Below are 113,382 nucleotides of genomic sequence, written 5' to 3'. Positions count from 1 at the left end.
TCAACGGGCTGGTGGACATCGCGGACTTCGCGCGGCGGTATCTCGCCGACGCAAAGATGGGAGAAAGCCCCGTGGGGCTGCGCAGCAAGCTGCGCATGCGCATCAGCGGCCCGCTGCGGGCGCTCATGGAGAGCGGGAGCTACTCACGCGTCACCGTGGTCGCTCACAGCATGGGGGCGGCCATCGCCGTGGACGTGCTCGCCAACTACCGCTCCCCTTCGCCCACGGCGCTGCGGCTCGTCACCCTGGGCGGTCCCCTGGAGCTGCTGGCGCGCCGGGCTGCGTGGGTGATGGAGGAGATCGAGGGGTGCGCCAACAACCCGCGCATCACTCAGTGGGCCGACTTCTATTCGAAGGATGACTGGTTCTGCACCCAGACACCGTTCGCGAGCGAGGAGCCCCGGCGCACGCACCACTGCATCGAGCAACGGGCCTCCTTCGGCGACCAGCTCTCCGGCGCGACCCACTACCGCTACCTGATCAACCCCACCGTCCTCGCCCTCCTGCTGACCCGCCCCCCTCCTCCTCCCGCGGCGCCCGTACAGCAGGTCCAGGCGGCGGGCTGAGGAACGGACCCGGAAGCCCTCGCGCTCGCCGCGAGGACTCCCGGGTTCGGGGCGTCAGGGGCCCTACGGAATCGCGCTCACGTCCACGTCGACGACGCGGGGCTCCTCGGTGCCGTTCACGCCGTCGACCGCCGGCATGGCGGCGCCGACGCGGAGCGCCAGCGCCCACTCGCCCGTGGCGAGCCGCGCGGGGACGTACTTCCAGAAGAGGCGCACGTTCCCGGAGGACTCCCCTTCCGCGACGAGGGCCTCCCGGGCGCGCTGCTCGATGTCCGCGGTGGCCAGCCGCGTGCGCAGCAGGTGGCCGGTCCGGGCCAGCGGCGGCCAGGCGATGAGCGCGCGTTGGAAGGTGCCATCCACGCCGTGGGTGACGACCGCGCGATGCCCCTCCACGCGGATGCCGTTGATGGCGCGCATGACGAACGTCTTGTAGCGGTGGAGCTCGGGCGCCGCGAGGACGCCGTCGGCCTCCGCCTGGGTGTACGTCTTCACCTGGAGGATGGGCCCCATCTCCGAGGCGGGGATGCCCCAGCGCTGGAGGCGGGCCACGGCGGTGCGCTGCAGCACGGCGGGCTCCTGCGGCGTGGCGGGCCCGGCGCCGAGCTTGTTCAGCACCAGCGCCTGGCCCTCGGACGGGTCGCTCTCGAGCAGCCAGGTGCGGGACTCGAGGTCGCGGCGGCTCCCCACCACGTCCGTCTGGGAGAAGGCCTCGGTCGAACCGATGAGGGCGCCCTGCAGCGCGGAGTCGTCGAAGGCGGTGCGCGCGAGCAGGTTGGCGGGGAGTCCTCCGGTGGGGGGCGTGGCAATCGAGCTGGCGTCGAAGACGAAGCCCGTGGTCACCGCGGGGGCGGCCCGGGTGTCGAGCACCGCCGGCTCGACGAGCGCGCCGCTGTCGCAGCCGAGCAGGGCGGTGAGGGGGAGCGCGGTGAGCAGCCGGATGAATGGAGTCTTCATGGCGATTCGTTCTCTCTTGTGCGGATTCGGGCTGGAGGAGGACGTCACTCGGGCAGCACCTGGCCCCCGGAGGGGTCGCAGCCGCCGACGTAGAAGTAGGTGGAGGCGACCTTGGCGCCGGTGTCGTGCCGGTCGCGCCAGCCCCCGGATTCGAACATCCTCACGCGCCTAGCCTGCGTGTCGCCGAAGACGATGGACACCGGGCAGTCGTCGTCGTTCGTCCCGGAGTCCTTGTCGTAGGCCTCGTCGATCCAATTCTCCCCCACGCCCGCACTCTTCGAGTTCGCGGCGTAGCGCTTCACGTAGCTGGTCACGAAGTCACCGCACGAGGAGTTCCCATGGAAGGCGTTCCACAGGGTGAAGCCGCTGGTGCTCGTCACCAGGGCCGTGCGGTAGCCGCCCTGCTTCCACACCTGGTAGTCGCCGGACTGGCACGCCTTGATGACGGCGATGTCCAGCTTGCCGTTGCCCAGGCGCATGTGGAGGTCCGTGACGGCGCTGCACGCGTCCATGCTGGAGCCCATCACCAGCCAGCTGCGCAGGTTGGCTTCGCTGTGGCCGCCGTGCGTGTGCACGAAGATGACGTCCGCGTCATCCACGCCCGCGTTGGCCGAGGTGTCCCTCGCGTCCGCCGCCGGCGCCTTCGCCGCGTCGGTGAAGAGGTCCGCGCGCGCGAAGGTGTTGTTGAGCGAGCGCGCGTCGGTCCACTTCCCGGCGTCGATGAGCGAGAAGAAGTAGCTGACGAACGCGCTGGCCGTCTTCGTATGGACGGGATGGGTGTCGGCCTCGCACAGGCCTGCCGCGGGGCTGCCGAAGTTGGCGATGCCGTAGACGTGGGTCTCGTCGGCGAGCCCCACGGCGGGCAGGAGCAGTGCGCCGGTGAGCGCGCAGGACCGCCACGCGCTGGTTCGTTTCTGGAGCTTCATCGTCCGGGCCTCCCCCCCCGGAGCGGGGCGGGTGTGGTGGGTGGAGGACCGGAGGGACGCGACTCGCATCGCGCCCGCTCCGGCCTTGGCCCATCAACGCCCCCCGGGGCGAGTTCCCCTCACCGTGCCGCTCGCGACCGCGCGGGTGCCGGGAGCGTGGGCCAAAGGCCCGTCAGGCGGCGACGGAGCGCGAGCGCTTGAGGACGCGGGCGACGGCGTCGAGGAGCTCGTTGCTCGACTCGGCGAGGTCCACCGCGCGGGCGTCCACCCAGCCCTGCAGGGAGTTGTAGCCCATGACCGCGGGGATGGCGACGAGCAGGCCGAAGGCGGTCGTCACCAGCGCCTCGGAGATGCCGGTGGAGATGGTGCCGATGCCTCCGGCGCCCGTCGCGCCCATCTCCTGGAAGGCGGAGACGATGCCCATGGTGGTCCCGAGCAGGCCGACGAACGGGGCGGTGGAGGCCACGGTGGCCAGTTGCCCCAGGCCCCGCTTGAAGCCCTGGACCTCGCGTTGCGCCTGGCGCTCCAGGCTCCGCGCCACCGCCTCCATGACCTCGTCCCGGGTGTCGTCCGAGGCCGTGCGGTAGGCCAGCAGCCCCGCGCGGATGGTCCGGCCGAGGTAGCCGACGTCCTTGTCCGTCTTCGCGTCCAGGGCCGCGTCGAGGTCGCCTCGCGCGAGCAGCGGCCCGAGCTGCGCGGCGAACCGGCGGGACTGCCGCATCGCGGCGCGGAAGAGGAGCACGCGTTCGACGAGGACGACCAGGGAGACCATCGACATCAGGGCCATCACGATGACGATGCCCTTCGCGAACAACCCCATATGGGCCCAGAGGCCCGCGAGTGTGAAGTTCATGGTCGGATTGGGACGCGCCTCCTCGCGCGGTGGGCCGGGCGGGCCCGTGGGGGATGACGGCTGGAGCAGCCACCGACCACCCTACGGAGCGGTCTCCGCGCCAAGGCCTGTCCATCCCCATGGGACGGTCATCGTTCCGTCATGGCGGCAGATGGTTTCCTGGGACAACCATCTCGCGGCGCGCGGAGAGGTTGGGGCTCGGTCCGCCGCGCGCTCGGGCTTGCCGGGCCACGCCGCCCCGAGGGCGCGACCACGCCCCCGGGAAGGAAGGGGACCCCGGGCGGCCGTGCGAGCCTCCGGCCCCTCGTCGCAGGAGGTATCCCGGGCCCCTTTCCGCGTCCGAGCCGTGCCAACTGACCCCATCCGGCGAGCAGATGTCGGCTCCCCTGCAGCCCCCCAGCTTCCCTTGCCACGCGAGGCCTTCCGCTTCGCGCTGAAGAGGGGGTCGTCCATGGGAAGAGGATTCAGGCAGCTGCCACTGGTGCTCGCCGCGTTGGGGCTCGTCCACTGCGACACGTCGTCGGGAGTGCCCGACGAGGAGCCGGGCCCCGACAGCGCGCTGCTGCTGCCCCGTGGCGCGGCCTGTCAGCCCGCCATCCCCCTGGGGGACTTCGCGCCCGAGCACGTGAGCGGGATGGTGGAGGTGGACGACGTCGTCTTCTTCTCCGTGGGCACCTGGCTGTGGAAGAGCGACGCGCGAACGGGGCACGCCGAGCGGGTCCGCCAGATTCCCCCCGACGAGCCGGACGGCGGCATCCGGGGACTCACCGAGGTGGGCGGCCTGCTCGTCTTCGCCTCCGGCACCTGGATGTGGCGCAGCGACGGGACGCCGGAGGAGACCTACGCCCTCATCATCTCCAGGAGCACGAACGGCCCGCCCGTGCCGCTGGGCCTGCACGACGGTGAGCTCCTGTTCCGGATGGACGCCCCCATGCATGGCGTGGAGCTGTGGGCCACGGATGGGACCCGCAAGGGCACGCGCTTCGTGGCGGACCTCAACCCGGGCCTCCCCTCCAGCTACGTCGGCCCCGCCACCACGACGGACCGAGGGGACTTCGTCTTCGGCGCGCGGCTGGGTTCGGACGAACAAGGCATCGCGGTGATGAAGCTGACGCGCTCGGACAAGCTCGTGACGCTGTTCCGGGCCTCCGACTGCGACCTGTCGCTGCTCCAGTTGAGGAGCGTGGGGGACAAGGTCTTCTTCCTCCTGGGACGGGAGGGGCGGGGAGACAGCGACCTGTATGTCAGCGACGGCACCCCGAACGGCACCACCCTCCTGAAGCACCTGGACGGCACCACCCCGGCCCGGGCGTTCACCGCGTTCGACGACCGCCTCTTCTTCGTCGCCGAGCCCGAGGCCAGCGGAACGGACGCCGGCAGCGCGGAGCTCTGGGTGAGCGACGGCACCCGGGCGGGCACCCACGTCCTCGTCGACCTGCGCCACGGCGTGAAGGAGGGCTCGGTGCCCACCGACCTCACGGTGTTCGAGGGCCGGCTCTACTTCGCGGCGGACGACGGCGTCCACGGACGCGAGCTGTGGTCGACGGACGGCACGGAGGAGGGCACGCAGCTGGTGGAGGACATCTGGCCCGGCCCCCATGGCTCGAATCCGTACGGCCTGCGCATGGTGAACCAGAAGCTCTACTTCGTCGCGGACGACGGCGTGCATGGCGCGGAGCCCTGGAAGGTGTACGAGGGCCGGGCCCGACTGCTCGCGGACATCGTCGCGGGGGCCGGCGGTTCGACCCCCCAGGTGCTCGGCTCCGACCCGGACACGGATGAGACCTTCTTCCGGACCCGCGAGTACGTGTACTTCGCGACCGGAGACACCGGCTCCTCGCTCTGGGCCGTGAAGACGGAGTCGGTCTGTCCCGGTCGGTGAGCCCTCCCCCGAGTGGGGCGGGGCCTCCCCGCCCCTGAGTATTCCACACCCCCGCCCCTCCCCAGGCTCGACGCGCGGCGGCAACGTCCGATGTCTCCGGGTGTACTCAGTTGAGAACACGGTTTCTCACGTATTGGCATTGCGCCAATGTCACACACCCGTTTCATTGCGTTTCATTTCAATCCCCTTGAGCCCGTGGCATTTCGAAGGATTTCAGGGCAGAACAAGTCTTCACAGACGCCCACCGAGGGCTTGATACACGGCGCACCTCTTTCATGAAGAGGCGCGCCTGGCCTTGTCTCGGGACTGTCCCTCCATGCTTGGCGTCTGGCTCAAGGGAATACATCCATGTCACACATCCGCGCTGGTTCCGTGCGCGCGCTTTCGAGCGCGCTGCTGACGTCCCTGTTCCTTTCTTCCGCCGCTGGAGCCGAAGAGGCCCACTGGGGTTACGCGTCGACGGTGGGCGCCGACCACTGGGGCGAGGTCTCCAATGGCGCGATGTGCGCGGCGGGCGCGGAGCAGTCGCCCATCGCGCTGTCGACGGCGAGCGCTGTCCACGCCAACGGCTACACGCCGAGCTTCCACTACGGCACCAGCCGCGTGCGGATGGTCAACAACGGCCACACCGTGCAGTTCAACTACGACGTGGGCAGCACCCTGCGCCTGGGGCCCAACGAGTACAAGCTGGCGCAGTTCCACTTCCACACGCCCAGCGAGCACACGCTGGATGGCGAGCACTTCCCGCTCGAGGTGCACCTGGTGCACACGGACGCGGCGGGCGCCCCCAAGGTCGTCGTGGGCGTGCTCATCGAGGAGGGGCTGGTGAACGCGGCCCTCTTCTCCGCCTTCCGCCACCTGCCCCGCCACGAGGGCGAGGAGAGCTCGCCGGTGGGCGCGCTCATCAACGCCAGCGCGCTGCTCCCGTTCAACCGGTCCTTCTTCCACTACGCGGGCTCGCTCACCACGCCCCCGTGCAGTGAGGGCCTCGAGTGGTTCGTGATGAAGCACCCCATCCAGATGTCCGACTCGCAGATCGCCGCGTTCGAGCGCCTGCCGCACATCAACCCGAACAACCGCCCGGTGCAGCCGCTCAACAGCCGCGTCGTGAGCGCCCAGTCCGGGCACTAGGGACTGACCCGGCGCAACGCGGCCACAGCACCACGGCCGTGACAAAGGCAGGACGGCGAGGTCACCGGTCGCCGTCCTGTCCCACGCCCCCCATGGATTGTGATTCCACTTTCTTGGAAACAGGGTTTCCAGTTCGTGGTCTGCGCAATCCACGGGTTTCATGAGGAAGCATTATCACGTCAGCCGCTTGCGCTATGACTCGCCGCGCGGCGGACGGCGCGTCGAGCCGGACGCCGCATCTTCCCGCAGTCAGAGATGCGAGTTCCCATGTTCAAGCAGGTAACAGCCCTTGCGGTGACGTGTGGCGCGTTGTTGGTCGGTTGCGGCAACGAAGGCCCGCTGACGGAGCAGGAGGAGATTGTCTCCAACCTGATCGAAGCCGGCTTCCCGGAGGATGACATCCAGGTCATCGACGGTGCCGTGTACGTGGGCGGTGATGGGCGCGTGTCGCTCGCGGCGTCCCGCGAGATGCTCCAGACGCCCGAGGGGAGCGCCGAGCAGTACCGCTCGAACAACATCGTGGGTTCGAGCGTGACGAGGATCTGCCTCAACCCCACCGCGGCGTTCAACAGCTACCCCTCGCTGAGCCAGGGGCTCGATGACGCCATCGCCAACTACAATGGGGCGGGTATCCGGCTCACCTTCGCGCGCGGCCCGACCACCGGCTGCACCGCGAACATCTCCGTCGAGACCTGGGACGGAGGCTACAGCGACGCGGAGTACCCGGCGAACGGCGCTCCTGGCTGGCGCCTCCGCTTCACCCCCTTGCTGGTCAACTACAACGCCGACATCAACGAGCACACCATCACCCACGAGCTCGGCCACGCGCTCGGCTTCCGTCACTCGGACTACTACAATCGCTACATCAGTTGCCCAAGCGGCCCACAGGTCGAGGGCGACGAAGGCGTGGGCATCAACCACATCCCGGGGACACCGACCACCGCCGTCCTGTATGGGTCGGTCATGAACTCCTGTCCCGATCTCCAGGCGACCGGCGAGCTCACCAGCAGCGACATCACCGCGCTCCTCGCCCTCTACCCGCCCGTGCCCAGCGGGCTCCCGAGCTGTTCGAACTACAACATCCCGTCCTACCGGGGGCAGAACAACTCGCAGATCCAATGCGCTTGCGGAGCCGCGAGCGGCGGAGCGGTCTGGGGCACGGACATCTATACCGACGACTCGGATGTCTGCACGGCCGCGGTACACGCGGGCGTGATTCCCGCCTCGGGCGGCAATGTGACCCTCACCATCCGGCCAGGGCAGGGCAGCTACACCGGCACCACCCGCAACGGCTTCAGCACGTATTCCTACGGCGCCTGGGATGGCAGCTACTCCTTCGGTGGCGGGGGGGCACCGCCGCCCGAATGCTCGACCGTCAACGTCATGGCCTACCGCGGGCAGAACGGGACGCAGCTCCGGTGCAACTGCTCCACGGTGCCCTACGGCGCGAGCGTGTGGGGGTCGGACCTCTACACCGACGACTCGAATGTCTGCGTGGCCGCGGCCCACATGGGGGTGATCACCTCCTCTGGTGGAGGGGTGCTCATCACCATCTATCCGGGACAGAGCTACTACATCGGCTCCACCCGTAACGGCATCAACACGTATCCCTATGGTGCCTGGTCGGGGAGCTTCTCCGTCCGCTGGCCGTAGTCGCGCCGACGACTGACGCGGTCCGCGTCGACGTCCTCCGGGGGCAGCTTCCCCGGAGGACGGGAACGGACCCCTGCCAGTCGCTTCCGTCCTTGGCGCGGAGGCCCGTGGCCTCGGCGCTGCCCCCGAGCTGATGGCGCCGCAGGCGGCGAGTCCCCGCGCCGCGTGACGTCAGGCCGCGAGCCCCTCGGCCGCGAGCGCCTTGCGCACCGCCGGACGCGCGGAGACACGCTCCATGAACGCCAGCAGGTTCGGGAAGCCGGACAGGTCCACCTTCACGTACTTCGCCCAGCGGGTGACGGTGTAGAGGTAGGCGTCCGCGACGGTGAAGGTGTCACCGAAGAGGTAGGTGCGGCCGGACAGGCGCTCCTCGAGCAGTTTGTAGCGCTTGAGCAGGTACGCCTTGCGCTCCTCTCGCATCTCTTCCGGCGTCGTCGGCAGGAAGAGCGGGGAGTACGTCTTGTGCAGCTCGGAGTTGATGTAGCCGAGCATCTCCAGCACGCGGTAGCGCTCGCGCGTGCCCTGCGGAGGCACCAGGCCGGACTGGGGCCGCTGGTCTGCCAGGTACTGCACCAGCGCGGGACCCTCGGTGAGGACCTCGCCCGGCTCGAGCTCCAGCGCGGGCACATAGCCCTTCGGGTTGATCTTCCAGAAGTCCCCGCCCGACTGGAGGACCTTGGTCTGGGTGTCGACCTTCTCGAGCTGGAGCTCGAGCCCCGCCTCGTGCGCGACGATGTGGGGAGACAGCGAACAGGCGCCCGGCGCGAAATAGAGCTTCATCGGCTTCCTCGTGGTGGATGGGAACGACGGCGCATTGCTAACGGGCCTGGTTACTTCTGGATAGCTGCGCGACTAAGGTAAGCGCACTTTCCACTCACCTCGTGGTAACTCCACTCACCTCGCGGTAACCACCCATGTCCCTGAAGCTGAGGAAGAGCAAGGCCCCGCCACCGCCACCCGGTTGTCCCATCCGTGCCTGCATGTCATTGCTGGGGGGCGCCTGGACCACCAACGTCGTCTGGCAGCTCTCCGGGGGGCCGCGGCGCTTCGGGGAGCTGATTCATGACATCCCAGGCATCTCCCCCAAGGTGCTCACCACGCGGCTGCGCGAGCTGACGGAGAAGGGCGCGGTGACGCGCGAGGTCCTCCCCACCTCGCCGCCCTCGGTGGAGTACGCCCTGTCTGCGCTCGGCCAGGAGCTGGTGCCGGTGATCGACGCCATCGTCCGGGTGGGCACCCGGCTGCGCGAGGTGTCGGGGGCGCCTCACCGCCACGACACGCCCACGCGCCGCATCAGTTCGAGGAGGCGGGGAGCAGGGGCGGTGCCGGGCCACCAGGGGCGAGGGGAATGAGCCCGAGTTGCGTGGAGAAGCCAGGCAGGATGGTGACGCGCCTCGTGGATTCAGACGGGTCCTCGCCCTCGGACAAGAGCCCTCCCAGGTGGTGCTCCCCTGGAGCAAGTCCAGCGAGGATGAACACCCCATCGCCATCCAAGCGGAACGTCGGGCCGAGCCACCGGTTGTCGACCACGAACCGCTCCTCGTTGACGAACGCCTGACGGCTGAACTCCTCCCGCTGCAGGTCATCCCGGGCCACCAGCCTGCCCGTGACGCCCCCGGTCTCCTGCAGCAGGATGTTCGCCACCACGCGCTCGTGCTCCGCCGCGGGAGGCAGGGAGAGGGAGCCGGCCCGTCCATCCGCCGTCCAGACGTAGATGACCTGGGGCTGCTCCGCCTGCGGATGCACCACGAACCCCGAGCCGCCGAACCGGAAGCGCTGGAAGTTGCGGCCGGAGTTTCCACACCTCCGCCTCATGACGCCATCCCATCGCTCCGGCACGGAGACATAGAAGTCGTCCACCGGCACCCCGTCCTCCCGCGCCACATGGCCCGCGAGTTCGTAGCCGCCGGGGACATGGGACGCCATGGGAGGGGCCCAGATGAAGGGCCGCGACGTGACCCGTGAGTAGCTCACCCGGATGACGTTCGGAGCACCGGGGTCCAGCATCAGCTTCCTTCTCGAATATTCGACGTCCGGCCCGTTCACGGCGAGTTCGCGGAGCCCCGACTCGACCCGCCCCTGCCAGTGCCCCTCCTCGTCGCGCGCCAGGACGGCGTCGGGCATGAAGAGCTCCACGGGCCGACGAGGTCCCCGCGCCGGCACCGGGATGAACGTCACCTGGGTGAAGGGCCGCAGGGAGATGTCCAGGGGCACGTCCCGGGCTCCCTCGGGGATATCGGTGGTGCGACGCTCGCCATCGCCCTCCTCCGTCCGAGGCACCACCCAGACGGCTCCCGGCGACACGCCCTTGAACGCATAGCCGCCTCGGGCGTCCGTCACCGCGTGCATCGTCATCGACGCGACCCACTGCCCCAGCTCGAGGTCGACGCCCGGCATGCCGACCCCATCCGGCCCCCGGACGACGCCTCGCAACGTGGCGCCCTCCGGTAGCGAGAGCACCAGGCGCGTCTTGCCGCGCGCCACCAGACCGAGGTTCTGCTCGCAGACCTCCGCGTGCCCCGCGCCCTGCGCGCAGAGGTGATAGACGCCCGCGGGCACGTTCCGCAGGGACGCGGTGCCCGTCACGTCGGTGGTCGTGGACATCGCGGCCTTCAAATCCCAGTCGGGGAGCACGGGACTCTTCGCCGCGTCCACGAGGGCCACGGCGACCCCTTCGAGCCTCGCCTGCGTCGTCGCGGAGACCACCTGCACCGTGATGTCCCCGACCCCGTCCACCGTCGGAGGCTCCGGCCAGATGACGGGCGAGGGCGTGTGTGGGATGCGCTGTGGCTCCCCACCACCGGAGCGCCCCGCCTCCTCCTGTCTGGCCAAGGGCGCAGCCTCCCGCAGGGCGCCCTTTCGTCCATCCCGGTTCTCCACGAGCCACTCTCGCAGACCTGCGGCGCAGGCCAGGGAGCAAACGACTCCCAAGACGGCAATCCATCGCTCGCGGGTGGTCATCGGCGTCAGGCCTCCAGGACAACCATGGCACGGGCCGCCCCAAAGACGACAGTCCCCCCGGAAAGGTAGCCTCAGGCAACGATGATGCGGATTGGAGCGCCGTGCCCGCACCCATCCTTTGACGGTGTCGGGCTCACCCCTGCATCGCGTTGCCCACGGCCTGGAGGTCCTCCAGGTCCAGGTCCTCCCGTCGCAGGACCGTGCAGAGCTTCTTGAACCAGTGTTCGAAGCTCTCGAAGCCGAACATCATCGGGTCGTTCGAATCCAACCACTCGCCGTCGTCCACGTAGTGGCCACAGAGCACCTCGTAGTCGTTGTCCTCGAAGTAGACGGGGAGCTCTCCGTCCTTCGGGGCCGTCCGTGTGTAGAAGCACCAACGCGACGCCTCGAGCCCCATGTACGCGTCCGCGAAGGCGATGAGGTCCGTGGTGGTGATCTCCCGGTCGTCCACCGTCGTCCCCGCCGGAGTCCAGGCGCTCGAGAGGGTGTCCATCGTGGGTGACCAGACATGGAAGGGGCGATACGGCTCCCACGTCTCGCCGTCCGGCTGGTACTCCAGCCGGACCTCGCGGTGCAGCAGCAGGAACTCGCGATAGCTGTCCGGGATGACGAAGGCCTCCTCACGGTAGGGCGTCGGCAGCTCGTACGGGAACCCCGTCAGCGTCCGGGGCAGCGCGTCCACCTCCTCGCGCGTCAGGGGCGCCTCCCGCACCAGTCGCCAGCCGCGCCGCCGCGCCCAGGCGTCCATCGTCTCCAGCAGGGTCTTCAGCTCCTCTCGCCACGTCGTACTCGCCATGAGGAGCATCTAGCCCGCACCCGACCAGGAGGGAAGAGGAGCATCGGGGGCACGCCTCGGCGGAAACCGGAGGCGTCCGCGTGGGGCTCGCTGATGCAAGTTCCGGCAGGCCCGTGCAGGCCCATGCACATCCCCGACGCCGCCCCTCTTGGCTGACATTGCCCCAGGCGTGAAGCCGGCTGCACAGATGCAAACACAGACGCCACGCATTAGAACCCCCACGCTTCCACTCCACCCTTTTCGAGAGACACATATGAATCGAAGCCGTGAGCTTCCTTCCTGGCGTTCGTGGTCGGTTCACGCGGTCCAGTTCGCGCTGCTGGCCCTGGTGGCGACGGGCAGCGGTTGTTCCGACTCCGACCCGAAGCCCGCTCCACGACCGCCCGAGGTCATCGCGAGCACCCAGTCGGCACTCAACGCACGGGCCTACGACACGGTGAAGCTCCACGTCGAGGCGAAGGACGATGCCGGGCGGCCCCTCACGTTCAGTTGGGACGCCAGCGAGGGCCTCCTCGAGCCCGCCGAGAGCGGCGCGACGACCAGCGACGTCGCGTGGCGGGGACCGGACTGCCTGCCCGCCGGGACGCGGGCCGAGGTGACCGTCACCCTGACCAACGACGTGGCGCCCGCCACCCAGAAGACCTTCCGGATCGCCGTCGTGCCGTGTCAGGGGCCCCTGGCCATCTCCGCGGGGGAGGAGCACTCCGTCGTCGCGCGCGAGAATGGCACCGTCTGGACCTGGGGCGACAGTCTCTTCAGCCGCCTCGGGGAGCCCACGACCTCGCGCTCCGACGGGTTCGTGGAGGTGCTGGGGCTGAAGGATGTGATGGCCGTTTCAGCCGGTGCCTACCATACGCTCGCGCTCCACTTCGATGGCACCGTCTCCGCGTGGGGATACAACACACAAGGGCAGCTCGGCGATGGAACGACGACGACGCGGAGCCGGCCAGCGCGGGTGTCGGGACTGACGGACGTCGTCGCCCTCTCCTCCGGGGCTCGCCACTCCCTGGCGCTGCGGAAGGATGGCACGGTCTGGGCCTGGGGAGACAACGCCCAGGGGCAGCTCGGCGATGGGACGCAAGAGGCCCGCTCGCAACCCGTGCAGGTGACAGGGCTGACGCGGGTCACCCACATCTCCGCGGGTGCCAGTCATTCGCTCGCGGTGCTGGCGGACGGCGGGGTTCGGGCCTGGGGAGACGACAGCGATGGCCAACTCGGTGACGGCGGAAGCCCAGGAGGCAGTCCCAGGCTCACGCCCGTCGCGGTGAGCCGTTTGACGGAGGCGGTCGCGGTCTCCGCGGGAGGCACCCTCTCGCTGGCGGTCCTCATGGACGGCACGCTCTGGGCATGGGGATACAACGAGGGCGGCATCATGGGGGCCGACGTGGTGCTGTTGCGCCGCGAGCCCGCGCGGCTCCCAGGGGTGGCCGGTGCCGTGGACGTCAGCCTGGGAAACGCCTTCGCGATGGTCCAGATGGGCGATGGCAGCGTGTGGGCCTGGGGCCTCAACACCCTGGGTCAGGCGGGGGATGGGACCACCCTCAAGCGACAGCCGAAGAGGGTCCCCGGGGTCGCGGGGGTGACCGCCATGGACGCGGGGCGCGCCCATGCCTTGGTGGTACTCGAGGACGGGAGCCTGTGGGCCTGGGGCGACAACCGCCGGGGACAGGCGGGCACTCCCCTGGAGGCGAGCCGCAGCACGCCGGTGCAGGTGACAGGGCCCACGGGCGCCACCGCCGTGGCCGCGGGCAAGAGCCACTCCCTGGCCGTGGATGGTGAGGGGCAGGTCTGGGCCTGGGGCGACAATGCTTCCGCCCAACTGGGCATCGGCACGGCGCTCGGCGGGAGCGCTTCGCCGGTTCGGGTCCCCTCACTCGAGCAGGTCCGCGCCGTCGCCACGGGCGCCGAGCATTCGCTGGCCTTGCGCGGCGATGGCACCGTCCTGTCCTGGGGGACCGGCCACGGGGGAGCGCTCGGAGGAGGAGGCGGGGCCGAATACCGCCGCGTCGTCCCCTTGCCGGTGGAGGGATTGACCGGCATCACGGCCGTGGCCGCGGGGAGTGACCATTCGCTGGCCTTGGGCGGCGGTGGCACCGTCTGGGGTTGGGGGTCGAACTTCTACGGGCAGCTCGGCGACGGAACGACCGAGTCGCGCTATCGGCCCGTGCAGGTCCCGGGGTTGACGGGTGTCACGGCCATCGCCACCCACCACAGCCATTCGTTGGCCGTGCGGAGCGACGGCACCGTCTGGGCCTGGGGCGACAACACCTTCGGTCAGTTGGGGGATGGAACCCAGACCCAACACACCACGCCCGTGCAGGTGCAAGGCGTGGCGAACGCCGTCGCCGTGGCGGCCGGGGACTACCACTCACTGGCGCTCCTGGTGGATGGCACCGTCCGCTCCTGGGGATGGAACCTGGCTGGGCAGCTCGGCGACGCGTCCATCTCCGGAGCGAGGGCCATCCCCGGGCCGGTGCCCGGGCTCGGCGGCGTCACGGCCGTCGCGGCGGGGAGCCGCCACTCGCTGGCCGTACGCGAGGGGAGCCCGCCGGGCGCCTGGGGGCGGAACAGCTTCGGCGCGCTGGGGCTCGGAGCCGGCCCCGACCGGAAGTCCCCCGAGGCGATTGCCTCGCTCCCGAGCGTTCGCGTCGTCGCGGCGGGGACCGACCACTCGCTCGCCGTGGCCGGAGATGGAACCGTCTGGGCGTGGGGGAACAACCCGCTCGGGCAGCTCGGAAACGGCCTGACGGAATACCTCACCCAGCCCCAGCGCGTGTCACTGCCAGGGACACCTTGAGGTGTCGTCCCCCGAGGTGACGGGAGGGGGCCCCCTCGCGTCACCTCGGACGAGGCCTCAAGGGGTGGTCCAGATGGCGGCGATGCCCTCGTTCGTCGTGGCGCCGCCCACCGTGTCGATGAAGATGGACCGGATGCGCTTGGAGGACTGGAACCCCACGAACTCGAAGGCGTTGGGGTTCGTGTCCAGGACCGCGTCGTCGAAGACCTCCTGCGTGGCGTCCGTGAAGGTCAGGGTCACCTTGTGCTGGCCCTGGTTGTTCGTGAGCAGCTCCAGGCCCACGGCGGAGACGGGGCGCAGGAAGGCGATCTCGAAGTCGTCCTCGCCATTCGCGAGGATCGTCGTCTTCACCGGCACGGGGTTCGTGTTGCCGTGATTCCAGGGGGGCCCGACGAAGCAGAGCACGCCGTTGGAGCGCGGCGCCAGGACGTTGATGGTGGGCGCGCTGGCACCCCACGGCAGGTCGATGCCCGGCGGTGTCGCGACGCAGCCCGACCCCGTGCCCGAGGAGTGATTGGGGTAGGCGGAGTGCGCGTCCGCGGGGAACGGAACCAGGGTGGCTCCGGTGGCCGTCGCGAAGGCCGCCTGGTCGGTGAAGACCTGGGCGAGGCCCTCCCGCTGCGTGTCGAGCACCGCCGCCGCCTCGTCCTGCATCGGAGCGCCGCACGAAACCAGGACTCCACAGCCAAGAACCCACATCGACTTGCGCATGTTCATCGCCGCTGCCTCTCTCGAGATGTCTGGACGGCCGGATTGCCCTGCTCACACTGCGGGAGAAGTGACGATGAGACAAGCCTTTCGGGTCCGGCGCAAAGGAGTTGCCCATGTCACGGAATCGACGACACCCGGTGCGCCGAGGGCCGAACCACGCGACGGTGTTGTCGGACGGGCCCACCGACTCAGCGCAGCGGCGTCTCCAGGAACACGGGCCGGAAGTCGGTGATCTGCCCACCGCCCACCAGGAAGCGGCTCCCCACCGGGGGGCGGTCGTCGTCGAGCACGTAGCCGAAGTCGAGACGGAACGGGATGATGTTGAATTGGGGGAGCAGCAGGCGCACGCCCAGCCCCACCGAGTGTACGAGCCGGGGGCTGCGCTCGAACACGCTGCCGCCGTCGTAGAAGAGCACCCCACCCACGTGCAGCGTGCGGAGGATGAGCGGCGCGGTGCGGTACTCCACGTTGAAGAGGAGCAGTCGCTGTCCCGAGTAGGCGTCCACCCTCGCGCCCCTCAATCCGTTGCCACCGCCGAGGAGGACGACCCGCTCCACCAGGTCGTCGATGTTCACGTCCACGAGCCCCCGCGCGACGAAGCGACCGCCCAACACACGCGGCGAGACCTGGTGGACCTCCGCCGCCCAGCGGCGATTGGACCACCCGTCCCGGTCGTCGAACTGACGCCGGAGCGAGCCGGCCGCGGCCACGGTGGTGAGCGCGTCCCCCAGGCGCACGCGGTAGCGCGCGCCCACCCCCGCCTCCACGAAGTGCGCGGCGGAGGGAAAGACGGGAGCCGCGTAGCGCAGCGTGAACGACACCGAGTGGCCGACCTGGAAGTCCTCGGAGAGCGAGTACGTGTCCACGTCGCGCAGCACCTCGTACCGGGCCTGCCACGCCCGCAGGGTGGTGACCGCGTAGCCCGCGTCCTCCGAGCGCGGCAGGTAGTGGCGCTCGAACCAGGCGCGCTGTCCGGCGTCGAGCGGCGCCGCCACCGGGGGCGCGTAGGCCTTGCTGTAGGCCCCCGCGCCGCCGCCCAGCTCCCACTTGGAGGTGTCCCCCCACGAGCGCACGTAGAGCACGCTGCCCGTCACCTCGCGCGTGTTGAAGACGTAGGGCACGGGCGCCCCGTCCGGGTACGGGAGCTGCCACACGTCCGGGCCCTGGAAGGTGCGCGAGGTCTCCACGTTCCACGCCACCTGCGCGGTGACGCTCCAGGGCGTGGAGAGGGAGTAGAGCGGCCGGCTGAGGGTGAGGCCGCCCCGGGAGCCCTCGGCCCTGCCGCTCTCGCGGCCGAAGATGACCGCCGCGGACTCCGTGAGCGTCCAGCGGCTGCCGAGCACCTGCTTGTCCGCGTAGCTCTGCCCCACGGAGAAGGTGTCCAGGTTCAGGATGAAGTCGAGCGCCACCTTCTTCGCGAGCCCGAGGAAGTTGTCCTCGGTGGCCTGGAGCCGCAGGTACTGCAACAGCGCCCCGACCGCGGAGAAGTCGTTGTTGAGCCGCAGCGACCACACGTCCTTGGTGATGACGAGCAGCGACACCGTGTCGGGCCCGGAGCCCCGCACGGGCACCACCCGCACCGCAGAGAAGATGCCCAGGCGCCGCAGGTTCCGGGCCGTCTCGTCGGCGAGGGCCGCCAGGTAGGGCTGTCCGGGCGTGAGCAGCACCTCGCGCCGGACCACCTCCTCGCGTGTGCGTGCGTGCAGCAGGTTGAGGAAGTTCGGATAGGGGTCGCTCTCGGAGACGACGTCCTCGCGGGCCACCCACACCGCCTCGAGCCGCTTGCCCTCCGGCGTCTCGGCCCGCGTCAATCCCAGGCTGTCGAGGCCCCAGCGCACGAGCGCGTCCTCGTAGTTCACCTGGGAGGAGACGGCCTCCGCCGGCGGCTCCGGAGGAGTCGTGGACAGCGACGCGACGAGGAGACCGAGCAACGGGAGTGACACGCGCCCATCCTCAGTCTTCGCCACGGGATCGCCATGTCACAAGCAGACGACAGTCGGTGACAGTGGCGAGGCTCCCGCCCGAGGGCCAGGTGCTCGAAGCCCCGGGTCATCGCAACAACGCCTCGAGGGACCGGGGTTCCTGGCTCCCCCATTCAGAGACGCCCGCCAGGGAGCGATAGAGTGGGGGCAGCGCCTTCCGGGGCAGCAACCGGGGACGAATCGTGCGCAGCCGCTCCAACAGCCGGGTCCATCCGGGCCAGTCGCGCTCAGCGTCCGCCCGACGTGCGAGCGACCGGAGCGCCTCCAGGTCCGTCGGGCTCAGCGGCGACCGCTGACAGAAGTCATCCAGACAGCGCGCCAGCTCCAGCACCGCCGCGCCCCTCGGCGGTGGTCCCACCCCGAACATCCAGCGCGCGAGAGGGAGCGCCTCCGCCGCGATGACGGGGACGGGCGAATGAAGCCGCGACAGCTCCCTCGCGAGCCCCCCCCGGGCCTCGGCGAGGGCGGCCTCCAGCACCTCGCGGGTCTTCGTGGCCGGCGCCTCCTGGAGCAGCGCCTCGGCTTCCGACAGCACGGCGACAGCTTCGCGCGTCAGGAGCCTCTTCGAGCCGCGAACCTCGTCGAGCGCGCCGCGGAGCCTGGGCAGCGCGACGACGAGGAGGTCCGCCCGCACGCCGGTCATGAACGCCACCGCGTCGACGACCGTCACCGGCGTCGCCTCGCCCATCACCGGGCCGAGAATCCGGACGAACTCCTCCGCGAGGCGCGAGTCTCCCACCGCATCCCCAGCCACGGCGGACTCGAGGAGCAGGCCGAGGCCGCGCAGGCCCCCAGGCCCCGCGCCATGGGGTACTTCCCGGAGCGCTCGCAGGAGCAGGGTCCTCGCCTCGCCGTCCACCAGACCTCCCGAATCCGACGCATCCAACGGAGGGCCGTGCACCCACCCGGATGCACGCCCCGACTCACTTCGACGCCCTCAGGCCTCCTTGTGGCCGTGCTCCACGCCGTTGCCTTGCTGCGGCTTCACGGGGCGTTGAGGCAGCTGCGGCACCACCCCGCCCTGGAGCACTCGCGCCATCAGCGCCCCCAACAGCCCCTGCCCTCCCGCCCCGTCCTGGCCGAGCGCGATCTCCGGGACGAGCTTGACCCCGTGCTGCGCCAGCACCGTGGCCAGTTGCACGGCCGTGAAGGCCTGGGCACCGAGCGCCGTCACGCCCGTGCGGTACGCCTCCGCCCGCGCCTCACCCACGAGGCGCGTCGCCTCGGCCTCGGCCCCGCCGTGCAGCCGCTTCGACGCCGCCTCCGCCTCCGCCCGCATCCTCAGGCCGTGGGCCTCCGCCTCCGCGCGCAGCCGCAGACCATGCGACTCCGCCTCCGCGTGCAGTCGCGTCCGCGCCGCCTCACCCTTCGCCGTCTCCTCCACCGCGAGCGCGCCCTTCTCGCTGATGGCCACCATCTGCTCGCTGCGCACCACCTCCCCTTGCATGTTCGCCACCGACGTCGCCCGCTCCAGTTCGCGGCGCCGCACCTGCGCCTCGCGCTGCACCTCGTACGTGCGCTGGAGCTCCTCGGCGATCTTCCGGTCCGTCTGCGTCTTCATCAGCTCCGCCGGCGGCTGGATGTCACCGATGAGCGTGTCGATGCACTCGACGTCATACGCCCCCAGGGCCCCGCGGATGGCCTCGTATGCCTCGCGCTGGCGGTCCGTGCGCGCCGACAGGAACTCCAGCACCGACACCTGCTGCGCGGAGTTGCGGAAGTAGTTCGCCACCGTGGGTTGCAACACGTGGTCCACCAGGTTCTGCATGGAGCCCACGCGCGAAATCACGCGCGGCGCCTGCTTCATGCTGATGTGGATGATCTGCGACACGTCGAGCGTGAAGCTGAACCCGTCCCGCGAGCGCACCGTGATGGGACTGAGCTTCTCGTCGTACTTGTGCTGTTCGGTCCGCTGCGCCCAGTTGAGGACGATGTTCGTCGTGGGCACCAGCTCCACCTTCATCACCCGCGTGTTGAGCGGGTGCTTGCCCGGCAGCAACGGTTCGATCCACACGCCCTTGCGCCCACGCTCCACCAGGTCGCCGTGGGTGAACTCGTCACCCGACACATCCAGGTGCTCGCGCCCCACGTAGCTGACCACCACTCCGACATAGCCGATCGGCACCTCCGTCATCGGCGACTGCTCCACGCGAACGAACCACGGGTTCAGGTTCCACGAGCCCGACAGCAACACCTGCTCCTGCAGGCCGCGGCAGCCGCCCTCGTCGAGGAAGCGCTGGGCGCTCTGGAACGAGTCATGCCCCTCCACCGGCGCCCCCGCCAGGTCCCCGGGCGGAATCGGCCGGCCGTCCAACGTCGTCACGATGCCCACCTTGTCGGGCCCCAGGTCGAAGACCTCCAGGTCCTCCGCGCTCATGTCGAACGCCTCGGCGTTCTCCGGCGTGATGACGGTGAACAGCGCGGGGTTGATGCGATACGTGCCCGCGGTGAGGAACGCGAGCTGGCGTCCCTTCTGCCCTCCACCGACGAGGAACGCCCGGGCGTCCTGGAAGTCGTCGCAGTCCACCTCGCGGCCGAGGATGTTCCCGGGAGGGATGGCCGCGCCACCATTGGCCACGACGAGCGCGATGTGCCCCTGCCGCACCCCCACCACCGGGACGTGGAGCACCTTGAAGCGCCAGAACGGGTAGCCGAAGTGCCACCCCGGCGGGAGCAGCTCCGCCTGGTAGCCCGCCTCGCCCGCCAGCGCGACCAACTGACCGGACGGCAGCGACGCGCCGAACTTCTTGATGACCAACCCCGACTCGTTCTCGCCGATGACCTGCAAACCGCTGAGCACGAGCACCACTCCGACCCCCAACAACACCGCGACCCCGGCCAGAACCACGTTGAATTCCATGAGGCCCTTCTCCTGCGGCCCGCGGAAATGCGGGTGTGCCCCCCTGACTGCATGCCCCCTGCCAGGGCCAAGTGTCCGGAACTGTTGGAGTCACTCCGGGAGACCCGGATTCAAATCAGGCCCTGTCCGTGTTCGAATCGTGCCCATGCGAACGCTGCAGTGGAAAGGCCCCGCTCCGGAGGCCACCCTCCTCCAGTATTTGAATGACGCGGGGTGGAGGCTCGGCGGTGGGGAACCTCGGGTGACGGTGGTGTGCTCCGCACAGCCCCGGCTGGCGAGCCCACCGAAGGCGGAGCGGTGGCTGTGGCTGTGCGAGCGACCCGTGCCCGTCGACGCGCTCCGGCTCGCGGTGGAGCAGGGGGCCACGGACGTGTTCTGGAAGGGCGCCCAGGGCTGGCAGGCACGGCTGGTGCGCAGGCTGGAGGAGAGCCTCGTCGAGACTCCCGCGCCCCAGGTGCCCGGCACGCTCATCGCGCACAGCGCGGCGGCCAAGGCGCTCATCGCCCAACTCGCACAGGCGGCGCGCACGTCGATGCCCGTGCTGCTCACCGGCGAGACGGGGACGGGCAAGGAGGTCGCCGCGCGGCTCATCCACGAGTGGTCGGAACGGCGCGCCCGCACCTTCGTCCCCATCAACTGCGCGGCCATCCCCAACGAACTCATGGAGGGGGAACTCTTCGGCTATGCGAAGGGGGCCTTCTCCGGAGCCGTGCATGGCTACGACGGCCTGGTGTCCGCGGCCGAGGGCGGCACGGTGTTGTTGGACGAAATCGACGACACCCCCCACGCGCTCCAGTCCAAGCTGCTGCGTGTGCTGGAGGACCGCGTCATCTCGCGGCTGGGCGAGAACGCGTGGCGCAAGGTGGACTTCCGCATCCTCGCGGCGACGAATCGGGACTTGAAGCAGCTCATCGAGCGGGGGCTGTTCGGCGAGGACCTCTACGAGCGCCTCGCCACGGTGCAGATCCACCTGCCCCCGCTGCGCGAGCGACAGGAGGACATGGCGCCGCTCGTGCAGCACTGGCTGGAGCGCTTCTACGCGGTCGAGGAGCCGGCGCCGGACAGTCCGCGCGTGAGCAGCGCGACCCCCGAGGCGCTCGACGTGCTGCGCGCCTATCCCTGGCCCGGCAATGTGCGCGAGCTGAGGAACGTCATCTACGGAGCCCTGGTGGCCAAACGCGCCGGGGACGAGCTGCTCGTCTCGGACCTGCCGCGACGACTCTGGCAGCGGGAGCGGGCGAGCCCCTCCGCATTGGTATCCGAGCGGGAGATGGAGCGCCGGGTGGCCTCCGGGACGATGAACCTGCGCGCCGAGCTCGAACGGTTCGAGCGCATGGCGCTCGAGGCCGCGCTCCGGCGCGCCAGCGGCAACGCAGCGGAGGCCGCACGACTGCTGGGACAGGTCGGTCGCGGCACCGCGAAGGACCCTGGCGGCACGGTGCGCACGATGATGAAGCGGTTGGGAGTCCGCCTCCGCGGCGGAGCGTGAGCCCCGGAGGCCCTGCTCCGCCCCCGGGTCGGAGCCCTCCGGCGCGCATTCGCGCGCACGACACTCCGCGCGTCGAAAGGCCGTCCTCTCTGGGCACCAGCGGACAGCCGGGCCCATCCCCTGGGCTCGCGCCGTCCACCCGCGCACACGTCACGAGACGGGCCTCGCGAAAAACCCGTCGCATCGCCAAAGCCAGGGCACCTCACTCCCCTCCCTGGAGCTCCTCTTGGCGTCCTGGTCCCGTCTCATCACGCGGCTCGTCCCCCTGGCCTTGCTGAACACGGCCTGCGTCTCTTCGTCCACGGACGAGGCCGTGGCCCCCGAGGGGCCCGAGGTCGCGAGCGCCGCCATCTCCTTGCCGCCGGACTATTCCGACGTGTCGGTGGCGCGCGTCGCGAGCCCCACGTCGCTCGGCTTCACGCCGGATGGGCGGGTGCTCATCACCACCCAGCCGGGCCATCTCCGCGTCGTCGCCGGAGGCGTTCTCCTCCCGACGCCCGCGCTGAACCTCGCGTCCAAGCTGTGCGCCAACGGGGAGCGCGGGCTCCTGGGCATCGCGGTGGACCCGGCCTTCGCCGTCACCCACCACGTCTTCCTCTATTACACGTTCAACAAGTTCAACACGTGCGTGTCGAACACCCCCACCGTGCCCGTCAACCGCGTCTCGCGCTTCCTGCTGGCCGACGACAACACGGTGGACCCGGCCAGCGAGCTGATCCTCCTGGACAACCTCCCCTCCACCGCCAGCAACCACAACGGCGGCGACCTCCAGTTCGGCTCGAACGGGTACCTCTACATCAGCGTGGGTGACGGCGGCTGCCAGCTCGGGGACCCGAGCCGGTGCGCGAGCCAGAACACCACCGCGCGCCGACTGGACGTGCCGCTCGGGAAGATCCTCCGCGTCCGCAAGAATGGCGGCATCCCGTCGGACAACCCCTTCGCGGCGACCTCGGGCAGCCGCCGCTGCGCCAACCCGGCGGGCGTGCCTCCAGGGACGGGGCCCTGTCAGGAGATCTTCGCCACCGGCCTGCGCAACCCGTTCCGCATCGCCATGAAGCCCGGCACCAGCAGCTTCCTCATCAACGACGTGGGCCAGGACACGTGGGAGGAGATCGACGAGGGCGCCCTGGGCGCGGACTACGGCTGGAACACGCGCGAGGGACACTGCGCCACCGGCTCCACCACCGACTGTGGCGCGCCTCCCGCCGGGATGACCAACCCCCTCTTCGACTACAAGCACGGCACCAACCCCGCGAGCTCCCCCTTCCAGGGGTGTGAATCCATCACCGGGGGCGCCTTCGCCCCTGTCGGGGCGTGGGATGCGTCGGACGACAACGCGTATTTCTTCAGCGACTACGTCTGCGGCAGGCTGTTCAAGCTCACGCGGGGCCCGGGAAACTCCGTGACGGTGGCGGCGTTCGCCACCGACCTGGGCGCAAACTCCGCCGTGACGCTGCGCTTCGGGCCCGCCGGCACGGAACAGGCGCTCTACTACACGACCTACGCGGGGGGCGGAGAGGTCCGCCGCATCACCTTCACCGGCGACCACAACCACATGCCCGCGGCCTCGCTCTCCGCGGCGCCCACCCAGGGCGAGGCACCGCTGACCGTCGCCTTCAACGGCGCCGCCAGCAGCGACCCGGACGGAGACACGCTGACGTACCTGTGGGATTTCGGAGACGGGACGCTCCTCACGCAGACGTCCTCCCCCACCACGAGCCACGTCTACACCACGAACGGAACGTTCGTCGTGTCGCTCCGGGTGAGGGACTCGAACGGGGCCACGTCCGTCCAGGCCGCCAACGTCCGCGTCGACGTGGTCGATTCCACACCGCGGCTCCCCTCACCGCTCCAGCGGCGCAGCCGCGCGCCGTAGGGCACGGCTCACGCCGGCCGCCCGGGACTGCCAGCCTGGACACCCGTGCGCACGCGCCCACGGATGCCCAGGCCCGTCAGGTCCGTCAGGGCGTGTAGTAGAAGGCCGAGCCCCAGAAGAAGCCGGACTTCCCGCTCGGAGGCGAGCCGAGGAAGCAGTTCGCGCCGTCGAAGTAGCCGGCCTCGCACACGTTGTTGGGGCCGCGCGTCACGTAATAGTTGTTGTTGTACATGAAGGGCGCGCCATCACCCGGCGGGAGCGCGTGGACGAAGCAGTTGGCGCCGTCGTAGGTGGCATCGATGGGCGCCCCCAGCCAGGTGGCGTCGAGCGGGCACGCATCCCCCGGCACCGTCACCACGAAGCTGGAGCTACAGATGACCTGTCCCAGCGTGTTGAGCACCTGCATGGAGACCGTCGACGAGCTCCCCGGCACCGCGCCGGCCGCCATGATGAAGCTCAGATACAGCGTGCTCCCCGTGCCGGTGAAGCCCTTCTGGCCATTGCTGTAGGAGAAGCCAGGCACGGCGCTGAACGCGAGGTTGATGAGGCCGGCGCTCCCCGAGAACGACGAGGTGATGAAGTACGTCCCGGCGGCGAGCCCCGAGACGTTGATGGTGTCGGAGAAGGTCCCGCTCGGACTCACGGACGTGTTGGTGGGCCAGCTCGAACACTGGGCCTCCGCGCGACCGGGCGCGGCGACGACGAGCATCAGGGCCGACACAGCCGCGAGCCACCAGCCGCGAGACGCGCTGAAACGACGAGACGACGATTCGATGTGCATGTTGCCTCCGGGAGAGGTCGCCAATCTGATGTATTGGATAGCCCGTCAGCAAGCCTGAACGTGAATCACTTTCGTCAAAACCCATACCGCTGTAGCGCTCCACGCCACAGACCTGTCATCGGTGTCCGAAACACGCTTCCGCAACCATGATTCTGTAGCATCCGACGTCACAGCCGGACACGGCTGTCATGGTACCGGAGTGCTCCCGAACCCCGTGTAGCGGACGGATGCCCGTCCTTCGATGCCAGTGATTGGAGGCTCCGGCGCGCGCGCTCCATGACAGAACCATGACAAAGGCATGGGGGTCTCATGGACCGCGGCCTCCCCCACCGCTGTAGGTTGGTCCGACCTGCTGACCTGCACCGGGGTTTTGTCCATGCGCGTCATCACCGCTGATCTCCTCGTGGCGGCCGTCACCGAGCTCTCACTCTCGAGGAGCGGCAAGCTCGTCCGCCTCAAGGACGTGTTCGCCTGGTGTGAGTGGCACGGCGTGGACTACCAGGGCGCAGGGACGAAGAACCAGCCCCTCTGGGACGCGGAGCGCGACGAGGCGTGTGGCCAGCGCCGGCTGCTGAAGTTCAAGAGCGGAGAGTGCAAGCAGTCCCGGGTGGGCTGGGCGCTCATCCCCCATGGAGACAGGGCGCGTGAAGCCGCCGGCACGCTGGGCTGGCGCGAGCAGCTCTGGAATGGCGAGAAGTGGGACTGGCTCGGCGGAACCCCACCCGTCGTGGCGCGGCGCCCCAAGCCCGATGCCGAGGGCCTCTCGCCAGGCTGACCCAGCCGGCGCACGGCGGCCAGGTTCCTCCCGTGGACCACTTTCTCCTGCGACCCACGGCCCATCATATTATACCCATCATATCATGGAGGATGGGTGCTCGCGGCCCGACCCACCCGCCATGACGTGCCACAGGGATTGTCCGGGCCGTTCTCCGTCCGCCTCGTCACGCGGGAGTCGAGTCATGCAGGTCAAGGATGCTGTCGCTTTGGTTACCGGTGCCAATCGCGGGTTGGGGCTCGCCTTCGCGAAGGCCTTGTTGGAGCGGGGTGCTCGCAAGGTCTACGCGGCGGCTCGGGAGCCCTCGAGCGTGACGCTCCCCGGCGTGGTCCCGGTGCGCCTGGACGTCACCCGCCCCGAGCAGTTGGAGGCGCTGGTCCGCGAGGCGGGGGACGTGTCGCTCCTCGTCAACAACGCGGGCATCTTGAAGGGCGCGAGCCTCCTGGGCGCGGACGCGGTGTCCGCCGCGCGCGCCGAGCTGGAGACGAACTACCTGGGGCCCCTGGCGACCAGCGGCGCCTTCGCGCCCGTGCTGGCGAGGAACGGGGGTGGCGCCATCATCAACGTGCTCTCCGTGCTCAGTTGGGTGGCCTTCCCGGGCTCGTCCAGCTACAGCGCCTCGAAGGCCGCGGCCTGGGCGCTGACCAACGGGCTGCGCAAGGAGCTGGGCGCCCAGCAGACGCAGGTGGTGGCCCTGCACGTCGGCTACATGGACACCGACATGGCGGAGAAGATCACCTCGCCGAAGTCGGACCCCGCCGAGGTCGTGCGCGTGACCCTGGACGCGCTCGAGGCGGGCCAGGACGAGGTGCTCGCCGACGAGGTGAGTCGCAAGGTCAAGCAGGGCCTGTCCGCCGGCGTCTACCTCCAGCGCGGGTGAGCGCGATGCCAGGCTGAAGCAAGGGTGGGTCGAGCGGGATGGGTCAGGCTCCTCCCCGGGCTTCACAGACACACCCGCGTGAAATCTGCTCTCCTCGTGATTCCGTAAAGCATCGGCGGAGCCCCAGCTCCGCCGACTCCTCGAGGGGAACCCATGCACGATGTCCGTCGAAGACTCGCCCCGGCGCTTTGGGCCGGGGCGTTCGTCACGCTGTTCGCGGCGCCCGCCCAGGCACAGTCACTGAAGGCAGACCAGTTGCTGGCGGCCCCCGGCGCCACCAGCACGGATTGGCTTCGAGCCCTGCCGCCCGTCCCGGCGCATGAACTGGGGCCCGTGCTGCCCTCGGCCGCGCCCGCTCCGGGGCCAGGGCTGGAGGGGGCCTATCCGAAGATCGAGCCGTTCCAGGGCGAGGTGCAGCAACCCGTGAAGCGAGGCAAGGAGCTGCGCGTGTCGCAGCGTGAGCGCCCTTCACGCATGGCGCTCATCCGCCTCCCGGAAGACGACCTCGAGGGTCAGCGAGAGCGTGTCCAGCGCGCGCTGGGCGCCGTCGCATGGCATGAGCTCTTCTATGGCTGGCACTTCTTCGAACTGCCCCAGACGCTCGCGCCGACGGCGGTCCGCGGGCTGCTCCAGGACGTCCATGAGGACATCGTCTACGTCCCGGACGAACCGCAGGACGCGGCCGTCGTCTGGAACGACCCCTACCTGTCGACGAGCGCGCCCTGGCCACTGAACCAGTGGTACCTCTACAACGTCGGTCAGCGCACCAGCATCACCGGCAGCCCCTACGACTACGACATCGACGCCGACGAAGCCTGGGAGGTGACGCTCGCGGCGCACGGCCGGGGCCAGTTCTACTTCTCCACGGTCGCCGTGGTGGACACGCAAGTCGACCTGGGGCACGCGGACATGCCGGAGTTCGTCGGCGCGTGTTCGTTCTCGAATACCTGGAACGACACGAGCTGCCTGCCCCCGGAAACGGCGCGCACGCATGGGACGGCGGTCGCGGGGCTCATCGGCGCGCGCGCTGGCAACGGGTGGGGCATGTCGGGCGTGAACTGGGCCGCGCGGCTTTTGGCCTTGAACGTCTCCCTGGCGTCGGACCCCGAGCGGAGCTTCGGCGGCTACCAGACCCTCAACGCCATCGACTACGCGACCCGCAACGGCGCGCACATCATCAACTATTCCGGGGGCCGGGTGGGCAGCTTCCAGAACAACGACAACGACCCGCTCTACGCGGCCATCCGTCGCGCGGGGGAGCGCGACATCCAGTTCATCGCGGCGGCGGGGAACGAGAACCTCAACCTGGACTGCGGAAACGCCTCCTGTCAGGTCTCCCCCGCCGGCATGACGCTCTACAACCTGTGGACGGTGGCCGCGGCGGACGACAACTTCAACCGCTCCCACTTCTTCACGGAGGCCAATGGCACCGTCCACGCCTCCAACTTCGGCGCGGTGTCCGTGGACTCCGCGGCGTTCGGCAGTGATGCCTTTCCAGGCGGCGGCAGCGACCTGGTCTCCCTCCTCCCCGGCAACCAGTTCGCCGCCTTCAGCGGGACCTCCGCGGCCACCCCGCTCGTCAGCGGTGTCGCCAGCCTCATCAAGAGCTTGAGGCCGCAGGCCACGCCGTACGTCTACCAGTCGTGCTTCGGCTACACGTCCGCGCCCCAGCTCAACGGGCTGATGCGCTTCCCCGGCATCATCAACGCGAAGCTCGCCGCCGACTGCGCGCTCTCCTTCGGGGAGCAGACCCCGCCTCCGGTCTTCGACGTCGTGAGCCCGGCGCACACCGCGCGCCTCAACTCGACGCCCTACCTCGCGTGGCAGGCGGCCCCGGACGCCTACGTGAACTACGACGTGTTCCTGGACGGCGTCTTCTACGCCCGGACCAGTGGCACCGCGCTGAGCCTCATGAACGTGAGCGACGGCACCCATCGCTGGTACGTGCGCGCGGTGGACGTCTATGGCAACTGGCGCAACTCCACGCACGAGCCCTCCTTCGTGCTCGACCGGGTTCCTCCCACCGCGCCCGTGCTCACCGTGCCCGCGTCCTATCAGTACGTGGCCGACACGCGTCCCGCGCTGCGCTGGGAACACGCCTCGGACGCCAGTGGCATCTCCAGCTACCAGGTCGTCATGGATGGCGTCAGCACCGGCAACATCGGCGGCGCCGCGGGCTACAACTGGCCCACGGTCCTGAGCGAGGGGATGCACACGTGGCGCGCGGTGGCGTGCGACACGCACCTGAACTGCACCTCCTCCTCCAGCCGGACGTTCTACGTGGACTCCATCGCCCCCACCTACCCGGCGCAATCGAGCCCGGCGCATGCCGCCCCCATCGGCACGGCGCAGCCGACGTTCACGTGGTCCGCGTCCACGGACACGAACTTCGTCTCGTATCGAATCAGCATCGACGCGGGCCTCTCCGTCTCGACCGGCCCCTCGACGTCCTATACGGCGGCCACGGGCCTGACGGACGGCCTCCACGCCTGGACGGTCCAGGGCTGCGACCCCGCGGGCAACTGTTCGACCACCGGCGCCCGCACCTTCACGGTGGATACGCAGCCGCCGCTCCCGTTCGCGGTGCTGGCCCCCGAGGAGGGCACCCTCACCGTGGCCCGGCCGACGTTCTCCTGGCAGGCCCCGCAGGACGCCACGGGTGTCACGTCCCAACAGCTTCGTGTCGATGGCGGCGCCGCCATCCTCCTGGGAGGGGGCGTCACCTCCTACGTCCCCGCGGCCAACCTGTCACCGGGCATCCACACCGTGAGCATCACCGCGTGTGACCGCTTCGACCGCTGCCGGACGACACCGACACGCTCGTTCGAGGCCGTCGGGACGCAGCCCACCGCCCCGGTGCCCCTGTCGCCCACGGGGGGCGTCTACGTCGGGACCGCTCGGCCCGAGTTCTCCTGGGCCCCGGCCCAGGACGACGTGGGAATCACGGCGTATGTCCTCGAGTGGAGCGGAGGCGCGTCGGTGTCGCTCGCGGGCACGGTGACGCGGTACACGCCCACGACGGACGTCGCCGCGGGCGCCCGCTCCTGGCGGGTCACCGCCTGCGATGCCAGCGCGCAGTGCACGAGCAGCGGCTGGGCGTCCTTCGTCGTGGACCTGGAGGCGCCGACAGCGCCCTTCCTCATGGCGCCGGCTCCAGGGGAAATCATGTGGGAGAACCCGCTCTACATCTTCGAGTGGATCCACTCCTACGACGACCAGCATTACGTCCAGTACACGGTGGTCATCGACGACCGGCAGTACGAGGTCCCCGACGCGAACTCAGTGCTCTACCTGGAGGAGTTCCTGGAGTTCGACGAACACACCTGGTTCGTGAGGGCGTGCGACCTGGCGGGGAACTGCACCGCCTCCCCCAGCCAGACCTTCACCATCCGCCCGTACATCAGGTGACACGTCGAGCCGCGCCGTCGACCGCGACGCAGGGGGACAGGGGCGGAGGATGCGTCATCGCCCCGAGGTTCTGCTCCAGGCGCTGACGGACCGCCTGTGCAGCCACGAGCGCGCCCTGCCCTTCTCGGGGCGGGGGGCGCCATGAGGGGAGGACACGCGGGGTGACGTCGGGGGGGGCCTCGACGAGCGCCCCCGGGCCATCAGGCGGCTTCGCCGTGGCCCTGCGTGCGACGGCGCCGTCCGTCATGCCGACAGGATGCCACGAAGCGGAGGGCCTGGATTCAGGCATCCCGGGTCACGGGCTGGCTGGGCCCCGTGAACCCGCGCGATTGAACGTGGGAACTCGTCTCTCTGGCGACGGGAGTGCTTCGTCCGGCACGAGGCTTCGGCCTCGACCGCGTGGCGACTCATCGCGCGGTCGTCTGCCCCGCCTTCGCGAAGCCCTGTGTGCGCCCCACGCTCGGGGCGCGCGCCCCACGAGCAGGACGGAGGCCGCGCCGGCGCGGCCCTCCGGTCGTGACTCAGGGGGACGGCACATATGTGTCGTACATGGACTGGACGCGGTCATCCTGTCGGACCGCCGCGATCCGCCGCTCGCGTTGACCGGGGGGCAGCGCCCAGAACACCAGGAGATTCTCCGTCCCTCCGTCCGCGTTCCCCTTGCTCGTCACCATCGAAAGGGCGTCCTGGAATTGCTCCGCCCAGACGGGACAGCCCTGGAGGTGGAGGTTCTTCGGTGGCGCGTTGCCGCTGGAGGCCCAGGCCACACAAGGGAACTCCGAACAGTCGAGCTCGCGCAGTGACAGGCCCAGGTCACACTCCCGCAGGGAATCCTCGACGATTCGCCGGAAGCCCTCGGGCGTGAACTTCTCCTCGAGGCCCGAGGGAAAGGAGAGCCGCTCCTTGGCGGCTTCGAGAATCTCCGGATCGGTCTCCTCACGGATGAAGCGCCTTCGCTTCGCCACGGGAGGTGGTGGAGGGGGCTCCGTCATCGCCCCCAGACTCTGCTCCAAGCGCTGACGGGCGGCCTGTTCGGCGGCCAGTCGTTGCTCGGCCGCGAGCGCCCGTTGCCGCCACACCTCCTCCTCGCCGCGGGTAGGGGTCGTGAGCGGAGGACAGGCAGGGGGCAGCGAGGGCGTGTCCACGGCGCGTCCGGCCTCGTCGACCGGGCTCGTCGGGTGGCCGAGCGCGGTCATCAAGGCAAACACGACGGCGCCGCCCAGGAAGAAGGCGGCGCCGCCGACGATGCGGACAGGATGCGATGAAGTGTCTGGCTTGGGCTCAGGCATCTCAGGATTTGGGCTTGTGGGGCCCCGTGAACTCGATCTTCAGGCTGGACGGGTTGGCGCCAAAATATCCCGCCGTCACGTCCTTGGTCGGGTCGAGCACGATGGCCTCGCCGACCTTGAGCGTGGCCTCCTTCACCTTCTTCTTCGCGCCCGCCGCTTCGATGCTCACCGCGATTCGCAGCGAGCCGTCAGGCTGCGTGCTGAACTCGGCGAACACCGGCGCGGTCCACTCCGGACGGCGCCACTTCACCGGCGCCGTCTCGGAGGCACCCAGCACCAGCGGCGCCAGGTCTCCGTACAGGACACGGAACCCCACCTTGCTCTTGGTGCTCGTGGAAGCGTTGCCGCCACCCGAGCACGCGGCAGGCGGCTCCGAGGAGGCTGGCGCGGGCTCCTCGGAGAACGCGGGGCGGGCCCACACACAGCACACCAGCATCAGGGACAGGAGAATGCGATTCATCGACGGCACCTCAGCAGCAGCCTTCCCAGGAGCAACAGCACGAGCCACACTCGGTCTCCACCGCGCATCCGCAGGCGGTCCAACCATTACACGGCACACAGCACTCACGGCAGGGCGCATTCAGCGTGGTGTCGACCACGCTCTGCTGGACCGCCCCCGAGGGGAAGGCCAGCGCGGAGCCAACACCGCCGAGGACACCGACGCCCACGGCAACCATCATCCAGAATCGCGTCTTCATGATTGAGTTCTCTCGCTTCGATGTGTCGGGTGATGGGACTGCGACCGCACCCTGGAGTTGCCACGATGGAGAGCAGCGCGCGCAGGGAGGCGCACGGCGCTGCTCCATTCGTCGGGAGTGCAGCCAGAACCCACGCTATCGAGCAGGCGTGACGAGAGCGTGACGGCAAACACGCTCGCCGTCCTCCCTCCCAATCCCTCCCACGGGTCAGAACAGACCAAGCCCTGGGCATGCCGCCATTCGCGATGCCGCCTCGTATTGGGTAGGCTTCAGGGGGTGACGCCCTATACGATGCTGCATCTGGCACTGGCGGGAGCCTTCCTGGTGCTCGCGGTGGTGCATTTCGCGACGTGGGCCGCGGTGCGCAGCCAGCGGGTCCAGTTGTGGTTGGCCACGAGTTTCCTGGGGTTCGCCGCGCTGAGCTTCTCGGTGGGCGTGTCGAGTCGGGAGGCCAGCGGGGTGTTCGCGGACACGCGACCCTGGCTGGTGTTGGGGGCGCTGACCTCGATTCCCCTGCCCTACACCCTGCTGCGCGTCCTGTGGGCCCTGCTGGACCTGCCGCTGACGCGTTGGCGGAAGGTGCTCCTGGGCGTGACGGTGGCGCTCGGGGCGATGCGCATCGTCGACATCCTCGTGTCGGTGCTTTCGGCCCGACAGGGGCCCCAGGTGACCGCGGAGGAGCTGACCCGCGCGACGGTGGGCCTGGGGTTGCCGATGTTCTGGCTGCTGGCGGTGGGCGTCGTGGGCACGTGGGCGGCGGAGGCGGCGCGCCTGTTGAAACGCCGGGGGGCCATGGCCGCCGCGGTGTTGGTGGCCGCGCTGTGCGCGCTGGTGGTGCTGGGACGAGAGCTGGCGGTGGACACGGGCTGGATATCGGGGCCGCCGCTCTTCGCCATGATGGGACTGCCGTTCCTGCTGCTGGCGTCCACCGCGCTGGCCATCCTCACGGCCCGCTCGCTGAGGGGCGCCGACCTGGGGACGGGAATCCATCGCTACCGCCGGCTCGCGCGGCTGGGGCGGGGGGGCATGGGCGAGGTGTGGCTGGCGGTGAGGACGGGGCGCGCGGGCTTCCATCGGCTCGTGGTGCTCAAGCGGATGGTGGACGAGGACAGCGAGGACCCGGCGGTGCGGCTTCACCGCTTCATCGGCGAGGCGCGGACGGCCGCGCGGCTCCACCATCCGAACGTCGTCTCGGTGCATGACCTGGGGCAGGTCGACGGGGCGTGGTTCATCGTCATGGAGTACCTGAGCGGAGTGAACACGCTGAAGCTCTCGCGGCGACTCCGGCGAGGAGGGGCGGTGCCGCTCGAGGTGGCGCTGGAGGCGTGCATGCAGGCCTTGCGGGGGCTGGCGTACGCACACGAGCGGGGCGTCATCCACCGGGACATCAGCTCGGACAACCTGGTGGTGACGTTCGACGGCGTGGTGAAGGTCGTGGACTTCGGAATCGCCCACGGGGTCGGGCGCCCGCAGGAGCCCATGGCGGCGACGGCGTCCGTGCCCACCGTGAGTCGACTGACACAGGACGGGGCCGTGATTGGGAAGATGGCGTACATGCCACCCGAACGGCAGGAGGGCGCGGATGCGACCGTGTCCGGCGACCTGTATGCGCTGGGGTGCGTGCTGCACGAGCTGCTCTTCGGCGAGCTGCCAGGGGACGCGCAGGCGTCGCGCCACGCCGCGGAATGGGAGGGCCCCCAGGCGTCCCCCACGCAGCGGAGGCTGCGGGAGGTGTTGAACACGGCGCTGCACGCGGAGCCGGCGAAGCGGTACGCGGATGCGAGGGCTTTCGAACAGGCGCTCGCGACGGTTCGCAAGGCGCTGCCCGACGTGGAGCTCGGGAGCTGGCTGCGCGTGAACTTCGAGGAGCAGTGGGCCCGGGAGCGGGCCCTGGCGCAGTTGGAGGACCCGACGCTGGAGGAGGTCCAGGCGCTGCTGTCGGGCGAGATGACGCCAGCGCAGTTGGCGAAGACCGAGCTGATGGCGAAGCCACGGGAGGGCGCGGCGGAGGAGCAGGCGACGCGCCTCATGAACCGGGGGCGCTGAGCCTGCCCGACCGGGAATCCCCTGGAGCGCGGCCAGTCGATTCCACGTATAGGGCACAGCGCCATGGGCCCCGTCCAGAAGACTCCCGACGACAATCGCATCATCGACGTCCGTTTCGACGAGCAGCACATCCTGCTGCACATGACGGACGGCCGCGTGCTCACAGCGCGGCTGAGCGGCTACGTCCGCGTCGACAAGGCCTCGCCCGAGCAACGGCGCGAGTGGGTCCTCACCGAGGACGGCCGAGGCGTGAACTGGCCGGCGCTCTGGGCTCCTGCTCCCGAGGGCATGGTCAGCGTCTGGGCCCTCGAACAGGACGCGCTCTACGAACACGCCCTCGCGAGGCTGCAACAGGTCCACCGGGACCTCTCGGCCCTGCCACCCGACGAGCAGGCGCTGGTCGCGCTGTGGCGCATGGAGGCCGACATCAACAACGGGGGCTGCATGCAGTTCTTCTGCAACTGGGGCGAAGAGACCTGCCACCTGGCCATCGAGGCGCTGGGTGGGATTGGTGCCCGGAGCGCCCAGCAATGCCTGAAGGACATGCTGCACGTCGTCGTCCACTACGGTGAGACGGAGGAGATGGTGTCCCTGGCCGACCTGCCGGGCATGCTGACCGACGCCGAACGGGAACGGCTGTACGCCTTGGACAAGGCGTTCTGGAAGTATCCCGACCCGCTCGCGACACTCGTCGTGCGCCACTACGCTCCACGGGTGGCGGGCTGAGCGGCCCGGGCGCCCCCGCTCGGAGGCCCGAGCGGGGACGAGGGGTCAGCGGAGGGCCTCACCGCCGCCGCAGCGCTCACTCCAGTACGTGGTGTACGGCGTGGACGTGTCTCCCCAGGTCTGGATGACGCCCCGACACTTGCAGATGATGCCGCCCACCTGGTTCGTCTTCGAGCTGTCGTCGAAGTAGTTGTACTCCCACGCCGTGGTCCCGTCGCAGGCGTCGAGCGCGCCCGTGAGCGCGGGGGCCTGCTCCGCCCCCGCGTCGTTCGTGGTGCCACAGCCCGCGAGGACTCCGGCCGACAGCAGGACTCCGAGGAAACGCCGTGGATGCATGTCATGCTCCGTGGGTGAGCCACGGATGATACCGCGTTGCTGGAGTGATTCGGAGTCAATCCCCGCCCGGCATTGAGCCGTGGACGCGGGCGCCCGGGAGGCACGCCCGCGTCACCGTGCCGCTCAGGTCCTCACGACCCCATCGAAGACGCCGTGGACCCCAGGGATGAAGAAGTCCTTCCCTGGTTGCAGCCCGAAGGCGTTGAGCACCGTCGCCGCGACATCCTGGGAACGGGGCGCGCGCCGCACCCGCGCTCCCCCCTCCTCGACGAGGTCGACCGGAGCGCCCATGGGCGGGGCCGTTCATCGTCTCGTCGTAGCCGCCCAGCATCTGGTTCCCCTGGATGCCGCCGCCCACGAGCAGGGCGCACGTCGCCGGGTGGTGGTCGCTCCCCGTCCTGGGGAACGTCCGCCCGAAGTCGCTGAAGAGCTGGAGCGCGAAGCCGACCACCCCCATCGACGTGGCCTGGTTGCACATGTCCGCGTACCCGAGGCACGCCCCCCCATTCGGAGGGATACGCCGGGTCGGCCTGGAGCCCCGCCCCACCACGGAGAACCCGCTCCAGGGTCGGCGCCGCGGCGGGCATGTCGCGCATCGACGGGAAGAACGGGGGGCGCGAGGCAATCACAGACACATCGTGGCGCTCCCATCCGGCCATCGCGTCACCGCCGGATGGGAGACACCCCGTCACGCCGACGACTACCAGGAGCCCAGGGAGATGCTGCCGGCCCAGGCGCCCCAGGCGTACGTGGTGATGCCATTGCGCGTGGAGGCCGTGTAGCTGCCCTGGCCCGGCTGGATGGTCACCACCACCGGCCCGCCGCTGGCGGGAATCGCGCCCGCGTGGACCGCGGCCACGCAGGCGTTGGAGTCATCCGTGTAGAGGTCCGTCCCCCAGGCGCTTCCTCCCGTCACCGCGCCACAGACACAGGGAAGCTGCAGGCCATCCTGGCCCCGGTAGGCGGCATAGCTGAAGGAGAGGCAGCTTGCCGTCGGCGGCGTCCGATAGGTGATGACGGAGAAGCTGCCGCTCCACGCGCCCCACGAGAACGTGGTGATGCCGTTGCGCGTGGAGCCCGTGTAGCTGCCCTGCCCAGGCTGGATGATGACCGAGACCGTGCCGCCGGAGGCCGGAATCGCGCCGGAGTGGACACCCGCCGCGCACGCGCTGGAGTCATCCGTGTAGATGCCCGACCCCCAAGCGCTGCCGCCCGTCACCGCGCCGCAGGTGCAGGGGACCTGAAGGTCGTCCTGTCCCCGGTAGGTCGCGAAGTTGATGCTGGAGCAGGCCGGAAACACGCTGGAGAACGAGAGGCTGCCGGCCCAGGCACCCCAGGCATACGTGGTGATGCCGTTGCGCGTGGAGGCCGTGTAGCTGCCCTGGCCCGGCTGGATGGTCACCACCACCGTTCCACCGGAGGCCGGAATCGCGCCCGCGTGGACCGCGGCCACACAAGCGTTGGAGTCATCCGTGTAGAGGTCCGTCCCCCACGCGGAGCCTCCCGTCACCGCGCCGCAGGCGCACGTGATTTGGAGCCCGTTCTGTCCGCGATAGGACGGGAAGCTGTACGTGGAGCAGCTCTCCACCAGGTCGGCGAGCGCGGCCTCGTGGAGGCCCCCCACCTCGGAGCCCTCCGCGCCGTCCGAGGACGGGACATAGAACTCCTCCTGGCCCGCCTTCCCGTCATCCTCCGGGAATTCGCCTCCGCAGGCGGAAAGACTGGCGAGGGTGAACGCAAACAACACCTTCTTCCAAAGCGACGGATGCATGGACGGCTCCCTTGTCGTGAGCAACGCCCCCTCCCGGGGCAGGAGGCGCACGCCCGGGTTCGTCATGCATTGAAGAAATCGCGTGCGCCTGCCCAAAGCCTACCAATTCATGACTTGACAGCAAAACCGCCAAACACCGCCACAACCAGACAGGCCGCGCCAGAGGGCCCGTGACGAAGCGGTGACGCCGCGCGGGCCTCCTCGCCCCCCTGTCGGAGGCCAGGTCCGGGCCATGTCACCCCAGAACGAGAAGACACCTGGGAGGCTCGCGGCCCGCCTCGCCCGGCGCGAGCGACGCGCCCGCGACGTCATGGCCGGCCTTCACCGCGTGCGTGTCGCCGGGGACGCTCGCGACGCGCCGCCAGTGAGGAGGGCGGCGGGCCCGGGGGCTCGAACCGGCCAGCCTCCCGCCGGCGGACCTCCCCGGGACAGGCAGTCGAGGCGGCCCGGGGCAGCGCGCGGATGGGAACCCCGCCTCGCCTGGTCGCCGGCCCCAGTCCCCTCACCGCGCGCGCTTGCCGACCGCGACTTGGGGGCGAGCACGACGGCACGCATGGAATTTTCGGTCCACCACGCAATCGCTAACATCGACACGTCGCATCTTTCGAGCAACTGATACCGACCGCGACTCATGAGGATGCATCGCGCGACACAATCCGAAACATTCGGCATCGCGAGACTCATCGCGTCCTCACGGCCGGCGCGGGCAGGCAACCTGACTCGTCCGCCGCACCCGCTCACCTGCCCCCGACGCACCTCGCAACAGGTCCACTCCATTTTTTCGTACGCGAAGTCCGCCTCCCGGCTCCAAATCCGCACATCCCGAGCGAGCCGGAGAGCTGCGATTGGAGGGTCCGCCACACCCCAGCCAAGGTCTGAAACACCCCTCAATGCCTCACAAATCGACGACCTTGGTCTCCGCGACCCTCAAAGCGACACATTGAAACTTTTATCACCCAGAGATACAGTCGAGACCGCCTCGTGACACGGCCCTCCGTGGGTGGACCGAGCGGGCGGAGGAATCCTCCGCCGGCTGGAGCGTGGTGGCCACGCTCGCACCCACCTGACGTTCGACGCGTACCTCGATGACCTCCCACATGATTCGCTGTTTCGTGGATGCCCCCGGCCCGGGGCCCCGACGCTGGAGGGCACCCGTCCGCCTGCTGGAGGAGGCGCTGCCGTGAGCGGCGGCGGCAGCGGACCTCCGCCAGGCCTGGGTGCCGAGTGGCAACAGGTGCTGGCCATCTTCGCCGACGAGGCGGAGGACCTGCTCTCCTCCATGGAGGAGACGCTCATCGCCCTGGAGGCGCGGCCAGACGAGGAGCGCCTGCGGGCGCTCTTCCGCCAGGCCCACACATTGAAGGGCAGCGGCAGCTCGCTGGGCTTCCAGGCGCTGACGGACTACGTCCACGGCGCCGAGGACGTCATCCAGGCCCTGCTCGACCAACGCCTCGCCGTGGGGGAGCCCTGGACCTCACTCCTGCTGGGTTCGGTGGACCACCTGCGGGAGCTGTCGCGCGCGGCGGTGGCGGGCGTGGACCAGTTGGGGCCCGCGCACCAGGCCCACCTCGCGCGCCTGCGGGAAGGTGGCGCCACGGGTGGGCCGAGCACCCCGCCGCCCCCCGGGGTCCTCCCCGTCGAGGACCTCCCCCTACCGGTGGAGACACGCGCGGCGGCGCGCGGCCGCTCGCTGCGGATGGACGTCGAGCGGCTGGACCGCATCGTCACCCTCACCGCGGAGCTGTCCATCGCGCGGGGGCGCATGACGCAGTTCCTGATGGAGGCCGAAGCGTCCAGCGCGAGCTGGGACGAGGCGCTCACGCAGCAGCGGGAGATGGACTCCCTCTTCCACGCGCTCCAGGAAGAGGTGATGCAGGTGCGCATGGTGCCGGTGGGGCCGCTCTTCCGACAACACCTGCGCACGGTGCGCGACCTGGCGAGGGACCAGGGCAAGCAGGCGTTGCTGGAGCTGGCGGGCGAGGACGTCACCCTGGACACGGCCGTGCTGGAGGCCCTGCGCGACCCGCTGCTCCACCTGCTGCGCAACGCCCTGGACCACGGCATCGAGGCGCCCGAGGAGCGGCGCGCGGCGGGAAAAGAAGCGTGTGGCCGATTGCGCCTGCGGGCGGTCCATGATGCGGGGAGCGTCGTCGTGGAGCTCTCCGATGACGGCCGGGGCATGCAACGCGAGCGCATCAAGGAGCGCGCCCGGGAGCTGGGTCTGGTGTCCCCGTCGGAGCGGCTGCGCGACGAGGAGGTGGACCGGCTCATCTTCGAGCCCGGCTTCTCCACCGCGAGGACGGTGACGGAGCTGTCGGGGCGCGGCGTGGGGATGGATGTGGTGCGGCGGGACATCGAGGCCATGCGCGGCACGGTGGCCGTCCGGAGCCAGGAGGGGCGAGGCACCACGATGACGCTCCGCCTGCCGCTCACGCTCGCCGTCATCCAGGGCTTCGCCATGGGCGTGAGCGACCAGGTGTACGTGGTCCCCATCGAGCTGGTGCAGGAGTGCCTGGAGCTCCCCGTGTCGCAGCGCACGTCCGAGGAGGCCGGCATGTTGTCGCTGCGGGGGCAGCCGCTCCCCTACCTGCGCCTGCGCACCATCTTCGGGCTGGGAGGGACGGCGCCGGCCCGGGAGAACGTCGTCGTGCTCCGCCACCCGGACGGCATCGTCGGGCTCGCGGTGGACCACCTCCAGGGAGATGGTCAGCGCGTCATCCGCCCCCTGGGGCGACTGTTCCAGGACGCCCCGGGCATCTCCGGCTCCACCATCCTGGGAGATGGCCGCGTGGGCCTCATCCTGGACACCCCCTCGCTGGTGCGCCGGGCCATCCGCCGGGCCGCCGAGCGTTCCGACTACCAACCGGGCGAGGCGGCGCACCTGTCCGACGCCGCCACCCGCGCCCCGACCTTTCGCGACACGGAGCAGTGAACCATGTTCGACAACCTGAGCATCACCCGCAAGCTGCTGCTGGCGTTCACCGCCATGGTGGCCATCATCATCGCCATCGTGCTGGCGACGTACACGACGCTGAACCGCACGTCCGTCGCGGACCAGGACAACCGCAAGAGCATCGACGTCATCATCGCCGTGCGCACCCTGGAGGGTGACTTCGCCGACCTGGAGACGGGCCAGCGCGGCTTCCTCATCACCGGCGACGAGCGCTTCCTGGCGCCCTACACGTCCGCGCGCATCAACTTCGCGCAGAACCTCAACCACATCCGCGAGCTGACCTCGGGCAACCCCATCCAGCAGGAACGCGTCCAGGAAGTCCGCGACCTGGCGCAGCAGTGGCAGGGGCAGTACCTCGAGTCCACCATCGCCCGCCGGCGCGAGGTCAGCGCGGGCCACGGGGACCTGAACGCGCTCTTCGACGAGGTGAAGGGGGCGCGGGGCAAGGAGATGGCCGACCGGATGCGCGCCATCCTCGACGAGGTCGCCAGCGAGGAGCTCTCCATCCAGGCGAAGCGCACGGAGGAGCTCAACAAGCTGGTGGCCGTCCTCTACGACACGCTCATCTTCGGCGGTGCCCTGGGCGTGGTGCTCGCGGGCCTGCTGTCCTACGTCCTCACGCGCAGCATCGTCCGCCCGCTGTCGGAGGCCGTGCAGGTCACCGACCAGGTCACCAACGGCGACCTCACGGCGAACATCACCTCCCGCGGCAAGGACGAGACGGGCCAGATGATGACGGGCATGCGGGAGATGATCCACCGCCTGTCGGGGGTCATCAGCGAGGTGCGCGGCGCGGCCAGCTCGCTGTCCTCCGCGTCCACCCAGGTGGCCGCCGCCTCCCAGAGCCTGTCCCAGGGCACCAGCACGCAGGCCGCGTCGGTGGAGGAGACCACCGCGAGCCTGGAGCAGCTCAACGTCACCATCGGCCAGAACGCGGAGAACAGCCGGCAGATGGAGCAGATGGCCGTCAAGGGCGCGCGCGACGCGGAGGAGAGCGGGCGCGCGGTGAAGGAGACCGTGGAGGCGATGAACGCCATCGCGGAGCGCATCTCCATCGTCGAGGAGATTGCGTACCAGACGAACCTGCTCGCGCTGAACGCCGCGGTGGAGGCCGCGCGCGCCGGTGAGCATGGCCGGGGCTTCTCCGTGGTCGCCACGGAGGTGCGCAAGCTGGCCGAGCGCAGCCAGAAGTCCGCGAAGGAGATTGGCGCCCTGGCCACCTCCAGCGTCCGCGTGGCGGAGCGCAGCGGTCAGCTGCTCACGGAGCTGGTGCCCGCCATCCGCCGCACGGCGGAGCTGGTACAGCAGGTGACGACGGTATCGAAGGAGCAGGCCATCGGCGTGTCGCAGATGAACCGCGCGATGGTGCAGGTGGACCAGGTCACCCAGCGCAACGCATCCGCCGCGGAGGAGCTGTCCTCCACGGCCGAGGAGATGGCGACGCAGGCCGAGTCGCTGCTCCAGATGATGACCTTCTTCCGCCTCGCGGACGGCTCGGGCGGCCTGGGCCGGGGCCCGTTGCTGCCGAAGGCCCCGTCCTCGCGGCTGCCTCCGTCGCCGGCGAAGGGGCTGTTCGCGGCGGCGCGGGGGCCGCTGCCCACGTCACCGTCGCTGGATTCGAACCAGGACTTCCAGCGGTTCTAGGCGGCGGGCCATGAGCGACTCCATCGAGAAGGCGACGCGGACGAACTACCTGAGCTTCATGCTCGCGGGCGAGGAGTACGGCGTCGGCATCCTCCGGGTGCGGGAGATCATCGAGCACCGCCCCATCACCCGCGTGCCGGGCATGCCCGCGGCCGTGCAGGGTGTCATCAACCTGCGCGGCAGCGTGGTGCCCGTGGTGGACCTGGCGGTGAAGTTCGGCCTGCCGCCGAGGCCCATCACCCGGTGGACGTGCTTCGTCATCGTCGAGGTGAACCTCGACGGGAAGCAGACCGCCATCGGCCTCCTGACGGACTCGGTGAGCGAGGTGTTGGAGCTGGGGTCGGACGACATCGAGACCCCGCCCGCCTTCGGCACGCGCGTGCGGCTGGACTTCCTGCTCGGCATGGGGCGGCACGACTCCAAGTTCATCATGCTGCTGGACCTGGACCGGCTCTTGTCCGTGGAGGAGTTGCTCAGCCTGACGACGGCCGCGCCCCCGGACGTGTCCGAGCCCACGTCCGCCCCCGAGCCGGTCCCCGCGCCGGCCGCTGCCTCCGAGGCCACTCCGGGCGAGGCGTCCGGGAACGGCTGATGCGATGACGGACGCCACGCGCCCGCCCGCCCTGTTCCCCGTCGGAATCCCGGTGCTGAAGCCCCGGGAGCTCGCGCTGTTCCAGGCGCTGGTGGAGCGCGAGACGGGCATCCACCTGTCCGACGCCAAGGACGCGCTCGTCGCCAACCGCCTGTCGCGCCGGCTCCGGGAGCTGGGGATGACGTCGTTCGGCGACTACTACGCCTACGTCACCGAGCGGGGGCACGAGGCGGAGAAGGTGCGGATGCTGGACAGCCTCTGCACCCACGAGACGTCCTTCTTCCGCGAGCCCCAGCACTTCGAGCTGCTGCGCGAGCGCGTCTTCCCGGAGTGGCAGGCGCAGGCGAACGCGGGACTCCGGGCCCGGAGCATCCGTGTGTGGAGCGCGGCGTGCTCCACCGGGGAGGAGCCCTACTCGCTGGCCATGTGCCTGCTCGACGCGTTTCCACGAGGCTCGGGGTGGAACGTGGAGATCCTGGCCACCGACCTGTCCACCTGGGCGGTGGAGCGCACCCAGGAGGGACTCTGGAGTCTCGACCGGGCGGCGACGATTCCCCCGCCGCTGCTCCGCGAGTTCATGCTCAAGGGCGTGCGGAGCCAGGAAGGCCTCATGAAGGCGGGGCAGGAGCTGCGGTCGCTCCTGCGCGTCTCGCGCGTCAACCTGAACGCGACGGGCGAGTGGCCCGGGGGCCCGTTCGACCTCATCTTCTGCCGCAACGTGCTCATCTACTTCGGGCCGGACGCACGCAACCGCGTGATTCACGGGATGGTCCGGAGACTCGCGCCCACCGGGCACCTCTTCCTGGGACACGCGGAGAGCCTGATTGGCGTCGACGTGGACGTACGGTCCGTGAGCGCGAACGTGTACACGCCGCGAGCCGGGGCGTACTCCCGGTACTGAGCGGGGAGCGTCCGGCGCCGTCCTGTCCAACCGTGATGACAGGCTTTTCGTGGCACGTGCCCACGAGGCCCGCCATCCCCGTGTGCCGCGTGAAACAAACATCCACGGGAGATTCCGTGCATTTCGGAATCAAAGCAACACAACAAAGATTCTGAGTATCAAAGGACTCGGCTCGATTTCGTGAGCAAGGAAGCATTCGTGGTCCGCGCGAGAGGGTATAGCCTGTCAGCCATGTCCACTCCTGGATCTGCTCGTTCTCGCGCGACGGGACTCGCCGCGCTTCCCGCCCTGTTGTGTCTGCTGTTCAGCGCTTCCGCCTCCGCCCAGGCGACCCGCACCTGGGTCTCCGGCGTGGGCGATGACGTGAACCCCTGCTCCCGCACCGCCCCGTGCAAGACGTTCGCGGGGGCCATCTCCAAGACGGCCCCGAATGGGGAGATCGACGCCCTGGACCCGGGCGGCTACGGCACGGTGACCATCACCAAGTCCATCGTGATTGATGGCGGGCCGTATGCGGGAGGAGTCCTCTTCTCGGGGACCCACGGCATCATCGTGAACGCGCCTGGAGGCACCGTCATCCTGCGCAACCTCGGCATCGCGGGCATCGGCGCCGGCCTGGATGGCATCCGGATCCTCGCGGCGAGCAAGGTCCAGGTCGAGAACTGCTCGATCCAGGGGTTCACCGGCTCGGGCATCAACGTCCTGCCCTCCGCGGGCACCGTGCAGCTCGTGGTTCGCAACACCACCGTCAATGGCGCGTTCGCCAAGGCACCCACGAGCGCCGACGAGACCACCGGCGGCATCCAGGTGGCCAGTGGCGGGGCCGTGGTCCAGAACAGCCAGTTGGCGTCGGGCCTCGTCGGCCTCAACGTGCTGAACGGCGCGCGCGTCACCGTGACGGACACGTCGGTGATGGGCCACTCCGACCAGGGCGTCCTGGCCGTGGGCGGCGCGCAGGTCACCCTCGAGCGGGCCGTGGTGGCGCAGAACGGCGCTGGCATCAAGGCGGAGGCGCCCGCGCAGGTCCGCATCTCGGACACGCTCGTGGGCCAGAACACGGGCCTGGGGCTGGACGGCCCGGTCGTCTCGTTCGGCAACAATCGCGTCGCCGCCGGCAACGGCATGGATGGCGCCCCCTCCACCACGCTGCCCCAGAATTGAGCCGCGCGATGGGGGTCGACTTGCGCTGTATCCTCGTGGCCGCGCTCTGCGCGTCCACTCCCGCGCTCGCCCAGGCCTCGCGCACCTGGGTATCGGGCGTGGGCGACGACGCGAATCCCTGCTCGCGCACCGCGCCGTGCCGGACGTTCGCGAGCGCCATCGCCAAGACGGCGGCGGGTGGAGAAATCGATGTGCTGGACCCCGGCGACTTCGGCACGGTGACCATCACCAAGGCCATCACCATTGATGGTGGGCACGACCGAGGCAGGGTGCTCGCCGCCGGCGGTCCGGCCATCACCGTCGCCGCTGGCGCCCAGGACGTGGTGGTGCTGCGCCGGCTCTCGCTGCTCGGGACCTCGGCGACGCCCGGGACGACGGGCATCACGTTCGACAGCGGGCGGCTGCTGCACGTGGAGCGCTCGCGAATCCAGGGCTTCGAGCAGGACGGCCTCCGCTTCGCTCCCGAGGCGGGGGGGCAGCTCGTGGTCGACGACGTCGTGGCCTCGGGCAATGGAGGCGCGGGGGTCCGGGTGGGCGGCACCACCGGAGCCGTGACGGCCGTCATCTCGCGCGGAACCTTCACGGGCAACCGACAAGGGCTGTGGCTCGGAGCGGGCAGCACGGTGACGGTGAACGCGTTGACGGCGTCCGACAACACGGAGGCCGGCATCTGGGCGCGGACCGATGATGGCGGAAAGGTCCAGCTCAACGTGGAGCGGGCCCGACTCACCCACAACGGCGTGGGCCTGCACGCGGCCTCGGTGGGGGGTGGGAGCCAGACGCTGCTGCGCTTGTCTCGTGCCGCCGTGGACGCCAATGTGCTCGCCACGACGCGGCTCATCGGCACGGGCACGGTCTTGTCCTTCGGCAACAACCGGATGGCGGGAGGCTCCTCGCCGACGTGCCCCACGGGCGCCGTCCTGCTGGAGGACGCGGCGCTGCCTGGGCTTCCCCGTGGCGGGGTCGTCGCCCCCGTGGAGCTCTCCGTCCTGGGGGCGATGGGCACCGTCACCTCGTCGGTGACGGGCGCGCTGCCTCGGGGCGTCCAGTTGGAGGGGGGCGTCCTCGCGGGGACTGTCGAGGAGGGCGGCGACTTTCCCTTCACGGTGACGGCGACGGATGGAAATGGCTGCTCGGCCTCGCGCGACTTCACGCTCTCCGTCGCCTGTCCGCCCATGTCGCTGGAGCCCGCCACCCTCGCGGCTGGCACCACGGGACAGACCTACTCGGAGACGCCCTTCGAACATGTGGGTGGCGAGGGCGAGACCACCTTCGTCGTCGACGGGGCGTTGCCTCGCGGGCTCCACCTGGCCCATGGCGTCCTCACCGGCATGCCCACGCAACCCGGGACCTTCCCCTTCACCCTGACGGCGACGGACGGAGGACGGTGCGCGGCGAGTCGGAGCTACATCCTGGACATCGCACGCTCCGCCGACTTCCAGGAGGCCACGCTCGAGTTCCAAGTCTCTGCCAATCCCACGCATGACGGAGACCCCGTGTCCGTCACCGCGCGGGTGGTGGGCGGCGTGGGAGAACCCTCGGGGACGGTGACGTTCCTCAACGGCACCGAGGTGCTGGAGGTCGTCACGCTGAAGTCACGCGAGGCCACGCACACGCTCGCGCGGCTCGCTCCGGGGAAGTACACCCTCGGCGCGACCTACAGCGGCGATGCCCTCTTCGGTGGACTCGACGCGGCGCCGGTGACGCTGGAGGTGCTGCCACGGGAGGAGCCGCCCGTCACCCCTCCGGTCGAAGACAACGACAAGAGCTGCGGATGTCAGCAGTCCGGCGCGCCGGGCGGCGCCCTGTTGACGTTGCTGTTGCTCGTGCTGAACCGCCGACGTCGGCGAGCCCCGACGCCCGGCTGAGGACGACGCGCGCGCCTCCGTGCTCGACGCGGGCGGACACGGCCCCAGATGACTACCGCTGGCGGAGGATGTTGCACCGCCAGCGGTGGCCGTACGACATCAGGTCAGGTTCGTCACGACCTGGAGGTTGCAGGTGGTCGGGTTGATGAACGTCCGCGTCGTGTCGATTCCGCAGAGGACGCCCTGCGTCCCGAAGGCCGTCTGGTTGACGACCGCCGAGCAGGTGGCGGTCGTGGCGTTGTAGTTGACGACGACCTGCCAACGACAGGTCTTCGCGTTGCCAGCCGGGTCCAGCGTGTTGTTCGTGTAGAGGTACGTCTGGGAGACGGACGTCGCCGGGGCCACCGTGAGTTGGAAGATGCCCGACAGGCCCGGGTTCAGCACGGGAAGCAGGGGATTCGGCGGGGGGACGTCGAGGGTGATGCCGCTCAGCGAGTAGATGGGAAAGGTATTCACGCCGGTCCAGTTACCAATGCCGAAGACCTGCACGGGATTGGCCAGGAAGGACGCACCACCCTCCTCGTGCCTCGCGGGGACCTCGATGGTCTCCGTCTTCACGGGACCTACGAGCCCGTTGTAGCCGAGGTCGAAATAGCCGAAGTCGAACTGCTCGGCGGCGGCGATGGACGGGGCAAGCGACAACAGGGAGACGGCCAGGAAACGCTTCACGTTACGCGTCATGGAACTCCTCCTAGTGATGTCTGTTTTGGCCTGAGCCGCGATTGTCCTAACATCAAACTCAACTCAAGTTCAAATCCAAACACGAAATAGCAGTAAATTCAGAATAGTCGGATCATTGCGTTCCAATTGCACGCTCTCCACCTAGGGGATTCCCGCCGGGTCGAAGACTTCCCTCGGGAGTCAACCAAGAGCCAGTGGGGCTGACGGCACACCCCTCGCGGGCCGCGGAATCCAGACAGGCGCAAACCCATGAGCAGGCCATGCGCAAGCCTTTGGACGATGTCTGCTGTTTCGCCGCGAAGGAACCAGCCATCGCTGCCCCAGTGCATCGCCCGACACTCAATCCATTGCGTCGCAAGGATTGGAGGACCTGTACCGCACCGGATCATTGAGGCACCAGGCTGGTTGTCATCAGGCTGCATGCTTCGACGGCAGCAGCTCTCGTCGGGCCTGACTCGGCGAGAGGAAGTGATGGCGCTCCAACAGCCAGCGCTCGTTGTACCGGTGGGCCCACTCCAGGAGGCCCCGGAGTTCCTCCACGGTGGAGAAGGTGCGCGCCCAGAGCAGCCGCTCTTTGAGGGAGCGGATGAAGCGCTCGGCGCAGCCGTTGCCCTCGGGGCTGCGGACGAAGGACGGGCGTGCCTGCTTCGACGTGTTGCGCCGTCGTGTGCTGCTGGTGTCGTGAGCCCGCGCTGGGCGGTGTAACTCCAGAGCAGCTTGGCCGAACCGCATGTGCCCCATGACACCATTCCTTGACACCAGGTACACTGCCGCCCGGGGGACACACGATGTGGGACGCAGGACGGTGGGTGGGGGAAAGCGATGAGGCACTGTTCGCGACGGTGCGTTACGACCCCGAGCCCAACAGAAACATCCTTGAAGGCGCTCATGCCACACCTGGACAGCTCTGCTTCGAGGGCGACAAGGACGACTCCTGGCATGACGTGGACGTGCGCGAGCAGCGAACCATCGAGGTGCTTCGGCGCTTTCGCGACGCGAACGGGCCCCGTGCAGCCGAGCTCCGCAAGCAGATCCGCTCCCTGGGCGTGGGCACCTGGCCGCGACTGGGCGGGCCCTTCGATGTCCGCTGGCTCACGGGCCTGACGGAGCTCGAGCGCGTCGGGGTGTTCTCGCACACCGGCATCGTCGGCGCATCGGCCCTCTCGGAGCTGCCCGCGCTGCGTCATGCATCCCTCTTCGCCAGAGGGCGGAACAGCATCCGGGACCTCGACGGAATCTCGAGAAGCCGAAGCCTGGAGTCGCTCCAGCTCAGCTTTGGCGGCCTCGGCGACCTTCGCGCACTGTCCGGGCTGGAGACGCTCCGAAAGCTCGTCGTCTACGAGAGCCAGCCCCTCTCCATGCGGGGGCTCGAAGGCCTTCCCATCGAGGAACTGGAGCTCTGGCTTTGCACCACGAATAACGACCTCTCGGCGCTTCCGGAGCTCCGCTCGCTGCGCTCCCTCTCTCTGCGCGAACGTATCTCCGTCACGGATGCCAAGGTCATCGCGAGGTGCCGCATCCCCATCCTGCGCATGCCCCTCCTTGGGTCGACTCCAGAGCTGGAGCCCATCTCCGCGCTCCCGGACACCGAGGAGCTCGAGCTTGTGGCCTATTCACTGGACGCGACGTCTGCTCGGGCGGGACGACTTCCCATGACGTCGCTCGAACTCCGCTGCGTCGATGAAGAGGGACTTCGCCACCTGGAGCACGCGCCTCGACTGAGAACCCTCCGAATCCACGCACTTGCGGCGACCGACCTCGCCCCCATCGCGGACCTTCCGGAGCTTCGCGGTCTCCGCTTCAACGTCGCCCGGAATCTTCGCTCCCTTGACCGGGTGCCGAGCGCCACCTTCCTCGACGACCCACGCGTGCCGGACGGCCCCAACCGACTGGTGCTACAGAGCGCTCCGCTCACTTCCATCCGACAGCTCGGCAACCTGCGGGGCGTTGAGCACCTCGACCTCCGCAACTGCACCGAGCTCACATCCCTATGGGGACTGGAGGGAATGAACGAGCTGCGCTCCATCGACCTGCGCGAGTGTCCCGGGCTCGTGGACATGACCTCGCTCGAAGCACTGCCCGCGCTGCGCGCGGTCATCGTCAATCACCGGGGCCCGACGGAGCCCTTTCCATCCAGCATCTGGCCGCGCGTGGTCCGGGACAACCTGCGTGGGTTCGTCCGGCGGCTGCACCGGGGCGAGGTGTCAGGGACCGGGGTCATGGAGCGCGCGCGGGTCGGCCAGACGGATCGCGAGTCTTGATCTCATAGGATTGGCCGCTTGCGGCTGGAGCGATCCGATGGGTAGGTCCATCACACTTCGTTCTGCTCCCCGAATGAAGTCCTGCGAGAACTCGTTCCCTGCTTTTTCGCACGCATTGGAGCCGCGGCTTCGAAGTGACGGCGTCAGGTATCACGCGTGGCCCACCAGCTGGCCGCGATGAGCGTGGTCACCCATGTTGCAGCCAAGAACCCTCCCAATGACAGGGCGGCGGCGAGAACTGTGGCTGCCGATGCGAGGGCGACTCGCGCGACGGTGAGCGCGCCAAGACTGAGTGCCAACACTCCGGCCAGCGACAGCACCCGTGCGATGGACCCTTCCTGTCGGATGGGAATGCCAGCGGCTTTCAATGCCTCGGTCAGGACAACGCGCTCCGATTTCGGAAGAGGAACTGGTGGAGCCCCCATCTCGAACGGACAGGTCCCTACCGCCTCAATGGTCAGGTGAAAACCGGCCAAAGAGCGAGGGCCGAGACAGGAGGACTCCTCCCCTGCGGACTCGGCGGACCGCAACACCCTGTGAGAGTCCCCCGCTTCCGTGGCTCTCCCGCACTTCGTGTGGACTGTGGGTTCAGACGGTGGCGCGGCTGTTGGGAGGTGCTCACCGAGAGCGTGCCGCGTGATTTGCACTGGGCACGCGCGGAAACCATCTTGGAGAAGGCACATCTCCTCCGCCCCAGAGAGGTGTCTCAGGAATCCCTGGGGCGGAGGAGGTCGGAGGACGGCGACCAAGCCAGCGGCCATCCGGATGCTGGAGGGGCCGAAGCAGGAAGGCCCAAAACGGAAACGGGCTGGAGACCCGAAGGATCTCCAGCCCGCGTTCCTACATGGTCGGGGAGACAGGATTTGAACCTGCGACCCCTTGGTCCCGAACCAAGTGCTCTACCAGGCTGAGCCACTCCCCGATATGTCCCTCTCCGCCGGTGGATGCTCCTCGGGACCGGCGAAAAGTGCGGGCGGTAGTACCCGAGCCGCCCGGCTGAGTCAACGTCCTCGGATCACCTTTTCTTTCCCACCCCGCATGGACGCCCTCCCAGGGTCTGGAATAACCCTGATTCCCTCCCCGACCCGCGTCCCCTCTTCCAAACACCCGGATATTCCGGTACTTCCGGACAGGTACAAGCCTTGCTCCGGGCCGAGAAGGTAGTCTGTGGTGCAGCTCGAATCGACCATGCCCCCCGTCGTCCTCATCTCCGATGATGAACCGCTCATCGTGTCGGCCCTCGCCCGGGAGGCGAAGCGGTCCGGCCTGACGTGCATCTCGGACACCACGTCGGAGCGCGTCCTCGAGCTGGCCCGCGTCCACCGCCCCGCCGTCATCATCCTGGACATCAACCAGCACCAGGACGGACGCGACCTGCTCGCCCAGCTCAAGCAGGACCCGTCCACCCGCGACTGCAAGGTCATCATCCTCAGCGGCGTCGAGGACCAGTTCACCCGACACGTCTGCTTCGAGCTCGGCGCGGACGACTACGAGGTGAAGCCCTTCGACCCCACCTTCATGACCCGCGTCGCCCGGCTCGCCACCGCCGTGGACCGCGCCCGCGTCTGACCCCGCGTCACACGCCCGTCACGGCCGCAGCGAACGGATGGCCGCCGCCCGGTCCTTCGCCCCGAAGACGTAGCTGCCCGCCACCAGCACCGTCGCCCCCGCCGCCACCACCTTCTTCGCCGTGTCGGCGTTGATGCCGCCGTCCACCTCGATGTCCGTGTCCAGCCCCCGCGCGTCGAACATCGCGCGCAGCCGGCGCACCTTGTCCACCGTGGCCTCGATGAACGCCTGCCCCCCGAACCCCGGGTTCACGCTCATCAACAACACCATGTCCACGTCCCCCAACACCTCCTCGATGGAGGACAGGGACGTGCCCGGATTCAACACCACCGACGCCTTCGCCCCCAGGTGACGAATGTGTTGCAACGTCCGGTGCAGGTGCGGGCTCGCCTCCACGTGCACCGTCAGCACGTCCGCCCCCGCCTTCACGAAGGCCTCCACGTACTTCTCCGGCTCGACGATCATCAGGTGCACGTCCAGCGGCTTCGTCGCCGCCTTCTTGATGGCCTCCACCACCACCGGGCCAATCGTGATGTTCGGCACGAACCGCCCATCCATCACATCGACGTGAATCCAGTCCGCTCCCGCCGCTTCGATGTCGCGGACCTCCTCGGCCAGCCGGCCGAAGTCAGAGGAGAGGAGCGAGGGAGAGATACGCACGGGGCGACGGCTCATATGGGGGCCCTACATACCCATTTCCCACCCGCATGGGCACGGAAGGTATTCCAGGACGTCCACTCCAAAGCAGGAAACCAAGCAGGTCGTGGCCCCGGGCGGTCACCTGGATGGACGTGTTACAACTCCGGGGTCCTGCACGGCCGCAGGGCAACATCGCTCGGAGCCGCCCGGTGCTCTCACCCACCTCCTCGGTCCAGCCCGACCTCAATCGCCGTCTGGCGAAGCTGACGTCCATCCTCGACGTCGCCAAGGCGATGAGCGCCGAGCGAGACCTGGACCTGCTGCTCCCGCTCATCCTCTTCGAGGCCACCAAGGTCGTCGAAGCGGACCGCTGCTCGCTCTTCATCCTCGACCGCGAGCGCAACGAGCTGTGGAGCAAGGTGGCCCAGGGCTCCAAGAGCGAAATCCGCCTCCCGGTGGGCAGCGGCATCGCCGGCCAGGTCGCGCAGACGGGCGCCATCATCAACATCCCGGACGCCTACGCCGACGCGCGCTTCAACCGCTCGTTCGACATCTCCAGCGGCTACCAGACCAAGACCATCCTCTGCGTCCCCATGCGCGACGCCAACGGCGACGTGACGGGCGTCATCCAGGCCCTCAACAAGCTCGACGGCCAGGGCTTCAACTCCGAGGACGAGGAGCTGCTCCTGGCCCTGGGCGCCCAGGCCGCCGGCGCGATTGAGAACGCCCTGCTCCACGAGGAGATCAACAACCTCTTCGAGGGCTTCGTCTCCGCCTCCGTCGTCGCCATCGAGGCGCGCGACCCGACCACCGCCGGCCACTCCGGCCGCGTCGCGTCGCTCACCGTGTCGCTCGCCCAGTCCCTGGAGCACCTGTCCACCGGCCCCTACGCCCGCGTGCGCTTCTCCTCCACCGAAATCCAGGAGCTGCGCTACGCGTCGCTCCTGCACGACTTCGGCAAGGTGGGCGTGCGCGAGCCCGTGCTCGTCAAGGCGGAGAAGCTCTACCCCCACGAGCTGGAGGTGATGCGCGCGCGCTTCCAGCTGGCGCGCAAGGACCTCCAGCTGCAGAGCTACCGCCGCCGCTTCGAGGCGGTGAAGCACCGGGGCGCCCACCACGTGGCGGCCATCGAGGCGGAGGAGTCCGAGCGCCTGGGCGCCGAGCTGAAGCACCTGGACGAGGTGTTCGAGTTCGTCCTCACCTGCAACCGCCCCACCGTGCTCGCCCAGGGCGGCTTCGAGCGGCTCACCGAGCTGGCCCAGCTGCGCTACGTGGACGACCGCGACGCCGCCCAGCCGCTGCTCCTGTCGCGCGAAATCCAGTCGCTCTCCATCCCCCGCGGCACCCTCTCCCCCGAGGAGCGCCGCGAAATCGAGAGCCACGTGGACCACACCTACCGCTTCCTCACCCAGATTCCGTGGACGCGCGCCCTGCGCCGCGTGCCCGAAATCGCCTACGCGCACCACGAGAAGCTCGACGGCACCGGCTACCCGCGCGCCATCCCCGACCGCACCATCCCCGTCCAGTCGCGCATGATGTCCATCTCCGACATCTACGACGCCCTCACCGCCAGCGACCGGCCCTACAAGAAGGCCGTCCCCCACACGCTCGCCCTGGACATCCTCAAGCGCGAGGCCGACTCCGGCCAGCTCGACAAGGACCTGTTCCGCGTCTTCGTCGAGGCCGAGATTCCCCGCCGCGCCCTCCAGCCCCCGAAGTAGCCCCCGAAACGACGACGCGCGGCCCCAGGTCGCCCCAGGACCGCGCGTTGGAATGGACGTCCGTTCCCGGACGCGTCCCGCTCAGCCGTCGATGGTGTGCAGCCGCAGGCTGTTGATCTTCCCGGGCTGGCCCACCGGCGCGCCGTAGACGATGACGATGCGGTCGCCCTTGCGGCCCAGGCCCCGCGCCAGCAGCTCCTCCTCCACGCGGCGCACCATGGCCTCCGTGTCCTGGATGGGCTCCAGCACGCGCGGCACCACGCCCCACAGGAGCGACAGCCGGCGGCGGACCTCCTGGTTCGGGCTGAACGCCACGATGGGCACCGGCGGCCGGTAGTGCGACAGCAGCCGCGCCGTCACGCCGGACAGGGTGAAGGCCGCGATGAGCGTCGCGTTGGCCGCCCGGGCCGCCTCGCACGCCACGCGGGCAATCACGTCCGGGAAGTGCGTGGGCATCCCCAGCGGGGCATCAATCGTGCGCGACACCGGCTGCACCCGCGACGAGGACTCCGCCGCCAGGATGATGCGCTCCATCATCTGCACGGACTCGATGGGGAACTTGCCGCTCGCCGTCTCGCCCGACAGCATCACCGCGTCCGCGCCGTCGAACACCGCGTTGGCCACGTCGCTCGCCTCGGCGCGCGTGGGACGCGGGTTGTCGATCATCGAGTTGAGCATCTGCGTGGCCACGATGACCGGCAGGCCGCGCAGGTTGGAGCGCCGGATGATGTCCTTCTGGACGGCCGGCACCTCCTCCGGCGGAATCTCCACGCCCAGGTCTCCACGGGCGACCATCACGCCGTCCGTCTTGTCCAGGATGGCGTCCAGCCGGGCGATGGCCTCCGGCTTCTCCAGCTTGGCGATGATGGGCACCGTGCGGCCCACCTCGGCCATCGCCTGCCGGGCCGTGTCCAGGTCCGACGGCTGGCGCACGAACGAGAGCGCGATGTAGTCCACGCCCGCCTTGATGCCGAAGACCAGGTCCTCGCGGTCCTTGGGCGTCAGCGCCTCCGCGCGCACGGCCACGCCGGGCAGGTTGATGCCCTTGTTGTTCTTCAGCGTGCCGCCGTGGATGACCTCCGTCTTGATGAGCTTCTGCTTGTCCGTGTGCACGACCTTCAGCTCGAGCAGGCCGTCGTCCAGGAGGATGCGGTCGCCCGGGTTCACGTCCGCCGCCAGGAAGGGATAGGTGGTGGACACGATGTCGTCCGTGCCCGGTACCGTCTCGTCCGTGGTGATGTGGAAGGTGCCCCCCTCCTTCAGCTCCGTGCTTCCCTTGGTGAAGCGCCCGGTGCGGATCTTCGGGCCCTGCAGGTCACCGAGGATGCCCACCGCCTTGCGCACCTTCAGCGAGGCCGCGCGCAGCTTCGCGATGTTCTCCGCGTGCTGCTCGTGGCTGCCGTGCGAGAAGTTCAACCTCGCCACGTCCATGCCGTTCTCCAGCAGCGCCTCCAACATCTCCTGGCTCTGACTGGCCGGCCCCAGGGTGCAGACAATCTTCGCTCGTCGCATAGGACTTACGAGGATGGGTGTCCCTCACGGAGGCGTCAAGCACGCACCACGGGCGGTTTCGCTCGGTAAAACGGTAAATGAGCCAGCGAGCAGTAGAGCCTTCAACCGCGCAACAGCACGCCCAGGTTCTCGCGCTCCCAGCGCAGCGCGGCGGCGTAGTGGGGATAGGTCCGCTCGCGCTCCCGGAAGGCGCGCGGGTGGTGGACGCGACGGCCGCCGCGCCCCGTGCTCGGGAAGAGCTGATGGAGCATCTCGTGGAAGACGATGAACTCCACGAAGAAGGCCGGCACCTCCGGCCTGTCGAGCGCGGGGTGGATGCGAATCTCGCGCGTCTGGTGGTCGTAGACGCCCAGGCGGATGGACTTGCGCCGGCGGCGGGGCGGCATGCGGCCCCAGCCGATGCGCGCCTGGATGAGGTCTTCGAAAAAAGTCGTGTTGACGTTGTTGTAAAGCGCCAGGAGGTCGAAACACCGGCCGCGCGGGTTGAGGTCCGCGTCCGTCTCGCGGCGCACCTGGCGGATGCGCGGCTGCTGCCCGCGGATGTACTCGTCGAGCAATACGCCCGCGGTACGATGGCCGCGCCCCGCGTAGTCCGCGACCGCGCGCACGACGGGCTCGGGCGCGTCGAGGAACATGTGGTGCAGGCGCAGTTGCAGCGCGTTGCCCCCGCGACGGAAGGACACCATGGTGGAGCGGTTGTCCGTCACCGCCAGGCGCACGGGCATCCCCAGCTCCGCGCTCAACCTCCAGGCCAGGGACTCGGCGCGCGTCCACATCTCCTCGCGCGGCGTGGGCGCGTGGAGCATGCGAGGGGCTTCCTCCGGGACGCGGTGGCGTGGAGGGGGAGGTCGGGGCTGCTCGGACACGGGCTGGGTGGACATCTGCGGGGCGCGGGGCTCCGAGGACACCTCCGAGGCCCGGCTGGCCGCGGAGAGGCCGCGAGGGAACAGGGACATCTGGCGGAGGAGCTCGGAGGTCACTCGAGCGCGCATCGTACCCAGCAACCCCGAGGACTCAAGGCCGCCGACCTCCGCCCGCCTGCCCTCCGTCAGCCCGTCAACCGCGTCCCCCACACGCTCCGACTTGAATCACACTCCGGGGGGAGGATTCGTCACGGAGCGGGCACCTCGGCGTGACGGGACTTGAGCAGCCGCTCCAGGCGCTCCGGCTCCATGCGCACGACGAAGGTCTTCTCCCGCGTGTACGTCACCTGACCGTGCGCGCCGCCCTTCACCTTGCGCACGAACTTCGCCGGCACGTAGCTCACCTCGCCGCGCGGCTCGCCCTTCGCGCCCGAGTGGTGCAGCGCCAGGTGCGCCGCGTCGAGGAGCGCCTCCTGCGTGGGCTCCTGTCCCTTCTCCAGCGGGAGCACCACGTGGCTGCCGGGCACGCCGCGCGCGTGCAGCCACAGGTGCCAGGGCCGCGCCACCTTGAAGGTGAGCGTGTCGTTGTCCTCGGAGCCGCGCCCCACCCAGATGCGCGCGCCCGCGTGGCCCACGTACTCCTTGAAGGGCTTGCCCTCCGCGGGGCCGTCCCCGCCCGTGGGCACGTGCAGCACCTCCGCCTGCGCCAGGAGCATGGCTTCGTCCATGCGGTCGATCTGCGCGAGCGCCGCCTCGGCCTGGGACACCTCGCGTGCCAGCTCCGCCTCGCGGTGGCGCGCCTGCTCCACGCCGCGCAGGAGGCGCCGGTACTGGTGGAAGTGCCAGTCCGCCTCCTCCTTGGGCGTGCGCTTGGGGTCCAGGACCACCGCCACCTCGTGCTCGCCCTCCTCCGTATAGGCGGTGAGGGTCACCTCCCTGGCGCCGCGCTTGATGCGGTGGAGGTTCTGCGCGAGCAGCTCGCCCAACTGCCGGTGGCGCTCGGCCTCCGGTCCGCGCCCCGCCTCCGCGCGCACCTTCTCCAGCGTGCGCGAGGAGCGCTTGAGGCGCGCGCGGTAGGGCTGGGCCAGCCGGCGGCGGATGGACTCGGCGCGGCTGGACTGGTCCTTCGCGCCGAGCAGGCGCTCGGCGGCCTGGGCCAGGGGCAGGACGTCCTCCTCCTGGGGCGCGAGGCGCGAGGGCACCGCGCGCGCCTTCTGGAGTGCTTCGGAGGACGCGGCCTCCGGCGGCGTCCAGGCGGCGCCCGGGTAGAGGTTGCGGCGCGGACCGAAGCCCTCGCCGGAGAGCATCAGCACCCGGCCGTTGTCGCTGAGGAGGACGAGGCCGCCGGGGGCGCCCAGCTCCACCACGAGGCGGCGGCGCATCTGCTCGCGCTCGAAGTCCAGCTCCACCACGCGCTCGGCCTCGCGGTAGCGGGCGGCCTGGAGCTTCGCGCCGGTCAGCTCGTGGCGCAGCCAGCGCTGGAAGGGAGCGGGTTCGCCCGGAGTGGGGAAGCGCGTGGGGGCCACGGAGACGCGGGCCAGGTCCCCTTCCGCGCACAGACACAGGAGGACCGAGCGCCCGGGCACGCGCAGCTCCAGGTAGGCCAGTCGTGGGAGGGGACACCAGGCCTTCTGGGCCACCGCGCCCACCAGCTTCGTCCCCACCTCCGCCACCACCTGCTCCAGCTCCACGGGGCGCAGCGACATGGCAACCTCCTGTCCGGAAAAGAAAAACGGCCCGGCGGGTCTCGCCGAGCCGTTCACCGGACGTCAACCACCGTCCGCGAATGACGGGGTGTAGCTCAGGACTCCGGGGTCGCCGGGGCCGCCGCCGTCTTGGCCTTGCTCGCGCGCTTGCGGGCAGGGGCCTTGCGGGCCGTCTTGCGAGCGGTGGTCTTCTTCGCCGCCGCCTTCTTCGCGGTCTTGCCAGCCGTCTTGCGGGTGGTCGTCTTCTTCGCCTTCGCGGACTTCGCGGCGGACTTCTTCTTAGCGGCCATCGGAACCCTCCATGTGATTTTTGGCCCCAGTCAACCGAGGCCCTGCACTCTTCTTGATGGAAGTGAGTGCTTGAAGTGAATGGTACGGGCGACACACCAGTGTGTCAACGCATGGTGATGTATTGCATCGCGCGGCGAGGCCGATTTTTCGGCGTCGGGCGGGTTCGAACGGCGCGAATGGTGCGCCGCGGACGCTTCGGAGGCGACGCGCGAAAACGCGCGCGAGGCCGAAAACTCGGCTCCGGACGCGACGGGCACCATCCGGGAGCGGAGCGCGCGGGCGCACTGTCCGCTGCCGCGCACTGGCGCTCGCGGCACGCGGCGCTTTTCGCCGTGGAGGTCGGCGTCTACGGTGCGCGGCCACGATGAGGACCTCCGAAGAGACCTTCCCCGCGGACTTCACCTTCGGCGTCGCGACGGCGGCGTACCAGGTGGAGGGCGGCATCGAGAACGACTGGGCCGAGTGGGAGCGCGCCGGGAAGTTGAAGGAGCCGCACATGCGCTGCGGCCGGGCGGTGGACCACTGGAGCCGCTACGAGGAGGACTACGCCCTGGCGAGGGCGGTGGGCGCGACGGCGTTCCGCGTGTCGCTGGAGTGGGCGCGCATCGAGCCGGAGCCGGGGCGCTTCGACGGCGCGGCCCTGGAGGCGTACCGGGAGCGGCTGCTGCGGATGAAGGCCCACGGCCTGCGGCCCGTGGTGACGCTCCACCACTTCACCCATCCCGCGTGGTTCCACCGACAGACGCCCTGGCACTCGGCGGAGAGCGTGGAGGTGTTCCGGCGGTACGTCCAGAAATGCGCCCCGCTGCTGGAGGGCCTGGACGCGCTCGTCATCTCCTTCAACGAGCCCATGGTGCTGCTGCTGGGCGGCTACCTGCAGGGCGCCATCCCCCCGGGCCTGGCCAACGGGGCGCTGACCATGCGAGCGATGGAGAACCTGGTGCGCTCGCACGTGGCGGCGCGCGAGGTGCTCCAGGAGCGGCTGGGGCGGGTGGAGCTGGGCATCTCCCAGAACATGCTGGCCTTCTCGCCGGACCGGGCGTGGCATCCGCTGGACCGCGCGCTGGTGCGGCTGGGGGCACAGGCCTACAACCACGCCTTCCACGAGGCGCTGTCCACGGGGAAGCTCCGGGTGAACATGCCGGGCGTGGCCTCCACGAAGGTGGACATCCCGGCGGCGCGGGACTCGGTGGAGTTCATCGGGGTGAACTACTACAGCCGCGCGCACCTGCGCTTCGTGCCGCGCCCGCCCTTCATCGAGTTCAAGTACCGGGACACCCGGGGCCGGGGGCTCACCGACATCGGGTGGGAGGACTGGCCGGAGGGCTTCCTCCAGACGCTGCGCGACGTGCGGCGCTACGGAAAGCCAGTGTGGGTGACGGAGAACGGCATCGACGACCGGGCCGGCACCCGGCGCCCCCACTACCTCCACACGCACCTGGCGCAGGTGCTGGCGGCGCGGGCGGAGGGCGTGGACGTGCGCGGGTACCTCTATTGGAGCCTGCTCGACAACTTCGAGTGGCTGGAGGGCTGGGGCCCGCGCTTCGGCCTGTACCACGTGGACTTCGAGACGCTGGAGCGCCGCCCCACCCCGGCCTGCGACTACTTCCGGACGGTGGCCACCGGCCGCAAGCTGGTGGCGCCGGCCTCCGCGAGGTGAGGGCCCGGGCCGCGCGTCGTCAACCCAGCGCCGCGCGGTAGTCGACGTCCTGCTCCTCCTCGGGGGCGGAGCGGTCCGTGTCGGCGGAGGCGAAGAAGCGGCGCACCGCGTCCGCCACCGCCTCCGGCGCGTCGAGCGTGTTCACCCGGGCGCGGAAGGCGGCGGCGCCCGCGAGGCCGTGGGCGTACCAGGCCAGGTGCCGGCGGAAGGAGCGCACCGCGCCGAGCGGGTCCCCCACGAAGTCGACGTGGGCCTGGAAGTGCTCGAGCACCAGGGCGCAGCGCTCCTCGGGCGAGGGCGGCGGCCCGCCGGCCAGCTCGCGGAATATCCAGGGGTTGCCCAGGGCCCCGCGGCCAATCATCACGAAGTCGCAGCCGGTGGAGTCCAGCATGCGGCGGGCGTCCGCGGGCGTCTTCACGTCCCCGTTGCCGAACAGGGGCAGCTCCGGGAAGTGGCGCTTCAGGTCGGCGATGACGCTCCAGTCCGCCTGGCCGGAGTAGCCCTGCTCGCGGGTGCGGGGGTGGATGGCGAGCCCCGCGCAGCCGGCCTCCTGGAGGGCGGCGGCCATCTGGAGGTAGTTGCGGCTGCGCGCGTCCCAGCCCGAGCGAATCTTGCAGGTGATGGGCAGGCCGGAGGCCTCGCGCATGGCGCGGACGATGGCGGCGGCCCGGGCGGGGTCGCACAACAGCGCGCTGCCGGCGCCGTTCTTCGTCACCTTCTTCACGGGACAGCCCATGTTGATGTCGAGCAGCTGCGCGCCCTTCTCCCGGCCCACCCGGGCGGCCAGGGCCATGGCGTCCGGGTCCCCTCCATAGAGCTGGAGCGAGTAGGGCCGCTCCACCTGGGGGTCGAAGCGCAGGTACAGGAGGGTGCGCTGGTTGGCGCGCATCAGGCCCTGGGAGCTGACGAGCTCGGTGGGGCACAGGGCGGCGCCCAGGCGGAAGGCCAGGACGCGGAACGGCATCTCGGAGACCCCGGCCATGGGGGCGAGGACGTAGGGGTTCGGGAGGGTGAAGGGGCCGAGTCGCAGCATGAAGGCCGGGGAACCTAGCGGAACGCAAAAGCGGTTGCAGGGGGTGCGCTCCGGACTGCGCACCGGCCCCTCAACGGTTAAGGTCGGTCTCCATGTTCCGCTTTCGTCTCGGGAGCATTCCCGTCGAAGTCCACCCCAGCCACCTGCTGGTCTCCGCCCTGTTCGCCTACAACTCCGTGCGCTGGGCCCAGGACGACTGGCCCTTCCGTCAGGTCGCTGACGCGCCGGCGCTGGGCTACACGAGCGCGGTGGTGGTCTACATCCTGTCGTGGATGCTCATCGTCTTCGTGTCCGTGCTCGTCCACGAGCTGGGGCACGCGCTGGCCAGCCGGCTGTTCGGCTACCGGCCGAGCATCGCGCTCGTCTGGCTGGGGGGCCACACGGTGCCCACGGACGCGCCCGGCCCCCTGCCCTGGAAGCGGGACCTGCTCATCACCTGCGCGGGGCCCTTCTTCGGGCTGATGCTGGGCGTGGCGAGCCTCTTCGGGCACATCCTGCTGTCGGGGCACACGCCCGCGCTCGACTTCTTCCTGCGCACCTTCGCCCTGGCCAACTTCATCTGGGCGGTGCTGAACCTGCTGCCGGTGCTGCCGCTGGACGGGGGCCGCATCGCCATCACCCTGGCCACGCGCCTGTTCGGCCCGCGCCATGGCCCGCTGTTGTCCCAGGGGCTGGGACTGCTGGTGTGCGTGGCGGCCGTCGTCTACGGCCTGCGCACCGGGCAGCTCTTCCTCACCTTCCTGTTCGCCATGTACGGCATGCAGGCCTTCCGCACGGTGGCGGACGTGCTCAACGGCGGCAAGCCGGGGCGCGTGCTGGACGCGATGAAGAACCCGCTGGCGCAAAAACTGCGCGAGGCGAAGACGGCGCTGGGGGCCGGCCGGCTGGACGAGGCGCGGCGGCTGGGGGCGCAGGTGCTGGAGGGGGGCGACGACCTGACGGTGGAGCTGGCGGCGCACGCCCACCACCTGCTGGGCTGGGTGGCGTTGAAGGAAGGACAGGGCCGCGCGGCGCTGGACCACTTCTCCCAGGTGCAGGGGCTGCAGGTGGAGGCGCACGCGGTGGCCGCGTCGTACTCCCTCGTCGGCGACGACGCCCGGGCGCTGGATTGGTGGAAGCAGGCCTGGCACGCGTCCGGTGACCGGACGGTGATGCACGAGTTCGCCGGCACGCTCATCCGGCTGGGCCGCGCCCCGGAGGCGCTCAAGCTGCCGGGCGTGGACGCGGCGTCCGCGTTCGCGTGCGCCGAGCGCGTGCTGTTCATCCGCGGCGTCTACTCCGAGGCCGCGGCCGTGGGCGAGCAGGCGTTGGAGTACGTGCCGAGCGCGAGCATCGCCTACGACGCGGCGTGCGCCCATGCCCGGGCGCGCAATGTGTCCGACGCGATGCGCCTGTTGCGGCGCGCCAGCGAGCTGGGCTTCAAGGATGGGGAGTACGCCGCGTCCGACGCAGACCTTGCGTCGCTGCACGGTCACTCCGCATTCGAGGAGTGGCTGACGGAGCTGCGGCAATCCGCCGCCTCCTGACAGAGCCATGACAGGAGGGGGTGTTGATGCCGGGTGGGACTGCGCACCTTCGGACCCGCGCACCATCCAGCTCACGAGGCGCCCTTGCAGACACCCTCTCCTGTTCTGTCCGCGGACAACGAGCGCTTGAACTGGCTGTCGTCCATCCCCTTCTTCGTCATCCACCTGATGTGCCTGTTCGTCTTCTGGGTGGGCGCGAGGCCGGTGGACCTGGCCGTCTGCGTGGGCCTCTACATCGTCCGGATGTGGGGAATCACGGCGGGCTTCCACCGCTACTTCTCCCACCGGGCGTTCAAGACGGGCCGCGTCTTCCAGTTCATCCTGGCGCTGGTGGGCACGCTGTCCGCGCAGAAGGGCGTGCTCTGGTGGGCGGCGCACCACCGGCACCACCACCGCTATTCGGACCAGGCGGAGGACATCCACTCGCCGGTGCAGAAGGGCTTCTGGTTCAGCCACGTGGGATGGATCCTCTGCGACAAGTACGGCGAGACGCGGATGGACGCCATCAAGGACTTCGCGCGCTTCCCGGAGCTGGTGTGGCTCAACCGCTTCCACCTGGTGCCGCCGACGCTCCTGGGCGTGGCGCTGTTCTTCATCGGCGGCTTCCCCATGCTGGTGTGGGGCCTCTTCGTGAGCACGGTGCTGCTGTGGCACGGGACGTTCACCATCAACTCGCTCAGCCACATCTTCGGCAAGCGCCGCTACAAGACGACGGACACCAGCCGGAACAACTGGCTGCTGGCGCTCGTCACCCTGGGCGAGGGGTGGCACAACAACCACCACTACCACCAGAACACCGCCAACCAGGGCTGGTTCTGGTGGGAGGTGGACTTCAGCTACTACACGCTGAAGGTGCTCTCCTGGTTCAAGGTGGTGGAGGGGCTGCGGCTGCCGTCGGACGCGGTGAAGTTCTCCTACCTGAAGTACACGCCGGAGGAGCGCGCGGCCCTGGCGACGCCGACCCGCTACTTCGGCGCGGGCGGCGCGCGGGCGCAGCTGGTGGCCGCGAAGGCCGCCGCCGAGGGCAAGATGCGCGAGGCGCTGGCCGCCGCCGCGGACCAGCTCCCCTCCCCCACGCCGCCCCCGCAGGCGCAGCTATAACCCCGCGCGGAAGGCACGCGCTTCACCCGGGCCGGGAGCAACCGGCTACAGTGCCAGGCGCGTGTCCCCCTCGCCGTTGAAACCGCCCACCGCGCCCCCGCGTACCGGAGGAGAGCCGGTGCGCGCGTCCGTCGCCACCGAGACGGACGAGGTGTTGATGGCCCGGTTCTGCGCAGGTGAAGCCCCGGCGTTCGACGCGCTCTTCCAGCGGCACGCCCCTGCGGTGCGCGGGTACCTCACCCGCCTGACGGGCAGCCCCGCCACCGCCGAGGACCTGGTGCAGCTCACGTTCCTGTCCCTGGTGCGCTCCCGGGGGCGCTTCCAGGCCGGCTCCCGCTTCCGCCCCTGGCTGTACGCCATCGCCACCAACGCCGCGCGGGACCAGCTGCGCCGGGGCCACCGGCCGGAGGAGCTGACGGCCGAGGGCCACCTGCCGGTGGACGTCCCCGCCGAGGTCGCCGGCCCCCGCGACGTGGGCCTGGAGCGGGCCGTGCGCCAGGCGCTCGACCAATTGCCCGAGGGCCAGCGCGTCCCCATCCTCCTGCACCGCTTCGAGGGCATGGGCTTCGCGGAGATCGCCGACACGCTGGGCCTGACGGAGAGCGCGGTGAAGGTGCGCGCGCACCGGGGCTACGCGCGGCTGCGCGAGCTGCTCGCCGCCCTGCGCGAGGAGGCGACGGGATGACGCCCGCGTGCCTGAAGGTGATGGACGCCCTGGGGACGCCGCTGCCCCCCGACCTGGCCGCCCACGTCGCGGGGTGCGAGGACTGCCGCGCGCTCGCGGGGGGCTTCGAGGCGCTGGAGAGCATCGCCCCCTCGGGTGGGGACGCGGGCGCCGGGGCACCTGGGACGGGCCTGGAGACCGCGCACCGCCTCGCGCTCGAGGAGCTGACGGCGCGCCCACGGGCCACGCCGTGGTGGCGCGAGCTGCTGGTGCTGCTGGGCGTGGACGTGGGGGTGATGGCGCTGGGGCTGGCGCTCCTGGGACGGGGGAGCTGGGTGGGAAACCAGGCCGCGCCGTGGGTCGTGGCGGGCGTGGGGTTGCTCATCCTCGCGCTGGTCGGCGCGGGCACCTATCTGGCGCTCGCGCCCCAGCGACGGAAGGTGCCCTCGTGGGGCGCCTTGCTGCTGGGAGCCACGGTCGTGGCCGTGGCGCAGTTGGCGGGCGGTACCGGACAGCGGATGCGCCCACCCCCCATGGGCGGCCTGGGCTGCATGGCCTCCGAGGTGCTCCTGTCGGTGGTCCCCCTGGCCTGCGTCCTCGTCCTCCTGTGCCGGTCCGCCTTCCAACCGGTGCGCGCGGTGGCGGCGGGGCTCTCCGCGGGGGGCGTCAGCCTGCTGGTGATTCACGTCCACTGCTCGGACGGGACGGCCGGGCACCTGCTCACCGGCCACCTGGCACCCTGGCTGGCGCTGGCGGGGCTCGCGGTGCTGCTGCGCTCGCGGCTGCCCACGCGCAGCCACGCCCCCTGAGGCCTGGCCAACACCTCGCCCCCTGACGGTCCCCGCGTCCGCCCCCCGGGGCACACGGCGCCCGGCCGACGGCCCCGCACAAAGGTTGAAGCTTCCACGCGCGGTTTGGGTTAGTGGGAGGACCAATGAATCTCGACGAACCTCCGCCAGGCACTTCGACCCCGACCCCGGTGTGGACGAGGCTGCGCGAGCGGCTCAGCCGGCTGCTCTACCTGACGCTCCAGGCGTCCAACCGGCTGCGGCTGCCCGGTCCGTCCGTGCTGCCCATCGCGGGCGCGGTGGTGGGGCTCTACAGCGGGCTGGCCGCGGGCATCTTCTCCAACCTCATCGGCCTGTTCACCGGCATCACCTTCGGCACGGCGGAGCTGGCGCACACGCTGCGCCGCGGCCAGCTCCAGACGCTGGTGGAGGCGTTCGCGTCCGCGCGGTGGCATCTGGAGTACGCCTTCGTGGGGGCGCCGCTGGCGCTGGGCGCGCTGCTGCTGGCGCGGGTCATCGAGCCAGGGGGTCCTCGGGACGAGGTGAAGCGGCGGCTGCGGCTGCTGGCGCTGCTGACGCTGGGCGCGCTGTCGCTCTACTACCCGCTGGTGGCGTTGTCCGCGCTCAACAGCGTCTTCGGCCACGCGCACGCGCTGTCGGACGTGGTGCCGCAGCTTCCCTGGTGGTTGATGTTGCTGGCGCCGACGCTGGGTGGCGTGCTGGTGGGACGGCTCCTGCGCGACCGGCCGGAGACCCACGGGCACGGGGTCCCGGAGGTGGTGCGCGCGGTGAAGAGCGGCGCCAACGTGGTGCCCGCGGACCGGGGCCTGTTGAAGCTGGTGGCGTCGGCCATCACCATCGGCAGCGGGGGTTCGGCCGGGCGCGAGGGCCCCATCGTGTACGGCGGCGCGGCCTTCGCGTCGACGGTGGGCCGGGTGCTGGGCTTCAGCCGCCGGGAGCTGTCCATCCTCCTGGCGTGCGGCGCGGGCGCGGGCATCTCCGCGTCGTTCAACGCCCCCATCGCGGGCGCCGTGTTCGCGATGGAGATCATCCTGCGCGAGTTCGAGCTGCGCGTCTTCTCGCCCATCATCCTCGCCAGCGTGGCGGGCACGCTGGTGAGCCAGGGCGTGCTGGGTGAGGCGCCCCTGCTGCGCCAGGTGTCGTACGACCTGGTGAGCGGCTCGGAGGTGCTGGCGTACGCGGTGCTGGGCATCGGCTGCGGGCTGCTGGCCTTCGGCTTCGTGCGGCTGCTCCACGGGGTGGAGCACTTCTTCCGGGGCGGCGGGGGCGGGAAGCTGTCGCCGTGGCTCGCGAAGAAGCCGCTGCACTTCCGCGCGGGCCTGGGTGGCCTGTGCGCGGGCCTGCTGGCCTTCGTCAGCCCCACGGTGTGGGGCAGCGGGCACGACTACATCAACCTGGCCGCGGTGGGACAACTGCCGTTCTTCTTCCTCGTCACCGCGTGCGTGCTGAAGCTGGTGGGCACCGCGCTCACCATCGGCAGCGGCGGCTCGGGTGGGACCTTCTTCCCCGCGGCCGTCATCGGCGCCATGGCGGGTGGGGCCTTCGGCACGCTGGTGCACTACTTCTTCCCGGCGAGCACCGGGCCCAGCGGCGCGTACGCCCTGGTGGGCATGGGCGGCGCGGTGGCGGCGCTCAACCGCGGCCCCCTCACCGGGATGATGATGATCTACGAGCTGAGCGGGAACCACGACATCATCCTGCCGCTGATGGTGACGTGCACCATCGCCTCCGCGCTGTGCCACTACCTCATCGAGCGCAAGTCGCCGAAGGTGCAGAGCGACGCGGACCTGCTGGAGGCCACGCCCGTGCGCGCGCTGATGGAGCACCTGCCGCCGGTGCCCGCGGGCCTGCCGCTGCGGCCGCTGGCGGACCTGCTGCTCACCTCCGAGACGGGCACCCTGCCCGTGCTGGACACCTCCGGACAGGTGTACGGCATCGTCCAGGTGCAGCAGTTGCGCGAGGTGTGGCGCGACGAGGCCGTCTACCCGCTGCTGGTGGCCAGCGACCTGGCGCGCAAGCTGCCCCTGCTGTCACCGGACGCGGACCTGGCCCACGCGGTGCGGGTGATGGACCAGGAGGACGTGGACGCGCTCCCCGTCGCCGCGCCCCAGGGCATCGCCACCTGCGGGCTGCTCACGCGCACCGCCATCCGGCGCTTCCTCTTCGCGCAGCACGCCCAGGCGCACGCCCGCGGCACCCCGCCGATGAGCGCCACCGAAGTCACGCACTGACCCGCGCCACGCCCGCCCTCCAGGGTCCGTCCTGCCCCATGCCGAGGGCGGGCACGGACGCTGGTGGGCGCGCGCGGGATTGGTCATGCTGGGTCGCGGGAGGGACCTGGTGGAGATACTCCGTGCGACGCCGGCCGAGCACCCGCTGTTGCGCAACCTGTACCCGCTCTACCTGCACGACTTGAGCGAGTTCGGGGTGGAGTACCACCTGGACGCGGAGGGGCGCTGGGAGCCGGACTTCCTGCCCACGTGGCTCGCGCCCTCGCCGGAGGTGCACCCGCTGCTCCTGCGGGACGACGGGCGCACGGTGGGCTTCGCCTTCGTCGCGCAGGCGCCCTTCCCCTACATGACGCGCGGGCGCGACTTCCGGATGAGCGAGTTCTTCATCCTGCGCGGCGAGCGCGGCCGGGGCCTGGGACGGCTGGCGGCCCGCGCCGTCTTCGACCACTTCCGCGGCGCCTGGGAGGTCAGCCAGTTGCCCGGCAACGGCGCCGCCATCGCCTTCTGGCGCAAGGTCATCCGCGAGTACACCGGCGGGCGCTTCGAGGACACCTACGTGGAGAACTTCCCGGCGCAGGTCTTCGACAACCGCGCGCTCCCGCCCCAGGGATGAGCGCGCTCGCGCGGACGTCCGCTCATCCCCGGTCCTGGTGGAGCGGAACGGCTACTTCACCGGCTTCGCCGCGGCGTCCTTCGCGGGCGCGGCGTCCTTCCCGGGAGTCGCCACCGGGGCGGTGGGCGCCGCGGCCTTGCCCTGCGAGCACGAGGTGATGGCGCCCGTGGGGTCGACGGCGTCGCCGCCCGAGTCCACCTTGAGCACCTTGCGGTCCGCGCCCACGACGAAGGTGTAGCGCTTGGACACCGTCACCAGCGGCATCTTCACGTCGTAGGCGTCCACCACCTTGCCCTCGGGGTCGGGGATGAAGGGGAACGGCGCCTTCAGGTCCGCCTTGAAGCGCGTGAGCGTGGGAGCGTCGTCCGTGCTGAAGGCCAGCACGCGGCCCTGGAGCTGCTCGATTTCGGCGTGCCGCGCCGTGTACGCCTTCAACTCCTTGGTGCAGCCTCTGGTGAAGGCCTTGGGGAAGAAGGCCACGATGACGGGCCCCTGCTTCACCAGCTCCGACAGGATGTAGACCTTGCCGTCGGTGTCCTTCACCGTGAAATCCGGAGCGGTGTCTCCGACCTGGGGGATGGCGCCGACCAGCAGCCCTGCGACGAGTACGGGAGCGAGCATGGCGGCGATTTCACCCGCCCCCACCGGGACAGGCAAGCCGCGCGGGCTACGACTTCGATTCCGCCATCCGCGCCCACACGGCGGCCGCCGCCTCGCGCGCCTGCTCGGCCACCACGGAGGGGTTCACCGACAGGGGCCTGCGCGCCCACATCCGCCACACACCGTCCACCATCACCGCCTCCACGTGCCGGCTGCCCAGGCCGAACACCACGTGCCAGGCCAGGTTCTCCGCCGTCAGCGGCGTGGCCGGCAGGTAGTCGAGCACGAGCAGGTCCGCCAACGCCCCCTCGCGCATGGGGCCCACCTGCGCCCCGAACACCTGCGACACCAGCCGGTGGCCGTTGGCCAGGTAGCGCAGCACGTCGATGGGCTGCCCCGCCTCGCGCGAGCGCAGGTACGCCGCCTGCGCCTCCGCGAACAGGTCCGCCGACACGCCGTCCGCCCCCAGCGTCGCGCGCGCCCCGAACTTCAGCGCGGGCGCGTAGCCCACCTCCAACCCCTGGTTGGCGCGCGGGGTGTGGACGATCCACGACCCCGTCGCGATGACCTGCGCCAGGTCCGCCCACGCCAGGTGCCCCACGTGGGCCAACTGGCTGCGCGGCGACAAGAGCCCCGCGTCCAGCAGGCGCGGCACCGGCGAGGCGCCGTGGCGCTCGTTGGACAGCCGCTCGTCCAGCGGGTCCTCCGCCAGCGGCAGGTGGAGGCCGGTGTTCGTCGTCTTCAGGGCCTCCGCCAGCCCCTGGAGCGCGTCCGCCCCCAGCGTGAAGCAGGGCCCCGCGCCCACCTGTCCCCGGAAGCGCCCCTGGGCCTTCTGGGCGAAGCCCACCGTCTCCTCGAGCCCCTCCTCGCGCACCATGGCGCCCGAGCGGTCCGACACGGCGTAGGAGAGCACCCCCCGGACACCCACCTCGTGGAGCCCCCGGGCCAGGCGCACCAGCGAGCCGGAGACGGCGCGGGGCGACGAGTGGAGGTTGCACACGGTGGTGGTGCCGCACTGGAGCGCCTCCAGGCCCCCGGCGGTCCCCACCACCTGCACCGCGTCCAGGTCGAACGCGTCCTCGTAGGGCCAGAGCACCTTCTCCAACAGGTCCTGGTAGCCGTCCATCTGGGGGTGGGGCATCCCGCGCCCCAGCACCGCGTGCAGCCGGTGGTGGGCGCTCACCAGCCCCGGGAAGACCAGCTTGCCCGACAGCGCCACCACCTCGTCATCCCCCACGGGCGCCAGGTCGGGGCCGCGGGCGACGATGCGCTCACCCTCGATGCGCAGGTCGACACGCTCCACCACCGCGGGCTCCAGCTCGACGACGAAACCACCCTTGAGGACGGTGCCCAACATCCCTCCGAACGAAGAACGACGCGCGTGGCGGGTCAGCGGCCGCCGACGTTAACACTCCCCTCGCCCCCTCGCGCGAGCAGGCAGCAGCGCGTCCACGCCGCGTGAAACGCCCGCACGCGCGTGCGCCGCGCCCGCCCCCCTCGCCCGTCGACATCACGCTGCGGGGTCGACGGGGCCCCGGACTGTCCGCGAGAGGACGGGCCCCTCCTTCGACGCGCGCCGCCAAGGTCCCACATCACGGTGGCATCACATTGGCATCCAGGCAGGCGTCCCCCTCGGACTTCTGAGAGTGCACGCGGGTGGCCTCCTACACATAGACTGCGGCCATCTTGGAGTCGGGTCCCAACACCTACTGGGTCGGCCGCTACCGGCTGTCCGCGCGCATCGCGACGGGCGGCATGGCGGAGGTGTACCTGGGGCGGCGCTTCGAGGACAACGGCGAGCGGGGACCCGCGGTGGCGGTGAAGCGGCTGATGCCGCACCTGGCCACGGACCGCCGCGTGGTGCAGATGTTCCTCAACGAGGCCCGCATCACCGCGCAGGTGCGCCACCCCAACGTCGTCTCCATCCTCGAGCTGGGGATGGAGGGCACCGAGCCGTTCATCGCGATGGAGCTGCTGGAGGGGCGCTCGTTCGCGGAGCTGCGGCAGGGGGCGGCCGAGCGGGGCCAGCGCGTGCCGCTGGGCATCACCCTGCGCGTGCTGGTGGACGCGTGCCGGGGCCTGGACGCCGCGCACCGCGCGGTGGACGAGGCGGGCCGGCCGCTGCGCATCGTCCACCGCGACTTCACGCCGGACAACATCCACGTCGGCGTCAACGGCGCGGTGAAGGTCATCGACTTCGGCATCGCCAAGGCGGACGCGCTCGGCTCGGGCACGGAGCCCGGGGTGCTCAAGGGCAAGTTCTTCTACATGTCGCCGGAGATGATCGCCGGCAAGCCCGTGGACCACCGCGCGGACCTCTTCGCCGCGGGCGTCATGCTCTACGAGCAGTTGTGCGGACGCCGCCCCTTCACCGGCATGACGGCGGAGGAGGTGCTGGGCCGCATCGCCGAGGGGCGCGCCAAGCCGCCCACCACGTTCGACCCGTCCGTGCCCGCGGCGCTGGAGCTGGTGTGCCTCACCGCGCTGCAGCGGGACCCGGCCGCGCGCTTCGACAGCCTCGAGTCCTTCATCGACGCCATCGAGGCCATCGGCGGGCCGGCCGAGGTCGCCTCCGCCGAGCAGGTCGCCTCCTACGTCGACACGCTCTTCCCGCCGGACCGCGACCCCAAGCGCCAGGCGCTGCGCCGCGCGCGCATGGCGGACCCGTCCCATGGCGGCACGCCGCCGGCCCCGCGCGTCTTCGACCCGAACGCCGCGCCCCACGCGGCCATGACGCTGCCCGCCGCGTGGGCCCCGCTGCCCCCGCCGACGCCGGAGCCCGAGCCCCTCCAAGCCGTGGGCAACACGGGCGCCCTCCCCAACTCGGCCACCGTGGCGGGCTTCCGGGGCAGCGCGCCCGGCACGGTGGTGCCCGTGCGCCGCGAGCCGCTGCCCACCGACTCCACGCCGCCCACGCCCAGCAACATCTCCGGCATCCGCGAGGGCGAGCCCGGCCGGCGGCGCTCGCGCGTGGGGTGGGTCGTGATGGGCGTGCTGGTGCTCGCGGCGCTCGGCGGTGGAGGCGCGTGGCACCTGCGCCGGCCGGAGCCGACCCCCGCCGAAAGGCTGGCCCGGGCCGAGGCCGCCACCGACGCGGCGGACCAGGTCGCGGCGCTCTCCGGCCTGGGCGCGGACGCGCGCGCCACCGCCGAGGAGCTGGCGCGCGCCGGGAAGCGGCTCCTGGAGGCGGGCGCGAACGCGCAGGCGCTGGAGCTGGCCGAGGCCGCCGTGCAGCGCTTCCCCAAGGACCTGGAGGCGCACCTGCTGGCGGCGCGCGCGGCCACGGAGCTCAACCGGGGCAAGCGCGCCGAGCGCGCCCTGGACGAGGCCGCCGCGCTGGCCCCCAAGGACCTGCGGCCGGCGCTGGCCCTGACGGACCTGCGCGAGCGCCAGGGCGACCTGCCCGGCGCGCTGGCGGCGCTGGCGAGGGCCCACGCGCAGCAGCCCGGCTCCTCGAAGGTGACGCCGCGCTACGGACGCCTGCTGTCGCAGAGCGGCCGGCTGGACGAGGCCAACGCGGTGCTGACGGCCTGGACGCGCGAGCACGACGACGCGGCCAGCCTGGCCGAGCTGGGCTTCGTGCGCTTCCGCCAGGAGCGCGTGGACGAGGCCGCGAGCCTCCTCAAGCGCGCGCTGCGCAAGGACGGCAAGCTCTCCGTGGCCCACTACTACCTGGGGGCCGTGCTCTTCCGACAAGGCGACAGCGCGGGCGCCGAGCGCGCCTACCGGGAGGCGGACAAGCTGAAGCCGGAGGACCCTCGGGCGCTGGCGGCGCGGTGCCAGCTCCACGCCCACGGCGGCAACGCGACGGCCGTCGCCGAGGTGAAGCGTGCGCTGGAGGAACGATTCCCCAGCCAGGCGGGCGTGCTCGCGGCGGAGTGCAAGTCGGGGAACTAGATTCCTCCGGCATGCGCCTTCCGCCCGCCCTCCTCGCCACGCTCCTGTCCGGACTCGTCGCGTGTTCGTCGTCCAGCGCGACCCGTCCCGAAGGGCCGGGTGACGAGAGCCCCGGGCCGGCCACCGCGGGCGAGCCGCCCGTACCGGAGCGGGCCGCCTGCTCGGGCCTCACCGTGGGCCCGGGCACCCACGACTGGACGGTGCGCCACGCGGGCCGCGAGCGGCAGTACCGGGTCCACGTGCCGCCCGGCTACGACGCCACCCGGCCGACCCCGGTGGTGCTCGCCTTCCACGGCTTCGGCTCCACGGGGCGGCAGCTCGAGTCCCGCATCCAGCTGTCCGCGCTGGCGGACACGGAGGGCTTCCTCGCCGTCTACCCCCAGGGGCTGGGCGCGCGACAGCTCTCCGGCGAGTCCGCGAAGGAGGGCGGCTACGGCTGGAACGCGGGCGCCTGCTGCGGCCTGCCCCAGGTGTCCGGCGTGGACGACGTGGGCTTCGTGGACGCGCTGCTCGCGGACCTGGACACGCGCGTGTGCGTGGACCCGCGGCGCACCTTCGCCACGGGCTTCTCCAATGGCGGCTTCTTCGCCTACCGGCTCGCGTGCGAGCGCGCGGGGCGCTTCGCGGCCATCGTCCCAGTGGCGGGGATGGAGGGCGTCAGCCCCTGCGCGCCGTCGCGCCCGGTGCCCGTGCTGCACTTCCACGGCACCGCCGACCCCGTCATCCTGTACGGCGGCGGAGAGAACATCCCGTTCGGCCACCCCTACCCGTCCGCCGAGGAGTCCGTCCTGCGCTTCGCCCGGCGCGCGGGCTGCACCGCCACCCGGGAGACGTGGCGCCAGGGCGGCAGCGCCTGCGTGGAGCACACCGGGTGCACGCCGGAGGGCGCCACCGCCACGCTGTGCAGCGCGGAGGGCGCGGGCCACGTCTGGCCGGAAGCCTCCACCCCTTCCAACACCGGCCTGGACGCCACCCGCGAGGCGTGGCGCTTCTTCCAGGCCCATCCGCGTCCCTGAACGCTGACAGGAGAAAGGCCACCATGAGCCCACGCGTCCTCATCATCAACGCCGACGACCTGGGCTACGACCCGGCCATCACCCGCGGCCTCCTGGAGGCCATGCGCGGGGGCGTCGTCACCTCCGCCACCCTCCTGGTGAACACGCCCTTCTCCGAGGCCGCCGCGCACGAGGCGAAGGGCCTGGCGCTGGGGCTGCACCTGAACCTCGCCCGCTTCACGCCGGTGTGGGAGGACTTCCCTCGCGAGCTGCTGGGCAGCGAGGGGACGTTCGTGGAGTCGCGCGCGGCGGCCCTGCCCACGGAGGTGGTGGAGGCCGAGGTGCGCGCCCAGTTGGCGCGGCTGGAGGCGCTGACGGGCAGCGCCGCCACCCACGTGGACGTCCACAAGCACCTGCACCTGCACGCCAACGTGCTGGAGGGCCTCATCCGCGTCGTGCTCGACGCGAAGCTGCCGGTGCGCTCCATCGACGCGATGATGCGCCACGCGCTGGAGAAGCGGGGCGTGCCCACCAACACGCACTTCCTGGGGGACTCGGGCGACGAGGCCTACTGGACGCTGGAGCGCTTCGAGGCGGAGGTGGCCACGCTGCCGCGCGCGGGCATCATCGAGCTGATGTGCCACCCGGGCTACCGCCCCCAGACGGTGAAGGGGGGCTACGCGGCCCAGCGCGAGGTGGAGCTGGCCACCTTCATCCATCCCCGGGCCCGCGAGGCGCTGTCGCGCATGGGCATCGTCCCCACGGACTACCGCGCCCTCACGCGCGAGGGGCGAGCGTCCCCAGCGGCGACTCCCCGCCCGAGGGGGACACCTCCGCCGGCCGGCGACGCTCCTGCGTGAGCACGTTGCGCACCCGGGCCACCAGCTCGTCCGCGACGTAGGGCCGCGTGCACAGGGACGACTCCTCCTGGGCCCACCAGGGGCGCGCGTCGCCCGCCAGGAGGATGGGCACCGGCCGCGCGCGGGGCAGCGTGGCGAAGGTCTCCAGGAAGACGCCGGCCTGGCCGTGGGTGGCGGTGGTGGACAGGACGATGAGGTCCACCGGCAGGTGCGTGGCGCGGCGCAGCGCCTCCGCGCCGTCGCGCGCGGTGAGCACCTCGTAGCCCTCCGAGCACAGCACGCGCTCCGCCATGGCCTCCAGGGTGGAGTCCTCGTCCAGGAGCAGCACCCGCCGGGGCAGCTTCTTCACCTCGTGCGCGGGCATGCGCGGCAGGCCCACGGTGAAGGTGCTGCCCTGCCCCTCCGCGCTGGCCAGGGACAAGGCGCCCCCGTGCAGCCGCGCGATGGAGTGGCTGATGAACAGCCCCAGCCCCAGCCCCCCGAAGTTGCGGTGCGACACGTTGCGGGCCCGGTAGAAGCGCTGGAACACCTGCGACTGGTCCGCGCCGGGGATGCCGATGCCGTGGTCCTGCACGTGGATGCGCGCCTCGCCCGTCAGCCGCTCCACGCGCACGGAGATGGGCTCGCCGGGGGGGCTGTACTTGTGCGCGTTCTCCAGCAGGTTCACCAGCACCTGCTCCAGCCGGTCCCGGTCGCCGCGCACCCAGACGCGCTCGCGCGGCACGTCCACCGCGAAGGGCCGGTCGAAGGCGGCGCGGAAGTGGTCCACCACCTCCGCCACCAACTGCCCCACCTCCAGCGGGGCCAGGGCCAGCGCCAGCCGCCCCATGTCCAGCCGCGAGGCGTCCAGCAGGTCGTCCACCAGCCCCACCAGCCGGTCCACCTGGCGCTTGGACTTGAGCACCGAGGACAGCTCCACCGACTGCCCCTGGGCCAGCTTGCGCTCCATGGTGTACAGGCCCAGCTTGAGCGGCGTCAGCGGCGTCTTCAGCTCGTGGCTGGCGATGGACATGAACTCCTCGCGCACCTGGAGCGCCGACTTCGCCTCGCGCAGGAGGCGCGCGTTCTCCACCGCCACCGCGAGCTGGTTGGCCGCCGCCGTCCACAGCTCCAGCTCCCGGGCGGAGAACGAGGTGCCCTGCTCCTTGTAGAGCAGCAGGAGCCCCACCGTGCGGCGGGGCGCGCACAGGGGCACCGCCGCGAAGATGGAGCCCAGCGAGTCCCCGTACCCGCGCTGGATGCCGAGCTGGGCCTGCCGCATCGCCAGGGCCTGGCGGAACGGGTCCTCCTCCGGGTCGAAGGCGTCCTCGGGGGACTCGCCCCCGGCCAGGTCCGACACCGCGGAGCGGCGCAGCTCCACGCCCTCCTCGTCGCACAGGTAGACCTCCGCGCGCCGCACCTGGGCGCAGCGCACCAGCGCCACCACCGCCGCGGCGCACACGCTGTCCACCTCCAGCGACTCGCCCACCGCCCGGGCAATCTCGCGGACGGCCAGGGAGAAGGCCCCCTCGTCGTCGACGCCGGAGGACTCCACCACCAGCCACGCGCCGGGCGGTTCCGCTTCACCGGGCCCGGGCTTCACGTGGACGCGGACCTGGTGCAGCGCGCGGGTGATGACGGGGCCGGTGTGGGGACGCCGCTCGCGGACGGCGAGCGCCACCGCGTCCAGGCCCGGGCCCGGCTCCAGCGCCTCCAGGAGGCTGCCGCCCGGGCGCAGCGCCACGCCCGCCTTCCGGGCGAAGTCCTGCTCGCACCACTGCACCACCAGGTCCGGGCCCACGCGGACCAGGGCCTGGGGAAGGCACGAGAGGGCGTCTTCGACGTCGAAGGGAAGAGGCATGGGCTCGGCGGGGCGAGGGGCGGGGCCTGGGCGGGACTGGGGATTATTGCCCCGCCCCCCGCAATCCCCACGGGTGGACGACCCTCGCGTTGAGGGGCGGACACATGGGCCCGGTCCCCCACCGGACGGGCGAGGGGCCACGTCGTGGATGACACGTAGCGATGGTGTGGTAGACGACAGCGCATGCCTTCGCAGCCGTCCAAGGACATCCAGACCTTCCCGAACCCCGCCCCGGAGCGCGACTACGAGATCGCGTTCGACTGCCCGGAGTTCACCTGCCTGTGCCCCATGACGGGCCAGCCGGACTTCGCCCGCTTCAAGATTTCGTACGTGCCCGACCAGCTCTGCGTGGAGCTGAAGAGCCTCAAGCTCTACATGTGGTCGTACCGCAACGAGGGCGCCTTCCACGAGAAGGTCACCAACACCATCGCGGACGACATCATCAAGGCCATCCAGCCGCGCAAGCTCACCGTGGTGGGGGACTTCTTCGTGCGCGGCGGCATCGGCACCATCGTCACGGTGACGCACACCAAGAAGTAGCGGCCCGCGAGGCGACGGCGAGCGCCGCCCCGCGTGGCGAGGCGCTCACTCCGCCTTGTTGAAGATGTCGTCGGCCTTGGTGTTGAGGTCCTTCTCCAGGCGGTCGGCGGCCTTGTGCACGTTCTCCAGGCGCCGGGCGGCGGCCGCCTGCGGGTCCGTCTTGGCCGGGCGGTACATCACGTACCACACGCCCGCGAGCACGACGCCGAGGCCCAACACGAAGGTGACGATGCGACCCATGGACATCCTCCTCCCGCCGTCAGCGGGTGAACTCCTGCAGCAGGGGCAACCACTGCGCCTGGGTGAAGTAGAGGCCCGTCCCCGCCGCTGACGCCAGCAGCAGCAGGGTGAGCGCCCAGCCCAGCTTCCCACCGGAGCGGGGGCGCGGGGTGTCGAACAGCACGGCGTCCAGGTCCTGCGGGCGCAGGAGCTGCTGGGCCTCCGTCTCCGTGAGCTTCTGCCGGTGGCGCAGGAAGGCGACGAGCAGGCCCGGATGGGAGACGGGCACCTCCTGTGCGAGGAACACGTCCAGCTCGCGGCGCATGGCGGCGGCGTCCGGGAAGCGGTCCTCCGGCTTCACCTCCATGGCGCGCTGGATGATGCGCACCAGGGGGGCGGGCACGTTGGGGGCCACCTTGGCGAGGGGCGTGTACTTGCCGTCGCGAATCTTCGCGAAGACCTCGCCCGCCGTCTTGCCGTGGAACGGACGCGCGCCGGAGAGGGCCTCGTAGAGCAGCACGCCCAGGGAGAAGATGTCCGTGCGCCCGTCGAGCGGCGCGCCCGTCACCTGCTCCGGGGACATATACGAGGGCGTGCCCACCGCCATGCCCTGCTGGGTGAGCGCCTCCAGCCCCGCGTCCTTGGCGATGCCGAAGTCCATCAGCTTCACGTCACCGGACTTGGTGAGCATGACGTTGGCGGGCTTGAGGTCGCGGTGGATGATGTGGCGGAAGTGCGCGTGGTCCAGCGCGCTGGCGATGCGCGCGGCGATGACGCCCGTGACGTCCGGCGGCAGCGGGCCTTCCTTGATGAGCGTGTGCAGGGTGGGCCCGTCCACCAGCTCCATCACCATGAACAGGCTGTCGTTCTTTTCCACCACGTCGTACAGCGTGACGATGTTCTGGTGCCGGAAGGCGGCCAGCGCGAGCGACTCGCGGCGGAAGCGCGACAGCGTCTCCCGATCCCGCTTCCCCTCCGGGAGCAGCTCCTTGATGGCCACCTCGCGCTGAATCATCTCGTGGAGGCCGCGATACACCACGGCCATGCCACCTCGGCCCAGCTCTCCGAGCACTCGATACGCACCAATCTTGCGATGACGGACGGTCTTCTCTGCGGCGGGCACGGGGCGAAGGGTACAGAAGCGGACGCACACCGTCGATGGCTGGTGTGGCCATCCACCGGATGAGAGGGTCGTCGAAACACGCTCCCAAGGAGCCCTCCCCCCGCTCGCACATGACGCTCCGTCTCCTCGTCCCCCTCCTCTCGGTCTGCCTGCTCGGCGGCTGCATCGTCCACCACCACGACCGACACGACTCGCGTCCGTCCAAGTCGAAGAAGTCCAAGAACAGCAGCAGGGATTGTGACCCCAGCGAGTACTTCGTCGACGGCGCATGCCGGCACAAGGGCAAGGGGAAGGGCGCGCGCAAGCACGACGGGTGAAGCCCTCCCTGCGGCCAGGGAGGCGCGGTGACACCCCGAGCCCGTGCCGTCTCCGACCGGAGGGTTGTAGGGTGGGCGGCTCATGCGCACCGAAGCCGCCCTCGTCCCACAGCCCCTGGCGGGTGCTCCCACGCCCTCGCTCCCCGTCGCGTCGTCGGGGGACGTGGAGTCGTGCCTCCTGCTGGATGGGGGGACGGAGGCCTACCCGCGGATGCTGGAGGCCATCGCGCGGGCGCGGCACCACGTCCACCTGGAGGTCTACACCTTCGAGCGCGAGGGCGTGGGCGCGCGCTTCCTGGACGCGCTGGTGGCCGCGGCGCGGCGGGGCGTGCGGGTGAAGGTGACGGTGGACGGCTGGGGCAGCATCACCACGAGCCGCTACCTGACGCAGGCGCTGCGCGAGGCGGGCGCGAAGGTGCGCGTGTACAACCCGCTCACCTCGCTGTTCATGGGGCGCTCCTGGCGCAACCACCGGAAGATCCTCCTGGTGGACGACGAGGTGGCGTTCCTCGGGGGCATCAACATCGGCGACGAGTACGCGGCGCACGGTGACGACCCGGGCTGGGCGGACCTGGCGCTGGAGCTGCGGGGCGACATCTGCCGGCAGCTGGGCGCGAAGCTGACGGCGGGCGCGGCGGCGCTGAAGGCGGGCCCCGTGAGCGTCTTCCTGTCCGGCTTCGGCGGAGGCCACCGGCTGCGCCGCCAGTACCTGGCGGCCATCGACGGGGCGAAGCACGCGGTGCTGCTGGCGCACGCGTACTTCCTGCCGGACGCCGGCTTCGTGCGGGCGCTGACGCGGGCGGCGCGGCGGGGCGTGAAGGTGTCGCTGCTCCTGGCCGGGCGCAGCGACGTGGTCTTCGCGCGCGCGGCGACGATGCGGCTGTACGGCAACTTCCTGCGCGCGGGCGTGCACATCCACGAGTGGACGGAGTCCACGCTGCACGCCAAGGCGGCGGTGGTGGACGGGCGGCACCTGCTGGTGGGCAGCTTCAACCTCGACCCGCTCTCGCTGGTGAACCTGGAGACGCTGGTGGAGGTGCGCGAGCCGGGCGTGGCGGCGCAGGCGGCGCTGTGGCTGGACCGGCACGTGGCGCTGTCACGGCCCGTGTTGCTGGACCAGTGCGCGCGCTCGCCCGTGCAGCGGTGGCTCCTGGACGTGGTGGGGCTGGCGGTGGCGCGCTTCGCGGAGCGCTTCGCCAGCTTCATGGGCCGGCGCCGCAAGCGGCGCTGACGCCTGGCGGGCCGTCACCTTCCTGTCACCCGGGCACGAGCAGGAGCCCCTGCCCGGTCGCCGTCCCCCTCCAGGCGTGCTGCGCGAGCCGGCGACGCGCTCTAGACTCCCAGCACCCATCCATGCCCAGTCACCCCCTCCAGCCCGTACTCGCAGCCATCGACGTGGGGACCAACGCGGTACGTCTGGAGCTCGCCCGGCCGGACGCCGACGGCGCGCTCGAGACGCTGCACCAGGAACGGGACCCCATCCGCCCCGGCGAGGGCGTCTTCGCCACCGGCTCCATGCCCGAGGCCACGGCCGAGCGCCTGCTGTCCACGCTGCGCCGCTACGCCGCCCTCTGCCGCCGCCACAAGGCCCAGGTGCGCGCGGTGGCCACCAGCGCCCTGCGCGAGGCGCGCAACAGCCCGGACATCGTCCGCCGCGTGCAGAAGGAGGCCGGGCTCAACCTGGAGGTCGTCAGCGGCAAGGAGGAGGCCCGCCTCATCTGCCTGGGGGTGCTGCACAGGAAGCCGCCCGGCGCGCGCTCGCTGCTCATCGACATCGGCGGGGGCAGCACGGAGGTGGCCACCGCCGTGGGCGAGCGGCCCGACAACCTGTGGAGCCTGGGGCTGGGCTCGGTGCGCCTCACGGAGGTCTTCGAGGCCTCGCGCGTCGTGTCCGGCAAGCAGCTGCGCATCATGCGCAGCTTCGTGCAGGAGGTGCTGAGCAAGACGCTGCCGGAGAAGCTGCCCAACCTGCCCCGGGTGGCGCTCGGGTCGTCCGGCACCATCAACGCCGTGGTGTCGTTCGCGGCCAGCGAGAGCAGCGGCAACGCCACCGTGCGGCAGTTGACCCAGACGGTGGAGACGCTGGCGTCCATGCCGCCGGACCGGCGCCGCAAGCGCTTCGACCCCCGGCGCGCGGACATCATCGTCTCCGGAGCCGTCATCCTGGAGGGCGTGGCGAAGTACCTGGGGATCGAGTCCGTCAGCGTGGTCAACCGCGGCCTGCGCGACGGCATCCTCGTGGACCTGCTCTACCGGCAGGACGCGCACCACCAGGACGACCACAGCCTCGCCGACGCGGCCGTCGCCATGGGCCAGCGCTTCTACTTCGACGAGAAGCACGCGCGGCAGGTGGCCCGGCTGTCGTTGACCCTGTTCGACGACCTGGCGTCGCTGCACCAGCTCCCCCTGTCCGTCCGCCAGTACCTGGAGGTGGCCGCGCTGCTCCACGACATCGGCCACGCGGTCAACTACGAGCGCCACCACAAGCACACCTACTACCTGGTGCGGCACGCGGACCTCCCGGGCCTGGCGGACCGGGAGCGGGAGCTGGTGGCGCGCATCGCCCGCTACCACCGGCGCAGCCCTCCGGAGCTGAAGCACTCCGGCATGACGGGGTTGACGCCCACCGAGGCCCGCACCGTGCGCAAGCTGGCCACCCTGCTGCGCGTGGCCAACGCGCTCGACCACAGCCACCACCAGCCCATCAAGGACTTCAAGGCCACGCGCTCGCGCGACGGCGGCATCGCCCTGCACCTGCACGCGCGCCAGCCCGTGGACCTGGAGCTGTGGAACGCCGAGCGCGAGCTGGTGAACTTCCGCCGCGTCTTCGGCAAGAAGCTCACCCTGCACGTGCACCACGCGGGGCGCTGAGGCCCACCCGCTCCGAGCGCGGCGCCGTACGAGCTTGCCGAAGTTGCGGCCCTCGAGCATGCCCCCCAGCGCCAGCGACGGCCGGGGCATCTCCCCGAGCGGGACCAGCTCCTGCCCGTCCGACACCACGTCGTCCCGCCAGCCCGCGCCGCCGAGCACCAGGTCGCCCTCGCGGAAGCGCGGGTGCCGGGAGACGACGACGCGATTCACCGTGCCCCCCACCATGGGCGCCCCCAGCGCCACCGAGGGCGAATACGCCCGGGGGACCTCGTCCATCACGTTGCGCATGTACGGGTCCACCGAGAGGTACAGCGTGCGCAGCAGCACCTGGCCCTCTCCCGGCGTGGGGATGGCGACCTCCTCGAGTCGGAAGTCCTGGAGCGTGGGTGCGCCACGCGGACGCGCGGCGAGGACGATTCGTTGGTTGACGGCATCGATGCGGGACCTGGGCTGCTCGTGGGGTGTGGCGTGAGGGAACGGCGCCCGACTCCGCGCGGACGCGTGGCGTGGCGCTTCGCGGGCGCGAGGGGTGCGGCGTCGGGCTGGCGACAGGCGAGGCTCACGCCTCGCGCCTCAGGTCGAGGGCGTGAGGCCCAGCCACAGGCGCGTGGCGGTCATCGCCGTGTCGAGCGGCGCGCGACTCCGGGAGATGCGGGCCCTCAGGCCCGCGCCCAGCCAGCTCTGGTAGAGCGAGGCGGCGACCGCGCGAGCATCCGGCAAGGCCGGCACGGAGCCATCCCCCCTCCCCTCCTCGAGGCAGCGCGCCAGCCGGTCGATGGTGCCCTGGGTGCCCCGCTCCAACGCCGCGCGCATGCGCTCGGCGAGGTCGCACACCTCCGCGCCGAGCTTGACGACGAGACACCGGCCGCTCGCCGCGTCGTCCACCTGCGACTCGAGCCCCCCCTGGAAGTACTCGGGCAGCCGCTGCGCGGCCGTGCCGGGCCTCGCCAGCAGGTCGTCCATGCGCGACAGGTAGTCGGTGAAGGAGGCCTCCAGTACCGCCTCGCCGAAGGCCTCCTTGGAGTCGAAGTAGTAATAGGACGAGCCCTTCGGCATCCGCGCCACCGCCAGGATTTCGGACAAGCCGACCGCGGTGAAGCCCTTGCTCGACACCAGCGGATGGGCCGCTTCCAGGATGTGCCGGCGGACGTCAGCCCCCGTGGCGGCGGTAGCGCCCATGGCCCAGGAGCCAACGGCGAGTCGACCGGTCGTCTATTCGAATTCGACCGGTCGTCTAGAGGCTGTTCCCGAGCGAGCCCCGGCGTCCTGGCTGCCCAGCGGCAGGGGAGGCGCCGCGCTTTGCCCACCCCCTGGGAGATGCCCACGCTCCGGGCGAGGGGGCTTGTCGTCCGCGGCGGGCCCCTCGCCCTTGCAACTCGAGCGGCCCCGGAGGCGGGGCGGGAGCGCGCGATGAAGGCGGTCGTATTCCATGGGATTGGGGACATCCGGCTCGAGGAGGTCGCGGAGCCGCGCATCGAGCAGCCGACGGACGCCATCGTCAAGCTGTCGGCCAGCGCCATCTGCGGCACGGACCTGCACATGATTCGCGGGACGATGCCGGGGATGAAGCCGGGCACCATCCTCGGGCACGAGGGCGTGGGCTACATCGAGGCGTTGGGCGACGACGTGCGCAACTTCAACGTCGGGGACCGCGTCGTCGTGCCCTCCAGCATCGCCTGTGGCAACTGCGTCTACTGCCGCGCCGGTTACCATGCGCAGTGCGACGTGGCGAACCCCAACGGCCCGCGCGCGGGCACGGCCTTCTTCGGCGGACCGGAGGCCACCGGCCCCTTCCACGGCATGCAGGCGGAGAAGGTGCGCGTTCCCTTCGCGAACGCGGGGCTGGTGCGGATTCCGGACGGCGTCTCCGACGAGCAGGCCATCCTCGTCTCCGACATCTTCCCCACGGGCTACTTCGGCGCGGAGCTGGCGGAGATAAAACCCGGGGACACGGTGGCGGTGTTCGGCTGCGGCCCCGTGGGGCTGTTCGCCATCGTCGGCGCGAAGCTCCTCGGAGCCGGCCGCATCTTCGCCATCGACTGCCACGAGGACCGGCTGGAGCTGGCGCGCTCCCAGGGCGCGGAGGTCGTCGACTTCGACGAGGAGGACCCCGTCGAGACGCTGCTGCGCCTGACGAACGGCATCGGCGTGGACCGCGCCATCGACGCGGTGGGCGTGGACTCCATGCATGCGCACTCGGGCCCGGCGGCGAAGCAGGCGGCGAAGGACAAGGCGGAGTTCAAGCGCGAGGTGAAGGAGGTCGCCCCCAAGACGAATCCCCAGGGGGACAACTGGGTGCCGGGGGACGCGCCCGCCCAGGCGGTGACGTGGGCGGTGGAGGCGCTGGCCAAGGCGGGCACGCTGTCCATCATCGGCGTCTACCCGCAGCAGGTGCGCACGTTCCCCATCGGCCTGGCGATGAACAAGAACCTCACCCTGAAGATGGGCAACTGCAACCACCGCAAGTACATCCCCAGGCTGCTGGAGCTGGTGCGCACCGGCGAGGTGGACCCCACGGCCATCCTGTCGCACGTGGAGCCCATGGGCAGCGCCATCGACGCCTACCGCCAGTTCGACCTGCGCAAGCCGGGCTGGGTGAAGGTGGAGCTGGAGCCGGCGCAGCTCCAGTGACCCCTCACGGGTCCGAGTCCGAGTCCAGGACGAGGCACGAGTCCCCGAACTCGTGCCCCAGGTAGCCGCGCGCCTCCGCGTGCGCGGCCGCCTCCTTCAGCAGCGACGCCGGCGCGAAGGCCTGGAGCAGCGCGAAGTGGCTGCTGCCGGGCTCGTGCATGCCCGTCAGCAGGCCGTGGACGACGCGGGGGACGAAGCCCGGCCCCAGGAGCAGGTCCGTCACCGCCTCCCCCGCCACCAACCGGCCCCCGCTCATCTCCGCGCGGCCCTCCAGCGCGCGCACCACCGTGGTGCCCACGGCCACCACCCGGCCGCCCACCGCGCGCGTGGCGTTCACCCGCTCCACCGTGGCGGCCGGGATGTCCGAACGCTCCGGCCGGGGCAGCGCCGCGTCGAGGTCCGCATCCCCCGTCGAGGACAGCCCCGCGGCGTGCGTGAGCGAGGCCAACCGCACGCCCTGGCGCCGCAGGGTGAGCAGCAGGTTCCAGGTGAGGGGGAGCCCCGCGGAGGGAGGCTCCACCGCCCAGGGCCTCGCGCCATAGCCCGTCTGCACGTGCCACAGCGACAACGGCGCCCCCAGGTGCGCGTACTGCACCGGCCGGCCGCCCTGGTAGAGCGAGGACCAGAGCGCGGCGCCCGACTCGGAGAACGCGACGCGCACGAGGCGCGGCGACGGCGCCAGCACCTCCACCACCCGCGCCCTCAGCCCCGCAACCATGAGCCCCGCACCCACCGGCAGCGCGGGCGGCGGCGGCCGGTCCTCCGTGCGCTTGCGCCAATCCCCCACGCCGAAGAGGACCGCCGTCCAGGTGTCGTCCGCCTCCCGCGAGACGAGCCGCAGCTCGACGCGCTCCCCCGTCTCCGTGCGCCCGGGCAGCGAGGCGGGCAGCGTGGCCGCGTCGTTGAGGACGAGCAGGTCTCCCGCGCGCAGGAGGGCCGGGAGGTCCGCCACGCGCGAGTCGGTGTAGCGGCGGGCGCGGGGCTCCACGTGCAGCAGGCGTCCCTCCTCCGGGTGGTCCGCGGGCCAGGTCGCCGGCTTCATGCGGCCTCCAGCTTCGCGGCTTCCACGCGCGCGCCGGAGGGCAGCGCGTCCGCGCCACCTTCCAACCACCGGAGGATGCGGGCCGCCACCGCCTCCGGTCGGGCCAGCGCGGCGAAGTCGGCCTCGGGCACCGCGTCCCGGTACATGCGCGTGTCCATCTCCCCCGGGTCCACGGAGAGGAAGCGCACGCCCGTGCCCTCCAGCTCCGCCGCCCACAGGCGCGCCAGGTGGTCCAGCGCGCCCTTCCCCAGGCTGTAGGCCCCCCAGCGCGGATAGGCGGACACCGCCGCGTCCGAGGTGAGGTGCAGCACCAGCCCGCCCTGCCCCCGCACCACCATGTTGCCGACGACGGCCTTGGAGAGCCGGAACGGCCCCACCAGGTTCACCTCCAACGCGCGCTGCAGCTCCTCGCACGCCAGGTCCAGCAGGAGCGGCAACGGCGTGGGCCCCAACGTGCTGGCGTTGTGGACGAGGACGTCCAGCGGCCCCACCAGCGACGTGGCCGCGCCCACCAGCGGGTAGACGTCCTCCTTGTCGCCGACGTCGTAGGCCAACGCGTGGACGGACAGCCCCTCGGCGCGCAGCGGTTCGACGGCGGCCTCCATCTCCCGAGCGTGGCGGGCCACGCCGACCACCCGCGCGCCGGCCCGGGCGAAGTCCGCCATCAGCGCGAGGCCCAGGCCCCGGCTCGCCCCCGTCACCAGGACGGCTCTTCCAACCAAGTCCATGTGTGTCTCCTCCTCGGGACACAAGTACGGAGGGCGCGACGAGGGATTGGCATCGCGGCCATTGCCTTGGCAGATTGCCATTCCATGAACGAAGAGGACCTGGCGGGGAGGCTCGCCCGCAACATCCGCACGCTGCGCGAGACGCGGGGCGCCACCCAGGCGCAGCTCTCGAAGCTGGCCGGCGTCCCCCGCGCGACGTGGGCCAACCTGGAGTCGGGCACGGCGAACCCCACCCTGGCCGTGCTGCACCGGGTCGCCGGGGCGCTCCAGGTGTCGCTCGAGGAGCTGGTGGCCCGGCCCCGCGCCAGCGCGCGCCACTACCCGCGCGACAGCCTGACGACGCGCATGCGGGGCGCGGGGCAGCTGCGCAAGCTGCTGCCGGACCCGCTGCCCGGCATGGAGTTCGACCGCGTGGAGCTGCCGCCCGGGGTGCGCATCACCGGCGTGCCCCACACTCCCGGCACCCGGGAGTACCTGGCGTGCGAGTCCGGGGAGCTGCTCCTGGTCGCCAGCGGCGAGCGCTTCGTCCTCAAGCCCGGCGACGTCGTCGTGTTCCGGGGCGACCAGAAGCACTCGTACGAGAACCTGGGGACGCGCACCGCGGTGGGCTACTCGGTCGTCCTGCTCGCGCCGCCGCTGTAGCGCCTCAGCCCGCGTCGCGCCCGTAGAACCAGGCGGTGAGGGCCAGCCGCGGGTGGAAGGCGGGCAGCACCTCGTGCTCGATGCGCTCGCTGAGGAAGACGACCAGCGTGTCGAGCCCGGGCGCCACATCCACGGGGGCCTCGCCCTCCGGGTGCAGCCGCAGCACGCCGCCGTGCTCCGGCACCCAGCCCGCGTTGGCGTACCAGATGGCCGTGGCGCGGCGGTTGGATTGACCGGGGAAGGCGTCCAGGTGCCGCGCGTAGTGAGCCCCGCCCCCCGGGTAGCAGGCGAGCTGGAGGTCGAAGCGGCCCAGCCCCAGGTACGCGCCCCGGGACAGCGCCTGGCCCAGCGCCTCGAAGCGCTCGCGCAGCGCGCCCAGGGGCGTGCCGGCCTCGGGCTGCACCCAGCCGATGAGGTCTCCGCGCACGCGCGTGTCCTGCGTCCGGTCCGCGCCCCGGCGAATGCCCGCGGGCTGCAGGCTCCCGACCTCCACCCGCGCCAGCGCGTCCGCGCGGGCCGCGAGCGCCCGCGCCTCGCCCAGGAACGACGTGCGGGTGAAGTACCCCCGCGTCCCCAGCGCCTCCACCTCCACGTCCGTCAGCTCCACTCGGCGGCCCTCCAGACGGCGCGGCGCCCACACCCACACGCACCGTGCCTCAAGACGCCCCGTGGAGAGAAGGGGGTACACTGCGTGGCATGGCGCACCTGTCGCGAGTCCTCACCGTCCTGTCGGGCGCCCTGGTGGGCGCCGTGGTCGCGGGCCTGCTCTTGCGCCCCGCGAAGCCCGCCATCCCGGACACCGCGGCCGTGGTGCAGCAGATGCGCGAGGTGGCGCGGCTGGAGACGCTGGAGGTGGCCCTCTACAAGAAGGTGACCTTCACCCCGGAGCCCCAGCCCACCGACGCGCTGTGGAAGGACGTGGTGAACTGGGCCCGCTACACCCTCCAGGACCCGCACGGCCGCGCCATCGTCTTCGCGGACGCGCAGCTCGGCTTCGACCTCCAGCGCTTCGGCCCCCAGAACCTCCACGTCGCCGGAACGAAGGTCCACGTGGTGCTGCCCCCCCTGAGCGTGCAGGTGGTGCTGCGCCCGGGCGAGACGGAGGTCATCGACTCCAACCTGGACAGCGCGCAGACGGCGCAGCTCCTGGAGAAGGCGCGCCTCGCCTTCGAGCACGACGTGAACGCCGACGCGCGCCTGCGCCAGCGCGCCCGCGACTCCGCCGAGCGGGCCCTGCGGGGCCTGCTGCTCACGCTGGGCTACCGCGAGGTCGTGTTCGTGGACGCGCTGCCCGCCACCGCGACGGCGGGCTGACGACACCTCGGCCACGCCACGGCCGCGCTCGCCCTGGGACGGCTCGGCGCCGTCGCCCCGATTCATTCCCCGGTCGGCGTCAGCGCCGGGGCGACTCCGGCTCCCGGACGAGCCCCTGGGACGAGAGGCGGAAGACGCCCGGGATTCCCTCCGCGGTCGGCGCCAGCCGGGCCAGCACGCCGCGGGCCTCCGCGTCCGACGCCAGGACGACGAGCGCCAGCTCCCGGCGCACCAGCGACACGCACCAGTCGCCCTCCCCGACCTCCTCCACCAGCACCCCCCGCTGCGCCGCGGTGAGCAGGCGCGCGCCGTCATGGCCGTCACCGCCCACCACGGCCCACACGCTGGACCGCGTCTCCGCCAACCGGATGTCCCCCTGGTCGACCACGACGGGCCGCACCGGCGCGGGGCTCGCCTCCAGGTTGCGCCACGCCGCCGCGTCCACCGCCTCCAGCGTCAGGCCGGCCGGGCGCAGCGCGGAGTCCGGCAGGTAGCGCACGAACTCCGCGTCCTCCAGGACGTAGAAGACCTCCAGCCCCGCGGGCCCCTCGCGGTGCACGGCCCCCACGGCCCGCTCGCCGAAGTCGGACGGACGCAGCACCGGACGCAGCCGCGACTCCAACGCGGCGTCCTGCCCCTCCAGCCCCGAGGACAGCCCGCCCAGCCGCGCGGCCAGGGCCTCCACGTGGGCCTGGAGCCCCTGCGTCCCGGGCGCCTCGACAAAGGCCGCGTACAGCGAGCCGACGTCCACGCGGCCCACGCCCCCCGTGGCCAGCTTCACCAACAGGTCCTTGCCCTGCCGGCGGAACGTCACGCGCGCGCGGCCCAGCGCGCCCGTCAGCGCGGCGGTGAATTCCGGGCGAGACACCTGCTCGCCCACGGTGGGGAGCGAGGACAGCTCCGCCGCGTCCAGCTCCTCCTTCAGCAGCCGCGCCTCCGCGTCGAAGGGGTCCCTGGCCAGCGCGTCCTCCACGTACCCGCGCACCCGCGCCACTTCACCCCGACGCAGCGCCAGCACGGCCAGCACCTTGAGCACCTCCGGGTCTCCCGGCGAGCGGCTCCGCGCCTCGTGCAGGAGCGCCTCCGCCTCCGCGTGGCGCTCCAGGCCGAGCAGCACGCGCGCGAGCCCCAGCACCACCGGCAGGTCCTGGGGGAACTCGCGCCGCAGCGTCTCCAGCAGCGGCAGCGCCTCGCGGTCCGCGCCCGCGTTGCTCAAGGCGTGCGCCACCGCCAGCCGCAGCGTCGGCCCCTCCGAGTCCCGGGCGCGCGCGCGCAAGAGCTCCAGCTCCGCCTCGCTCAACACCTCACCCGCCTCCACCTTGCGGCGGACCCGCTCCAGCTCCAGGAAGGCACTCACGCGCGCGACTCTAGCCGCAATCCCCTCCGCCATGCCCCACGGCGAGAGGGCCCCGCCGCTCGACGCGGTGCCCGTCCGGGGCCCCGTGGCGCGCGCTCAGTGCTGGCGGCTGTCCGGCTCGTCCGGCGTGGAGGCGGGGGGAGGAGGCAAGGCGCCCTCGCCCGTGCCCCCCTCCGACTGGGCGAGGAAGTCGTCCAGCGCGCCCACGTCGATGGGCTTGCGGAACACCGCGTCCACGAGCGCGAGGTTGGCGCGGTTCTGCCCGCGCACGTCCATGCCGGTGACGATGGCGAGCAGCGCCTGGGGCGACTTCGCGCGCAGCTCGCGCGCCAGCTCCCAGCCGCTCATCTCCGGCATCACCGCGTCCAGGAGCGCCGCGTCGAAGCGCCGCCGCCGCCACATGTCCAGCGCGACGTGGGGGTCGTGGGCCACCTGCACCTCGTAGCCCTCCTCGCCCAGCACCTCGGCCATCATCCGCGCGTTGTCCAGGTCGTCGTCCACCACGAGCACGCGGCGCGTCTGCTGGAAGCGCCGGGGCGCCGCCGGGCGGGTGACGGCCTCCGAGGGCCGGGGCGGCGGCGCCGGCGTCTGGGCGCGCACGCGCGGCAGCTTCACCACGAAGGCCGAGCCGGGCCCGTCCGGGGCGTTCTCCGCCGTCAGCTCTCCTCCCCAACGCTGCACCTGCGCGCGCGCGACGGCCAGGTAGAGCGACAGTTGCGGCGCGCCCGGGTCGCGGCGCAGCGGGTCGAACAGGTGCGTCAGCTCCTCCACCGGGTACGGCGGCCCCTCGTCCTGGATGCGCAACGTCAGCCACGCCGGGTTCTCCGAGCGCGTCGTCACCTTGAGGCGCCCGCCGCCCTCCATCCGGTCTCGCGCGGCGAGCAGCAGGTTCACCACCAGCTCGCGGAAGAAGGCCGCGTCGGCGCGCACCGCGCCGGGGTCACCCAGCTCCAGGTCCACGTACACGGGGTGCTCGCGCTGCTCCAGCTCGCCGCGCGCCAGCTCCAGCGCCTCGCGCACCGTCTGGTCCACCTGCACGTCGGAGGGCCGCTCCTCCGTGCGCTGCACGTTGAACTCCTGCAGCCGCGACACCAGCTCGCCAATCTGTTGCACCGTGCGGTCCAGCGCCTCCAGGTGCTCGGGCTTGTACTCGCGCTGCAAGAGGGTGATGCGCAGGCGCAGCACGTTGAGGAAGTTGTTGAGCGCGTGCGCCGCGCCGCCGGCCAGCTGCCCCAGCGCCTGCTGGCGGGTGCGCTGGAGCAGGCGCCCCTGGAGCCGGCGCAGCTCGCCGTAGGCGCTCTCCAGGGCCTTGGTCTTGTTGGCGGACTCGGTGCGGTCGGTGAAGGTCTGGATGGCGCCCGCCAGCTCGCCCTCCTCCTCCCAGACGGGCGTGGCGCTCATCTCGAGCGTGGCCTTGTCCCCGGTGGGCCGCTCGATGATCATCATCACCCCGCGCACCGGGCCCTTCTCCCGCAGGGCGCGCACGAAGGGCATGTCGCCGACCTTGAAGGGCTCGCCCGTCAGGTGCCGCGCGTTGACCTGCGTGAGCACCGGCGCCAGCGTGTTCGTCGCGCGCCCGCCCACCACCGCGCGCATGGGCACGCCCATCAACCGGCTCACCGGCGGCGTGGCGAAGGACACCGTGCCGTCCAGCTCCGCGAGGAGGATGCCCACGTCCACCTGGTTGAGCACCGACTCCATCACCGCCGCCTCGCGGAAGCGCACCTCCTCCGTCTTCAGGATGCGCGCGTAGGCGGCCTGCGCGGACGCGTCCGCCTCCCACACCAGCTCCGCGATGAGCCCCGCCACCTCCGGCTCGATGAGCCCGTCGTGGTGCCGCGCGTAGACGTGCAGCAGCACCTCCTCCAGCGACTTGAACTCGCGCGTGAGGTCCTCGGGCTCGAAGTTCTGGGTGTAGCGGTCCGCGCCGTGCGAGCGCACCACCTCCGGCCACAGGCGCACCGCGTCCTCGCCCCGGTCCTTGAGCAGCCGGGCCAGCTCCGACACCATCCGGCGCAGGGGCTCGCGCAAGTCCCGTCCCGGAATCTCCACCTCGTAGACTTCCGCGCGCAGACGCTTGGCCCACAGGCGCGTCACGCGCTCCTGCTCGTCCTGGAGCAGCTCGGACAGGGCTTCGATGGCGTTGATGCGGGCGGGCACGGTCGGTGGACAAGGTGCGCACGCCCGGCCGCCATGGCCACCCGGGCGCCCGGCCGCCCGCCCGCCGAGCGTGGACGCCCGGCCGCCCGCGTTGCCGCCGCTTGTGTCCCGGCCCACCTTCCAGGAACGGATGCCTCTCAACGAGCCGAACAAGAGCGACCTGCTGGAGTCGCCATGGCTGTCGCAGCAGGCCATGTCGCAGCTGTTCCGCGGCGAGCTGAGCCGCTCGGACACGTGGCGCACGCGCCTGGACACCACCACCAACTGGGCGCTGACCACCACCGCCGCCGTCATCTCCTTCGGCTTCGCCACCCCCCAGAGCCCCCACGTCACCTTCCTCGTGGGCATCTGGATGGTGGTGTCCTTCCTGCTCGTGGAGGCCCGGCGCTACCGCTACTACGACCTGTGGAACCGGCGCGTGCGCCTGCTGGAGGACGGCTGGTGGGTGCCCATGCTGCGCCGCGAGCCGGTGGACCCGGACGCCCTGCGCGAGCTGGCGGTGGAGATGTCCCGCCCCCAGCTCCAGCTGTCCCTGATGTCCGCCATCTCCACCCGGCTCAACCGGACCTACGGCCCCATCCTGATGGTCCTGTTGGTGACGTGGTTCTTCAAGGTCTACAGCCACCCGCGCCCGCCCCAGGACTTCGCGGAGTTCGCGGACCGCGCCCACGTGGCCTGGGTCCCGGGGCCCCTGGTGATGGGCATCCTGGCGCTCATCACCGTGGCGGCGACCTACCTGTTCGTCTCCTCGTTCTTCATCCGGGCCCCCCTGGGGGAGCTGCGCACCCGGCCCCGGGGACGGCGCGCCGCGCTGTGGGAGTCGTTCTACCGGCCCTACGCCATCCGGCGCCGCCACCGGCCGTCCCGCAAGCCGGCCCCCCGGCCGACCTCGACCTCGGAACACTGAGGGTGGGGGCCCTCCCCGCCTCGGAGGGACAGCGGGCGCCCCAGCCCCGCCCGCGCCTCATGGCCCCCATGCCGCCGGCTGAATGCCGGGTGTTTTCATCCTTTCGGTACCGGGGGTTTTGTGCTGTGAATCCGCACCCATGGCGAACACCCGCACTGTCACGGTCATCAATGGCGACGGCATCGGCCCCGAGGTGATGGCGGCCACCATCCGCGTTCTCGAGGCCCTCAAGGTTCCCCTCGAGTTCGAGCACAAGGACGCGGGCACGGAGGTCGTGGCCAAGTACGGCACCAACCTGCCCCACGAGACGGTGGAGGCGGTGCTGCGCAGCGGCGTGGCGCTCAAGGGCCCCACGGGCACGGTGGTGGGCGGCGGCCTGCCCTCCGCGAACGTCGGCCTGCGCAAGCGGCTGGACCTGTACTCGTCGCTGCGGCCCGTCAAGAGCGTGCCCAACGTGAAGACGCGCTACGAGGGCGTGGACCTCGTGGTGGTGCGCGAGAACACGGAGAGCCTCTACGCCGGCATCGAGCACATCATCGTCCCGGGTGTGGTGGAGTCGCTGAAGATCATCACCGAGAAGGCCTCCACGCGCATCGCGCGCTTCGGCTTCGAGTACGCGCGCAAGCACGGCCGCAAGAAGGTGACCGGCGTCCACAAGGCCAACATCATGAAGCTGTCGGACGGCCTGTTCCTGGACTGCTGCCGCAAGGTGGGCCGTGAGTACCCGGAGATCCACTACGAGGAAGTCATCATCGACAACCTCTGCATGCAGCTGGTGAAGGACCCGAGCCGCTTCGACGTGCTGGTGCTGGAGAACCTGTACGGCGACATCGTGAGCGACCTGTGCGCGGGCCTCGTCGGCGGCCTGGGCGTGGTGCCGGGCGCCAACATCGGCGAGCGCACCGCGGTCTTCGAGGCGGTCCACGGCACGGCGCCGGACATCGCGGGCAAGGGCATCGCGAACCCCACGGCGCTGATGATGTCGGCGGTGATGATGCTGGACTACCTCGACATGCGCGAGGAGGCCCGCCGCATGGAGGGCGCCATCCAGAAGGTGTACGGCGACGGCAAGGTGCGCACGGGCGACCTGGGCGGCGGCGCCACCACCCGCGACTTCACGGACGCCATCATCGCGGCGCTGTAGTCGGACGACGCTGTCAGCAAGGAGCCCGGGTCGCCTCCATGGCGTCCCGGGCTTTTTCGTGTCCGCTGGACGACGGACAGGACACCCTCGGGAGGGTTCAGCCGACGGTGACCTTGCGCACGCCGCGCGACTCCAGCAGCGCGGGCAGCCGCTCGCGCTGGTCGCCCTGGAGCACGAGCGTGTCGTCCTCCACCACGCCGCCGCAGCCCAGGGCGTTCTTCAGCGCCTTGAGCCAGACCTCGCGCTGGGGCGCGGGCAGCTCCAGGTGCTCGACGACGGTGACCTCCTTGCCACCCCGCCCCTTGCGCTCCATGCGCACCACGGCGCGCGCGGGGCCCTTGGGCTCCACGGTCCGCGCGGCGGGCGGAGGCGTGACGGGGCCGGCGGGCAGCGCCTCGCGCTTCGCCGCCAGCGCGGCGAAGGGGTTGTGGAACGGCGCCGGGGGCGCGGCGGGCTCGTCCTTCTTGTCACGCTTGCCCATGAGGGGAGCCCTGCCTCGCTCAGTGGTTGTGCCCGGCGTGGTCGTCCTGCGCCATCGCCTGCGGGGGCGGCAGCACGTCGAAGCCGGGGGCGCCCGGGTTGCCGTCCGCCATCACCAGCGCGTAGAGGAACGGCGCGGACGGCATGGCCTGGCGGCCGTTGACGACGACCAGCGGCGTGCCGGTGAAGTTGTAGCGGAGCGCGTAGGCGGAGTCCTCCTGGAGCTTCGCCGCCGTGGCCGGGCTGGCCATGCACGCCTCCAGCTGCGCGCGCGGCACGGAGCCGGAGGAGGCGATCTCCATCACCCGCTCCGTGTCCAGGACGGCCTGCTGGGCGAAGAGCTTCTCGCGCAGCGTCCAGAAGTCCTGCGCGCCCTCCAGGCAGATCTGCGCGCGGGCCGCCACGCACCGCACGGTGGGCGCGTCCGGGCCGCGCCGCTGCATCGCCGGGTTGCAGGCGCCGTCCAGGGGGAACTGGCGCGCCTCCAGCGACATCTTCCCCTCCGGGATGCGCTTCTTGAGCACCGCCAGCTCCTCCACCAGCGCCTTGCAGTGGGGGCACTTGCTGTCGGTCCACTCGACGATCTTCACCGGCGCGTCCACCGGCCCGTAGCGGTGGCGCGCGGGCGCGGCGGCGGCCCTGGGCGTGTCGCGGCGGTACAGGGCCAGCGCGTTGGACACCTGCTGCTGCTGCTGCATGGGCAGGCCGCGCAGGTATGCCTCCAACGACAGGGGCGCCACGCTCTGCTGCGGCGTCGAGGCGTCGGGCGAAGAGGCCTGCGTCGAGGCCGGGGGCAGCCAGGCGCCGGCCTTCGGCTCCGGCGTCGACAGGGAGCGTCCGGGCAGCAGCACGGCGACGAACACGGCCAGCGTGGTGACGCCCGCCCAGGTCAGCGCGGGGCCCCACTCACCGGAGGCCGGCGCGCGGGGGCCCGGCAGGCCCCGGTACGCCACCACCGCCATGACGGCCACCAGCGCGTATGTGCCCAGGCACGTGGGGCACACGGCGCCGGCGCGCAGGCTGGCCGAGGCGAAGACGAGCACCGACAGCACGCCCGCGAACACGGACAGCCGCAGCGCGTGGGCCACCGGCGTCAGCGGCTTCCCCGAGCGGGCCCGCGCCAGGTACAGCGCGGACAGGGCGACCACGGAAATGCCCCACACCAGCCCCAGGCCCGCCACCGGCAGGCCGAACAGCTCGTGGATGCGGGTGGCGAACGCGGAGTTCCACACCGTCTCGCAGTTCACCGTCTCGGAGATGCCGCACACCGTCTCGCCGCCGCCGCGCAGCACGAGCAGCTCCTTCCACTGGAAGGCGGACAGGGCGCTCTCGACGAGCCCCAGCACCAGCAGGGCCACCACCGCCGTGGGCGTGGCGGGCGGGGCCGCCGGGGCCGCGGCGGGGGCGTTCTTGGAGGACTTCGGACTCATGCATGCTCCGGGGGCGGGGTCATCAGGACGAGCAGTCGGGCGGAGTCGGGGCCGTCGTTGGCGACGCCATGCTCGGCACCCGAAGGAGCGAGGACCGCGGCTCCGGGGCCGTGGACCTCCTCCTCGGCGCCGACGCGGAAGCGGCAGCGCCCCTCCAGCACCACATACACCTTGTCGGACGTGTCGTGGCGGTGGGGCTTCTGGGCCTGCCCGGGCGCCAGGCAGTAGACGTCCAGGAAGAAGCGCTCGGACTGAAAGACGTTGTGCTTCCGGAGCTTCTCCAAGGAGAAGTCCTGGAAGGACGACAGGTGCTTCACATCCATCGTGGCAATCGCTCCTTCGCCTCTATATAGCGACGGACATGGAACCGCTGTCTCTGCATTTTGTTCACGAGGAAGCGGCGGCCCGCTTCATGGCCGTGGGCGGCCGGGAGGCCGTGGCCGCCTATGGCACGGGCGACGACGAATACCGGGCGGCCCGGGAGGCCGTGGCGCTCCATGACGCCTCCTACCGCGAGTCCCTGCGCATCACCGGCGAGGACCGGGCCTCCTTCCTACACGGAATGGTGACCCAGGAGGTGAAGAACCTCCCCGAGGGTCAGGCCACGTACGCCGCCCTGGTGACGGTGAAGGGGGCCATGGTGGCGGATGCCCGCATCCTCAAGCGCGGGGCCGACCTGCTGCTGGACCTGGAGCCGGGCACCGGCGCCAAGGTGCGGGAGTTCCTGGAGAAATACCTCATCTCCGAGGACGCCGAGCTGCACGAGGCGACGGGGGAGCTGGGCCTGTTGAGGCTGCTCGGGCCCCGGACGGCACAGGTGCTGACCGCCGCCCTGGGCGCCCCCTCCGAGCCCCTGGGCCACCACGCCGCCCGGCAGGTGACGCTCGCCGGGCAGCCGGTGTGGTTGGTGGGCAACACGGCGGTGGAGCCCCACGGCGTGGACCTCTGGGTGCCGCGCGCCGCCCTGGAGGCCGTGTGGAAGGCGCTGACGGCGGCGGGCGCCGACGCGGGCCTCCGGCCGCTGGGGTTCGAGACGCTGGAGCTGCTGCGCGTGGAGGCCGGGGTCCCCCGCTATGGGCAGGACATGGTGGACACCACCATCCCCATGGAGGCGAACCTCACCGGCGCCATCTCCTACAACAAGGGGTGCTACATCGGGCAGGAGGTCATCGCCCGGGCCACCTTCCGCGGCCACATGAACCGCAAGCTGACGGGCCTGCTGCTGGGTGACGTCGACGCCGCCCCGGGCACCGAGCTGCGGCGGGGCGAGAAGAAGGTGGGCTGGCTCACCAGCGTGGTGCGCTCTCCCGCGCAGGGCCAGAAGGTCGCGCTGGGGTACGTGCACCGGGACTCGCTGGAGCCGGGCACAGAGCTGACGCTGGCGGGCGGGCCGGCCACGGTGAAGGTGGCGCCCCTGCCCTTCAAGGGCTGAGCGCGTCGAGGGCGGGGCGAGGCCCCCCGCCCTCTCGACGGTGCCCCCTCGCCCACCGAGGAGGGGGCGCGATTGTCAGAGAGGCGTCGGCTCCCTGACATCCCTGTCGTTCGGTCGCTCGCCACGGGAGACGTGCCCGAGCGTTTTCAAGGTGTTGACGGTGGAACGGGCCTTGCTGTGAGGCGAGGCCCGCCCCCATGAGCCCTTCCTCCCTGTTGAGGCTGTCCTTCCTCTGCGGCGCCACGGTGATGGCGTCGGAGATGGCCGCGTCGCGACTGGTGGCGCCCTACTTCGGGAGCAGCACCCCGGTCTGGGCGGCGCTCATCTCCCTCGTGCTGGGCGGGCTCGCCCTGGGCGCGCACCTGGGAGGCCGCGTGGCGGACCAGACGAAGGGCCTGGAGCCCCTGCGCGTGGCGCTGTGCGTCGCGTCGGTGATGCTCGCGGTGCTGCCGTTCCTCGCGCGGGCGCTGCTGTCGGGCGCGACGGCGGCGGTGATGACGGGGCGGGTGCTGGAGGCGATGGCGCGCGTGGCGCTGGTGACGCTGGCGGCGCTGCCGCCGCTGCTGGTGCTGGGCGCGGTGGGGCCCTTCCTCGTCCGCGTGGGGCTGGGGGACGTGACGGGCGCGGGCGCGCATGCGGGGCGGCTGTCGGCGGCGTCCACGTTGGGGAGCATCCTCGGGACGCTGCTCGCCGCCTTCGTCGTGCTGCCGTGGCTGGGCACCGCGCGGGCCATGGCCTGCTTCGCGGGGGTGCTCGGGCTGACGGCGGCGTGGACGCTGTCGTGGCGGTGGCGGCTCGTGGCGGTGGGCGTGCCCGTGGCCGCGCTGGCGCTGGGGGGACAGGCCCTGCCCCGCGACGCCCGCGCGCTGGAGGTGGCGGAGTCTCCGCTGGCCTTCATCCAGGTGTTGGAGGCGCCGGGGGGCACGCGCCGGCTCGTCTTCGACGAGGGCTTCGCGGTGCAGAGCGTGTGGTTGCCGGGCCAGCCCGTGCGCGAGGAGGTGTTCGCGCACTACCTGCTGACGCCGGCCATGGGGCGGCGCGCGCCCCGGCAGCCGCGGGTGCTGCTCCTGGGACTGGGCGCGGGCACCAGCGCGCGGGGCCTGCGCGAGACGTATCCGGGCGCGGAGGTGGTGGGGGTGGAGCTGGACGCGGAGGTGGTGCGGCTGGCCCGCACGCACTTCGGCCTGTCGCCCGAGGTGGAGGTCCACGTGGGGGACGCGCGGATGTTCCTCGCCGGGGACACGCGCCGGTACGACGCCATCATCGTCGACGCGTTCCGCTTCCCCTACGTGCCCTTCCACCTGATGACGCGCGAGTTCGCCCAGGCCGTGGCGGCGCACCTCGTCCCGGGCGGCGTGGCGTGCTTCAACGTGGGCCGCTTCGAGGACGAGCGCGCGGTGGTGGACGCGGTGGGGGGCACGTTGGCGTCGGTGTTCCCGCACGTCTTCTCCGCCGAGGCGCGCAACCGCAGCAACACGCTGTTGTTCGCGGGCGACGCGGGCCTGGGCGAGCGCCTGGCGCGTCGGGCTCCGGCCCTGCCGGACACCCTGCGCCCCCTGGCGGAGCGGGTCGCGGGCGAGCTGCGCGCGGTGGCCCCGGGCGAGCCGCTCACGGACGACCACGCGCCGGTGGAGCTGCTCACCGACACCATCCTCCTGCGGGCGCTGGTGCGCTCGGAGCGGCTGTGATGCGCGGGCCTCCGCGGATGCCGGAGTTCCTCGCGCCGCTGCCGCTGTGCGCCGTGGCGCTGATGGCGGTGAACGACCGCTGGCTCAAGCCCACGTTCCACAACGTGCTCACCGGCAAGCTGTCGGACGTCGCCATCTGCTTCTTCCTGCCGCTCTACGTGTCCGCGCTCCTGACGCTGGTGACGCGCTGGTCGCCGCGCAGGCGCCTGGGCGTGGGCGCGGTCTTCACCGCGGCGCTGTTCACCACGCTCAAGGTGTCCCCCATGGGGGCGCTCTGGTTCTGTCAGTTGCTGCGTCCCGTGGGGGCGCTGCTCGGATTCGAGAGCTTCCGAGCGGTGGTGGACCCCACGGACCTCATCGCGCTGCCCCTGGTCGGAGCGGCGGTGCACTACGGGCTCGCGTCCTACCGGACCAAGGCCCTCCACACCCCCAACGGAGTCCACCCATGAAGCGCTTGTCGAGGAGCCTCGCCACTCTCGCCGTGCTGTCCTCCACCGCGGTGCTGCTCGTCGCCGACTCGTCGCGCGACTGCGAGCACAGCCGGCAGGACATCCTCTTCAGTGTCACGGAGAACACCTGCGGCAAGGTGGGCGGGCTCCTGGCGCACTCCGCCACCGACTCCTGCGACGTGGAGGTGAACGACGCGGACGCCATCGGCGTGCCCCGGTACGGTGAATCGAACTCGGATGACGTGGACCTGCTGGGCGGCAACTGGAACCTGCACGAGTCGAACCGCACCCTCTATCTGGGCGCGGATGGCGGCTCGGTTCCGGCCGACGCGGGCAACGCGACCGAGGTGCAAGTGAACCGGCACTGCGAGGCGCAGAAGGAGCCGAACGGCACGTTGCTGCTGAAGTGCACCGATTTCCGCGGGGACCTGTCTGGCGAGGAGCTGGCCTCGTGCCAGATGCGACTCACGCCTCCGTGAAGCGCCCTGGCGCCACGCGCCCCGGGTAGCGAGTCGAGACCACGGCTTCGGCGCCCCTCCGACAACGGAGAGGCATCCAGTAAACAAGGAGACGCACGCCCCCTGGTGTACCCCTCACGACACGCAAGGTTCTCCGACACGATGGTTGTCCACTACGTGGAACACGGCGAAGCCTCTCTTGGTGATCACGCATAGTCTTGCAGCTCCGCAAATGCACGGCCATCATCGCCAGGATGCCAGCGGGGGAGTCGTGCTCAACATGCTACCAACAGGAGAGCGTGGCAATGGACTCTGTCTATGTCGTCAGTCTCAAGGGAAGCAATGAACTCTTACTACTTGCCGAACCCGGCCTGACTGAAGGCAACAACGTCACGTTCGACAAGAACGGGAGGCAAGCATCCTATTTAGAGCCGAGATTCGCCGCAGATGCACGGGAGATCAATTTCGAATCTGACGAACTGGCCGACCTCCAGCGTGCTGCGTATGCGGCTTATTGGGCGCGCCACGAATCCGACGCCATTCAGGACGGCAAAATCAAGAAGCTCTGGATGCTTGCAAAGCAGCACCCAGTTCGACAAGGAGAAGATAGACAAGGAGGCACATTCTTGCCCATGGACGTCTATACGCTGGGGCAACTTACGCAACTTCTCTGGGATTGGTTGGACCGAGCAGTCGACGAGGACGTCGTTGGAGAGATTGGAGGTTTTGGTCGCGCAGTCTGGCTACGTTCGTTTGTACCTGAGGCAGACACACGAGTTCCGATCCCGTTCGGCATCCATGCGGATACGCGCGCTTTAGGGGTGGTCCGCTTTCTTGCGTTCGTGAGTCGCTGCGGCGGCGCGGACCATGTCCGAGCCAGATGGAATAGCGGAGAGGCAACTCTCATCTCTGAAGATGGCACTCAGGCGTTTTCCACCGTTCCATTCTTCTACTGGTCGCCATCTCACTGAAAGTACTCGCTCGTCGTCCAGGAAAGAGGCAGAGGTATCTGTCACTCAGCACCAATGTATGGTCAGCCGCGACCCCAGTTCACCATGGTGAACCGGTACTTCGTTGACAGAAGAGGCCTCACACTCCGCGACGTCCCGACCTGCAGAGTCGCAGCAAACGAACCAAAGTTGCACCCAATAGGTTTTAGGCGTCCGCGCCGAGTTCCAACGAGGACACGCGCGTCCGGTTCCCGACGTCCCGGAGCATGCCTCGTCCCGAGGTCGGTCACCCGCATGGTAGGAGCCAGGTCCGGCTCCGACGTCGGAGGTTCGCATGCGCGTCTTTGTCACGGGTGCCTCCGGGCACATCGGCTCCGCGGTCGTGCGTGAGCTGCTCTCCGCCCGGCACGAGGTCGTCGGTCTCGCCCGGTCCGACGCCTCGGCCGCCACGCTGAAGTCCGCTGGCGCCGCCGTGCACCGAGGCAGCCTCGACGACCTCGACAGCCTGCGGAAGGCCACCGCCGCGGCGGAGGGTGTCATCCACCTCGCGTTCAAGCACGACGTCGCCTTCACCGGCGACTACGTGGGGGCCGCGGCAGCCGACCTGCGCGCCATCGAGGCGATGTCCGCCGCGCTCGAGGGCTCCGGCAAGCCATTCGTGGGCACCGGAGGCACCCTCATGCTCGCCCAGGCCGTGCGAGGCCGCGCCGGCACCGAGAACGACGTGCTCGCGAGCGGCGCGCGCATCGACGCGGAGAACACCGTGATTGCGCTCGGGAAGCGCGGCGTCCGCTCCTCGGTCATCCGCCTCGCGCCCACCGTCCACAGCGCGCTCGACCATCAAGGCTTCGTGCCCTCACTCATCGCGATGGCACGGAAGAACGGCTTCGCCGCCTACGTCGGAGAGGGCACCAACCGCTGGCCGGCGGTGCACACCCTCGACGCCGCGAGGCTCTATCGTCTGGCGCTGGAGGCGGCCCCCGCGGGCTCACGCCTCCACGGAACCGCCGAGGTCGGCGTCCCCTTCCGCGACATCGCCGAGGCCATCGGTCGTGGACTCGGACTCCCCTCGAGGAGCGTCTCCGCCGAGGACGCGAGCAACCACCTCGGCTTCCTCGCCACCTTCGCCCAGCTCGACAACCCCACGTCCAGCGAGCTCACACGAGGCCTCCTGAACTGGCGACCGACACATCCCGGACTGCTCGCAGACCTCGCCGAGCGCCACTACTTCGAGTCCGCCGCACAGGCGCCATAGGAGACGCCACGGCAGCAGCCTCACGCGGCCCAGCGCCCCTCCAGGAGCCACCCCACCGCCGCGCCCCCCAGCACCAGCCAGGCGGAGTTGACGCGGTAGCGGATGAGCAGGACGGCCGACAGGGCCGCGAGTCCCACCGTCCACACGTCCACCAGCGCCGCGCGGCCCAACTGCCACGTCACCACGGCCATCAGCGCCAGGGACGCCACGTTGACGCCATCCAGGAACGCACCGGCCGCCCACGAGCGACGCAGGCGCGGGACGAGCGGCCCGCTCACGGCGACGAAGAAGAAGGCGGGCAGGAAGATGCCCACCGTCGCGACCACCGCGCCCGTGGGACCACCGAGCACGTAGCCGATGAACGTCGCCGTGGTGAACACCGGCCCCGGCGTCACCTGCCCCACCGCCACCGCGTCCAGCAACTGGGCTTCGGTCAGCCAGCCGAAGCGCTCCACGAGGTCCGCGCGCAGGAAGGCCAGCAGCACATAGCCGCTGCCGTAGAGCACGGAGCCCACCTTCAGGAAGAAGACGAACAGCCCCTGCTGGGAGAAGGGCACCACCGCGCCGGCCCCCATGCCGACCATCATCGGCCAGGGAGACACGACCGAGCGCCCGCTCGCGTCCACGCCGGTCCGCGCCCGTCCCGCCGCGCGCCACGCGAGGACGGCGAGCCCGGAGGCGAGGAGCAGCCACAGCTCGTTCACGCCGAGGAAGGCGGCGGCGACCACGGCGAGCCCCACGACGGCGGCCGGCCGCGTGCGCACCACCGTGCGCGTCAGCCCCCAGAGCGCCTGGAGGACGACGGCGATGATGACGGCCTTCACCCCATGGAGCAGCGCGCTCACGTCCGGCAGCGCACCGAAGCGCGCGTAGCCCCAGGCGATGCCGAGGACGATGAGGAAGGCGGGCAGGATGAAGCACGTGCCCGCGACGAGGAGCCCCGGCCACCCCGCGCGCCGGTGACCGATGTGGATGGCCAGCTCCGTGGAGTTGGGCCCGGGGATGAGGTTGGCCGCGCCGAGCAGGTCCACGAACTCCTCGTGCGTGAGCCAGCGCCGGCGGCGCACCACCTCGTCCTCCATCAGCGCGACGTGCGCGGCCGGTCCTCCGAAGGCGGTGGTGCCCAGGCGCAGGAACAGGAGCGCCAGCTCCCCGAGCGCCTGGCCCCTCGGTGACGGTGGTGCAACGGGCTCGGAAGTCCCGGACTCCTGGAGTGACATCGCGCGGGGAGACTACCTCGGAAGAGGGAGGCGGGTGCTTGGACCTTGCCATGCGGGAGGCGCCCTGGATTCATGGCTGCATGACCACGCATGACTCCACGTTGCTGGCGGCCGCCGTCGTCGAGAGCCAGGACGGCTACACGCAGTCGATTCGCACCGGCAAGCACCACTTCATGGCGGACGAGCCGGCGGCGCTCGGTGGCGCGGACCAGGGCCCCGCGCCCTACCAACTGCTCATGGGCTCGCTGGGCGCGTGCACGGCCATCACCCTGAAGATGTACGCGGCGCGCAAGCAGTGGGACCTGAGCCCCTTCACCGTGAAGCTCAAGCTGTTCCGGGAGGGGGACGTCGAGCGCGTGGAGCGGACGTTGTCGGTGGGGCCCGCCGTGACGGAGGAGCAGAAGGCGCGCCTGCTCGAAATCGCGGCGAAGACGCCGGTGACGCTCACCCTCTCCCGGGCGCTGCGCATCGAGACGACGTTCGCCCCACCTCCCACGCCCTGAGTCCACGGAGGTCGGTGGCGCCCCTGGCTCGACGCGTGCCACGGCTCGGGACTACCGTGAGCCCCCTCGCTCGCACATCACGCACAAGGGGTCTTCGGATGTCCGGTGGAAACGGCCGTGAGCTCGCGGAACTGCTGCACCCTGTCACGCCGGAGGCGTTCCTCTCCGAGTACTGGGAGAAGCAGGCGCTCTTCGTCCGGGGGACGCCGGAGAAGTTCAAGGCGCTGTTCGACCGCCAGCGCTTCGACCAGGCCCTGCTCCACGCCGGCTTCGACAAGCGCGCGCCCGCCTCCTTCGGCATCCACGCCTTCTGGCGCAACCGCCACGACGAATACGCCGCCATCACCCTCTCCCCCGACCAGGTGCGCGAGGCGCTCACCTCCCGCACCACCGTGTGCGTCAACGACATCGGCGCGGGCGACGCGGGCCTGGCGCGCTTCGCGGCCCACATCCGCCGGCAGCTCAACCTGGCGACGCCCGTGCGCTTCAACTGCTACCTGTCGCCGCCGGGCGAGGGCCTGGACACGCACTACGACGCGCGGCACGCGATGGTCATCCAGATTGCCGGCCGCAAGCTGTGGCGCTACTCGCGCCTGCCCGCCACCCCCTACCCGCTGCGCAACGCCATCGTCGAGCAGGACGGCCGCGTGCGGCAGAGCGACAACAAGCCCATCAAGGACGTCGCCACCCCGGACGAGCGCCAGTTCGAGGAGGTCCTCCTGGAGCCCGGCGACCTGCTCTACCTGCCCCCGGGTTGCTGGCACAACGCGAAGGCGGGCGACGAGTCCTCCCTCGCCATGAACATGGCCTGCGAGACGGTGGGCTTCTTCGGCGTGCTCGGCCCGGAGCTGGAGCGGCTGCTCCAGTCGCGCGTCGACTGGCGCGCCCTCGTGCCGGCCTCCCTCACCACGCCGGACACGACGGGCACCATGCCCCCGGAGGTGCGCGGCTTCATCGCGTCGCGGCTGACGGAGCTGCGCGACCTGCTCGGCAAGCTCTCCTCGGACGACACGGAGCTGGAGCGGCTGTGGCGCCGCGCCAGCACCACCGGCGCCCTCTTCGCCCCGTCACAGCCGGCCCCCACCGTGACCCTCCAGCCCGACACGGTGCTGGCGCGCACGGAGCCCTACCCGCTCGTCTACGCGGTCCGCCCTGGAGGTCCCAACGGGGCGTCCTCCGTGTACCTCTACGGCGCCAACACGGAGGTGGGCCTGTCCGGCGAGGTGCTGCCCCTGGTGCGCGCCATCGCGGGGCGCGAGCGCTTCCGCGTGGGCGACGTGGAGGCCTGGGCCGAGGGCCTGCGCCTGGACCAGGCCCACGAGGTCCTCAAGGTGCTCGTGGCCCGGGGCCTGCTTCGCCCCGAACCCGCCGCGTGACGCGCGACCTCAGGGGAGCCCGCCCGGATTGAACAGCCCGTCCGGGTCCAGCTCCCGGCGCAGCGCGCGCAGCCGCGCGTAGGCGTCCCCGTAGAAGCGCTCCATCAGCTCCGGCGTCATCGCGTTGCAGCCGTAGAGGTACGGCCGGCCGCCCAGCTCCAGGCAGCGGGCCAGGAAGTCCGCGTGGGCCTGCCGGGCCCGCTCGGCCTTCTCATCCTCCCCGGGCTCGATGCGGTAGTAGATGCCGATGCCATAGAGCCGGGACGCGGGGCTCGACAGGGAGCGGATGTCGAAGGGCCAGCGCACCGAGCCCCGCTTCAGCGCCAGGATGCGCACCAGGCAGTTGTCGTCCCAGTAGCGCTCGCGCGGTCCCTCCTCCAGGGCCTTCACGAAGGCGCGCAGCCCCTCGTAGTCGAAGCAGTAGTCGCTCCAGAACTGGCGGGGCAGCTTCTCCATGGGCGCGTCGGCGCGGGTGCGCGCCTGGATGAAGTAGCCGGGCCGCACGAGCATGTGCGTGCGCTGATGCGAGAGCGACTCCAGCGGACCGGGGATGCGCGTGGTGGACGCCGACGCCTCGTCCGGGTGGCTCGCGCCGAAGACGCTCATCACCTCGCCGCGCTTCTGCTGTCCGAAGAAGTGGTCCGGCGAGGGCCCGTCCCAGCCCTGCGTCCAGGACAGCGACTCCACCAGCGCGCCGAACGACTCGAAGCCGTTGCGCTGCACGCGCACCACCGGCTGGAAGGGCAGCGTGCGCATGACGACGCGCTCGATGAAGCCCACCTGGCCGAAGCCACCGAGCGCGTAGCGGAACAGCTCCCCGTCCTCCGCCTGCGAACACCAGCGCGCGGAGCCATCCGGGAGGATGAGCCGCAGCCGCTCCACCTGGTCCAGGTGCGCGCCGTACACCAGCGAGCGCGCCCCATAGCCCGCGACGGACAACGTCCCCCCCAACGACGTGGCCATGTGGTCCGTGAGGACCGGGGCGGTGCGCCCCACCATGTTGAGCGCGGACTCCAGTTCACCCCAGCGGGTGCGCGTGGACACCTCCACGCGCCCGTCCTCGCCCACGACGATGTCGGGGTCACCGGGCGCGTTCTCCAGGACGATGCCTCCGTCGCTGAGCGACTGCGCGCGCAGGGAGTGGCCCGAGCCCCGGACGCTGACCGACACGCCCCGCGCTCGCGCGGTGCGGAAGGTGTGGACGACGTCCTCCTCGCAGCGCGCCTTCACCACCACCGCGGGGAGGCGCCGCGCCGTGCCGCCGAAGTCGTGGCTGTAGGGCTCCAGCGCCTGGGCGTCGACCAGGAGGGGCTGACGCACCCCAGCGCCCAGCGCCTGGACGAGCGCGTCCTTCTCTGCCGCGGACATCACCATGCTCTCGCACCCCGACGGAGGCCTGCGCTCGCGAGCGGCGAGCCACCCCGGCCCCGCGCCGTAGCATGGCATGTCTCACGCACAGGGTGACGGGCCCGCCGTGAGAAAGCTGTTACAGTCGCAGCCCTGCGTCCCGAGGCACCCGGGGCGCGGGGCTCCCCCTCGTCGTCGCGAAAGCCAGGCCATGCGCTTTCTCTTCACGTCCCTGACGAACTACGGCTCCCTCGGCCCCGCCATCTCCATCGCCCAGCAGCTTCGCGAGCGCGGTCACGAGGTCGCCTTCGTCACCGGCCCCACCATGACGCCGCTGCTCGACCGCGCGGGCCTGCGACGCATCCCCCGGGGCGAGGAGGACGGCCCCAGCTTCATCGTCGAGTTCACCGCCAACCCGCTGGAGCAGGCCCGGCAGGTGAAGCACATCGAATACGCCCTCACCCAATTCCCCGCCGACGTGCTCGTGGGGCAGGCCATGGCCTTCGGCGCGGTGCTCGCGGGCGCCCGGCACCACCTCCCCACCGCCGTCATCGGCCTGGCCGCCAGCATCCTCCCCACCGACGCCTTCCTGGAGCGCATGCCGCCGGAGTTCCGCGCCTACCCGGTCCACCGGCTCGCCGGCACCCTCCCCTACGACGCGTTCCTCTCCGACCGGTACGCGCGACTCATGGAGTCGCACGACATCTGCAGCGAGATGTTCTGGCTCCCCCGACGACAGGTGCCCTCGTCGCGCTCGCCCCTGCTGGGGGACCTGCACCTGCTCCAGAGCGTCGAGGAGCTGGAGGGTCCGCTGGACGTGCTGCCGGAGGTGACGCACCTGGTGGGCAACTGCGGCTGGGACTTCACCGAGCCGGACCCCGCGCTCGAGCAATGGCTGGCGGAGGCGCGAGACTCCGGGGAGCCCATCCTCTACGCCCAGCCCGGCCGGGTCTTCAACGCGCCCGGCTTCTGGGACCAGCTCCGCGGCGCGCTCGGGGAGAAGCCCGTCCGCGTGGCCGTCTCCATCGGCCGGTTGGATCGCCCCGTGACCGACGTGCCCGCCAACTTCTTCGTGCGCGGACACGTGCCCCAGGCCGCGGTCCTCCCCCATGCCCAGGGCATCATCTCCAGCAGCACGACCGCCGCCGTGCTCGGCGCGCTCACGCACGGCCTGCCCCTGTTCCTCATCCCCGGAGGAGGCGGCGGCGAGCAATCCGACCTCACCTTGCGCTGCCTCGCCGCGGGCGTCGCCGTCCACCTGCGCCCCGAGGACGTCACCGTCGAGAGCTTCGGCCAGAAGGTCGAGGAGCTGCGCACCAGCGAGCCCCTGCGCCACCACGCCCGCCGGCTCCAGCAGGCCTTCGCCCGCGCCCCGGGCAGCAGCGGCGCCGCGGCCCTCCTCGAGCGGCTCGCCACCGAACGCCGGCCGATCCTCCGCAACGAGGCTCCGCTGCGAAAGCTGGCTTGACGCGGAGCGGCTGGGTTCCCGCGAATCCATACAGCGCCACTGAAGTTTGATACCTCCATCTTGCTAATACTTCGCGACTCAATTGATACTGACGTTTCCCGGGAAGCAGGCCGTCAGGCCAATCCCGGGAATGCCTCAACAGGCACGCCGTACTCCCGTCGTAAGGAGAAGCCCATGTCTGATACCGTCAAGTCCGAGATCATCCGCGCGTGGAAGGACGAGGAGTTCCGCAACCAGCTGTCCCAGGCCGAGCGGGACCTCATCCCCGCGAACCCTGCCGGCATCCTCGAGCTGACCGACGAGGTCCTCGAGGTTGCGGCCGGTGGCCTGCAGGCCGCCAGCTGTGACTGGTGCAGCTGCTAGTTCCAAGCTGACCGCGCCCACTGCCGAAAGGCAGTGGTGTCGTGGCTCAGGCTGAAAACCTGTTTCACGATGTATCAGGAGCCCACACCCCTGGCGGGAGCTTCCCTGGCGACGAGCCTTCCATGAGTGCTCCCCCTTCCTCCATCTTCCGCACGGGTGCCCTGGAGCGCTTCGTCCAGGGTCGGGCCCAGCTCGTGCTCCCCGCCTTCATCGCGCCGCGCGCGCAGGTGCTCCTGTGGCTGACGCTGTGCACGCTCCTCGCGTGTGGCGCGCTGGCCTGGAGCGCGTGGCTGCCCCGCTTCGAGTCCGGGGTCGCCGTCGTCGTGAAGGGACCGCGCGTGCAGGACGGCGTGGGGCCCGACGAGTCCGCGCTGCTCGTGTTCCTGTCCCCTGACGCGCTCGCGTCGCTCCAGCCCGGTCAACCCCTGGTGGTGGAGCCCTCGTCTCCCGCGGCGGGCCTGCGCGCGGACGTGCTCGCCGTCGAGCCCCGGGTGCTCAGTCCCCAGGACGCGCGCGAGCGCTTCGGCGCCGCGCTCCTGCCGCCGCGCGCGGAGGCGGGCCCGTCCGCGGTGCTCGTCGCGCGGCTGCAGGCCACGCCCGGAGCGCCGAGCGCCGAGGCGCTCCTGGGCGCCCGCTTCCCGGTGAGCGTCCGCGTGGGCTCGCAGCGGCTGCTGGAGCTGCTCGTGCCCGGCGGGGCGCCCCAGCGGAGCCGCGCCCCATGAGCGAACCCGTGGAGCCCGCCGCGCCGCCCCCCGCCGCGCCCGTTAGACCGCCGCGCCTGCTGGACCGGGTGATGCGCGTGCTGTGGCCGCTGGTGCTGTGGTTCCGGTGGCGCCGCGTCCCGGTCATCCTGCAGTTGAGCACGCGCGAGTGCGGCGGCGCGTGCCTGGCCATGGTGCTGTCGTACTTCGGGCGGCGCACCGCCGCGGCCGAGTGCCGCGAGTGCCTGGACACCGGCCGCGACGGCGCCTCCGCGCTCTCCATCGTCCGCGCGGCCCGCACGCACGGGCTCATCGCGCGGCGCTACTCCGTCACGCTCGCCCAGTTCCACCGGATTCCCCTGCCGGCCATCGCCTTCTGGGAGTTCAACCACTTCGTGGTGGTGGAGCGCTTCGCCGCGGACCGGGTGGACATCGTCGACCCGGCCCGGGGACGGCGGCGGCTGACGCGGGCGGAGTTCGACGCGAGCTTCACCGGCCTGGCGCTCTCCTTCGAGCCCAGCATCCACTTCCAGAAGCGCCAGCGCTCCGGCGAGTCCTCCTGGCGCACCGCGCTGGCCTACGTCGTGGGCATGCCGCGCTTCGGCGCGCTGCTCGCGCAGATCTTCGCCGCGTCGCTGCTGATGCAGGGCATCGGCCTGTCGCTGCCCCTGCTCACGCAGGTGGTGGTGGACCGCATCCTCCCCTACCGCGCCACGGAGGTGATGACGGTCCTCGGGCTGGGCATGCTGGTGCTCGTGGCGGCGCAGGGCGTGACGAGCTACCTGCGCTCGGCGGTCATCATCTACCTGTACGCCCGGCTCGACTCGCGGATGATGCTGGGGCTGTTCGGCCACCTGCTCACCCTGCCGCTGCGCTTCTTCCAGCAGCGCACCACGGGCGACCTGCTGACGCGCCTGGGCAGCAACGTGGCCATCCGCGAGGCGCTCACCAGCCGCACGTTGTCCGTGGTGCTCGACGGGTTGATGGTGCTCGTCTACTTCACCATCCTCCTGTTCCAGGCGCCGCTGTTCGGCGCGGTGTCCATCGTCATCGGCGCCATCCAGGTGGCGCTGCTGCTGGGCACCAACCAGCGCATCCACGGCCTCACGCAGGAGAGCCTCACGGCGCAGTCCGAGTCGCAGAACTACCTCACCGAGGCCCTCATCGGCGTGGCCACCCTCAAGGCCTCCGGCGCCGAGCAGCGGGTGCTGGACCACTGGTCCAACCTGCTGATGAAGCACCTGAACGTGACGGTGCGCAAGAACCACCTGTCGTCGGTGCTGGACTCGGCGCTGCTGACGCTGCGCACGCTGGCGCCGCTGCTGCTCCTGTGGCTGGGGGCGCGGCAGGTGCTCTCCGGGGAGATGTCGCTGGGCACGATGCTCGCGCTCAACGCGCTGGCCGTCTCGTGCATCCAGCCGCTCGCGTCGCTGACCGCCACCGGCCAGCAGTTGCAGATGGTGGGCGCGCACCTCAACCGCCTCATCGACATCCTCGAGGCCTCGCCCGAGCAGTCGCTGCCGGAGGTGAAGCCCGTCGCGTCGCTGTCCGGCCGCGTGGAGCTGCGCGACGTCACCTTCCGCTACTCCGCGGACGGGCCGACGGTGCTGGACGGGATTTCGCTGAGCATCGAGCCGGGCCAGAAGGTGGCGCTCGTGGGGCGCAGCGGCTCCGGCAAGACGACGCTGGCCATGCTGCTGCTCGGCCTGCACGAGCCGTCCTCCGGCGAAATCCTCTACGACGGCCAGCCCATGCAGTCGCTGGACTACGTCCTCTTGCGCGGCCAGTTCGGCGCGGTGCTCCAGGAGCCGTTCCTCTTCAGCGGCTCGCTGCGGGAGAACATCACCTTCAGCGACCCGTCGCTCCCGCTGGAGCAGGTGGCCGAGGCGGCGAAGCTGGCCGTCATCCATGACGACATCGAGAAGATGCCCATGGGCTACGAGACGCTCATCTCCGGCTCGGGCGGCTCCGGTCTGTCGGGGGGCCAGCGCCAGCGGCTCGCGGTGGCCCGCGCCCTGGTGCGCAAGCCCGCGCTGCTGCTGCTCGACGAGGCGACGAGCCAGTTGGACGTGCTCACCGAGAGCCAGTTGGACCAGAACCTGGGGAGCCTGTCCTGCACGCGCATCCTCATCGCCCACCGGCTCAGCACCGTGCGCGACGCGGACCTCATCCTCGTCCTGGTCGACGGCAAGCTCGTGGAGCGCGGCACCCACGCGGAGCTGATGAGCCGCGGCGGCCACTACAAGGAACTGGTCCACAAGCAGCTGGCCGGCGACACCGCCCCCGCGTCCCCCGGCCCCCAGCGACTCATCGGCTGAAGCACGCACCCCGGCCCGAGCGAACGAGAGGCGCCCCATGTCGCGGTCCATGGAAGACTACCTGAGGCTGGCCGTGCCCTCCGTGCCGAGCGCGCTCATCTCGGCCGAGTCGCTGGCCCCCATCCTCGCGCTGGCGCGGCGACTGCCCCCGTGCTCGAGCAGCGGCTTCGAGTGCCGCCTGGGCGACGACGCCCCCGTGGCGGACTTCCTCGTCAACCTGCTCCCCGCGGACGGCTCGCGCGCCGCCTTCGCCGGACACCACCCGGACCACCAGCCGCCCGACGCGTTCCTCCACAGCCCCGTCTGGCAACGCGTGCGCGACTACTGCCGCGCCTGGGCCCAGCCCGACTCCCCGCTGCACCAGCGCATCCGCGACATGTGGCTGGAGTTCGACCAGGAGCAGTTCCACAGCCCCGTCCCCATCCCCGGCGTCTTCTTCGGGCCGGAGCAGCCCGTGGCGGACATCGCCGCCACGGTTTGTGACAGCCTCGCCCTGCTGCGGGGCCCCGACCGCGCCGCCCTGCCCCCGGCGCTCCAGCGCTGCCTTGAGCGGCTGCCCGGCGCGCCCCGCGTCGAGCAGGTGGGCATGATGTTCTCCCGCCAGACGGACGCGCTGCGGCTGTGCATCCGCGGCGTGCCGCTGCGGGGGCTCGGCGAGGCGCTGCGCCACGTGGGCTGGGAGGGACAGGCCGGGCCGCTGGACGCGGTGCTGGAGCGCACCCTGCCCTTCGTGGACGACGTCACGCTCGACATCGACGTGGGCGACGGCCTGCACCCCAAGCTCGGGCTGGAGTGCATCCTGGACAAGGACCCCAGCCCCGCGCGCTGGAAGCGGTGGCTGGACCAGCTCGTGGAGGACGGGCTGTGCACGCCCGCCAAGCGCGACGCGCTCCTGACCTGGCCGGGCATGCTCACCGCCCTCAACACGCGGGGCTGGCCGGAGAACCTGCTGCGCGCCAGCGAGCAGCTTCCGGGCGTGCACAGCGGCTTCGCCCGCCGCATCAACCACCTCAAGCTCATCCACCAGCCGGGCCAGCCCCTCCAGGTGAAGGCCTACCTCGCCTTCCGCCACTTCTGGTTCCGCCACGCCTCCAGCCAGGTCACCGCCTGACGCGCGCCCCCTCCATGTCCCAGTCGCAGCCCGACCCCGCCTGGTATCCGGCCCTCACGCTCGCCGAGCGCATCGCCACCCTGCGCGCCTCCCCGGACACCCCGGGCCCCGTGGACGAGGCCCTGGCCCGACGCCGCCTCGAGCGCTGGCGGGAGAAGCCGCCCCTGTCCGACGACGCGCGCTTCGCCTGGCGGCTGCGCGACGCGGGCATCGACGAGGGTGAGCTGCTGCGCCTGCTGGGCGAGCCCCCCGAGGCGCTGCGCGCCCGGGTGCCCCAGCCGCCCGCGTGGATGCGGGACATCGAGGAGGCCCTCGCCCTGGGCCTGCCCACCACGTCGCTGCCCTACCCCGAGTCCTTCCTGGGCACGCCCAACGCGGCGCTGCGGCTGGCCGCCGAGCCCTTCCTCCACCTGGGCTACACCCGGCTTCAAGAGGGCATCGCCCGGCTGAAGGCCTCCGGGCGCGCGCTGCCCTTCGACCCGGACACCGTGGGCGCGGTGCTCTTCGCCTCGCTGCCCGGGCCCATGGTGGACATGCTCAGCCGCACGCTGGTGCTCGAGCTGCACGTGGCGCGGCTGTCCGGCCTCCTCGAGGGCGCCACGCCACCGGAGCGCTTCCAGTTCTTCGTGCGGCGGCTGCGCACGCCCGAGGTGCTCGCGGCGCTCTACCGCGAGTACCCGGTGCTGGCGCGCCAGTTGGTGACGCGCGTGGGCCTGTGGGTGGACACGGGCCTGGAGTTCCTGGAGCGGCTGTGCGCGGACTGGACGGAGGTCCGGCCGCTGCTCGGCGCCGCGGAGCCGGGGCCGTTGACGGAGCTCAAGGCGGGCATGGGGGACGTGCACCGGGGAGGCCGCTCGGTGATGCGCGCCACCTTCGCCTCCGGCCAGCACGTCATCTACAAGCCGCGCTCGCTCCAGACGGACCACCACTTCCACGCGCTGCTGGAGTGGGTCAACGCGAAGGGCATCTCCGCGCCCTTCCCGCGCGTGCCCCACGTCGAGCGGGAGGGCCACGGCTGGGTGCAGTACGTGGAGGCCCTGCCCTGCGCGGACGAGGCGCAGGTGCGGCGCTTCTACCAGCGCCAGGGCGGCTACCTCGCGCTGCTGTACCTGCTGGAAGGGACGGACTTCCACTTCGAGAACGTCATCGCCCGGGGCGAGGAGCCCATCCTCGTGGACCTGGAGTCGCTCCTGCACCCGCCGCTGCGGCTGTCGGAGCAGTCCGACCTGCTCCTGCGCGAGCAGGAGATGTTCGCCTCCGTGCTGCGGGTGGGCCTCTTGCCCGGCCGCGCCTGGGAGGACGCGCGCAGCGCGGGCGTGGACATCAGCGGCATGGGCAACCCGGAGGGACAGGCCGGCAACCGCAACGCCCCCGCGGTGGAGGGCGCCGGGACGGACCAGCTGCACTACACGCGCAAGCCCCGCGCGTTCCGCCGCGGCCTCAACCGCCCCACGCTCCAGGGCATGGACGTGGACCTGTTCCGCTACCAGGACAGCGTCGTGCGCGGCTTCACGGAGGTCTACGAGCTCCTGCGCGCGCACCGGGACACGCTGGTGCGCGACTGGGGGCTCCTGGAACGCTTCGCGCGCGTGGAGGTCCGCACCCTGCTGCGGCCCACGTTCGTCTACAAGACGATGCTGCTGGAGAGCCACCACCCGGACCTGCTGCGCAACGCGCTGGACCGGGACCGCTTCTTCGAGCGGCTGGGGCTCAACACGGACCGCTTCCCCTTCCTCTCGCAGGTGGGCCATGCCGAGCGCCGGGCGCTGGAGCGCGGCGACGTGCCGCTCTTCACCACCCGCCCGGACGGGCGCGGCGTCTGGGGCGAGGCCCACGAGGAGATTCCCGACGTCTTCGACGAGCGCGGGCTGGACCGGCTGGAGCAGCAGTTGGGCCGGCTGAGCGAGCGGGACCGCGACAAGCAGGTGTGGGCCATCCGCGCCTCGTTCGCCACGCTGGCCATCGAGGCGGACCCGCTGCGGCTGGCGACCCACGCGCCCGTGGAGGCCGCCGCGCCGCTCGACCGGACGCGGCTGCTCGACGCGGCGCGCGCCGTCGGCGACCGGCTCGAGCTGCTGTCCGTGGGCGGCCAGGAGGAGTGTTCGTGGTTCGGCCTCACCCTGGGCCTGAACCGGCAGTGGCGGCTGAGCGCCCTGGGGCTGGACCTCTACGGCGGACTGCCCGGCGTGGCCCTCTTCCTCGCGCACCTGGGCGAGCTGACGGGGGAGGCGCGCTACACGCAGCGGGCGTGGGGCGCGGTGCGGACGATGCTGCGCAAGCAGGGCGAGCCCCGCCACCAGCCCGCGTCCGTGGGCGGGTTCCTCGGCTGGGGCGGCCTCGTCTACACCTACGCGCGGCTCGGCGCGCTGTGGAGCAGGCCGGACCTGCTGGACACCGCGGCGAGCTGCGCCGCGCAGCTGGACGAGCGGCTCTCGCAGGACGGCAACTTCGACCTGCTCGACGGCGCGGCGGGGAGCATCCTCGCGCTCGCCGCGCTGCACCACGTCGCGCCGTCGGACGCCGTGCTCGCGGTGGCGCGCCGGTGCGGCGAGCACCTGCTCACCCACGCGCGACCGCAGGCCCGGGGCCTGGGGTGGTACTCGCGGCTGGAGCCGGACGCGGCGCTGACGGGCCTCGCCCACGGCGCCTCGGGCATCGCCCAGGCGCTGCTGACGCTGCACGGGCTCACCGGAGAGCAGCGCTTCCGAGACGCGGGCCTGAAGGCCGTCGACTACGAGCGCTCGCTGTTCGTGCCGGAGCGCAGCAACTGGCCGGACCTGCGCGGCCGCCCCGTGGAGCCCCGCTTCAAGACGTCCTGGTGTCATGGGTCCACCGGCATCGGCCTCTCGCGGCTCGCGACGCTGGCGCACCTGGACGACGCCCTCGTCCACCAGGAGGTCGACGCCGCGCTCCACGACACCCTCAGCCAGGGACTGGGCCGCGACCACTCGCCCTGCCACGGCGACGCGGGCAGCCTGGAGCTGCTGCTCGCCTCGCGTGAGCGCCCCGGCCGGGGTGCCGCCCATCCGGAGCTGGAGCGCTGGGGCGCCACGCTGGTCGCCAGCGGCGAGCGCCACGGTTGGCTCTCCGGCGTGCCGCTGGGCGTGGAGACCCCGGGCTTCATGGTGGGTCTGGCCGGAACCGGCTACACGCTGCTGCGGCTGGCCGAACCCGCCCGGGTGCCCTCGGTGCTGGTGCTCGAGCCACCCCGGCGCCGGGTGAGCTGAGCTGCCGAAGAAATCTCGAAGAACGGTGGTGTCGGAGCCTCGGGAAGGCGAGCATCCGGCATCCCAGGAGCCTGTGATGACGACAGCGAACACCGCGACGCACACCCCCGAGAGCGCGCCCCTGATGGCGACCCCGAGCGCGGAGCCGGGCAAGTCCCTCATCCACCTGGAGGGCCTCACCAAGGTCTTCGAGACGGAGGAGGTGGAGACGCACGCGCTCTCCAGCATCCACCTGGACATCCAGAAGGGCGAGTGGGTGGCCATCGTGGGCCC

At 71.1% G+C, this 113,382-nt stretch carries 94 protein-coding genes, 1 tRNA gene and 3 pseudogenes (1 of these 98 only partly in view); 56 read left to right on the top strand and 42 right to left on the bottom strand.

Features of this window, described 5'->3' with window-relative positions; all coding sequences use genetic code 11:
* A protein-coding gene (locus tag LZ198_RS15140; RefSeq protein WP_253972665.1) for a lipase family protein crosses the window boundary here: on the top strand, positions 1-566 show its 3' portion. 607 nt of this gene lie to the left of the window's left edge; 566 of the gene's 1,173 nt are visible here — the last part of the coding sequence; the start codon falls outside the window, past its left edge; the stop codon is at positions 564-566.
* Between the two features lie 63 nt (positions 567-629).
* Here LZ198_RS15140 and LZ198_RS15135 read toward each other — a convergent pair whose 3' ends face one another.
* The 3 genes from LZ198_RS15135 to LZ198_RS15125 all read right to left on the bottom strand — a co-directional run bounded on the left by LZ198_RS15135 (position 630) and on the right by LZ198_RS15125 (position 3,299).
* Complete coding sequence (locus tag LZ198_RS15135) at positions 630-1,520, bottom strand: hypothetical protein (RefSeq protein ID WP_253972664.1); 891 nt, start codon at positions 1,518-1,520, stop codon at positions 630-632.
* Between the two features lie 44 nt (positions 1,521-1,564).
* Positions 1,565-2,446, bottom strand: a complete 882-nt coding sequence (locus LZ198_RS15130; RefSeq protein WP_253972663.1) for a hypothetical protein — start codon at positions 2,444-2,446, stop codon at positions 1,565-1,567.
* Between the two features lie 172 nt (positions 2,447-2,618).
* Complete coding sequence (locus LZ198_RS15125; RefSeq protein ID WP_253972662.1) at positions 2,619-3,299, bottom strand: MotA/TolQ/ExbB proton channel family protein; 681 nt, start codon at positions 3,297-3,299, stop codon at positions 2,619-2,621.
* Between the two features lie 451 nt (positions 3,300-3,750).
* Between LZ198_RS15125 and LZ198_RS15120 the strand changes: the two genes are divergently transcribed.
* The 3 genes from LZ198_RS15120 (at position 3,751) to LZ198_RS43430 (ending at position 7,965) form a co-directional block, all read left to right on the top strand.
* On the top strand, positions 3,751-5,181 hold the full coding sequence (locus LZ198_RS15120) for an ELWxxDGT repeat protein (RefSeq protein WP_253972661.1): 1,431 nt from the start codon (positions 3,751-3,753) through the stop codon (positions 5,179-5,181).
* Between the two features lie 348 nt (positions 5,182-5,529).
* Positions 5,530-6,312, top strand: a complete 783-nt coding sequence (locus LZ198_RS15115; protein WP_253972660.1) for a carbonic anhydrase — start codon at positions 5,530-5,532, stop codon at positions 6,310-6,312.
* A 255-nt stretch (positions 6,313-6,567) separates the two neighbouring features.
* On the top strand, positions 6,568-7,965 hold the full coding sequence (locus LZ198_RS43430; protein ID WP_323382617.1) for a M57 family metalloprotease: 1,398 nt from the start codon (positions 6,568-6,570) through the stop codon (positions 7,963-7,965).
* 171 nt (positions 7,966-8,136) lie between these two features.
* Here the strand turns inward: LZ198_RS43430 and gstA are convergent, their stop codons facing one another.
* Positions 8,137-8,745, bottom strand: a complete 609-nt coding sequence (gstA, locus tag LZ198_RS15100; RefSeq protein ID WP_253972659.1) for a glutathione transferase GstA — start codon at positions 8,743-8,745, stop codon at positions 8,137-8,139.
* A gap of 134 nt (positions 8,746-8,879) precedes the next feature.
* Between gstA and LZ198_RS15095 the strand changes: the two genes are divergently transcribed.
* Positions 8,880-9,317: a winged helix-turn-helix transcriptional regulator gene (locus LZ198_RS15095; RefSeq protein WP_253972658.1), complete on the top strand. Its 438-nt coding sequence runs from the start codon at positions 8,880-8,882 to the stop codon at positions 9,315-9,317.
* Here LZ198_RS15095 and LZ198_RS15090 read toward each other — a convergent pair.
* Both LZ198_RS15090 and LZ198_RS15085 read right to left on the bottom strand, forming a co-directional pair.
* Positions 9,259-10,797, bottom strand: coding sequence for an MSCRAMM family protein (locus tag LZ198_RS15090; RefSeq protein WP_253972657.1), 1,539 nt, complete (start codon positions 10,795-10,797; stop codon positions 9,259-9,261). The two genes, LZ198_RS15095 and LZ198_RS15090, sit on opposite strands and share 59 nt — an antisense overlap.
* Before the next feature lie 262 nt (positions 10,798-11,059).
* Complete coding sequence (locus tag LZ198_RS15085; RefSeq protein ID WP_253972656.1) at positions 11,060-11,722, bottom strand: hypothetical protein; 663 nt, start codon at positions 11,720-11,722, stop codon at positions 11,060-11,062.
* 253 nt (positions 11,723-11,975) lie between these two features.
* Here LZ198_RS15085 and LZ198_RS15080 point away from each other — a divergent pair, with 253 nt between their 5' ends.
* Positions 11,976-14,519: an RCC1 domain-containing protein gene (locus LZ198_RS15080; RefSeq protein WP_253972655.1), complete on the top strand. Its 2,544-nt coding sequence runs from the start codon at positions 11,976-11,978 to the stop codon at positions 14,517-14,519.
* A 57-nt stretch (positions 14,520-14,576) separates the two neighbouring features.
* Here LZ198_RS15080 and LZ198_RS15075 read toward each other — a convergent pair whose 3' ends face one another.
* From LZ198_RS15075 to LZ198_RS42900, 4 genes are all read right to left on the bottom strand, one after another.
* Complete coding sequence (locus LZ198_RS15075; protein ID WP_253972654.1) at positions 14,577-15,236, bottom strand: hypothetical protein; 660 nt, start codon at positions 15,234-15,236, stop codon at positions 14,577-14,579.
* A 182-nt stretch (positions 15,237-15,418) separates the two neighbouring features.
* Positions 15,419-17,173: a BamA/TamA family outer membrane protein gene (locus LZ198_RS15070; protein WP_253972653.1), complete on the bottom strand. Its 1,755-nt coding sequence runs from the start codon at positions 17,171-17,173 to the stop codon at positions 15,419-15,421.
* Between the two features lie 106 nt (positions 17,174-17,279).
* Positions 17,280-17,966: a hypothetical protein gene (locus LZ198_RS15065; RefSeq protein WP_253972652.1), complete on the bottom strand. Its 687-nt coding sequence runs from the start codon at positions 17,964-17,966 to the stop codon at positions 17,280-17,282.
* Between the two features lie 183 nt (positions 17,967-18,149).
* Entirely contained in the window at positions 18,150-20,072 is a 1,923-nt protein-coding gene (locus LZ198_RS42900) for an SPFH domain-containing protein (protein WP_256559586.1), read from the bottom strand.
* A gap of 145 nt (positions 20,073-20,217) precedes the next feature.
* On the opposite strand from LZ198_RS42900, the gene LZ198_RS15055 reads away from it, so the two are divergent.
* Positions 20,218-21,561 (top strand): sigma 54-interacting transcriptional regulator, encoded by a 1,344-nt coding sequence (locus LZ198_RS15055; protein ID WP_253972651.1) that lies wholly within the window; start codon positions 20,218-20,220, stop codon positions 21,559-21,561.
* A 226-nt stretch (positions 21,562-21,787) separates the two neighbouring features.
* Entirely contained in the window at positions 21,788-23,437 is a 1,650-nt protein-coding gene (locus tag LZ198_RS15050; RefSeq protein ID WP_253972650.1) for a PQQ-dependent sugar dehydrogenase, read from the top strand.
* An 85-nt stretch (positions 23,438-23,522) separates the two neighbouring features.
* On the opposite strand, the gene LZ198_RS15045 is transcribed toward LZ198_RS15050, so the two are convergent.
* Positions 23,523-24,218 (bottom strand): hypothetical protein, encoded by a 696-nt coding sequence (locus LZ198_RS15045; RefSeq protein ID WP_253972649.1) that lies wholly within the window; start codon positions 24,216-24,218, stop codon positions 23,523-23,525.
* A 298-nt stretch (positions 24,219-24,516) separates the two neighbouring features.
* Between LZ198_RS15045 and LZ198_RS15040 the strand changes: the two genes are divergently transcribed.
* The 3 genes from LZ198_RS15040 (at position 24,517) to LZ198_RS15030 (ending at position 29,281) form a co-directional block, all read left to right on the top strand.
* Entirely contained in the window at positions 24,517-24,993 is a 477-nt protein-coding gene (locus LZ198_RS15040) for a hypothetical protein (protein ID WP_253972648.1), read from the top strand.
* Positions 24,994-25,177: 184 nt separating this feature from the next.
* On the top strand, positions 25,178-25,873 hold the full coding sequence (locus LZ198_RS15035) for an SDR family oxidoreductase (RefSeq protein ID WP_256559585.1): 696 nt from the start codon (positions 25,178-25,180) through the stop codon (positions 25,871-25,873).
* A gap of 153 nt (positions 25,874-26,026) precedes the next feature.
* The gene (locus LZ198_RS15030; RefSeq protein ID WP_253972646.1) at positions 26,027-29,281 is read left to right on the top strand and encodes a S8 family serine peptidase; all 3,255 of its coding nucleotides are present in this window, start codon (positions 26,027-26,029) and stop codon (positions 29,279-29,281) included.
* Positions 29,282-29,802: 521 nt separating this feature from the next.
* On the opposite strand, the gene LZ198_RS15025 is transcribed toward LZ198_RS15030, so the two are convergent.
* Positions 29,803-30,570 carry a hypothetical protein gene (locus tag LZ198_RS15025; RefSeq protein ID WP_253972645.1) on the bottom strand — a complete coding sequence of 256 codons (768 nt, stop codon included), beginning with the start codon at positions 30,568-30,570 and terminating at the stop codon, positions 29,803-29,805.
* A gap of 1 nt (position 30,571) precedes the next feature.
* The gene (locus LZ198_RS15020) at positions 30,572-31,030 is read right to left on the bottom strand and encodes a hypothetical protein (protein WP_253972644.1); all 459 of its coding nucleotides are present in this window, start codon (positions 31,028-31,030) and stop codon (positions 30,572-30,574) included.
* Between the two features lie 529 nt (positions 31,031-31,559).
* On the opposite strand from LZ198_RS15020, the gene LZ198_RS15015 reads away from it, so the two are divergent.
* Together LZ198_RS15015 and LZ198_RS15010 are read left to right on the top strand one after the other, a co-directional pair.
* The gene (locus LZ198_RS15015) at positions 31,560-33,314 is read left to right on the top strand and encodes a serine/threonine-protein kinase (RefSeq protein WP_253972643.1); all 1,755 of its coding nucleotides are present in this window, start codon (positions 31,560-31,562) and stop codon (positions 33,312-33,314) included.
* Positions 33,315-33,377: 63 nt separating this feature from the next.
* Positions 33,378-34,040 carry a DMP19 family protein gene (locus LZ198_RS15010; RefSeq protein WP_253972642.1) on the top strand — a complete coding sequence of 221 codons (663 nt, stop codon included), beginning with the start codon at positions 33,378-33,380 and terminating at the stop codon, positions 34,038-34,040.
* A 45-nt stretch (positions 34,041-34,085) separates the two neighbouring features.
* On the opposite strand, the gene LZ198_RS15005 is transcribed toward LZ198_RS15010, so the two are convergent.
* The 3 genes from LZ198_RS15005 to LZ198_RS14990 form a co-directional block, all read right to left on the bottom strand.
* A complete protein-coding gene (locus LZ198_RS15005; protein ID WP_253972641.1) occupies positions 34,086-34,376 on the bottom strand; it encodes a hypothetical protein in 291 nt (96 codons plus the stop codon).
* A 123-nt stretch (positions 34,377-34,499) separates the two neighbouring features.
* On the bottom strand, positions 34,500-34,667 hold the full coding sequence (locus tag LZ198_RS15000; RefSeq protein ID WP_253972792.1) for a hypothetical protein: 168 nt from the start codon (positions 34,665-34,667) through the stop codon (positions 34,500-34,502).
* A 409-nt stretch (positions 34,668-35,076) separates the two neighbouring features.
* Positions 35,077-36,147, bottom strand: a complete 1,071-nt coding sequence (locus LZ198_RS14990; protein WP_253972640.1) for an LCCL domain-containing protein — start codon at positions 36,145-36,147, stop codon at positions 35,077-35,079.
* 1,180 nt (positions 36,148-37,327) lie between these two features.
* Between LZ198_RS14990 and LZ198_RS14985 the strand changes: the two genes are divergently transcribed.
* From LZ198_RS14985 to LZ198_RS14960, 6 genes are all read left to right on the top strand, one after another.
* Complete coding sequence (locus LZ198_RS14985) at positions 37,328-39,079, top strand: chemotaxis protein CheA (RefSeq protein WP_253972639.1); 1,752 nt, start codon at positions 37,328-37,330, stop codon at positions 39,077-39,079.
* 3 nt (positions 39,080-39,082) lie between these two features.
* Complete coding sequence (locus tag LZ198_RS14980) at positions 39,083-40,744, top strand: methyl-accepting chemotaxis protein (RefSeq protein WP_253972638.1); 1,662 nt, start codon at positions 39,083-39,085, stop codon at positions 40,742-40,744.
* Positions 40,745-40,754: 10 nt separating this feature from the next.
* Positions 40,755-41,336 carry a chemotaxis protein CheW gene (locus tag LZ198_RS14975; RefSeq protein WP_253972637.1) on the top strand — a complete coding sequence of 194 codons (582 nt, stop codon included), beginning with the start codon at positions 40,755-40,757 and terminating at the stop codon, positions 41,334-41,336.
* Positions 41,337-41,340: 4 nt separating this feature from the next.
* The gene (locus LZ198_RS14970) at positions 41,341-42,237 is read left to right on the top strand and encodes a CheR family methyltransferase (RefSeq protein WP_253972636.1); all 897 of its coding nucleotides are present in this window, start codon (positions 41,341-41,343) and stop codon (positions 42,235-42,237) included.
* Positions 42,238-42,468: 231 nt separating this feature from the next.
* Positions 42,469-43,398 carry a right-handed parallel beta-helix repeat-containing protein gene (locus LZ198_RS14965; RefSeq protein WP_253972635.1) on the top strand — a complete coding sequence of 310 codons (930 nt, stop codon included), beginning with the start codon at positions 42,469-42,471 and terminating at the stop codon, positions 43,396-43,398.
* An 8-nt stretch (positions 43,399-43,406) separates the two neighbouring features.
* Entirely contained in the window at positions 43,407-45,266 is a 1,860-nt protein-coding gene (locus tag LZ198_RS14960) for a putative Ig domain-containing protein (RefSeq protein WP_253972634.1), read from the top strand.
* Positions 45,267-45,365: 99 nt separating this feature from the next.
* On the opposite strand, the gene LZ198_RS14955 is transcribed toward LZ198_RS14960, so the two are convergent.
* Positions 45,366-45,947 (bottom strand): hypothetical protein, encoded by a 582-nt coding sequence (locus LZ198_RS14955; RefSeq protein WP_253972633.1) that lies wholly within the window; start codon positions 45,945-45,947, stop codon positions 45,366-45,368.
* 411 nt (positions 45,948-46,358) lie between these two features.
* A pseudogene (locus LZ198_RS14950) lies at positions 46,359-46,583 on the bottom strand (integrase core domain-containing protein); the annotation flags it as partial.
* Positions 46,584-46,897: 314 nt separating this feature from the next.
* Here LZ198_RS14950 and LZ198_RS14945 point away from each other — a divergent pair.
* Positions 46,898-48,208: a leucine-rich repeat domain-containing protein gene (locus LZ198_RS14945; protein ID WP_253972631.1), complete on the top strand. Its 1,311-nt coding sequence runs from the start codon at positions 46,898-46,900 to the stop codon at positions 48,206-48,208.
* A gap of 845 nt (positions 48,209-49,053) precedes the next feature.
* Here LZ198_RS14945 and LZ198_RS14940 read toward each other — a convergent pair.
* A tRNA-Pro gene (locus tag LZ198_RS14940) sits at positions 49,054-49,130 on the bottom strand.
* Positions 49,131-49,396: 266 nt separating this feature from the next.
* On the opposite strand from LZ198_RS14940, the gene LZ198_RS14935 reads away from it, so the two are divergent.
* Complete coding sequence (locus LZ198_RS14935) at positions 49,397-49,777, top strand: response regulator (RefSeq protein ID WP_253972630.1); 381 nt, start codon at positions 49,397-49,399, stop codon at positions 49,775-49,777.
* A gap of 18 nt (positions 49,778-49,795) precedes the next feature.
* On the opposite strand, the gene rpe is transcribed toward LZ198_RS14935, so the two are convergent.
* Complete coding sequence (gene rpe, locus LZ198_RS14930; RefSeq protein WP_253972629.1) at positions 49,796-50,452, bottom strand: ribulose-phosphate 3-epimerase; 657 nt, start codon at positions 50,450-50,452, stop codon at positions 49,796-49,798.
* Positions 50,453-50,562: 110 nt separating this feature from the next.
* Here rpe and LZ198_RS14925 point away from each other — a divergent pair, with 110 nt between their 5' ends.
* Positions 50,563-52,137, top strand: coding sequence for a GAF and HD-GYP domain-containing protein (locus tag LZ198_RS14925; RefSeq protein WP_407667429.1), 1,575 nt, complete (start codon positions 50,563-50,565; stop codon positions 52,135-52,137).
* 81 nt (positions 52,138-52,218) lie between these two features.
* On the opposite strand, the gene pyk is transcribed toward LZ198_RS14925, so the two are convergent.
* The 4 genes from pyk to LZ198_RS14905 form a co-directional block, all read right to left on the bottom strand.
* Positions 52,219-53,649 carry a pyruvate kinase gene (gene pyk, locus LZ198_RS14920; RefSeq protein WP_253972627.1) on the bottom strand — a complete coding sequence of 477 codons (1,431 nt, stop codon included), beginning with the start codon at positions 53,647-53,649 and terminating at the stop codon, positions 52,219-52,221.
* A gap of 101 nt (positions 53,650-53,750) precedes the next feature.
* On the bottom strand, positions 53,751-54,605 hold the full coding sequence (locus LZ198_RS14915; protein ID WP_253972786.1) for a hypothetical protein: 855 nt from the start codon (positions 54,603-54,605) through the stop codon (positions 53,751-53,753).
* 155 nt (positions 54,606-54,760) lie between these two features.
* Entirely contained in the window at positions 54,761-56,218 is a 1,458-nt protein-coding gene (locus tag LZ198_RS14910; protein WP_253972626.1) for an NFACT RNA binding domain-containing protein, read from the bottom strand.
* 95 nt (positions 56,219-56,313) lie between these two features.
* The gene (locus LZ198_RS14905) at positions 56,314-56,508 is read right to left on the bottom strand and encodes a hypothetical protein (RefSeq protein ID WP_253972625.1); all 195 of its coding nucleotides are present in this window, start codon (positions 56,506-56,508) and stop codon (positions 56,314-56,316) included.
* A gap of 365 nt (positions 56,509-56,873) precedes the next feature.
* Here LZ198_RS14905 and LZ198_RS14900 point away from each other — a divergent pair, with 365 nt between their 5' ends.
* Positions 56,874-58,169 (top strand): glycoside hydrolase family 1 protein, encoded by a 1,296-nt coding sequence (locus LZ198_RS14900; RefSeq protein ID WP_253972624.1) that lies wholly within the window; start codon positions 56,874-56,876, stop codon positions 58,167-58,169.
* Positions 58,170-58,188: 19 nt separating this feature from the next.
* On the opposite strand, the gene dusB is transcribed toward LZ198_RS14900, so the two are convergent.
* Positions 58,189-59,202, bottom strand: a complete 1,014-nt coding sequence (gene dusB / locus LZ198_RS14895) for a tRNA dihydrouridine synthase DusB (protein ID WP_253972623.1) — start codon at positions 59,200-59,202, stop codon at positions 58,189-58,191.
* Positions 59,203-59,294: 92 nt separating this feature from the next.
* Between dusB and LZ198_RS14890 the strand changes: the two genes are divergently transcribed.
* The 6 genes from LZ198_RS14890 (at position 59,295) to LZ198_RS14865 (ending at position 66,146) form a co-directional block, all read left to right on the top strand.
* A complete protein-coding gene (locus LZ198_RS14890; RefSeq protein WP_253972622.1) occupies positions 59,295-60,728 on the top strand; it encodes a TPR end-of-group domain-containing protein in 1,434 nt (477 codons plus the stop codon).
* An 84-nt stretch (positions 60,729-60,812) separates the two neighbouring features.
* Positions 60,813-61,829, top strand: coding sequence for an acyl-CoA desaturase (locus LZ198_RS14885; protein ID WP_253972621.1), 1,017 nt, complete (start codon positions 60,813-60,815; stop codon positions 61,827-61,829).
* A 118-nt stretch (positions 61,830-61,947) separates the two neighbouring features.
* On the top strand, positions 61,948-62,514 hold the full coding sequence (locus LZ198_RS14880) for an RNA polymerase sigma factor (protein ID WP_253972620.1): 567 nt from the start codon (positions 61,948-61,950) through the stop codon (positions 62,512-62,514).
* Positions 62,511-63,302, top strand: coding sequence for an NrsF family protein (locus LZ198_RS14875; RefSeq protein WP_253972619.1), 792 nt, complete (start codon positions 62,511-62,513; stop codon positions 63,300-63,302). The genes LZ198_RS14880 and LZ198_RS14875 overlap by 4 nt, the downstream gene beginning before the upstream one ends.
* 125 nt (positions 63,303-63,427) lie before the next feature.
* A complete protein-coding gene (locus tag LZ198_RS14870; RefSeq protein WP_253972618.1) occupies positions 63,428-65,533 on the top strand; it encodes a chloride channel protein in 2,106 nt (701 codons plus the stop codon).
* Between the two features lie 109 nt (positions 65,534-65,642).
* A complete protein-coding gene (locus LZ198_RS14865) occupies positions 65,643-66,146 on the top strand; it encodes a GNAT family N-acetyltransferase (protein ID WP_253972617.1) in 504 nt (167 codons plus the stop codon).
* A 51-nt stretch (positions 66,147-66,197) separates the two neighbouring features.
* On the opposite strand, the gene LZ198_RS14860 is transcribed toward LZ198_RS14865, so the two are convergent.
* The gene (locus LZ198_RS14860; protein WP_253972616.1) at positions 66,198-66,767 is read right to left on the bottom strand and encodes a peroxiredoxin; all 570 of its coding nucleotides are present in this window, start codon (positions 66,765-66,767) and stop codon (positions 66,198-66,200) included.
* A 46-nt stretch (positions 66,768-66,813) separates the two neighbouring features.
* Entirely contained in the window at positions 66,814-68,100 is a 1,287-nt protein-coding gene (locus LZ198_RS14855) for an amidohydrolase family protein (RefSeq protein WP_253972785.1), read from the bottom strand.
* A gap of 332 nt (positions 68,101-68,432) precedes the next feature.
* Between LZ198_RS14855 and LZ198_RS14850 the strand changes: the two genes are divergently transcribed.
* From LZ198_RS14850 to LZ198_RS14840, 3 genes are read left to right on the top strand one after another with little or no spacing between them, the layout of a single operon-like run.
* Positions 68,433-70,643: a serine/threonine-protein kinase gene (locus LZ198_RS14850; RefSeq protein WP_256559584.1), complete on the top strand. Its 2,211-nt coding sequence runs from the start codon at positions 68,433-68,435 to the stop codon at positions 70,641-70,643.
* A gap of 11 nt (positions 70,644-70,654) precedes the next feature.
* Positions 70,655-71,659: an extracellular catalytic domain type 1 short-chain-length polyhydroxyalkanoate depolymerase gene (locus LZ198_RS14845; protein ID WP_253972615.1), complete on the top strand. Its 1,005-nt coding sequence runs from the start codon at positions 70,655-70,657 to the stop codon at positions 71,657-71,659.
* A gap of 23 nt (positions 71,660-71,682) precedes the next feature.
* Positions 71,683-72,498 carry a carbohydrate deacetylase gene (locus LZ198_RS14840; RefSeq protein WP_253972614.1) on the top strand — a complete coding sequence of 272 codons (816 nt, stop codon included), beginning with the start codon at positions 71,683-71,685 and terminating at the stop codon, positions 72,496-72,498.
* Here LZ198_RS14840 and LZ198_RS14835 read toward each other — a convergent pair.
* Entirely contained in the window at positions 72,416-74,338 is a 1,923-nt protein-coding gene (locus LZ198_RS14835; protein WP_253972613.1) for a hybrid sensor histidine kinase/response regulator, read from the bottom strand. The two genes, LZ198_RS14840 and LZ198_RS14835, sit on opposite strands and share 83 nt — an antisense overlap.
* A 183-nt stretch (positions 74,339-74,521) precedes the next feature.
* On the opposite strand from LZ198_RS14835, the gene queF reads away from it, so the two are divergent.
* Entirely contained in the window at positions 74,522-74,878 is a 357-nt protein-coding gene (queF, locus tag LZ198_RS14830) for a preQ(1) synthase (RefSeq protein ID WP_253972612.1), read from the top strand.
* 45 nt (positions 74,879-74,923) lie between these two features.
* On the opposite strand, the gene LZ198_RS14825 is transcribed toward queF, so the two are convergent.
* Together LZ198_RS14825 and LZ198_RS14820 are read right to left on the bottom strand one after the other, a co-directional pair.
* The gene (locus tag LZ198_RS14825) at positions 74,924-75,118 is read right to left on the bottom strand and encodes a hypothetical protein (protein WP_253972611.1); all 195 of its coding nucleotides are present in this window, start codon (positions 75,116-75,118) and stop codon (positions 74,924-74,926) included.
* Positions 75,119-75,137: 19 nt separating this feature from the next.
* Positions 75,138-76,142: a serine/threonine-protein kinase gene (locus tag LZ198_RS14820; protein ID WP_253972783.1), complete on the bottom strand. Its 1,005-nt coding sequence runs from the start codon at positions 76,140-76,142 to the stop codon at positions 75,138-75,140.
* Between the two features lie 188 nt (positions 76,143-76,330).
* Between LZ198_RS14820 and LZ198_RS14815 the strand changes: the two genes are divergently transcribed.
* The 3 genes from LZ198_RS14815 to LZ198_RS14805 all read left to right on the top strand — a co-directional run bounded on the left by LZ198_RS14815 (position 76,331) and on the right by LZ198_RS14805 (position 79,408).
* Entirely contained in the window at positions 76,331-76,537 is a 207-nt protein-coding gene (locus LZ198_RS14815) for a hypothetical protein (protein WP_253972610.1), read from the top strand.
* A gap of 82 nt (positions 76,538-76,619) precedes the next feature.
* On the top strand, positions 76,620-77,768 hold the full coding sequence (locus LZ198_RS14810) for a phospholipase D-like domain-containing protein (protein ID WP_253972609.1): 1,149 nt from the start codon (positions 76,620-76,622) through the stop codon (positions 77,766-77,768).
* Between the two features lie 122 nt (positions 77,769-77,890).
* The gene (locus tag LZ198_RS14805; protein ID WP_253972608.1) at positions 77,891-79,408 is read left to right on the top strand and encodes a Ppx/GppA phosphatase family protein; all 1,518 of its coding nucleotides are present in this window, start codon (positions 77,891-77,893) and stop codon (positions 79,406-79,408) included.
* A 111-nt stretch (positions 79,409-79,519) separates the two neighbouring features.
* On the opposite strand, the pseudogene LZ198_RS42895 reads toward LZ198_RS14805, so the two are convergent.
* Both LZ198_RS42895 and LZ198_RS14795 read right to left on the bottom strand, forming a co-directional pair.
* Positions 79,520-79,825: pseudogene (locus tag LZ198_RS42895) on the bottom strand (NADP-dependent oxidoreductase); the annotation flags it as partial.
* 156 nt (positions 79,826-79,981) lie between these two features.
* A complete protein-coding gene (locus LZ198_RS14795) occupies positions 79,982-80,587 on the bottom strand; it encodes a TetR/AcrR family transcriptional regulator (RefSeq protein WP_253972607.1) in 606 nt (201 codons plus the stop codon).
* Between the two features lie 231 nt (positions 80,588-80,818).
* Between LZ198_RS14795 and LZ198_RS14790 the strand changes: the two genes are divergently transcribed.
* Complete coding sequence (locus tag LZ198_RS14790) at positions 80,819-82,039, top strand: zinc-dependent alcohol dehydrogenase (RefSeq protein WP_253972606.1); 1,221 nt, start codon at positions 80,819-80,821, stop codon at positions 82,037-82,039.
* Positions 82,040-82,043: 4 nt separating this feature from the next.
* Here LZ198_RS14790 and LZ198_RS14785 read toward each other — a convergent pair whose 3' ends face one another.
* Both LZ198_RS14785 and LZ198_RS14780 read right to left on the bottom strand, forming a co-directional pair.
* Positions 82,044-83,081, bottom strand: coding sequence for an S-adenosylmethionine:tRNA ribosyltransferase-isomerase (locus LZ198_RS14785; RefSeq protein WP_253972605.1), 1,038 nt, complete (start codon positions 83,079-83,081; stop codon positions 82,044-82,046).
* The gene (locus tag LZ198_RS14780; protein WP_253972604.1) at positions 83,078-83,809 is read right to left on the bottom strand and encodes an SDR family NAD(P)-dependent oxidoreductase; all 732 of its coding nucleotides are present in this window, start codon (positions 83,807-83,809) and stop codon (positions 83,078-83,080) included. Before LZ198_RS14780 ends, LZ198_RS14785 begins: the two co-directional genes overlap by 4 nt.
* An 84-nt stretch (positions 83,810-83,893) precedes the next feature.
* On the opposite strand from LZ198_RS14780, the gene LZ198_RS14775 reads away from it, so the two are divergent.
* The gene (locus tag LZ198_RS14775) at positions 83,894-84,451 is read left to right on the top strand and encodes a helix-turn-helix domain-containing protein (protein WP_253972603.1); all 558 of its coding nucleotides are present in this window, start codon (positions 83,894-83,896) and stop codon (positions 84,449-84,451) included.
* A gap of 4 nt (positions 84,452-84,455) precedes the next feature.
* On the opposite strand, the gene LZ198_RS14770 is transcribed toward LZ198_RS14775, so the two are convergent.
* Positions 84,456-85,058, bottom strand: coding sequence for a 2OG-Fe(II) oxygenase (locus LZ198_RS14770; RefSeq protein WP_253972602.1), 603 nt, complete (start codon positions 85,056-85,058; stop codon positions 84,456-84,458).
* Between the two features lie 89 nt (positions 85,059-85,147).
* Here LZ198_RS14770 and LZ198_RS14765 point away from each other — a divergent pair, with 89 nt between their 5' ends.
* Positions 85,148-85,765 carry a DUF4230 domain-containing protein gene (locus tag LZ198_RS14765; RefSeq protein WP_253972601.1) on the top strand — a complete coding sequence of 206 codons (618 nt, stop codon included), beginning with the start codon at positions 85,148-85,150 and terminating at the stop codon, positions 85,763-85,765.
* 79 nt (positions 85,766-85,844) lie between these two features.
* Here LZ198_RS14765 and LZ198_RS14760 read toward each other — a convergent pair whose 3' ends face one another.
* Positions 85,845-87,155: a tetratricopeptide repeat protein gene (locus tag LZ198_RS14760; RefSeq protein WP_256559583.1), complete on the bottom strand. Its 1,311-nt coding sequence runs from the start codon at positions 87,153-87,155 to the stop codon at positions 85,845-85,847.
* A gap of 63 nt (positions 87,156-87,218) precedes the next feature.
* Positions 87,219-89,282 carry a response regulator gene (locus LZ198_RS14755; RefSeq protein WP_253972599.1) on the bottom strand — a complete coding sequence of 688 codons (2,064 nt, stop codon included), beginning with the start codon at positions 89,280-89,282 and terminating at the stop codon, positions 87,219-87,221.
* 130 nt (positions 89,283-89,412) lie between these two features.
* Between LZ198_RS14755 and LZ198_RS14750 the strand changes: the two genes are divergently transcribed.
* Positions 89,413-90,189, top strand: coding sequence for a DUF2270 domain-containing protein (locus LZ198_RS14750; RefSeq protein WP_253972598.1), 777 nt, complete (start codon positions 89,413-89,415; stop codon positions 90,187-90,189).
* A 139-nt stretch (positions 90,190-90,328) separates the two neighbouring features.
* Positions 90,329-91,333 carry an isocitrate dehydrogenase (NAD(+)) gene (locus tag LZ198_RS14745; RefSeq protein WP_253972597.1) on the top strand — a complete coding sequence of 335 codons (1,005 nt, stop codon included), beginning with the start codon at positions 90,329-90,331 and terminating at the stop codon, positions 91,331-91,333.
* A 97-nt stretch (positions 91,334-91,430) separates the two neighbouring features.
* On the opposite strand, the gene LZ198_RS14740 is transcribed toward LZ198_RS14745, so the two are convergent.
* From LZ198_RS14740 to LZ198_RS14730, 3 genes are read right to left on the bottom strand one after another with little or no spacing between them, the layout of a single operon-like run.
* Positions 91,431-91,814: a translation initiation factor gene (locus LZ198_RS14740; protein ID WP_253972596.1), complete on the bottom strand. Its 384-nt coding sequence runs from the start codon at positions 91,812-91,814 to the stop codon at positions 91,431-91,433.
* Between the two features lie 19 nt (positions 91,815-91,833).
* Positions 91,834-93,243, bottom strand: coding sequence for a vitamin K epoxide reductase/DsbA family protein (locus LZ198_RS14735; RefSeq protein ID WP_253972595.1), 1,410 nt, complete (start codon positions 93,241-93,243; stop codon positions 91,834-91,836).
* Positions 93,240-93,566 carry a cupin domain-containing protein gene (locus LZ198_RS14730; RefSeq protein WP_253972594.1) on the bottom strand — a complete coding sequence of 109 codons (327 nt, stop codon included), beginning with the start codon at positions 93,564-93,566 and terminating at the stop codon, positions 93,240-93,242. The genes LZ198_RS14735 and LZ198_RS14730 overlap by 4 nt, the downstream gene beginning before the upstream one ends.
* Before the next feature lie 38 nt (positions 93,567-93,604).
* On the opposite strand from LZ198_RS14730, the gene ygfZ reads away from it, so the two are divergent.
* From ygfZ to LZ198_RS14700, 6 genes are all read left to right on the top strand, one after another.
* On the top strand, positions 93,605-94,675 hold the full coding sequence (gene ygfZ, locus LZ198_RS14725; protein WP_253972593.1) for a CAF17-like 4Fe-4S cluster assembly/insertion protein YgfZ: 1,071 nt from the start codon (positions 93,605-93,607) through the stop codon (positions 94,673-94,675).
* A gap of 197 nt (positions 94,676-94,872) precedes the next feature.
* On the top strand, positions 94,873-96,363 hold the full coding sequence (locus LZ198_RS14720) for a fused MFS/spermidine synthase (protein ID WP_253972592.1): 1,491 nt from the start codon (positions 94,873-94,875) through the stop codon (positions 96,361-96,363).
* Complete coding sequence (locus tag LZ198_RS14715; protein WP_253972591.1) at positions 96,363-96,812, top strand: hypothetical protein; 450 nt, start codon at positions 96,363-96,365, stop codon at positions 96,810-96,812. The genes LZ198_RS14720 and LZ198_RS14715 overlap by 1 nt, the downstream gene beginning before the upstream one ends.
* The gene (locus LZ198_RS14710; protein ID WP_253972590.1) at positions 96,809-97,291 is read left to right on the top strand and encodes a hypothetical protein; all 483 of its coding nucleotides are present in this window, start codon (positions 96,809-96,811) and stop codon (positions 97,289-97,291) included. Before LZ198_RS14715 ends, LZ198_RS14710 begins: the two co-directional genes overlap by 4 nt.
* A gap of 284 nt (positions 97,292-97,575) precedes the next feature.
* Positions 97,576-98,241 carry a hypothetical protein gene (locus LZ198_RS14705; RefSeq protein ID WP_253972589.1) on the top strand — a complete coding sequence of 222 codons (666 nt, stop codon included), beginning with the start codon at positions 97,576-97,578 and terminating at the stop codon, positions 98,239-98,241.
* Positions 98,242-98,554: 313 nt separating this feature from the next.
* A complete protein-coding gene (locus tag LZ198_RS14700) occupies positions 98,555-99,475 on the top strand; it encodes an SDR family oxidoreductase (protein WP_253972588.1) in 921 nt (306 codons plus the stop codon).
* 20 nt (positions 99,476-99,495) lie between these two features.
* On the opposite strand, the gene chrA is transcribed toward LZ198_RS14700, so the two are convergent.
* Positions 99,496-100,695, bottom strand: coding sequence for a chromate efflux transporter (gene chrA / locus LZ198_RS14695; RefSeq protein ID WP_253972587.1), 1,200 nt, complete (start codon positions 100,693-100,695; stop codon positions 99,496-99,498).
* An 80-nt stretch (positions 100,696-100,775) separates the two neighbouring features.
* Here chrA and LZ198_RS14690 point away from each other — a divergent pair, with 80 nt between their 5' ends.
* Both LZ198_RS14690 and LZ198_RS14685 read left to right on the top strand, forming a co-directional pair.
* The gene (locus LZ198_RS14690) at positions 100,776-101,198 is read left to right on the top strand and encodes an OsmC family protein (protein WP_253972586.1); all 423 of its coding nucleotides are present in this window, start codon (positions 100,776-100,778) and stop codon (positions 101,196-101,198) included.
* Positions 101,199-101,296: 98 nt separating this feature from the next.
* Positions 101,297-102,574: a JmjC domain-containing protein gene (locus LZ198_RS14685; protein ID WP_253972585.1), complete on the top strand. Its 1,278-nt coding sequence runs from the start codon at positions 101,297-101,299 to the stop codon at positions 102,572-102,574.
* A gap of 9 nt (positions 102,575-102,583) precedes the next feature.
* Here LZ198_RS14685 and LZ198_RS14680 read toward each other — a convergent pair whose 3' ends face one another.
* The gene (locus LZ198_RS14680) at positions 102,584-103,942 is read right to left on the bottom strand and encodes an FAD-binding oxidoreductase (RefSeq protein ID WP_253972584.1); all 1,359 of its coding nucleotides are present in this window, start codon (positions 103,940-103,942) and stop codon (positions 102,584-102,586) included.
* Between the two features lie 190 nt (positions 103,943-104,132).
* On the opposite strand from LZ198_RS14680, the gene LZ198_RS14675 reads away from it, so the two are divergent.
* The 7 genes and pseudogenes from LZ198_RS14675 to LZ198_RS14645 form a co-directional block, all read left to right on the top strand.
* The gene (locus LZ198_RS14675; RefSeq protein ID WP_253972583.1) at positions 104,133-105,389 is read left to right on the top strand and encodes a glycosyltransferase; all 1,257 of its coding nucleotides are present in this window, start codon (positions 104,133-104,135) and stop codon (positions 105,387-105,389) included.
* 174 nt (positions 105,390-105,563) lie between these two features.
* A complete protein-coding gene (locus LZ198_RS14670) occupies positions 105,564-105,752 on the top strand; it encodes a mersacidin/lichenicidin family type 2 lantibiotic (RefSeq protein WP_253972582.1) in 189 nt (62 codons plus the stop codon).
* 122 nt (positions 105,753-105,874) lie between these two features.
* Positions 105,875-106,474, top strand: coding sequence for a hypothetical protein (locus tag LZ198_RS14665; protein WP_253972581.1), 600 nt, complete (start codon positions 105,875-105,877; stop codon positions 106,472-106,474).
* Positions 106,471-108,771, top strand: a complete 2,301-nt coding sequence (locus LZ198_RS14660) for a peptidase domain-containing ABC transporter (protein WP_253972580.1) — start codon at positions 106,471-106,473, stop codon at positions 108,769-108,771. The genes LZ198_RS14665 and LZ198_RS14660 overlap by 4 nt, the downstream gene beginning before the upstream one ends.
* Positions 108,772-108,808: 37 nt before the next feature.
* Positions 108,809-109,882 (top strand): hypothetical protein, encoded by a 1,074-nt coding sequence (locus LZ198_RS14655; protein WP_253972579.1) that lies wholly within the window; start codon positions 108,809-108,811, stop codon positions 109,880-109,882.
* 14 nt (positions 109,883-109,896) lie between these two features.
* Complete coding sequence (locus LZ198_RS14650; RefSeq protein WP_253972578.1) at positions 109,897-113,109, top strand: type 2 lanthipeptide synthetase LanM family protein; 3,213 nt, start codon at positions 109,897-109,899, stop codon at positions 113,107-113,109.
* 76 nt (positions 113,110-113,185) lie between these two features.
* Positions 113,186-113,382, top strand: a pseudogene (locus tag LZ198_RS14645) (ABC transporter ATP-binding protein); the annotation flags it as partial.

Source organism: Myxococcus dinghuensis, from assembly GCF_024198235.1.
Classification (GTDB): domain Bacteria; phylum Myxococcota; class Myxococcia; order Myxococcales; family Myxococcaceae; genus Myxococcus; species Myxococcus dinghuensis.
Note: the sequence above shows the minus strand (reverse complement) of the source record. Positions and strands in the feature narration are given on the sequence as shown.

What these genes read in the sequence shown, in the direction of transcription:
- LZ198_RS14875 (WP_253972619.1), top strand. Translation starts at nt 62,511, where the DNA reads ATGACGCCCGCGTGCCTGAAGGTGATGGACGCCCTGGGGACGCCGCTG.
- queF (WP_253972612.1), top strand. Translation starts at nt 74,522, where the DNA reads ATGCCTTCGCAGCCGTCCAAGGACATCCAGACCTTCCCGAACCCCGCC.
- LZ198_RS15025 (WP_253972645.1), bottom strand. Translation starts at nt 30,570, where the DNA reads ATGCCTGAGCCCAAGCCAGACACTTCATCGCATCCTGTCCGCATCGTC.
- LZ198_RS14965 (WP_253972635.1), top strand. Translation starts at nt 42,469, where the DNA reads ATGTCCACTCCTGGATCTGCTCGTTCTCGCGCGACGGGACTCGCCGCG.
- LZ198_RS14650 (WP_253972578.1), top strand. Translation starts at nt 109,897, where the DNA reads ATGTCCCAGTCGCAGCCCGACCCCGCCTGGTATCCGGCCCTCACGCTC.
- LZ198_RS14805 (WP_253972608.1), top strand. Translation starts at nt 77,891, where the DNA reads ATGCCCAGTCACCCCCTCCAGCCCGTACTCGCAGCCATCGACGTGGGG.
- LZ198_RS15015 (WP_253972643.1), top strand. Translation starts at nt 31,560, where the DNA reads ATGCTGCATCTGGCACTGGCGGGAGCCTTCCTGGTGCTCGCGGTGGTG.
- LZ198_RS14690 (WP_253972586.1), top strand. Translation starts at nt 100,776, where the DNA reads ATGACCACGCATGACTCCACGTTGCTGGCGGCCGCCGTCGTCGAGAGC.
- LZ198_RS14655 (WP_253972579.1), top strand. Translation starts at nt 108,809, where the DNA reads ATGTCGCGGTCCATGGAAGACTACCTGAGGCTGGCCGTGCCCTCCGTG.
- dusB (WP_253972623.1), bottom strand. Translation starts at nt 59,202, where the DNA reads ATGCTGCGACTCGGCCCCTTCACCCTCCCGAACCCCTACGTCCTCGCC.
- LZ198_RS15035 (WP_256559585.1), top strand. Translation starts at nt 25,178, where the DNA reads ATGCAGGTCAAGGATGCTGTCGCTTTGGTTACCGGTGCCAATCGCGGG.
- LZ198_RS15095 (WP_253972658.1), top strand. Translation starts at nt 8,880, where the DNA reads ATGTCCCTGAAGCTGAGGAAGAGCAAGGCCCCGCCACCGCCACCCGGT.
- LZ198_RS14870 (WP_253972618.1), top strand. Translation starts at nt 63,428, where the DNA reads ATGAATCTCGACGAACCTCCGCCAGGCACTTCGACCCCGACCCCGGTG.
- ygfZ (WP_253972593.1), top strand. Translation starts at nt 93,605, where the DNA reads ATGGAACCGCTGTCTCTGCATTTTGTTCACGAGGAAGCGGCGGCCCGC.
- LZ198_RS14720 (WP_253972592.1), top strand. Translation starts at nt 94,873, where the DNA reads ATGAGCCCTTCCTCCCTGTTGAGGCTGTCCTTCCTCTGCGGCGCCACG.
- LZ198_RS15005 (WP_253972641.1), bottom strand. Translation starts at nt 34,376, where the DNA reads ATGCATCCACGGCGTTTCCTCGGAGTCCTGCTGTCGGCCGGAGTCCTC.
- LZ198_RS14670 (WP_253972582.1), top strand. Translation starts at nt 105,564, where the DNA reads ATGTCTGATACCGTCAAGTCCGAGATCATCCGCGCGTGGAAGGACGAG.
- LZ198_RS14765 (WP_253972601.1), top strand. Translation starts at nt 85,148, where the DNA reads ATGGCGCACCTGTCGCGAGTCCTCACCGTCCTGTCGGGCGCCCTGGTG.
- LZ198_RS14815 (WP_253972610.1), top strand. Translation starts at nt 76,331, where the DNA reads ATGACGCTCCGTCTCCTCGTCCCCCTCCTCTCGGTCTGCCTGCTCGGC.
- LZ198_RS15030 (WP_253972646.1), top strand. Translation starts at nt 26,027, where the DNA reads ATGCACGATGTCCGTCGAAGACTCGCCCCGGCGCTTTGGGCCGGGGCG.
- LZ198_RS15080 (WP_253972655.1), top strand. Translation starts at nt 11,976, where the DNA reads ATGAATCGAAGCCGTGAGCTTCCTTCCTGGCGTTCGTGGTCGGTTCAC.
- LZ198_RS14730 (WP_253972594.1), bottom strand. Translation starts at nt 93,566, where the DNA reads ATGGATGTGAAGCACCTGTCGTCCTTCCAGGACTTCTCCTTGGAGAAG.
- LZ198_RS14925 (WP_407667429.1), top strand. Translation starts at nt 50,563, where the DNA reads ATGGACGTGTTACAACTCCGGGGTCCTGCACGGCCGCAGGGCAACATC.
- LZ198_RS14860 (WP_253972616.1), bottom strand. Translation starts at nt 66,767, where the DNA reads ATGCTCGCTCCCGTACTCGTCGCAGGGCTGCTGGTCGGCGCCATCCCC.
- gstA (WP_253972659.1), bottom strand. Translation starts at nt 8,745, where the DNA reads ATGAAGCTCTATTTCGCGCCGGGCGCCTGTTCGCTGTCTCCCCACATC.
- LZ198_RS14735 (WP_253972595.1), bottom strand. Translation starts at nt 93,243, where the DNA reads ATGAGTCCGAAGTCCTCCAAGAACGCCCCCGCCGCGGCCCCGGCGGCC.
- LZ198_RS14810 (WP_253972609.1), top strand. Translation starts at nt 76,620, where the DNA reads ATGCGCACCGAAGCCGCCCTCGTCCCACAGCCCCTGGCGGGTGCTCCC.
- LZ198_RS14955 (WP_253972633.1), bottom strand. Translation starts at nt 45,947, where the DNA reads ATGACGCGTAACGTGAAGCGTTTCCTGGCCGTCTCCCTGTTGTCGCTT.
- LZ198_RS15125 (WP_253972662.1), bottom strand. Translation starts at nt 3,299, where the DNA reads ATGAACTTCACACTCGCGGGCCTCTGGGCCCATATGGGGTTGTTCGCG.
- LZ198_RS14775 (WP_253972603.1), top strand. Translation starts at nt 83,894, where the DNA reads ATGAACGAAGAGGACCTGGCGGGGAGGCTCGCCCGCAACATCCGCACG.
- LZ198_RS14840 (WP_253972614.1), top strand. Translation starts at nt 71,683, where the DNA reads ATGAGCCCACGCGTCCTCATCATCAACGCCGACGACCTGGGCTACGAC.
- LZ198_RS14975 (WP_253972637.1), top strand. Translation starts at nt 40,755, where the DNA reads ATGAGCGACTCCATCGAGAAGGCGACGCGGACGAACTACCTGAGCTTC.
- chrA (WP_253972587.1), bottom strand. Translation starts at nt 100,695, where the DNA reads ATGTCACTCCAGGAGTCCGGGACTTCCGAGCCCGTTGCACCACCGTCA.
- LZ198_RS14740 (WP_253972596.1), bottom strand. Translation starts at nt 91,814, where the DNA reads ATGGGCAAGCGTGACAAGAAGGACGAGCCCGCCGCGCCCCCGGCGCCG.
- LZ198_RS15085 (WP_253972656.1), bottom strand. Translation starts at nt 11,722, where the DNA reads ATGGCGAGTACGACGTGGCGAGAGGAGCTGAAGACCCTGCTGGAGACG.
- LZ198_RS14820 (WP_253972783.1), bottom strand. Translation starts at nt 76,142, where the DNA reads ATGGCCGTGGTGTATCGCGGCCTCCACGAGATGATTCAGCGCGAGGTG.
- LZ198_RS42900 (WP_256559586.1), bottom strand. Translation starts at nt 20,072, where the DNA reads ATGGAATTCAACGTGGTTCTGGCCGGGGTCGCGGTGTTGTTGGGGGTC.
- LZ198_RS14750 (WP_253972598.1), top strand. Translation starts at nt 89,413, where the DNA reads ATGCCTCTCAACGAGCCGAACAAGAGCGACCTGCTGGAGTCGCCATGG.
- LZ198_RS14905 (WP_253972625.1), bottom strand. Translation starts at nt 56,508, where the DNA reads ATGGCCGCTAAGAAGAAGTCCGCCGCGAAGTCCGCGAAGGCGAAGAAG.
- LZ198_RS15120 (WP_253972661.1), top strand. Translation starts at nt 3,751, where the DNA reads ATGGGAAGAGGATTCAGGCAGCTGCCACTGGTGCTCGCCGCGTTGGGG.
- LZ198_RS14825 (WP_253972611.1), bottom strand. Translation starts at nt 75,118, where the DNA reads ATGGGTCGCATCGTCACCTTCGTGTTGGGCCTCGGCGTCGTGCTCGCG.
- LZ198_RS14980 (WP_253972638.1), top strand. Translation starts at nt 39,083, where the DNA reads ATGTTCGACAACCTGAGCATCACCCGCAAGCTGCTGCTGGCGTTCACC.
- LZ198_RS14700 (WP_253972588.1), top strand. Translation starts at nt 98,555, where the DNA reads ATGCGCGTCTTTGTCACGGGTGCCTCCGGGCACATCGGCTCCGCGGTC.
- pyk (WP_253972627.1), bottom strand. Translation starts at nt 53,649, where the DNA reads ATGCGACGAGCGAAGATTGTCTGCACCCTGGGGCCGGCCAGTCAGAGC.
- LZ198_RS14910 (WP_253972626.1), bottom strand. Translation starts at nt 56,218, where the DNA reads ATGTCGCTGCGCCCCGTGGAGCTGGAGCAGGTGGTGGCGGAGGTGGGG.
- LZ198_RS14780 (WP_253972604.1), bottom strand. Translation starts at nt 83,809, where the DNA reads ATGGACTTGGTTGGAAGAGCCGTCCTGGTGACGGGGGCGAGCCGGGGC.
- rpe (WP_253972629.1), bottom strand. Translation starts at nt 50,452, where the DNA reads ATGAGCCGTCGCCCCGTGCGTATCTCTCCCTCGCTCCTCTCCTCTGAC.
- LZ198_RS14745 (WP_253972597.1), top strand. Translation starts at nt 90,329, where the DNA reads ATGGCGAACACCCGCACTGTCACGGTCATCAATGGCGACGGCATCGGC.
- LZ198_RS14990 (WP_253972640.1), bottom strand. Translation starts at nt 36,147, where the DNA reads ATGCATCCGTCGCTTTGGAAGAAGGTGTTGTTTGCGTTCACCCTCGCC.
- LZ198_RS15000 (WP_253972792.1), bottom strand. Translation starts at nt 34,667, where the DNA reads ATGGGCGCTCCGGTCGACCTCGTCGAGGAGGGGGGAGCGCGGGTGCGG.
- LZ198_RS14680 (WP_253972584.1), bottom strand. Translation starts at nt 103,942, where the DNA reads ATGTCCGCGGCAGAGAAGGACGCGCTCGTCCAGGCGCTGGGCGCTGGG.
- LZ198_RS14675 (WP_253972583.1), top strand. Translation starts at nt 104,133, where the DNA reads ATGCGCTTTCTCTTCACGTCCCTGACGAACTACGGCTCCCTCGGCCCC.
- LZ198_RS14715 (WP_253972591.1), top strand. Translation starts at nt 96,363, where the DNA reads ATGCGCGGGCCTCCGCGGATGCCGGAGTTCCTCGCGCCGCTGCCGCTG.
- LZ198_RS14760 (WP_256559583.1), bottom strand. Translation starts at nt 87,155, where the DNA reads ATGGCGGAGGGGATTGCGGCTAGAGTCGCGCGCGTGAGTGCCTTCCTG.
- LZ198_RS15040 (WP_253972648.1), top strand. Translation starts at nt 24,517, where the DNA reads ATGGGGGTCTCATGGACCGCGGCCTCCCCCACCGCTGTAGGTTGGTCC.
- LZ198_RS14900 (WP_253972624.1), top strand. Translation starts at nt 56,874, where the DNA reads ATGAGGACCTCCGAAGAGACCTTCCCCGCGGACTTCACCTTCGGCGTC.
- LZ198_RS15055 (WP_253972651.1), top strand. Translation starts at nt 20,218, where the DNA reads ATGCGAACGCTGCAGTGGAAAGGCCCCGCTCCGGAGGCCACCCTCCTC.
- LZ198_RS14845 (WP_253972615.1), top strand. Translation starts at nt 70,655, where the DNA reads ATGCGCCTTCCGCCCGCCCTCCTCGCCACGCTCCTGTCCGGACTCGTC.
- LZ198_RS15045 (WP_253972649.1), bottom strand. Translation starts at nt 24,218, where the DNA reads ATGCACATCGAATCGTCGTCTCGTCGTTTCAGCGCGTCTCGCGGCTGG.
- LZ198_RS14685 (WP_253972585.1), top strand. Translation starts at nt 101,297, where the DNA reads ATGTCCGGTGGAAACGGCCGTGAGCTCGCGGAACTGCTGCACCCTGTC.
- LZ198_RS14795 (WP_253972607.1), bottom strand. Translation starts at nt 80,587, where the DNA reads ATGGGCGCTACCGCCGCCACGGGGGCTGACGTCCGCCGGCACATCCTG.
- LZ198_RS14935 (WP_253972630.1), top strand. Translation starts at nt 49,397, where the DNA reads ATGCCCCCCGTCGTCCTCATCTCCGATGATGAACCGCTCATCGTGTCG.
- LZ198_RS14790 (WP_253972606.1), top strand. Translation starts at nt 80,819, where the DNA reads ATGAAGGCGGTCGTATTCCATGGGATTGGGGACATCCGGCTCGAGGAG.
- LZ198_RS14660 (WP_253972580.1), top strand. Translation starts at nt 106,471, where the DNA reads ATGAGCGAACCCGTGGAGCCCGCCGCGCCGCCCCCCGCCGCGCCCGTT.
- LZ198_RS14710 (WP_253972590.1), top strand. Translation starts at nt 96,809, where the DNA reads ATGAAGCGCTTGTCGAGGAGCCTCGCCACTCTCGCCGTGCTGTCCTCC.
- LZ198_RS14960 (WP_253972634.1), top strand. Translation starts at nt 43,407, where the DNA reads ATGGGGGTCGACTTGCGCTGTATCCTCGTGGCCGCGCTCTGCGCGTCC.
- LZ198_RS14890 (WP_253972622.1), top strand. Translation starts at nt 59,295, where the DNA reads ATGTTCCGCTTTCGTCTCGGGAGCATTCCCGTCGAAGTCCACCCCAGC.
- LZ198_RS14915 (WP_253972786.1), bottom strand. Translation starts at nt 54,605, where the DNA reads ATGTCCCTGTTCCCTCGCGGCCTCTCCGCGGCCAGCCGGGCCTCGGAG.
- LZ198_RS14970 (WP_253972636.1), top strand. Translation starts at nt 41,341, where the DNA reads ATGACGGACGCCACGCGCCCGCCCGCCCTGTTCCCCGTCGGAATCCCG.
- LZ198_RS15010 (WP_253972642.1), top strand. Translation starts at nt 33,378, where the DNA reads ATGGGCCCCGTCCAGAAGACTCCCGACGACAATCGCATCATCGACGTC.
- LZ198_RS15115 (WP_253972660.1), top strand. Translation starts at nt 5,530, where the DNA reads ATGTCACACATCCGCGCTGGTTCCGTGCGCGCGCTTTCGAGCGCGCTG.
- LZ198_RS14785 (WP_253972605.1), bottom strand. Translation starts at nt 83,081, where the DNA reads ATGAAGCCGGCGACCTGGCCCGCGGACCACCCGGAGGAGGGACGCCTG.
- LZ198_RS15020 (WP_253972644.1), bottom strand. Translation starts at nt 31,030, where the DNA reads ATGAATCGCATTCTCCTGTCCCTGATGCTGGTGTGCTGTGTGTGGGCC.
- LZ198_RS14665 (WP_253972581.1), top strand. Translation starts at nt 105,875, where the DNA reads ATGAGTGCTCCCCCTTCCTCCATCTTCCGCACGGGTGCCCTGGAGCGC.
- LZ198_RS15130 (WP_253972663.1), bottom strand. Translation starts at nt 2,446, where the DNA reads ATGAAGCTCCAGAAACGAACCAGCGCGTGGCGGTCCTGCGCGCTCACC.
- LZ198_RS43430 (WP_323382617.1), top strand. Translation starts at nt 6,568, where the DNA reads ATGCGAGTTCCCATGTTCAAGCAGGTAACAGCCCTTGCGGTGACGTGT.
- LZ198_RS15075 (WP_253972654.1), bottom strand. Translation starts at nt 15,236, where the DNA reads ATGAACATGCGCAAGTCGATGTGGGTTCTTGGCTGTGGAGTCCTGGTT.
- LZ198_RS14705 (WP_253972589.1), top strand. Translation starts at nt 97,576, where the DNA reads ATGGACTCTGTCTATGTCGTCAGTCTCAAGGGAAGCAATGAACTCTTA.
- LZ198_RS14835 (WP_253972613.1), bottom strand. Translation starts at nt 74,338, where the DNA reads ATGCCTCTTCCCTTCGACGTCGAAGACGCCCTCTCGTGCCTTCCCCAG.
- LZ198_RS15135 (WP_253972664.1), bottom strand. Translation starts at nt 1,520, where the DNA reads ATGAAGACTCCATTCATCCGGCTGCTCACCGCGCTCCCCCTCACCGCC.